We start from the raw sequence: 115,343 nt of genomic DNA on the forward strand, positions 1-115,343 counted from the left end.
ATGTCTTGCGGATGACCGCCTGCGAATCTCGGCGCACGAAGGGCGCCATCGAGCCATTCAGGCGCGCCAGCGCATGGATCTTCTGGTCCGGGTCGATGACGATCTTCAGGATCTTGCCGGACGGTGTGCCGAGCACCTCGATCTTGGCGCCTCCGGCGAGGCCGAAAAGACCCTCGTCGGGCAGCACCAGGCGTACCGTCTTGCCGGGATCGAACAGCTCGCGCAGGGCCTCGGCCTTGATCAGACTCAACAGGAAGAGCACCAGCACTGCCAGCACGGTCGCGCCGAGCAGGCTGCGGTAACGGCGGTTCTCGTTGGATTTGTTCACGCGCTAGCTTCCAGCTGGAGCAGCCGGCTGCCGGCGATCCGGTAGCGCCGGTCGGCAGAAATCCCGGGCTCCTCTAGCAGGCTGCGCTTGTGCGTGAACCAGATGATGGCGCCGCGGCGGCGGCGCACCTGCTGCACGGCATTGATCAGCGGCGCGAAGGTTCTGCTTTCGGTGGTTTCGATTGGCTGCTCGAGAACGACCAGCTTCGGGCGTCCCAGGAAGGCCCGAACGCACGCTGCGCGTTCGAGATCGGACTCCGAGCACTGATGCGGCAGCAGGGTCGGGATCCCCGGCAGGCCAAAGCTCAGGGCGAGCTCGCTGGCCCTCTGGCGGATGATTTCTTCGGCCAGGACGGTCTGATGGCGCAGCGGAAGAAGCAGGTTTTCCATCACCGATCGGTTCTCCAGCCAGTTTCCACCGCTCATGACCCTGCCGATACAGCTGCGTAAGCGGCAGGCTTCGGCTGCATCGAGGTCGGCCCAGGCGACGCCCAGGAAGCGCACCTGGCCGGCACCGGCCAAGCCGAGCAAGGCATCGGCCAGCGCCGCGCTCTGCCCCGTCGTCGGCGAATGCACCAGGTGCAGTTCGCCGGCTTGCAGGCGCAGGTCGTCGACAAGTATCGAACCACCCCGGGGCGACACGACGGACAGACCGGCGGTCTCCAGGATCGGGGGGCCTGCGGCCAGGTCGTCGGACTCGCGCATCTACAATACCGTCGACACGGCTATCCCGATCAGGAGCGTCGCCAGCAGCGAGTACATGAAGGCCGTCGGCAACGCCCGGCGCACGCCGAGGGCACTCGCTTCGACCCTCAGTCCATGCCAGATGGCCACGTAGCCGATCACGAAACCGGTGAGGGTCGGTTTGACGACCAGCAGCAGATGATCGCCCAGAGTCATCCTCGACAAGACCGCATCGGCAAACTCGACCAAGGATAGCGCGGTGAGACCGGCCAAGGAAGCGGCGAGATAGCCCGACCAAAGTGCGGTATGGAGGAAGATCGTGGTCAGCGCGAACAAGGCCAGTGCCGAGGCGAAGCATCGCGGAATGGCGAGAAAGTCGGTGGCGTCAATGCCGAAGGACTCGAGCATGCGGATTTGCCCGTTGACTGTGAGATGGCCCACCTCGTCGAGCATCACCGAACCACTGCGGCCGATCACGATCAACGCCGTGACGATGGGCGAGAGCTCGCGGATCAGCACCAGCACCAGAAAGTCGCCGATCGATCCCTGCTGTCCCGTCACCCGCAGCCAATAGATGATCTGCAATACCAGGCCCAGACCGACCAGCAGGGCGGTAAGCATGACTGCGGGAATGGCGCACACCCCCGTGAAGTAGAAGAAACGCTCGAACTCCGTCCACATCGTCCGGCGCCAGTTGCCCGGTGCCAGGCCGCGTGTGAGGGTCGCGGTCAGGTCCCCGGTGAACAGAAAGACGTCCGTCGTCATGTCGATGATTCGCTGCCCGAAGCGGCCGAGCAGATTTGGCCGCTCTGCCGTGGGCGCCTCGACCATGGGCAAGCCATTGGCCGGCGGCTTCACAGGCGACCTCCCAGGAGGTAGGTGGAGAATTCCCCGACGTCTTCGAGATAATGATGGCCGCGCAGTTGAAACAGATAGCGGTCGTGCAGCGCCTCGTAGACCGACTCCGTCGTATGAATCGTTCCCGGTGGGGCGGAATCGGCCATCGCGTAGGCCATGCGTGCGGCCTCACCCCAGAGGTTGAACGAGCTTTCCTCGCGGTCGATCAGGCTGCCGGTCGCCGGTCCCAGGTCCATGCCCAAATGAAAGGCCGAGGGGGCATGCTGTTCAGCGAACAGGCGCTCGCAGGCGGCCTGCGCGGCCAACGCAAATTCGGCCAGGCAGACGGTTGCGTGATCGACGTCCGCGGAAGGATCGGCGGCAGCGACCACCCGATCAGTGAGAAATTTGAGGTAGGCCACGCCGTGTTGCGAGGCTGCCGCGTCGATCTGTGCGAGGAGGCGGGCTATCGTCGATTCGCCGGAGCGGTCGTCGGCCGATCGGGCCAGGGCCAGCGCGTCGCTGAAGCGCAGCGATACGAAAGCCAGCTGATCAATGCGCTGCACATCGTCAGCTCGCACCGGGTGCGCACCGTCCGGGAGCGTCGCGGCAAAGGCGGCAGTACGGCGTGCGCCCAGCCTGGCGTCGATGTTCAATTCCTGAACGGGCGCTTCGGTGCGCGGCGCCACTTCGCTGTCATGTGCCTTCGCCTTGCCGGCCGGCGGCATGGCCACCACCGCGCCAGCCGTAGCGCTGGCTGCCTGGCGGATGGCCATCAGATTGGCGATCGCCCGGGCAAACCGCTGCACCTGGTTCGGCCACTCGCTGCGACGGCCGTCCTCGAGCCAAAGGACGCCGGTCACCCGGCCGTCTACCTTGAGGGGCACCGACAGCAGGGCCTGGCAGCCGAGCGGGGCGAGGTAGTTTCGGTACAGCGATACGAGGCGTGCGTCGTCGCTGCTGGCGACGTCGCCGACCGCGTTTTCGCTCTGCAGCCATTCCAAAAGACCGGGATGTTCCGATCGATCCAGCGTTGCGCCATCCGTATGGCCCTCCGTCTGCTGGTCAAAGCTGTCGAGACAGACCAGCGCATCGCCAGCCGGTGCGAGCTGCCACAGGCTGGCGCGGCGCACGCGAGACGAACGCGCGACAGCCTCGGTTACCAGTGCGAGGCCATTGGTTCCGCTGTCCTCGAACAGCGTCGACTGCGCCGCCAGCATGCCGAAGGCCTCACCCTGCGCGTCGAGCTGCGCCTGACGCTCGAGGATGGAAATTGCCTCCTGGTCGGCGCGCAGCCCCTGGCGGACCACGAGCCCGGCGAGCCCGCCTGCCAGGGCGATGACCGCCAGGCCCATGCCCAGCGTGTCGCGTACATTCTCTGCAACGAAGCCGACGAAATCGTCCTCGGGGACGATCATCAGGATCGACCAGTCGTGCGGCAGCAATTGGTTGAGCGACGACGTCGAGCTGATGTAGCGGCGGCCGGCCATCTCGAAATCGTGGCGGCCGTGCCCTTCGACGCGGTAGCGGTCAAAGGCGCGGCTCACCACCGGGTCGCCGATGTCATCGACCCGCAGCAGTCGCAATTCGCCACCGCCATCCTTGCTCACCAGCGGCTTGCGCGGGTGCGCCATCACCCGCCCCTGGTCGTCGACGATCAGCGCGAGGCCGCTCTTGCCGATGGCGAGTATGGCGAGAAAGCGACTGAGGCTTGCCAGTTCGACGTCGGTACCAACCACCGCAACCAGATCCCCGTCCGTATTCAGATAGGGCAGCGACGCCGTGATGCCCGCGGCGCTGGTGGTGAAGAAGAGGTAGACGTCGGTCCACAGAACAGGTCCTTGCTTTTCGCGGCACCGACGAACCAGGGTCGCGCGCGCGGATCGTAGCCATCCCAGGGGGCTTGCTCGTCGGACAACACCTCGCCCTTTGCGCCATGGCGCGTCAATTGCATCACGGGGGCGTCCTGCGCACCATGCGGGCGGCGGATGGTCTTGGTTTCCAGTCCGCGCTGTTCACCATCCTGATAGCGCCGCACCATGAAGAACTCGCCGGCCGGGCTACCGATGAACACGCTGGTGAACTGCGGCGTGTTGTCAAGGATTCCGCTCGCCACCTTCTCGGCGAGTTCGCGCCGCACGCTCAAGAGGTCCTCGTCGGCGAGCAGGTCGCGGGTAAAACGGACGACACCCGGGATGGGTCCCAGGTAGGCACCAACCTCTGTTTCGATGCGGCTTTGCAGGTTGCCGATGACGCCTTCGGACAGAGCCAGGGCATCGGCACGCATGAACCTGAACTCGTGAATCGCGTTGCCGATCAGTGCGGCCAGCAGAATGGCGACCACGGCGACGGGCAGCCAGATGCGAAGGCGCCGGCGTCGGGTGACCGCCTGGACCTCCTCGAAGGCAATCGCCTGGTTCGTTGTTGTCGTGCGCCAACCCGCCAAGAAACCCTCCACAGTGGAAATGCCCTGTCGTTTCCCGTGACTGATCCGCGGGAGCTGAAGCGATCAGTCACGCGGCAATTGCCGCGAAACGACCAGGCTCCCGTTCGACGCCAGGCTTACCCGCAAAATACCGCATTTCCGCCCCTTCGCGCTGGTCGGCGGCATGGTCTCGTCGACGGTGTTGACGCTGTGCGTCATCCCGGCGCTGTATGCGTTGGTGAAGCAGTGGCAGCTGCGCCGCGACCTGGCGAAAGCGCCAGTGCTGGCGTGGAGCGAAAGCTGATCTGTGCGGCCGCCTTCGCTCCGTGCCGCACCCGCCGGGCGGATGGCCTTATTGAATACCGGCCTTGCGCTGCTCGAGCCGCACATAGGCGGTGATCTGGGCGACGTCGTCGGGGCTCAGGCCGGGAACGGGTGCCATGTCGCCGAACTTCCAGTGATGCGCACGACTCCCGTTCTTCACCGCCAGCTGGAAAGCGGCGTCGCCGTGATGCGAGGGCTCGTAGATCTTGCTCAGCATCGGCGGCCCCTTGTCGCTGCCTTGCAGATTGGCGCCGTGGCAGGAAGCGCAGTTTTTCTCGAACAGGGTCTTGCCGGCTGCCGGGTTGGGCATCAGCCCGGGGCTCGGCTGTGGCACTGGCATGTCTTGCGCCGCGACCGGCAGGCTGATCGCCGCCGCGACGATCAGCAGCGCGAGCAGGCAAAGCTGCAGGCGGGTGTCGCGACGGGGCGCAGGAATTGCCAGCGATCGATTTGGTGTCTTGTTCACTTATGCGCTGCCTCGCGGGTCGTCATGGCTGCCGGCACCTGGCGGCGGGGCCGAACAGCACGAAGGGGGTTTCGCCCTGGCGTGCGCTTCGGCATTGGCTTGTCGCCAGGAGCGAAAGCTGGCCAGGAGTCGTTTCAGCCAGGGAATCATAAGCTTACTTCGCCTGGCTGCCGTGCATTCCCGGCGTCATCGGCATCCCTTGCTGACCCTGCATGCCCATTTTTCCTTGGCCACCGGCCATCGGGCAGCCAGCACCGAAGTCTTTCATCATCGCCTGCATGTCGTCCATTTGCGCCGCCATCATCGGCATGCGCGCTTCACCTTCAGTCTGCTGCAGGGCGTGCATACGAGCCTGCATGGCTTGCATGCGGGCCTGCATCTGAGCGGGTGGCGGCTGCGTTGGCGCAGCTTTTTCGGCAGCCAGCAAGGCGACCGGCGCGCTCAGCGCGGCGGACAAGGCGATCATCAGGATATTGCGGGACAGTGTTTTCATGGCCATTCCTTTGCTGGGTGAGTGCTTCGTCGTGGGAACTTCATCACGTTCGCCAGTATCGACGATCGATACCGACGAGAATCTGACGTGGGAATGACATTCTTGTCATGCTGTTTCCGCCAGCCCCGCCAATGCTTGCGCGGTCGCTTGTTTCGTCAGGACTGGCTGCCCGCCACCAAGCGCCGGTGGCGCCGGCCAGCGCAGGTGACTGAAGCGTAATCCTGCGGTCATCTCCTCGTCGGGGGGCGACCGGCACCATGGGCGACGTCGATGGCTGCCGCCAAGCGACAGAAGCCGTGCGTCAGCCAACAGGGGTACCCTGGAAAGGATTGCCATGGACACGAAACCACGGTCGGGCGGGCACGACCATCATCATCACCTGCCCGAGCGTTCGCATGCAGCACACAGCCAGCACGGCTCACACAGCTCACACAGCTCAAACGGCTCAAACGGCTCAAACGGCTCAAACGGCGATCACACGGTGGTGGAGTCCGCGACGGTGAAGGATCCGGTCTGCGGCATGTCCGTCACGCTTGGCGCGGGCAAGCCGAGCTTCGAGCACGACGGGAGGACCTGGCACTTCTGCTCGCAGAAATGCCACGACAGGTTTGCGGCGGACCCGGCGCACTACCTGAGCGGCACGCACAAGAAGCAAGCGCCCCGGGCACCCGCAGGCACGCAATACACCTGTCCGATGCACCCCGAAATCGTCCGCGATGCCCCGGGCGATTGCCCGAAATGCGGCATGGCGCTCGAACCGATGGGCGTCCCTAGCGGCGACGAAGGCCCCAACCCCGAGCTGGTCGACTTCCGGCACCGTTTCTGGATCGCTGCCGTGTTGACCGTTCCCCTGCTGGTGCTGACCATGGGGCCCTTTCTCGGTCTGGGCTTCGCACGCGATTTGCTCGGTGAGCGCACGGCGCAATGGGTTGAACTGGTCCTGAGCACGCCGGTGGTCCTTTGGGCCGGCTGGCCGTTCTTCGTTCGCGGCGTGAAATCGGTCGTCAATCGCAGCCTCAACATGTTCACGCTGATCGGCCTGGGTGTTGGCTCGGCGTATCTCTTCAGCATCGTCGCGGTCCTCTTCCCGGGCTTGTTCCCGGACGGCTTTCGCGACGCGCAGGGGCATGTGGGCGTCTATTTCGAAGCCGGTGCGGTGATCGTCGTCCTGGTCCTGCTCGGTCAGGTGATGGAGCTCGGTGCGCGCGAGCGCACCGGCTCGGCGATCCGCGCGCTGCTCGACCTCGCTGCGAAGACGGCGCGCGTGCTCCGTGCCGATGGACGCGAGGAGGAAATCCCGCTCGAGGAAGTCGTCGTCGGCGACCATGTGCGCGTGCGGCCGGGCGACAAGGTGCCGGTGGACGGCGTGGTGATCGATGGCCGATCTTCAATCGACGAGTCGATGCTCTCGGGCGAAGCGGTAGCGGTGGAAAAGGTCGCCGGTGACCCGGTCACCGGGGCGACGATCAACGGTACTGGTTCACTGATCGTCGAGGCCAAGCGGGTCGGCGGCGACACCGTGCTCAGCCAGATCGTCGACATGGTCGCCAACGCGCAACGCTCGCGCGCGCCGATCCAGAAGCTCGCCGATTCGGTCGCCGGCATGTTCGTTCCGGCGGTGATCGGCGTCGCCATCCTGGCATTCATCGCCTGGGCGGCCTGGGGACCGGCGCCGGCGCTTTCCTATGGACTGGTCGCGGCCGTGGCCGTGCTGATCATCGCCTGCCCCTGCGCGCTCGGCCTGGCGACGCCGATGTCGATCATGACCGCCACCGGACGCGGCGCACAGGCCGGCGTGCTGATCAAGAACGCCGAAGCGCTGGAGCGCTTTGCCAAGGTCGATACGCTGATCGTCGACAAGACCGGAACGCTGACCGTCGGCAAGCCAAAGCTGGTCGCAGTGCTGCCCGCTGCCGGACACGAGGAAGGCGAGGTATTGCGCCTGGCCGCTAGCCTCGAACGCGGTTCCGAACACCCGCTCGCCGAGGCCATCGTCAGCGCTGCCGAAGAGCGTGGCGTCGAACTGGCCAGCGCCGAAGAATTCGAGGCGCTCACCGGCAAGGGCGTCAAGGGCGTCGTCGACGGCCAGGCTGTCGCGCTCGGCAATGCCGCGCTGCTCACCGAACTGGGGCTGGATGGCGGTGCCTCCGGTGCGTTCGTCGAGGCAGCAAACGCTCGCCGCGACGAGGGCGAAACGGTGATGTTCGTCCTCATCGGCAGCGAAATCGCCGGCCTGGTGAGCGTCGCCGATCCGGTCAAGGAGACGACGCTCGAAGCGCTCAAGGCGCTGCACGCAGAAGGCCTGAAGATCATCATGGCCACCGGCGACAACGAACGTACGGCGCGTGCCGTTGCCGGGCGTCTGGGGATCGACGAAATCCGTGCCGACGTACTGCCCGCGGATAAGGCGCGGATCATCAAGGAATTGCAGGCCAAAGGCCACAAGGTGGCGATGGCCGGTGACGGCGTCAACGATGCGCCGGCACTGGCGCAGGCCGACGTCGGCATTGCCATGGGCACCGGCGCCGACGTGGCCATCGAGAGTGCCGGCTTCACGCTGGTCAAGGGTGACCTCAACGGTATCGTGCGCGCACGCCGGCTTGCCCGGGCGACCATGCGCAACATCAAACAGAACCTGTTCTTCGCCCTGGTCTACAACGCCGCTGGCGTGCCGGTGGCCGCGGGCATTCTGTATCCCTTCCTGGGCATCCTGGTGTCGCCAATGTTTGCCGCCGCGGCGATGAGTCTGTCGTCGATCTCGGTGATCAGCAACGCCCTGCGGCTGCGCAGCGTGCGCCTTGAGTAGTGGTCGCCTCGACAGGCTCTGAAACCACGGGCAATGGTGAGGTGCAGAGGTGGCACCCCATACGGACAACCCGAGTTCGACACTTTCCGCGTGCCAAGCGCATAAATGACGCCCCAAGGCTTGCAAAAACAATGCGTTAGTGTTTTGCCGGAAATGGCCATGTAGTGACACGTTATTTCCTTTAGGCTATTGCCTATAGGTTTTTTGGGCGCTACAGTAGCGACATGTTCGTAAAGATCACCACGTCGGGGCCGCGGCGCTACGTGAAGCTCGTCGAGGCCTACCGCGACGCGGGCGGCGTCTCTCGCCAACGAGTCATCGCTACCCTCGGGCGGATCGAAGCCGTGCGCGCCGGCGAAGCCGACTCGCTGGTCAATGGCCTGTTGCGCGCAGCAGGCAAGCCGTCCCTTGAAGAGGGCACCGGTGACGTGTCCTTCGCGCCGGCGCTGTCGGTCGGCGACACCTGGCTGCTTACCGCCCTGTGGCAGGAACTGGGCTTCGCCGATGCCTTCCGCCGGGTATTGCGCAACCGCCGCCAGTTCGACGCCGAGCGCTTGTTGCGGGTGATGGTCTTCAACCGCCTGTGCGATCCGGAATCGAAGCTGGGCATCCTGCGCTGGCTGGAAGGCACCCGCGTTCCCGAAGTCGCCACCGAGTCGGTCACCCATCAGCATCTGTTGCGCACCATGGATACGCTGGCAGACTGCGCAGAGACGATGAATAAGGTCCTGGCCGGTCTTTTGCGCCCCTTGATCGACCAGGAGTTGTCGATCGTCTTCTACGATCTGACGACGATGCGTACCGAAGGCGGCACCGAACTCTCTGGAGAGGTTCGACGCTTTGGCCTGTCGAAGGATGGCGGGATCGTGCGGCAGGTCATGCTGGGGGTGGTACAGACCGCCGAAGGCCTGCCGATTCATCACGAGGTCTTCGCCGGTAACAGCGGCGAGACGACGACACTGGTGCCGACGATCGAGAAGGTCCTGGCGCGCTATCCGATCAAGCGGGTGGTGCTGGTTGCCGATCGGGGCTTGCTCAGCCTGGACAATCTGGAAGCCATCCGCGCGATCCGGGTGGGCGGCCAGCCACTGGAATTCATTCTGGCCGTTCCGGCCCGCCGCTATGCGGACTTCGATACCGTGCTGGCCGAATTCCATGAGCAGCGCTGCCGATCAGCGACCGAAGAGGTCGTCGGTGAAATGGAATGGCAGGGCTTTCGTCTGATCGTCGCGCACCGCCCCGACGTCGCCAGCGAACAGGGTCAGGCGCGGGATGAACGCATCGCGGCGCTGGAGACCGACGCGGCAAGGTGGGCGGGCAAGCTCGACGGCCAGGATTCCGGCCAGACACACCGTGGCCGGAAGTTGTCGGATGCCGGCACGACGGCGCGGTTTTACCGCGCTGTCACAGAGGCACACCTGGCGAGCATCATCAAGGTCAATCTGTCGGCGGAGGTATTCACCTACGACATCGACCAGCGTGCTTTGAGCCGTGCGCGCATGATGGATGGCAAGCTGATCCTGGTCTCGAACATGCCGGATCACACGCCGGCCGAGATCGTGGCGCGCTACAAGGCGCTGGCAGACATTGAACGCGGCTTCCGTGTCCTGAAATCGGAGATCGAGATCGCGCCGGTCTTCCATCGCCTGCCGAACCGGATTCGCGCGCACGCCTTGATCTGTTTCCTGGCGCTGGTGTTGTATCGGGTGCTACGCATGCGCCTGAAAGCCAGGGATAGCCAGCTTTTGCCGGAACGTGCGCTGGAGATCGCGCGTCGCATCCAGTTTCACCAGATCACCTTGCATCAACGTCAGTCGGCGTCAGGCCTGTCGGCCATGACGCCACAACAGAAGGAGCTGTTCGAGACCGTCGCCCTGCCAGAACCGTCCGCCAAGCGTTTGTAGTGCCAATTTCACTTACGTGAATTGCGCATATTCAATGGCTTACGGGATTTAGTGTCGAACTCGGGGGACAAGGGATGAAGGATCAAGTCGTGACACGGTTGCTGCCGCCGGAGAGCCTGGCGATAGCGGCCTTGTCGCAAACGGTAGGGATCTCGGTAACGACGCTGGAACCTTGGCGGGGCGAGGCGCTGACCGAGCCCGCCCGCGAAGGCCAGCCGACTGCGGCAGCGCAGCAGCTGTCCCGGGTCTTCGCAGTCGGCCCGGCCCATTCGCGTGCTGGCGTGGGCCGATAAGCCGCCATCGCGCTTCTCCACCTCATCATCGCCTCGGAGCCTTCCGGCTCAAGGACACCTCGTCGGGGGACACGCGCAGCAGACGCCCGCTTCCCGTGGCAGCAGCGTCGCACGGTAATCGTTCACTCCCCTATGCCGCAGCCGGGATAGCAGGGAGCGCGGGAAGCTGTAAGCCTTTGCGAGCGGCAGCAATGACGGTGCCGAGGTACTGCCAGGCGGAGGTACCGCGGCGGCGACAGGTCTCGATGACACTGGCCAGGAGAGCGAAGGCGCGGGATCCCTCTTCGGAACGAGTGCCATGGCTGATGTAACGCGAAATGACCCAGTGTCGCAACGCCTGCTCGGCGGCGTTATTGGAGAGCGGCAGCAGAGGCTCCGCGAGCGGACGCAGGATGACTTTCCAATCGTAGAGGAATTCGCGCACGACACTGCGCAGCGCCGGATGCTCATCCATCTGATGCCCCTCGCACAGGTGCCTTAGCCGTTTGACCTCGGCGGCGTAGCGCTCGGGCAGCGCTTGCGGCGGCGGATCGAGCCGTGCCGCATAGATGGCCGCCATCAGCGCGGTCAGGAGACCTTCCATCTCCTGCCCAACCCGGGACACCCGGCCATCACTCGATTCGGCCAGCCCCCGCAGCTTGCGCATCAGGTGCGGCCAGCAGCGCAGGCGGTTTTCCCAGTTTCGGTAGACCCCGTAACGATCGCTGATGAGAATGCCGGTATAGCCGTCTTGCAGGGCGTTCTCAAGCATCTCCCGGGCGCGTGGGCCGATAAGGTACAGCACCGTAGAGGTGCTGACCAGCGCCCACAACCACAGCAGCACGCCGGATTCCGGCCACGACGTTTCATCGATGTGCAACTGCGCCACCTGCACGATCTCGGCCACCAGGGCGTCCTCCAGCGGGAAGCTGGCACGGCCGGCTTCCCGGATCGTCTCATCGATCACGCCGGTGCTCAGCGTCAGGTCGAAGACTTCCCGCAGGAGCTCGCGAATGCTCGCTCGCGACAGGCGCATTCGCAGCGCGAGCAGAACGATCACGCCGGCCAGGCGAGGACCCACCAAGCGCCATTCGCCCAGCTCAACCTTTTCCCACTGGGCGTCGGGCGGCGCCCGCCAGGGCATGGCCCGGCTGACGTGCCCGCAAGCGCAGCGCACTTCAAGCAGGCTGTGACGCGTGACGCTGAACATTAGCCCGATGTTGCCCTCGACTGGCGGCGCGATGTCGATCTCGTCCCAGGCGGTGTAAGCCTGCGACTCGGCATCCTCCGCCAGGACTTCACCACAAGCCGCGCAGTTCTCGGGTCGGTGCACGCAATGGTCAGTAACCGCCAGTTTCTGCGTGCGACCATGGCCCGGACTGCCACGTTGCTTGCCCGGCGGCTTTCCCGAACCCTTTCGGGGCGATGGGCGCTCGGTCACTGGCGGCGCAGTCTCTTGTGCCGGCGCCGGGCCCTCTGCCGTTTCGGCAGCACCGTCGGCAGCGCCAGCCTGGGCTGGCGCGCCTTTCGCCACGGCTGGGTCGCGCGCCGCCTTCTCCCACGGTGCCTTGGTGCTCGGCGGCCGCGAGATGTTGCCCGGGTTTTTATTCAGCTGATCCTGCAACTCCTTGACGTCTTGCAGCAGTCGCTTAGATACTTCCAGCAATAGCTCCGCCGGCAGCTTCTTCAGCCACTCGTCGTCCATCTGGAAAAGGTCATGCTTGCTCAGGCGCATCTCGTCGTGGCTGTCGTGTCGTCGTCATGGTCATGAATTATGCCGCAAAAGCATGGTGTTGGCGGCGTTTCTTAAGGGGGAGTGAACGGTTACTCCACATCGGTGATTCCGCTCGCCGTATCCTTCATTTCCTTGTCACGGAGCCCGACTGCTCACAGGCCAAGTTGGCTGTGCGAACCGAGGCGGACGAGCTGGAGTACGTTGTCGTCCGGTTTTCTGTAAATCAAGACCAAGTCGGGCTTGACGTGACAATCCCGGTGGTCCTTCCAATCCCCACTGAGCGAATGATCGTGGTGCTTGTCGGCCAGAACCTGATCATGGGCCAAGGCCGTGACGATGGCGACGAAGTCACTTTGCAGCGTTTGCCGGTGCGGTCCCTTGGTTTCGCGCTTGTAGTCACGCTTGAACTGGCCAGTGTGTTCAATCTTCCGCATTCAGGTCCGCCATCAGGTCCTCGACGGTGGCGAACGACTTCAGGCCACCATTGCGCGCCTCCTTCATCGCTTCGATAGTATCGATGTTCGGAACCAGTGGCTCGAACGGCAGTGCCTTCTCGCGTGCGACGCGGGTCAGCATGATGCGGAAGGCGTCTGACACGGTCAGCCCCATCGCTGCAAGCACGGCGGTCGCCTCTTCCTTAATGTGTTCGTCGATCCTGGCACGGACAACAGCATTCGCGGCCATGGTTTGATCCTCCAAGTATATGAGCCACATTGTAGCCCACGAGACGCCAGGACACATCCCTTGCGTGTTGGCCGGATGTCGGAAAACATCTGTTTCCCACACGAACGGCAAAGCGTCGCAAACAATGGTCTCGACAGGGCGAAGCGACGGCCGTGAGTCAGTCCGCGCTCAGCACTTGCGCCGCCGGCCGCGCCAGACTCCGCCGCAACTGCCACTGCTTGACCAGCGCATACAGCGCCGGAATCACGCACAGCGTCAGCACCGTCGACGACACCATGCCGCCGACCATCGGCGCGGCGATGCGGCTCATCACTTCCGAACCGGTGCCGCTCGACCACATGATCGGCAGCAGGCCGGCCATGATCGCGACGACGGTCATCATCTTCGGGCGCACGCGTTCGACGGCGCCTTCCATGATCGCGTGGTAGAGGTCGGCGGCGCTCGGATCGACGCCTTCGGCGCGGCGCCTGGCGGTGATCTCCTGCCACGACTGGTCGAGGTAGATCAGCATCACCACGCCGGTTTCGGCGGCGACGCCGGCCAGGGCGATGAAGCCAACGGCGACAGCGACGCTCATGTTGTAGCCCAGCCACCACATCAGCCAGATGCCGCCGACCAGCGCAAACGGCACCGACAGCATGACGATCAGCGTCTCGGTCAGGCGCCGGAAGTTGAGGTACAGGAGGACGAAGATGATCGCCAGCGTCAGCGGTACGACGAGGGCCAGCTTGGCCTTGGCGCGCTCCATGTACTCGAACTGGCCTGACCAGGTGGCGTAGTAGCCGGGCGGGAAAGTGACCTTGTCGGCGACGGCTTTCTGGGCATCCTTGACGTAGGAACCAACGTCACGATCGCGGATATCGACGAAGACGTAGGCGGCGAGCAGCGCGTTCTCGGTCTTGATTCCCGGCGGGCCATTGCGCAGCTCGATGCTCGCCAGTTGCCCGAGCGGGATCATCCCCGCCTGGCTCGGCACGAAGACCTCGTTGGCGATGCGCTGTGGATCGTCGCGCAGCGCGCGTGGGTAGCGCACGGTGACGTTGTAGCGCTCGAGACCCTCGACGGCGGTGGTCACCGTCGCGCCGCCGAGCGCGCTGGCGATCACCTGCTGGAAGTCGCCGACGGTGATCCCGTAGCGCGCCAGTTGCTCGCGCTTCGGCGTGATGTCCAGGTAATAACCGCCGGTGACCCGCTCGGCGTAGGCGCTCGACGTGCCGGGAACGTCCTTCACCGCCTGCTCGATCTCGCGGGCGACCTTCTCGATCACCGCCAGCTCCTTGCCGAAGACCTTGACGCCGACCGGCGTGCGGATGCCGGTAGACAGCATGTCGATGCGCGCCTTGATCGGCATCGTCCAGGAATTGGCCAGGCCGGGGAACTTGAGCGCGGCGTCCATCTCGGCGATCAGCTTGTCCACGTTCATGCCCGCGCGCCACTCCTTCTCCGGCTTGAGGTTGATCACCGTCTCGAACATCTCGATCGGCGCCGGGTCGGTGGCGCTGGCGGCACGACCCGCCTTGCCATAGACCGACTCGACCTCGGGGAAGGTCTTGATCACCCGGTTGGTGGTCTGCAGCAGGCGCGCCGCCTCGGTCACCGACATTCCCGGCAACGACGCCGGCATGTAGAACAGCGAGCCTTCGTTGAGCGTCGGCATGAACTCCGAACCGATGCGACTGGCCGGCACGACGGTGACCGCCATCACGACGCCCGCGAGCAGCAGGGTGACGATCTTGTTGCGCATCACGGCCAGGATGATCGGCCGGTAGACCCAGATCAGGAAGCGGTTCACCGGGTTCTTCTGCTCGGGCATGATCCGCCCGCGAATGAAGAACATCATCAGCACCGGCACCAGCGTCACCGACAGTACCGCTGCGCCGGCCATGGCGAAGGTCTTGGTGAAGGCCAGCGGGCTGAACAACCGCCCTTCCTGGCCCTCGAGGGTGAACACCGGCAGGAACGAGACGGTGATGATCAATAGCGAGTAGAAGAGTGCCGGCCCGACTTCCTTGCAGGCGCGGATCATCGTCGCCGCGCGGTCGTGTCTGGTCGCGTTCGGCGGCAGGTGTTCGAGTCGCTTGTGGGCGTTCTCGATCATCACGATCGCCGCATCGACCATCGCCCCGATGGCAATCGCGATACCCCCCAGGCTCATGATGTTCGAACCCATGCCCATCGTACGCATGGCGATGAAGGCAATCAGGATGCCGATCGGCAGCGTCAGGATGGCGACCAGTGCGCTGCGCACGTGCATCAGGAAGATCACGCAGACGGCGCCGACGATCAGGCTTTCTTCGAGCAAGGTCCATTTCAGGTTGTTGATGGCGCGCTCGATCAGCTTCGAACGGTCATAGACGGGAACGATTTCGGTCCCTTCGGGCAGGCCCGGCAGCAACTCCTCGATCTTGGCCTTGACGTTGGCGATCACGTCGAGCGCGTTCTGGCCGAAGCGCGCCATGACGATCCCCGAAACGACCTCGCCCTCGCCGTTGAGTTCGGTGATCCCGCGCCGCCCGGCGGGGACGATCTCGACGCGTGCGACGTCGCGCACCAGCACCGGCGTTCCGCCATCGCTCTTCAGTACCAGCGTCTCGATGTCGCCGACGCCCTTGAGGTAGCCGAGCCCGCGCACCATGTATTCCTTCTCGGCCAGTTCGACGACGCGCCCGCCGACGTCGCGGTTCGATTCGCGAATCACCTGCGCCAGACGCGCCAGCGAAACGCCATAGCTGGCCAGCCGGTGCGGGTCGACGATGACCTGGTACTCCTTGACGAAGCCGCCGACGCTGGCCACTTCGGCCACGCCGCCGGCCTTGGTCAGCTGGTAGCGAACGTACCAGTCCTGCACGCTGCGCAGGTCGGCCAGCGATTGATCCTTGCCGGTCAGCGCGTACTGGAAGACCCAGCCGACGCCGGTGGCGTCGGGCCCGATCTGCGGCGAAACGCCCTGTGGCAGGTTGCCCTGCACCGAGCTGAGGTATTCCAGGACCCGCGAACGCGCCCAGTAGATGTCGGTGCCATCCTCGAAGATCACATAGACGTAGGAGGCGCCGAACATCGAGAAGCCCCGCACCACCTTGGCTTTCGGCACCGCCAGCATGGCCGTGGTCAGCGGATAGGTGACCTGGTCTTCGACGACCTTCGGCGCCTGCCCGGCGTAAGGGGTGAACACGATCACCTGCACGTCGGAAAGATCCGGCAAGGCGTCGAGCGGCGTTTTCTTGACCGCGTAGATGCCGCCGGCGACGACCGCCAGGGTGGCCAGCAGGACCAGGAAGACGTTGCGCGCCGACCATTCAATCAGCCGATCGAGCATCTCAGTGGCCCTCGTGCCTGGCGGCGGCCTTCTCGATGCGGGTGATCACGAACTCACCATCGCCGCGGTCCTCGAACTCGAAACGGATCGCTGCGCCGGGCGGGACGCCCTTCGCCACCGCGGGACTCGCCAGCCCGAACTCCATGGTCATCGCCGGCCACTGCAGCGCCGGAATCGGCTCGTGCGTGACCGCCGCGGTGTTCGACGCGATATCCAGTGAGTCGATCGAACCCTGCGCCTGGTACCGCTTCGCCGCCGCTTTTTCCGTCGTTGCCGCCGCGGGCGCAGTGAAGGTCGACAACGCGGCCTTGAGGTTGCTTTCCGCGTCGATCAGGAAGTTGGCCGCGGTGACCACTTCGTCGCCGACCTGAATTCCTTCGAGAATTTCGACCGCGTCACGCCCGCGCAAACCGATCTTGACGGCTTGCGGTTTGTACCTGCCCTCGCCCAGCACGAGCAGGACCACCTGGCGGTCGCCGGTGTCGATCACTGCCGATGGGGGCACCGTCAGGCGCGCGGCCTTGCCCGCGGTGGCGATCTCGACGTGTGCGAACATGCCCGGACGCAGCATGCCGTCGTGGTTCTTCAGTTCGAGCCTGACCGGCGTCGTGCGTGTCGCGGTGTTGAGGGTCGGATAGAGGTAGGTGACCCTGGCGTCGAAGAGATGTCCCGGAAAGGCGTCGATGATCACCCGCGCGGCGTCTCCAGGCTTGACCTGGGCCAGATCACGTTCGTAGACGTCGGCGATCACCCAGACGGTGGACAGGTCGGCGATGCGGTAGATGACCGCTCCGGCCATGAAACGCATTCCCTCGACGGCCTTCTTCTCAAGCACCACGCCGGTGGCCGGCGACGAAAAGGTGACCAGCGCATTCTGCGAGCCGGCCGCGCCGGCAACCTTCCAGTTGCGCAACCGTTCGCGAGCGGCCTGCGCAAGACGGCGGGCGCCGTCGCGGGCCGCCGGATCGGCATTGCCGGCACTCTGCTCAAGTCTCTCGGCAATGCGCAACTCCTTCTGCGCGGAGACCAGCTCGGGGCTGTAGACGGAGAACAGCGGCTGTCCCTTGCTCACCGGGTCACCGGTGGCGCTCACCTGCAGCCGTTCGATCCAGCCTTCGAAACGCGGCGCGACATCGTGAATCCGGCGCTCGTCGACCTCCACCCGGCCAACCGTGCGCAACGCCGAGTCCAGCGTCCGTTCTTCGGCGCGCGCCGTCTTGACGCCGAGTGTCTGGACGCGCGCCGGGCTGACCTTGACGACGCCGCTGCCGTCGGGTTCGTCGTCCGCGTAAACGGCGATGTAATCCATGCCCATCGAATCCTTCTTCGGATCCGGCGAAGTATCGGGCAGGCCCATCGGGTTGCGGTAGTAGAGGACCTTGCGCTCGTTCTTGCCGGCGGACTCGCCGGGCGTGGCGCCTTGCGCACCGGCACTGGCGACGATTTCACCGCGGGTCACCGGCTGCCGACTGCCGGCCCAGTAGCCGGCAGCCAGCGCTGCGCCAATGGCGACCAGCGCCAGGATGAGCGTCAGAGTGCGGTTCACAGCGGTGCTCCCACGAGAAGTTCGAGTTCGGCCAGGCGAACGGCGGTTTCCACATCGGCGTCGAGCAAGGCCAGACGAGCGCGCAGAATCTGCCGCTCGGCGTCGATCAGGGTGTTGAAGTTGACCCGGCCGCTTTCGTAACCGGACTGGGCGGCTTCGAAAGTGGCGCTGGCCTGCGGCAACAAGGTGTGCTTCAGCAGGCGCGCCTTGTCGCGGCTGGCCTCGAAAGCGGCGAGCGTTTCGCCAAGCCGGCCGGCGAGACGGGTTTCAGCGGCCAGCACGCGCGTCTGTGCGGCATCCAGGCGGCGCTCGGCCTCTCGCTCCTGGGCGCGCCGGGATGATTGCTGCAGCGGAATGGTCACCCCGACCATCACTTCCCAGTTGTCGGGCGCGTTGTAGGGGCGGTTGTTGGTCAGGCCGACGGCGAAGTCCGGATAACGGTTCAGCCAAGTCAGTTCGCGACTCTTTTGCGCGGCAACAACGCCGAAACGTTCGCGTGAGACCTCTGGCGAGCGCGTGCGGATCTGTTCGAGCAAGCTCTGGTAGGAAATTCTGGCGGGGGCTGGCGGCAGTTGTGCGGGCTCGGCCAGCGGCGCATCGCCGTCACGCGCCAGCAGGGCGTTGAGCTTGGCAGCGTTGTCGCGCTTGCGACGTTCGGCTTCCACGAGATCGATCTTGACGCTGGTCAGTTCGCTCTGGGCCCGCAGGGCGTCCTGCTGCGGTACCAGACCGACGCCGTAGCGGGTCAGCACCAGCTGCTCGATGGCGTCGAGCAGCGACAGGGTCTCACGGAGGATGCGGATCTGGCCGGAGGCCTGGAACTGCCGGGCGTAGGCGGTCTTGATGCGGTTCTCGACCTCAAGCACGGTGCCATCCTGCAGGGTCTCGACCTGCTCGGCGAGCGCCTCGGCGACTTCACCGCGCAGCTCGCGCTTGCCCCAGAATGGCAGCGGCTGGACGACCCGGTAGCGGGTATTGCCGACCTGCCCGGGCAGCAGCGAAGGCGCGCGTCCGGAGTTCACGGTGTTGGTGAAGTCCATCAGTTCGAGTTCGAAGCGCGGATCGGGCAGTGCCGCAGCCGGCTCGACCCGTTCCCGTGCCGCTTGCGCCTCGAACTTGCGGACCCCCAGCTCGGGGTTGTGCTCGCGAGCGTAGCTCAGCAGGCCGCTGAGCGAAGCACCCAGCGGGGCAGCGGCCGGGCCTTGCGCGTAGGCCGGCACAGTGGGCAAGACAAGCGCCAGCAGCACAGTGCCGGCGACGGCAAGGCGTGAGGTCGCCGCGCGCGACGTGAAAAGCATCATCTGTCGGGAATCCGGTGAGCAGGACAAAGCGCGTCCGAAACGCACGGACGCGGCGTGATGGCCCGAAACGGCGCGGGAAGCTACTTCGCCGGTTCGAGTGCGGTGACCGTCAAGGCGTCGCCGACGTTCTCCGCGGTGAAGCTCACTTTCTCGCCCGCCTTGACCTGATCGAGCATCGCCGGGTCACTGACACGGAAGGCCATGGTCATCGGCGGCATCCCGAGATTGGCCAGCGGACCATGCTTGATGGTGATCTTGCCAGCGGCCTTGTCAACTTTCTTCACCGTGCCTTCGGAAGCTGCTGCCTTGACGCTAGCGGCGCTGCTGCCCGCCGGATGGTGGGAGTCGTGCTCGCTGGCGGCAAGCACCGGATTGGCAACGAGCAGGGCAAGCAGGGAAACGGCGGGGAACAAAGATTTCATGGCGGATCCTGTTGGTAGATGGGGAGGGCGATAGGCTCCGGGTTTGAGTCTCGCAACGAAGGCTTTTTCTTGCAACAACATGTCACAAGCGCTGCACCAACGGTGGCCAAGGCCGCAGATGATGCCTGCTCCACCCGGTCAGAAAGCTGACGTAAAGATTACATTCCCGTAATGCTGTTCGGCCATCGAGCGGCGGGCCGGCCGCGACACTCCATGAGCCACGGTCGGCGACCTTCGCCCGACACGCGAAGCTGCCCCGGACAGGCTCAGGATGCGGTAGCGAAAATCTAACGATGTACGTCCGGTTACAGTTCGTGCCTATCGGTCGCCCGACAAAGTCCCTAATATTGCGCGCACTCAACAGAGTGTTGTGGCTAGCCGGGAAGGTTCCGGAAAACGAGACAGAGATACCGATTTTGCACCGAGTCGCAGGGCTCGGCGGCTCGACGAGGCAGGACATCAATGAAAAAAATACTGTTGTGGATAGTGCTTCTGGCAGCCATTGGCGTGCAGGCCGCCTCGCCCGACCTGACGACGACGGTCGTCCCGCCCTTGAAGCCCCTCTCCGAACAACCGAAGGCGGCACGCCTGGCGGCAGAATTGCTCACCCGGCACCACTACAAGCCCGTCCCCCTGGATGACGCACTGTCGGCGAAGATCTTTGATCGTTACCTGGAATTGCTCGACGGGGAGAAGCGCTTCTTTGTGCAACACGACATCGATCGGCTCGAGGCTGCACGCACCGGTTTCGATGACGCCATCTACAGCGAGTACCTCGGCCTTCCCTTTGCCATTTTCAACCTCTACACGCAACGCGTCGTCGAGCGCTTCACCTACGCACGCAGCCTGCTCAAGGACGGTTTCGATTTTCGCCAGCAGGACCGTTATCAATACAATCGAGAAAAGGCAGCCTGGGCGAAATCCGAACCGGAAATTCGCGAGTTGTGGCGTACGCGGGTCAAGAACGACTGGTTGCGACTCAAGCTGGCCGGCAAAGACGACAAGACTATTGTCGAAACGCTCAACAACCGCTATGAAAATTCCCTGCAGCGAGTTGCCCGGACCAAGAGTGAGGACGCCTTCGAGCTGTTCATGAATGCCTACGCCACGGCCATCGAGCCGCATACCAACTACATGGGGTCAAGGGCGGCGGAGGAGTTCGAGATTTCAATGCGCCTCTCGCTCGTCGGGATCGGAGCCGTGCTGACCCAGAAAGACGATTACACGCTCATTCGCGAACTGGTGCCAGGCGGCCCCGCCCAACTCTCCGAGCAATTGAAGCCCGGCGATCGCATCATGGGCGTTGGTCAGGGCAAGAACGGAGCCATAGCCGATATCCTGGGCTGGCGCCTGGACGACACCGTGGCGAAAATTCGCGGTGAACCGGACACTATTGTGCTGCTCGACATACTGCCCGTCGATGCCGGCCCTGACGGCAAGCACAAGCGAGTCTCGCTGACGCGGAAGAAAATAACGCTGGACCGGCAAGCGGCGAAGAAGTCGCTCATCTCTGTGGCGGAGGGCAAGATGACACGCCGCATCGGGGTGATATCCCTCCCCGCGTTCTATGCCGATTTTGAGGCGCAAGGCAGAGGTGACCCCGCCTTCAAGAGCGCGAGCCGCGATGTCTCCCGGCTGCTGGATGAATTGAAGGCCGACAAGGTCGACGGCGTGGTGATGGATTTGCGCAATAACGGCGGCGGCTCCCTGTCCGAAGCGATCCAGCTCACCGGCCTGTTTATCGGCGCGGGGCCGGTGGTACAACAGCGCAACGCTCAGGGCAGCGTCACCGTGGCCAAGTCTGCCAATGCCACCGCTGCATGGGACGGGCCGTTGGCTGTCCTCATCAACCGGAGTTCGGCATCCGCTTCGGAGATCTTTGCCGCGGCGATTCAGGACTATGGCCGTGGCCTGGTGATTGGCGAGCGCAGTTTCGGAAAGGGTACCGTGCAGACGATGATCAATCTCGATCAACTCGTCAAAAACGAGACCCCGTCCCTTGGCGACTTGAAAATGACCATTGCCCAGTTCTTCCGTGTCAATGGAGGCACCACGCAACTCAGGGGCGTAGAGCCGGACATCAACTTCCCCTCGTTTGCCGACGAGGAGAACTCCGGGGAGTCGAGCTTTGACAACGCGCTCCCCTGGGCAGGCGTCCAGGCTGCGGACTATTCACCCCAGGGCAATACGAAAGCGCTCCTGCCCACCCTGCAAAAGCGTCACGAAACCCGGGTCAAGTCGGTTCAGGACTTCCAGTTCCTGAAGGAGGATGTGGCCGAAGTGAACCGCTTGCGCAAGAAAACTTCAATCTCCCTGAACGAAGTGGAAAGGCGCCGGGAACGTGCGGACCAGGAGGCCAAACTTGCCTTGCGGAAAAAATTGCGGGACGCCGGCGAGAAAGTCGATAGCAAGAACACGCCGCCAGCGCAGGACGATGGCCTGCAGGCGGACGAACGTGATCTCAGCAATGAACTGGCGGCAGAAACAGCGCGGAAAAACGCGAAAGATATCCTGCTCGAAGAGGCCGCCCATATTCTCAGCGATCAGGTCGGCTTGCTCAAGCGCGAAACCAGAGTGGCTGTGCGCAACAAGCCGGCTGCGTCGACGATTCCCGGCCAACCAGCGCCGGGCCGGTCTGAGCACGCACCCGCGAAGCAACCCGGTGCGTAAGCAAGCCTATTTCACCCCAAACTGCGCTCTATCGTCCAGCCAGGGCATTTCCGGTGCGCGCGAACCTCATGCGTAGTAACTCGCCACGTAGTCCTCAAACCGCCCCTGCGGCAGTGCTTCCAATCGCTGTTGCTCGGCCAGTGAGGCTTGCACGCTGTCCTCGAACCTTGCCAGAGTAGCCGCGTCGAGTGGCTGGGCGAGCAGGCTCTCGTGGTGCTTTTGGGACTGCTGCATGGCGTATTTGAAGTAGCCCTTGTGCTCCCTCGCGGCCGCCAGCACCTGGGCCGACGGCGTGCTCTCCGGGTGATCAATGCGCGTGCGCAGGCTGGCCAGCGTCGTGCTGTAGTGATTGCCCGCGTATGCCGCATCCAGCATCTGGGCAAAAGGCTGCATGTCGTCGAACAGGGCGTGGGCGATCGGTCGGAACGCTTGTTTGCGGTTGTGCACCAGCAGGTTCAGGTCGGGCTGGCGGCCCCGGTTGACGATACGCGCCAGGTTTTCATCGTTCTCGCCCTGCTCGCGAGCCGTAATCGGCGGACTCTGACGAAAGAGGCACATCAGCAACAGGATGTCGGCAAAGGTCGCTTGCTCGGGGGCAATACCGACGTCCACGAACGGGTTCAGGTCAAACAGGCGCACCTCCAGATATTCGACGCCGTACTTCTTCAGGGCCAGCGCCGGACGCTCGCCCGCCTTGCCGACACGCTTGGGCCGGATGCCGGCATAGAATTCGTTCTCGATTTGCAGCAGGTTCGCGTTGAGCTGCTTCCAGTGCTCGCCGTCGCGCACGCCCAGTTCCTCGTAGAACGGATCAGGGGTGCGAATCGCAACCTCCAGTGCCTGGATATACTCGGCGAGTGAATTGAAACTGACGTGCAGCTGATCCTGCGCCCGGTTCTGGTAGCCCAGGTCGCTCATGCGCAGGCTGGTCGCGTAGGGGCGGAACAGGGTCCCTGGAACGAGTTCCTGGAGGTCTGAACTGCGGCCTTGCAGGAATGACTGACAGATCGCTGGCGAGGCACCGAACAGGTAGGGAATCAACCAGCCAAAGCGCAGAAAATTGCGAATCAATCCGAAATAGCGCTCGCTGACAAAGTCCTGCCTGCTGCCGCTTACCGAGCAGCAGCCTTCCAGGATCGCCCAGAACTCGTCGGGCAGCGACCAGTTGTAGTGGGCCCCGGCAATCGCCTGCATGTGGCGCCCATAGCGAAGGCCCAGGCCTTCGCGGTAGGCAGCCTTCATCCTGGCGGAGTTGGACGTCCCGTAGTTGGCAATGGCAATGGTCCTGTCGTCACCGACGACGCAGGGCATCGAGCCGGCCCACATGGTTTCTTCCTGCAGTTGCCGGGCCGCGAAACGGTGGATATCGCGCAGGAAGTCCAACGGAAACGCCGGGTCCTGTGACGGAGGGGTGATGAACTCCAGCAGCGCCTCGGCGTAGTCGGTGGTAATCCACGGGTGGGTGAGTTTGGAGCCGAGCGTCAGGGGGTGAGGCGTCTGGGCCAGATGGCCGCTGGCGTCCACGCGCAAGCATTCGCGCTCGTAGCCGCGCGTGATACCGCGCAGGACCTGCGCGCAATCGGCAGAGAAAAAGTGCCGGATTTCATCGCAACATGTGAACTTCAGCATAAGGCAAGATAGAGCAGGACGGCGTGGCTGTCCAATGCACCGCTGCCGCCAGCGTCGGCCGCTTCGCTGAACGGGGCAAGCTGCATCAGGTTTGGGTTCGGGTGGTCGTGGAACCGCAGCATGGTTTCTTCCTTTTTTTGGACAAGCTGGACAAGCGTCTCACACGGCACTTTCACGCGCCAGTTTGCCATACCAGGGCCAGGCGCCGAAGGCAGCACGGGTCAGCCGACACCAGGCAGCGTCAGCAGCAGCTTCTTGATCGGCGCCGGCAAAGCCGCGGCGGCGACCGCATCGACGGGCAGCCATTCCAGCGAGGCTTGATTTGCCTGCTGGCCGAGAACCTCGACCTGGCACCGCAGCACCTGCATGGTCAAGCGGAAATGGGTGAAGCTGTGCTCGATTGGCGCCAGTGCGCGGGTGGTCAGCAGCCGACAGCCGTGACGCTCGGCAAAAACCTCGGCACCGTCGGCGCTGGCTTCAGGCAGGCTCAGCAACCCCCCCCATACTCCGACAGGCGGCCGCCGTTCTAGCAACACGCGCCGACCGTCGGTGAGCAGCAACATACTGCTCAACCGCTGCGCTGGCGCGCGTTTCGTACGCCGCCTCGGCAGCTCGGCCTGCCGGCCGTCGCGGCAAGCAAGACAGATCTCGTGCAGCGGACAGACATCGCAACGCGGCTGGTGGCGGGTGCACACGGTCGCCCCGAGGTCCATCATGCCCTGGCTGTAGCTCTCGATGCCGCTGCCCGGCAACAGCGCTTCGGCGAGCGCCCACATACGGCGTTCCTCCTGCGAGGCGGTGGCCGCCGCCTCGGCAGCAAAACAGCGCGCCAGCACGCGTTTGACATTGCCGTCGAGGATCGCCGCCCGGCTGCCAAAGGCGAAAACGCTGATCGCCGCGGCAGTCGAGCGGCCAACCCCCGGCAAGCGCGCGTTTTCGTCGGGATCTGCCGACAGCCTGCCTGCGCCAGCGGCGACGGCTTGTGCGCAACGATGGAGATGACGCGCGCGCGCATAGTAGCCGAGCCCCGACCACAGTTCGAGGACGCGCTCAAGCGGCGCACCGGCGAGGGCCTCCAGTGTCGGGAAACAGGCCAGGAAACGCGCGTAGTAGGGAAGCACCGTCTGCACCTGCGTTTGCTGCAGCATGGTTTCAGAGAGCCAGATCCGGTACGGGTCCCGCGTTTGCTGCCAGGGCAGATCGTGGCGGCCGCTCGCTGCCTGCCAGGCGATGACGCGGCTGGCGAAACCGCGCTGCGCGCAATTGCCAGCGTCAGCCATGTGCCACCTGTGGCAGAGCGCGCATGGATTCGCCCGCCGCACGCGTGGCTGGCAGCGCCAGGCTGCGTTCCCGGTTGACGCGAAGATGGGCGGCAGCGATCAACATGAAGCTCCTCACAGAAAGCAAGCAATTCTCCCCCCTTTTGCGGTTTCTTGCCGCGTGCAGGGACTCCGGCCTGTCGAACGCTGCCCCACAGTTACCAATGACAAGCTATTAAGTTCAGCACACACGATGCCGTAGAACTTTGTTATGCGCCAACGCCAGAATAATGTCGACACAGAAACGCCACACGAGGATAATCCCGCCTTTGGTATTATTGCCGGCGCCAGACAAGTGGGCGAGCGCAACAACCATAATCGCGAGAGTGTCAAATCTAGCGATGCCATTACCGCCAATGCCAAGTGTTTATTGGCCATAGAGGACCTCACGAATCTTCCTGCCGACTCCATATATCAGCATGCCTCGAGCACGCATCAGGAGCGCCTGATGTCCCGGCGCCTCCCCTCACAGGCATGTCCCACGTCCGCTGCAGCGCTTGCCGAGCCACCGTGCGAGACTTGTGACACGGGCCGCGCACTGGCTTCCCGAGATCTTGTCTACCGTGACTTCCGCGACGCACTGGGTAGCTTCGCGACCGGGGTTACCGTACTTACGGCCGTGGACCAGGAGGGACAGCCAATGGGCGTGACCATCAGCTCGTTCAACTCGGTTTCGCTCGACCCCCCACTGATTATCTGGAGCCTGTCGGCTCACTCGCCGCGGCTTGAGGCGTTCCGTCGCGCAAGCTTCTACGCGGTAAACGTGCTCACCGCCAGTCAGCAGGGTATCTCGGACTGCTTTGCCGCGACAGACAATAGCGATCGTTTCGAAGGGGTGGCGACCAGCCGCGGAATCGGCGGCATACCGCTCATCGAAGGCTGCTCGGCGTGGTTCGAATGCGCCAACGAAGTGCAATACCCGGGCGGTGACCATCTCGTCTTCCTTGGCCGCGTGCAACGATTTGCCCGCGGCGAGGCCAACGAGCCACTGATCTTTCATGGCGGCTGCTATCGCCAGCTGCGTGCAACTGCACAGGAATCACGGTGAACAACGGACTGCAATCCCCGGCCGCGGGGGTCGGCGCCCAACGCGGCTGCCGGTGCCGGCGTCCCTGGCAGGGCAACGCGACCGGCAGACTATTCGCCTGCGCGATTTCCTCTATTGCCGGTCCACCGACCGACAAGGAGAAACCACGGGTTCGTGAGATTCTCCCTTGACGGGTGGCTTACTGCCTGTTTCAATTGCTTTTTTTATTTTTCATAAGATATTTTACCCCAGGAGACCAGTATGGCGACTTACAGAGAATTATTGGAGCAACGCGATTCCTTGGAGCAGCAGATCGCCGAAGCGCGTCGCTCGGAAGTGGCAGCGGCTATCGCCCAGGCCAAGCAGCTGATTGCCGAATATGGTTTGACGGCGGCCGATTGCGGCTTCAGGGGTCTCGGCGCCCTGGCCGGCAAAACGCGGACAACCGTCGCCGTAAAGTATCGCGGTCCGAACGGTGAAGGCTGGTCCGGGCGCGGCAAGGCGCCGAACTGGCTGACCAGCCTTGAAGCCCACGGTCGGCACCGGGACGAGTTCCTCGTTTCCCGCTAGAGGGGCGTGCTCAGCGCAGCCTGGCTGCGGTACTCCACCCCCGTTAGGGGAAGGAGTTGCCAACCGGCAGGCTGCGCCGCCCCGCTCGCGAATTCCCGCGGCAAGCGAAAATCACCAGGGCCGGCAGATCGCGCAGGAAGAACGCCAATAGCGCTGCCGGAGAATCTTCGGCGATGGCGGCCCTGCGTGATTGGGAAAGCTCGCCGCAAGCGGCACGATTATCCTGGCACAGCGCGTTGCTGCTCGCTCGAAGCGCGCAGCAACGCGCATCCATGAGAGGACGAGAATGAATATCCTGGTAACGGGAGGTAGCGGCTATATCGGCTCGCACGCCTGCGTCGCACTGCTGGCCGCCGGCCACGCCGTGACCGTCGTCGACGACCTCTCGAACAGTCGACCCGAGGTCCTCGACCGCGTTGCCCGGATCGCTGGCCAGCGGCCGGTCTTTTTCGAAGGCGATGTCCGCGATCGTGCGCTCCTGCGAAGGGTCTTTGCCGCGTCGCCGATCGATGCGGTCATCCATTTCGCCGGCCTGAAAGCGGTCGGAGAATCGGTCGCGCAACCCTTGCGTTACTACGACTGCAACGTCGGCGGCGCGATTATTCTCTGCGAAGTGATGGCCGAAAGTGCCGTAAAGACATTGATCTTCAGTTCGTCGGCGACCGTCTATGGCGACCCGGCTTCGGTCCCCATCCGGGAAGATTTCCCGCGCTCGGCGACCAATCCCTACGGCGCCAGCAAGCTGATGATCGAAGACATCCTGGCCGACCTGGCGCAGGCCGACCCGGAATGGCGAATCGCCCGCCTGCGCTATTTCAATCCCGTCGGTGCGCACGCCAGCGGCCTGATCGGCGAGGAACCGAATGGCGTTCCGAACAACCTGTTACCTTACGTGGCGCAGGTGGCGGCAGGAAAACGCCAGCAACTGAGCGTTTTCGGCAACGACTATCCGACGCCCGACGGCACCGGCGTCCGTGACTATATCCACGTCATGGATCTCGTCGAAGGCCATCTCGCAGCGCTCGACTACCTGCTCGACAAGGGCGGCCTGCTGACGGTCAATCTGGGCACCGGTTGCGGCTATTCGGTTCTGGACATGGTGCGTGCCTTCGAAACCGCCAGTGGTTGCCCGGTACCCTACGCACTGGTGCCGCGGCGGCCTGGCGACATTGCCGCCTGCTACGCCGACCCGGCGCTCGCCGAAGCGCTGCTCGGATGGCAGGCACAGCGCGGCATCGAAGAGATGTGCAGCGATGCCTGGCGCTGGCAGCAGAACTGCGCAAGCACCTGAACGGCAATCATGGCGACTTACGCGATCGGCGACATTCAGGGCTGCTTCGACTCCTTGCAGCAGTTACTGGAAAAGTGCCGCTTCGACCCTGCCAGCGACCGAGTCTGGTTCGTCGGCGACCTGGTCAACCGTGGCCCGCGCTCGTTGGAAACCTTGCGCTTCGTGCGTGACCTTGGCGCGGCCGCGATCACCGTGCTCGGCAATCACGACCTCTACCTGTTGATGGCCGCGGCGGGCTTCGACCGGCGCAGCAAGGGCGATACGCTCGACGACATCCTCGACGCGCCCGACTGCGAGGAATTGATGGGCTGGCTGCGTCATCGCCCGCTGTGCCACCGCGAGCGCGAGTTTTGCCTCGTGCATGCCGGACTGCTTCCACAGTGGACGGTGGACCGCGCTCGCCAGCTGGCCGCCGAGGTCGAGGCGGTGCTGACCGGCCCCACCTATCTCGACTTCATGGCCAACATGTGGGGCAGCGAACCGGCGGCGTGGAGTGACGACCTTGAAGGCTGGCCACGCTTGCGGGTAATCGTCAATGCCATGACCCGCATGCGCTTTTGCTCGCCCGACGGCGCCATGGACTTCAAGACCAAGGGCGAGCTCAACAGCGCCCCGCCCGAGCTGGTGCCGTGGTTCGAACTTCCCAACCGACGCAGCGCCGCTGACGTGCTGGTCACCGGGCATTGGTCGGCGCTGGGGCTGAAAATCGAGCCCAATCTGCTGGCCCTCGATTCGGGTTGCCTCTGGGGCCGCCACCTGACCGCCGTTCGCCTCGAGGACCGCGAGATCTTCCAGATCAACTGCGCGCTTTGCGAGGCTCCCAGCTGAGCTGAGCCGATCCTCGCCGCGCCCGGGGAAAACGAGCCCGTGCTCTCACCGCTCTCACCGCTCTCCCGTGACCATCGCCGCCAGCCAGCGGCTGCCTGCTAGAATTCCGCGAGAACTTGCTTCGGGAGGGAGCCATGCAGAGCGCAGGACGAGCGGGAGACCCGCGCGGAGAAGGCTGGCAACAAGGCTGCAAACAAGGCGGACAAACGTCGCTGCTGGCCATTGTCGCAGCCGTGATCCTGGCCCTTGCCGGCCTGCTGGCCATCGGCCATTTACCCAGCAACGATCAGCATGAGGCGGCGACGGCGGGCGTCGCCTTCGAGGTGGTCGACGGCGCGCATCGGGAACTCGACGGCTCACCGGCGCTGGCGCTCTCGTTCAGCCTGCCCCTCGACAGCCGGAGCAACTACGACAAGTTCGTCCAGGTACTGGAAATGCCGGCCGTGGCCAAGGCCACCCGCGCGAGCAGCGACGGCAGCCCCGACGACAGTGCGGCCGACGCCGAGGACGACAAGCCGCCTGCACCTAGCCGCAGCAGCCGTTCGCCGCAGGACACCGTGCTCGAAGGCGGCAAGCCGGTTGCCGGCGCCTGGGTCGTCGGCGAGAATCCACACCTGCTGTTCTTCCCGCGCATCAAGCCCCAGGTGCGCTACGTGGTGCGCGTCCAGCCCGGCCTGACGGCCAGGAACGGCAGCAAGCTCGCGCAGGAATCCCGCTTCTCGATCACCAGCGCAGCCGTTCCGCCTGCTTTCTACTTCGCCAGCCGCGGCATGGTTTTGCCGGCGACGCAGAACGGCGGCCTGCCGGTGACGACAGTCAATGTGCCGGAGGTGGACATACAGTTCCTCAGGGTCAACCCCGATCAGCTGACCCGCTTTCTCGAAAAAGTCGTCGCCCGCGGCCCGACAACGAGCAAGCAACCGAATGGCGACGGCGACGATGGCGACGATGGCGGCGGCGACCCCTATTACAACCGCGGCACCCGCCTCAAGGGAGCGGTCAGCGACTGGGATCTCGATCAGCTGCACGAGCTGACGACCAGCGCCTTCATCGGCCGCTTTCTGACCGAACAGCAGCCCGATCGGCGCCGGGTAACCTTCATCCCGGTCGAGAGCATCCCGGCGTTACGCGAGCCCGGGGTCTACGTGGCGGTGATGTCGCAGCCGAATCGTTTCCGCGGCGACTACCAGACGACCTACTTCTACGTCAGCGATCTTGGCCTGCACCTGCGCCAGTACGCCGCTGGCAGCGCGGACGCCTACATCAGCTCGCTGACCGACGGCAAGGCGCGCTCGGGCGTCGAGGTCAGCTGGGTCGACAAGCACGGCAAGACCCTGGCACGCGGTGAGAGCAACGGCGACGGCCGCGTCAGCTTTGCCGAGAAACCGGCGGGCGCACGCGTGCTGATGGCCAGGAAAGGCGAGCAGATGTCGCTGATCACGCTGCGCGAAGCGGCGCTCGACCTCGCCGAGTTCGATATCGCCGGCATGCCCTACGTGCCGCTGCGCCTCTTTGCCTACAGCGGTCGCAACCTTTATCGGCCGGGCGAGCACTTTGCCGTCTCGGTGATGGCCCGCGATGCCGACGGCCACCCCGTACCGCCGCAGCCGATCCAGGCGACTCTTCGCCGTCCCGACGGCAGGGCGCAGTGGACGGCCAGCTGGCAACCCGATCCGGCGTTCGCTGGCTACTACCAGCGGGCCATCGAACTTCCGGTCGACGCCGCCACCGGCTCGTGGCAACTCGAACTGCGCGCCGACCCGGCGGCCAGAATGGCCAGCACGAGCATGGCTTTCGCCGTCGAGGAATTCCTGCCTGAACGGATGAAGCTCGAACTGAGCACCGCCAGCGAGCGCCTGAGCAGGACCTCGTCGACCTGGCCGGTCGACGTCAGCGGGCGTTACCTGTACGGCGCGGCGGCAGCCGGCAACAGCCTGATCGGGGTGGTGACCAGCGAGCGCAACCGCAACCCGCTGGCGCAAAAGCTTCCCGGCTTCGTCTTCGGTGACGCCGACGAGGAGAGCGTCAAGTCACGCAGCGAACTGCCGGCAACGACCCTCGACGACAAGGGCCAGGCAGCCATCGACGTCGCCCTGGAGGCGGTCGTCGAGCGGCGCTCGCCGTTCACCGTGCGCGCGACGCTGAGCCTGCTCGAAAGCGGCGGCCGGCCGGTGGTACGCAGCCTCGAACGCGTCTTCTGGCCGGCGCCGGTACTGGTCGGCCTACGCCCGATGTTCGTCGGCGACTACGCACGCGAAAATGCGCCGGCCGAATTCGAGGTCGTTCGCGCCACTGCCGACGCCGCCCTGCACCCCGGCACGGCACTGCCAGTACGGCTTTTCCGCGAGGATCGTCAATACTACTGGCGCTTCGACGACCAGCGTGGCTGGCATTCCGGATTCACCGAGGGCAACGAGCTGGTCGCCACGACACAGGTCTCGGTGCCTGCGGGCGGCCGCGGCAGGCTCAGCCTGCCGGTGAGCTACGGCCGCTACCGGGTCGAAGTCTTCGACCCGGAAACCGGCCAGACGACACGCTTCCGCTTCTACGCCGGCTGGTCGGCCAAGGACGACGAAACGCAGGGCGTACGCCCCGACCGGGTGGTGCTCAAGCTCGACAAGCCAGCCTACAAGGCCGGCGACACGGCGCGCCTGACGATCACCCCGCCGCACGCCGGCGAAGCGCTGGTCACGGTCGAGGGCGAACGCGGACTGTGGGCGCGTCGGCTGTCCATCGGCGCCGACGGAAGGAGCATCGACATCCCCATCGACAAGGCCTGGCAAAGGCACGACCTTTACCTCGCGGTGATGGTCCTGCGTCCCGGCGGCAAGGACGAAAAGGTGACCCCTGCGCGGGCGCTGGGCCTGGTCCACCTGCCCCTCGAACGGAGCAATCGCAAGCTGGCGGTGAGCCTGGAAGCGGCGCAGAAAATCGAACCCGAGCAGCCGCTGAAGGTGAAGGTCAGCGTTCCCGAGGCCAAGGGGCGGAAGACGCTGCTGACGCTTTCGGCAGTCGATACCGGCATCCTCAACATCACCCGTTTCGCGAGCCCCGACCCCTTCGCTTTCTTCTTTACCAAGCTGCGCTACGGCGCCGACGCCTACGACGTCTACGGCCGGGTGATCGAGAAGATGGCCGGCGACCAGGGCAAGCTCAAGTTCGGCGGCGACGCCGGGCCGCAGCCGACGCGCAGCATGCCGAAGAAAGTGCGCCTGGTCGACCTCTTCAGCGGACCGGTGATGCTCGACGAAAACGGCCAGGCCGAGGTCTCGCTGGCTGTCCCCGACTTCAACGGCAGCCTGCGGCTGATGGCCGTCGCCGCCAGCGGCGAGCGCTTCGGCTGGCAGGAAGCCGAGGTCACCGTCGCCGCACCCCTGATCGTCGAATTGGCGACGCCACGCTTTCTCGCGGCCGGCGACAGCGCCGTGCTGGCGCTCGATGTGCAGAATCTGGCCGGCAGCGCACAGCAGATCAGCGTCGCGGTCAGCAACGCCGACGGCCTGCAGATCAAGGATGGCGAACAACGGTTCCGGCTGCAGGATCAGCAAAAGCGTACCCTGCGCATCCCGATCGCGGCCGGCAGCGCGCTCGGCCTGACCGAGATACGGGTGCGCGTCGACAGCCCGCGCGTCAGGATCGATCGCCGCTTCGCGCTGCAGGTGCAGGCACCAAGCCCACGCCAGTCGGTACTCAGACGACTGAGCATCGCTCCCGGCGAAAGCGTCGAAGTCCGCGATGCCGAGTTGGGCGGCTTCCTGCGCGACAGCGTCGCGGCGACGCTGGTGGTCTCGAACCAGACACCGATCGATGTGCGCAGTGCCGTGCAGGGTTTGTTGCACTACCCCTACGGCTGCGCCGAGCAGACGACCAGCAGCGCCTATCCGCACGTCTTCATCGACCAGACGGCGGCACAGAAATTCGGGCTCAAGCCCTTCACACAGGCGCAGCGCGCCGAGATGCTCGACAAGGCGATCGCCCGCTTGGCCGGCATGCAGGCACCCAACGGCGCCTTCAGCCTGTGGGGAAATCTCTCCGAATACCAGTACTGGCTATCGGCCTACGTCAGCAACTTCCTGATCGATGCGCGCGAACAGGGCTTCAACGTCCCGCCCGCAGTCGAGAAGCGCGCCCTCGAATTTCTCCTCAAGGGGCTGCAGGAAGGCGTCGCCGGCTTGCCGACAGGCGCCGTCACGTACAACGAGAACTCGGTCTGGAACGACCACCGCTATGCCGGATCAGGTCGTTTCGCGGTGCTCGCCTACGGCGCCTACGTGCTCGCGCGCCAGGGCAAGGCACCGCTGTCGACGCTGCGCCAGCTGGCGGAGTCGCAGGCTGCCGCACCGTCCGGGCTGGCGCTGGTTCATCTTGGCCTGGCGCTCAAGTTGATGGGCGACGAAGCACGCGCCAACGAGGCCATCGCAGCCGGGCTGATCAAGCGACGAGCAGGCCCGCTGCACGCCTGGTGGGGTGACTATGGCAGCAACCTGCGCGACTGGGCGCTGATCGAGGTGCTGCTCGACAAGCACCAGCTGACGCCGGCCGGGCGTGCGAACCTGGTCAGTCAGGTGGCTGCGGAAATGGTCGGCAGACGCTACTACAGCACGCAGGAGAAACTGGCACTGTTCCTCCTCGGACGAAGTTTCGCCACCGACACCGCCAGGGAGTGGCGTGGCGAATGGCTGTCGGCAGGAAAAGCGCAGGCCATCGGCGGCCAGGGCACACAGTACCTGCCCCTGTCGCCCGAGCAGCTGGCGGCGGGAGTGACGGTCAGGAACGCCGGCAGCGAACGCCTGTTCGCCGAGCTCAACCTTGCCGGCAACCCGGCGGGCGTGCCTGCCGAGCGCCGCGATGACTTCGATCTTAAACGCGACTGGTTCACCGCTGAAGGCAAGCCGCTCGGCGATCGCCCGCTGCGCGTTGGTGAAACGGCGATCGTTCGCCTGCGGGTGAAAAGCGCCGGCCGCTACGCCAACGGTCTGGTCGTCGACTACATCCCGGCGGGCGTCGAAATCGAAAACGCCAACCTCGTTCAGGGCGAGCAGTCGGTGGTCACCATCGACGGCGTCGATCCACGGCAGGCGATGCAGAACAGCAACATCCAGCACGTCGAGTTCCGCGACGACCGTTTCGTCGTTGCCGCCAGGCTCGCCGGCGAGATGCAATTCTTCTACCGCGTGCGCGTGGTTACTCCGGGGCGCTTCGTCGTGCCGCCAAGCTACGCCGAAGACATGTACCAGCCGCAGGTCTACGGGCTGGCCGGTGGCCAGCAGACCATGCTGATCGGCGACGGCAGCGAAGAAGAAAAGGCTGCCCCCGGCAAATGACGCGCTCGCGCTGGGTGGAGCTGGCGCTTGCCGCGGCCCTGAGTCTCCTGCTGTTGGCCGACCAGCTCTGGCCGCCGCCCCTGCCAGTGCGGTCGGCGCCACAGGCGCAGCTGGTCGTCGCCCGTGACGGAACCCCCTTGCGCGCCTTTCCCGACGGCGCACACATCTGGCGCCACCCGATTGGCATCGAAGACGTCTCGCCGCGCTACATCGAAGCGCTGGTCGCCTACGAGGACCGCAGCTTCTGGTGGCATCCCGGCGTCAATCCCTGGGCGCTGCTGCGCGCTGGCTGGCAATGGGTGCGCCATGGCGAGGTCGTCTCGGGCGGTTCGACGCTGAGCATGCAGGTCGCGCGCCTGCTCGAACCGACGCCGCGTAGCGTGGGCGGAAAACTGCGTCAGATCGTGCGCGCGCTGCAGCTCGAACTACACCTGTCGAAGCGCGAGATTCTCGAAATCTACCTGACTTTTGCGCCGATGGGCGGCGTCGTCGAAGGCGTCGAGGCAGCCAGCCGCGCGTACCTCGGCAAACCCGCGCAACGGCTGACCGCCTCCGAAGCGGCATTGCTGACCGTGCTGCCGCAAGCGCCTTCGCGGCTGCGGCCAGACCGCTACCCCGAACGCGCCCGACAGGCACGCGACAAGATCCTCGATCGCCTGCAATCCCGCTGGGGCGCGGCGGCCATTGCCGACGCCCGCCAGGAAGCGGTGATTGCCCAGACGATCCGCGAACCGCTGCTGGCGCCGCTGCTCGCCGAGCGCCTGCGGCGGCTGCGGCCGCACGCCGCGCGCATCGACAGCACCATCGACGCCAGCATGCAGCAGTCGCTCGAATACCTGCTGGCGGCGAGGCTGCCGCGGCTGCCGCCACGCGTCTCGATGGCGGCGCTGGTGGTCGACAACCAGATGCTCGAAGTGCTCGCCTACGCCGGATCGGCCGATTTCACCGACAACGCGCGCTTTGCGCACGTGGACATGGTGCAGGCGGCACGCTCGCCGGGTTCGACCCTGAAGCCCTTCCTCTACGGCCTGGCACTCGACGAAGGCCTGATCCATTCCGAGTCGCTGCTCGCCGACGTGCCGCAGTCTTTTTCCGGTTACCAGCCGGGCAACTTCCAGGCCAATTTCAGCGGCGCGGTCAGCGTCTCAGAAGCCTTGCAGAAGTCGCTCAACGTGCCTGCAGTAGAAGTGCTCGAGCGGCTTGGTCCGCAGCGCTTTGTCTCGCTGCTGCGCCGCGGCGGCCTGAAACTCGAGCTGCCGCGTGGCGCCGAGGCCAATCTCAGCGTCATCCTGGGCGGCACGGCGGTGAACCTGGAAGGCCTGGTCGGCGCCTATACGGCGCTGGCGCGCGCCGGCGTCGGCGGCCGGCCGCGCTATTTCCCCGATGCGCCGATCGAGGAAGCACGCATGCTCAGCGAAGGTGCCGCCTTCATCATCCGCGACGTCCTCGAATCCGGCGGCCCGGTCGCACGGCAGGTCAACGACGGCGTCGGCATACGCCGCGGCATCGCCTGGAAAACCGGCACCAGCTTCGGTTTCCGTGACGCCTGGGCAGTCGGCGTCAGCGACCGCTTCACCGTCGGCGTCTGGATCGGCCGGCCGGACGGTACGCCGAACCCCGGCTTCTTCGGTGCCAACATCGCCGCGCCACTGCTGGTCGACGTCTTTGCAGTCATCGACGACTCGCCGCCGGCAACACGGACACCGCCGGCAAGCGTCTCCGCCACCCGCATCTGCTGGCCGCTCGGCACGCGCAGCGCGACGACGCCGGCCGAGCTCTGCCAACAGGAACGAACGGCCTGGATTCTCAACGACGCCGCGCCGCCGACCTTCGCCGACCGACTGCGCGCTGGCGGCGCACGCTATACCGACTACCGCGACAGCGTCAGCGGACTGCGCGTCCGTGCCGCCTGTGCCGCTGGCGAGATGACCGCAGTGGACATGGCGCGCTGGCCAGCCGCCCTCGAACCCTGGCTCGACGTGGCGACGCGGGAACGCGCGCTGCCGCCCGACTGGGCGCCGGCCTGCGTCGGCGCGCGTTCGCCGGAAGGTGGCCTGCACATCGTCGGCGTCAGCGACGGTGCGACGATCCGCCGCGCCGGCAACGGCCCGGCTCCCGAGCTGCGTCTTGAAGCACGCGGCGGCCAGGACGAGCTGATCTGGCTATTGAACGGGCGCCAGATCGGCCGCGTGGCGGCAGGTCGTGCCCTGCAGCAGCGCTTCAGCGATGCCGGACGCTACCAGATCACGGTCATGGACGACGCCGGTCGCTACGACCGGGTCGAGATCAGCGTGCGCTGAAAACAAGCAAGCCATCTGCTCAGCGCGTAGCAATCTGGACGAAGCCGGCGCGCGTGCCGAGTTCGCCGGCGTTGCCTTCGTTGCAAAAAACCGCGTCGACACGGGCCATCGATGGCCCGCGGTGGGCCCAGACAAGCAGCGCATCGACCGCCTCGAGGGGGCCGCTGACCAGCGCTTCGACGCTGCCATCGCGGCGGTTGCGTACCCAGCCGGTCAGCCCGAGTTTCGCGGCTTCGGCGGCTAGCGACCAGCGGTAGCCAACCCCCTGGACGCGGCCATGGATACGCAGGTTTCGGCAAACTGCTTCACCCATCAGGCTAGGAGCTTCCGTCGGACGATGGCCGTCCCTGCAGCCACTCGGGAAGTTCCCGATCGCCGGCATTTTCAATGATGTATTGACGGATCAGTTTCCTGACCACCTGGGACGGCGTCAGATCGTGAGCCGTGCAGATTTCTTCGAAGATTCGCTTCTTGACAGGGTCGACGAGAATGGTCAGGCGTGCGGTTCGGTTTTCCATATCGGCACATTTCATGTGATTTGAATTGTCGTTCAAATGGTAATAGAAGCGCATATAATTGGTGCTTGATGCACACGATAACAGAAAATCTTGTTGATGCGGTTTGCTCCGGCCAAGGCTGCAACAACCGTATTCGCGCACCCCGCTTTTCGCCCCTTCCGAACGCGTTTTCTGGAACTCCGGACGCTATGTTGTTCCCTATCCGTGGTGGTCGAGACGCGCTGACTTCCCACGCATGCGAAACCATTTCCCGCGAACCAGGCGACGCAAGCGCGGCCAGCGAAAATCTGCGGTGCGCCAGTTGCCACTGATCACCACGGGCGTTTTCCTTGATCCGACCAGCTGGGTGCATCTGGACTGGGTCCTGCTGGTTGTTGCTGCGTGGCTGCTGATTGGCGTCGCCGGGGTATTCGCCTTGCACCGCCTGGCCCTGGTGGCCAGAGTGCTGTTTCCTGCCGGCGGGGCCTTCGGCCTGCTCTTGTTCGGCGTCGCTCTGAGCGCGATCGTCAGCTCGCCGGAGGTAGCGGTGTTGCCCTTCGGGCTGCCAGGTCTGCCCTTCCATTTTCGCCTCGACAGCCTGTCTGCGTTCTTCCTGATGATCATCGGAGGCGTTGCGGCCGGTGTGTCCGCATTTGCGGCCGGCTACTTCCGCAAGGGCGAAGGCACGCCGCCAGGCTTGTTGGCGCTCGAATACCACATCTTTCTGGCCAGCATGGTCCTTGTCGTTCTCGCTGACGACGCCTACGCCTTCATGGTGATGTGGGAAACGATGGCCCTGTCGTCATTCTTCCTGGTCACCGCCAACCACCGCATCGCCGAGATCCAGCGAGCAGGCTACCTCTACCTGCTGATCGCGCATGTCGGCGCTCTCGGCATCCTGTTGTGCTTCGGCATCCTGCAGGCGGATACCGGCGACTACACTTTTGCCAACATGCGCTCGCAGGAGATTTTGCCCAACCGGGCGTCGATCGCTTTCCTCCTGGCACTGTTCGGTTTCGGCGCCAAGGCGGGCATCGTACCGCTGCACGTCTGGCTTCCCGAGGCCCATCCGGCTGCGCCGTCGCCCGTCTCCGCGCTGATGAGCGGGGTCATGTTGAAGACGGCCATCTACGGTTTGCTGCGGATCATTTTCGATCTGCTCGGCACGCCCGTGTGGTGGTGGAGCCTGGTGCTGCTGGCGTTCGGCCTGGCGACCGCGCTGTTCGGTGTCGTCTTCGCGGCAGTGCAGGTCGATATGAAACGCCTGCTGGCCTATTCATCGATCGAGAACATTGGTTTGCTGTTCACCGGCATCGGCCTGGCGGTGTTGTTCTCGACCCAGGGCATGCCTGTGATGGCGGCATTGGCGTTGACCGCCGTGCTCTACCATGTGGCCAGCCATGCCTTCTTCAAAGCGCTGCTCTTTATCGGCACCGGCGCGGTCCTGCACGCCACCCTCGAACGCAATCTCGGCAAGCTCGGTGGTTTGATCCGCAGCATGCCCTGGGTGGCCTGGGCCATGCTGATTGGTGTTCTGGCCAGCGCCGGCTTGCCGCCCTTTGGCGGCTTTGTCTCCGAGTGGCTGCTGCTGCAGAGCTTCCTGTTCTCGCCGGATTTGCCGAGTTCATTCCTCAACATGCTGATTCCCGTGGTCGCCGCCCTGATCGCACTGGTCGCCGCGCTCGCCGGCTATACGATGGTCAAGTTCTTCGGCGTCATTTTCCTCGGCCAGCCACGCGAGGAGAAGCTGGCGCAGGCGCATGATGCCGGCCGCTGGGAGCGTGCCGGCATGGCCTGGCTGGTCGCCGGATGCATTGCGCTCGGACTGTTTCCGGTGCAGTTCATAGCCCTCATCGATCCGGTGACGCAGTTGCTGGTCGGCTCTGGCCTTGCCAAGACGGTCGGCAGCAGCGGCTGGCTGCTGGCGCCGGTGGCGATCGAGCGCGCGAGCTACGGGCCGGCGATCTTCCTGCTCGGCGTCGCTGCAAGCTTCGCGCTCGCCTTCCTGCTGGTACGCCTCTTCTATCACGGCCGCGTGCGGCGCGCGGCGCCCTGGGACTGCGGCTTCCCCTGGCAGAACGCGCGCATGCAGGATACCGCCGAAGGTTTCGGACAACCGATTCGGCAAATCTTCGAACCCTTCTTCCGCTGGGAGCGCGAGCTGCCGACGGCTTTCGATGCCGAGCCGCGCTATCGCGTCAGTGTCACCGACCCCTTCTGGCATTGGCTTTACCTGCCGCTGGCTGCCGCCGTCGAGCGTCTGGCACGGCTCATCGGTCTCTTGCAGCAGGGACGGATTGCGGTCTACCTGCTGTACAGCTTCGTAACCCTGATCACCGTGCTGCTGGTGGTCGAGCTATGACCTGGCTCGGCGCCTTCTCGCAACTGCTGGAGATCGTCCTGGCGCTGCTTCTGGCGCCCTTGCTCAGCGGCTGGATCAATCAATGGCGCGCCTGGCTGCAGAACCGCTCGGCACCCGGCTTGCTGCAGCCGTACCGCACGCTGCACAAACTGTTCAACAAGGAGTCGGTGCTTGCCGAGCACGCTTCGCCCCTGTTTCGCGGCGCTCCGTACATCGTTTTCGGCTGCATGGCACTGGCCTGCGCAATCGTCCCAACGCTATCGACCGACCTGCCTCTTTCGCCGGCAGCAGACGCGATTGCCCTGGTCGGCCTGCTCGGAGTGGCGCGGGTATTCATTTCGCTGGCGGCCATGGATGTCGGCACTTCTTTCGGCACGCTGGGGGCGCGGCGTGAAATGCTGATCGGCTTTCTCGCCGAACCGGCGCTGCTGATGGTCCTGTTCTCGGCATCGCTGATCTCGAACTCGACCTCGCTGACGACCATCGTCGAGACGCTGGCGCATCGCGAGCTGGCCATCTATCCGAGTCTCGCTTTCGCCGGCGTCGCCTTCACCATGGTGTCGCTGGCCGAAAACGCCCGCGTGCCGGTGGACAACCCGGCGACGCACCTCGAACTGACGATGATTCACGAAGCGTTGATCCTCGAGTATTCGGGCCGTCATCTGGCGCTGCTCGAATGGGCCGCGAGCCTGAAGCTCTTTGCCTATTCGTGCATCGGGCTGGCGCTGTTCTTCCCCTGGGGCGTCGCCGAGGCGCAGGCACCGCTGGCGCTGCTGCTGGCGATGCCGGCGCTGCTCCTGAAACTGGCGATCGGCGGCGCCCTGCTGGCGTTACTCGAGACGCTCAGCGCCAAGATGCGCATCTTCCGCGCTCCGGAATTCCTCGCCACCGCGTTCCTGCTGGCCGTGATCGGCATGTTGGTCCACATCCTGGTACGACCGTGAGATGAGTGAATTCGTCGCCCAACTGATCAATCTGCTGGCGTCAACGCTGCTGATCCTCGCCTTTGCGATGATCTCGCAGCGGCGAATTCTGTCGCTGATTCACCTGTTCACCGCGCAGGGTGCGACGCTGGTCGCGGCGACGCTGGTGGTCGGCTACGCGACCGATCAGCCGCACCTCTACCTGTCGGCCGGCATCACCCTGGTGGTCAAGGTCATCCTGATTCCCTTGTTGCTGCATCGGGTGATCAATCGCCTCAACGTACGCTGGGATATCGAAACGCTGATCAACATCCCGACGACGATGATCATTGGCATCGTGCTCGTCATTTTCGCCTTCGACCTGGCGCTGCCAATCTCCAAGCTGTCGACCAGTATCGCCCGCGGCACGCTCGGAATTGCGCTCGCCTGCGTCTTGCTCTCGTTCCTGATGATGATTACCCGTGCCAAGGCCGTGCCACAGGTGATCGGCTTCCTGTCGATGGAAAACGGGCTGTTCTTCGCCGCCACGTCGGCCACCTACGGCATGCCGATGGTCGTTGAACTTGGCATCGCTCTCGACGTGCTGGTCGGCATTCTGATTCTCGGCGTCTTCATGTTCCAGATTCGCGAGCAGTTCGACAGCCTCGACATCAGCCACCTCGAAAAGCTCAAGGAGGACTGACGTGGCAACGCTGTTCTACGTCCTCGGCATTCCCCTGCTTGGCAGCCTGGTTCTGGCGTTTACCGGGCAGCGCGGCAGCGCGCGCGAAATCAATGTCGCTTTCAGCCTCGCAACCTTCATCGCCACCTGCGTACTGACCGCTGAGATTGTCTCGGGTGGGCCGCAGCTGGTCTGGAAGCACGAGTTCTTCATTGACCCGCTGAACGTCTTTCTGGTCACCCTGACCAGCTTTGTCGGTCTGACCACGGCCATCTTCTCGCGGCCTTACATGCGCATCGAGCAGGACCACGGCAAAATGACGCCGCAGCGGCAGCGCCTCTACCACAGCATGTATCAATTGTTCACTTTCACCATGTTGCTGGCGCTGACCACCAACAACATGGGCATCCTGTGGGTGGCCATGGAGGCGGCGACGCTGACCACCGTGCTGCTGGTCAGCGTGTACCGGACAGCGGCCAGTCTCGAAGCCGCGTGGAAATACTTCATTCTCTGCGGCGTCGGCATCGCCCAGGCCCTGTTCGGTACGGTATTGCTGTACATGGCGGCGGAAAAGGTGATCGGCACCGAGACTGGTGCATTGTTGTGGACCAATCTCGACGCGGTCAAGACACAGCTCGATCCGACCATCATCACCCTGGCTTTCGCTTTCCTCTTCATCGGCTACGGTACCAAGGTTGGCCTGGTGCCGATGCACAATTGGCTACCGGATGCACACGCGGAGGGGCCGACGCCGGTTTCTGCGGTGCTGTCGGGCCTGCTGTTGAATGTCGCGGTGTATGCCCTTTTGCGCTGCAAGGTGCTTACCGACGGGGCCCTGGGCAACCAGCTCGCCGGCGAGCTGATGATGGGCTTCGGTCTGCTGTCGGTGGTCGTGGCGGCGTTCTTCCTGTCTCGGCAGAAGGACGTCAAGCGCATGTTTGCCTACTCGTCGATCGAGCACATGGGGCTGATCACCTTCGCTTTCGGCATGGGCGGCGCGATCGCCAACTATGCCGGCTTGCTGCACATGACGGTGCATTCGCTGATCAAGTCGGCAATTTTCTTTGCCGTCGGGCATGCCACGCAGAAGGCCGGAACGCAGAACATGGCCGACATCCGCGGCCTGATCAAGGTCAGTCCTCGGCTCGCCTGGGGGATGATGCTCGGCTCGCTGGCGATTCTCGGCATGCCACCATTCGGGGTCTTCGCCAGCGAATTCCTGATTCTCACCACGGCCATGCGCGACCACTCCTGGGCTACGCCATTCCTGCTGCTGGCCCTCGGCGTCGCTTTCGCCGCCGTCTTCAGCCGGGTCCAGCCGATGGTCTTCGGCGAAACCTCGCTCAAGAAGACGCTAGGCCACACGCCAGCACTGTTCCCAGTGTTCGCGCATCTTGGTCTGGGCTTGATGCTCGGCCTGTATATCCCGCCATACCTGCACGACTGGTATCGTCAGGCGGCGGCGATGATTGGGGGTTGAGGCGATGAAGATTTCCGGGTTCGGCCTCGATTGCGAACGCCTGCCGGCCCCGCTACCGATCTGGCGCGCTACGGTGCGCAGCGAAACCTGGCAGGTGGTCGCCCGGGCGGTGTCCGGGAGCGGCGGACGGCTACTCACTCTCTGGGCGTCCGATCGCACGCACGGCGCGTCGGGCGGTCTGGTGATCTCGGCGGCCTATGCCGTTCCTGAAGGTCTGCTATGGCTCGATTTGCCACTTGCCGAGCGGGCTGCGACCTATCCTGACCTGGTGCCTTTTTTTCCTTGTGCGGGCCGCATGCAGCGGGCGACCGCCGATCTGGTCGGCGCCACTGCTGAAGGCGCAACCGATCGACGGCCATGGTTGAACCACGGCGCCTGGCCTGAGGATCATTTGCCGCTGCGTCGGGAAGGGACGCAGAAAGCTGCTGCCGCGCCGAGAGCAGTGACCGACTATGCCTTCGTTCGCGTCGGAGGAGACGGCGTGCATGAGATCCCGGTCGGACCGGTACATGCGGGAATCATCGAACCGGGGCACTTCCGTTTTTCGGTCGTCGGCGAGAAGGTGCAGCGCCTGGAGCAACGGCTGGGCTACACCCACAAGGGAATCGAAAAGCGTTTCACCGAGCTGCCCCCACTCCAGGCGCATCGGCTGGCAGGACGCGTTTCCGGGGATTCGACGGTGGCCTACGCGTGGGCCTACTGCATGGCGCTGGAATCGCTGGCGGGCTGCCAGATTGGCGAGCGCGCCAGCTGGCTACGAGCACTGCTGCTCGAACGCGAACGGGTGGCCAACCACCTCGGCGACCTCGGGGCGCTCGGCAACGATGCGGCATTCGCCTTCGGGCTGGCCCAGTTCTCGAGGCTCAGGGAAGACTGGCTTCGCCTCTCCAAGGACGCTTTTGGTCACCGCCTGATGATGGATGTTGTCGTTCCAGGTGGCGTGGCAGCGGATGTCGATCAAGCGACTGCCGCCAGCTTGGCCGACCAGTGCGACCGAATAGAGCGTGAAATGCAGGAACTGCGCCAGATTTACGACGAGCACGCCGGCCTGCAAGACCGCTTCCTGACCACCGGCCGGGTGTCGCCGGAACTGGCCGCGCGACTGGGCCTCACCGGCCTGGCGGGGCGCGCCAGCGGCCAGGCCGCCGACCTGCGCTGCGACCGACCCTGGATTCCCTACGACCAGCTCGAAGTAAAGATCGCGACGCAGCGCGGCGGCGACGTCGCCGCCCGCGTCAGCGTGCGTTTCGACGAACTGCTTGAATCGCTGCGGCTGATTCGCCTGCTGCTTTCGCGGCTTCCCGACGGTCGGACGCGCAGCGAACTGCGGCTGCCAAGCAAGCTTGCGTTCGGCGCCGGCTGGGTCGAAGGCTGGCGCGGCGAGGTCTTCGTCGCCCTCGAATACGACGGAGAGCAAGGCGCCAACCGTATCCGCCGCTGTCACTGCCACGATCCCTCGTGGCAGAACTGGCCGGTACTCGAACACGCAGTCATGGGGGACATCGTTCCCGACTTTCCGCTGATCAACAAATCCTTCAACCTCAGCTACTCGGGACACGACCTCTGATGTGGCGCATTCTCAAACAGATCGCAAGAACCGGCATCCGCAGCGAAGCGCCGCCCGAGCCCAGTGATTCCCTGCGCGTCGGCGCCGAGCGCATTCAGCGCGAACTCCTCGACATTCTCGGCCAGGCGCTGAGCATTCGCCAGGTTGATGCCGGTTCTTGCAACGGCTGCGAGCTGGAAATCAACGCCCTCAACAACCCCTACTACAACATCGAAGGACTCGGCATCAGGTTCGTCGCCAGCCCGCGCCATGCCGACATGCTGCTGGTGACCGGACCCGTTTCACGACATATGGAGCTGGCCCTGCGCCGCACCTACGACGCCGCTCCGGACCCCAAGCTGGTCGTTGCCGTCGGCGATTGCGGTTGTGACGGCGGCATTTTTGGCGAAAGCTACGCCAGCTGCGGGCGCGTGGCCAATGTCATTCCGGTCGATGTCGCGGTGCCCGGTTGCCCGCCGCCGCCACTCGAAATCCTGCGCGGGATCCTGACCGCGGTGCGATCTCGAATCTCGCCAGAATAGAGGCTCCGCCGCCGTCTGTCGGCGATTCCCGAACCCCAGCTATGCGCTGCCAACGCCGCCGGGCAAGCTCGTACGGCGCTTCACGGCGTGGCAGGGAGCGCTGACCGGACGGTAATTCACGTCGATGATGGCATAATCGTGCCCCATGGGGAGAACGATTCCGGGGGGAGCGGCCGCGTCACACGGCGCCGCTGCGTGTCGATGCTGAAAGCGCTGTTGCTGCTGCCACTCCTTGGGGCCGGTCTGCTACTGCTGCTGCCGCGTCGCAAGGTCGACCTGCTGCGCCACGTAGCGAGCATCGTCGCCGCAGCGACGATGCTCTGCGCCGGCGTCCTGCTGCTCAATTTCGACCCGGCCAGCGGTGATATTCAGTTTTTCGAGACGCGCCCGTGGAACCCCCGCGTCGGGTCGAGCCTGGCGCTCGGCGTCGACGGGATTTCGCTGCCGATGCTGCTGCTGGCGACGGTCTTGTGCTTCGTCGCGATTGTCACATCCACCGCCGTGCGCAACGGCGCAAAACTCTATTTCTCGCTGATCCTGGGCCTCGAGACGTCGATGCTGGTCGTTTTTGCCGCGCGCGACTGGTCGCTGTTCTACGTCTTCTGGGAACTGACGCTTATCCCCTTGTTCTTCCTCATCGACCGCCTGGGCGGGGCCAATCGTCACCGGGCGGCGCTCAACTTCGTCCTGTATACCCTCGGCGGCTCGGTGTTCATGCTCATCGCGCTGCTGCTGCTCTACGACGTCGCCCCTGGGCACAGTTTCGCCATGGACGATATGGCCGCAGGCAGTGCGCAATTGCCGCAGAAGACGCAGATTCTGGTCTTCCTCGGGCTATTGCTCGGTTTTGGCGTCAAGATGCCGATCGTTCCGCTGCACGGCTGGCTACCGCTGGCGCACGTCGAGGCACCGAGCCCGATCTCGGTCCTGCTCTCCGGAATCCTGCTCAAGATGGGCGCCTACGGCCTGATCCGCGCCGCCTGGACGCTACCGGGAGCGGTGCTCGCGCTGCAGGACTGGCTGGCGCTGCTGGCGCTCGTCAGCCTGATCTACGGCGCGGTCCTCGCCTGGCGGCAGACCGATCTCAAGGCAATGATCGCCTACTCGTCGATCTCGCACATGGGCGTCGTGCTGCTCGGCATCGCCGCGCTCAACGAGGCCGGGCTGAACGGCGCGATGACGCAGATGGTTGCGCACGGACTGGCGGCGGGGCTGCTGTTCATGCTCATCGGCCTGCTCTACGAGCGCACGCACCAGCGCGACCTCGCCGCCTACGGTTCGCTCAACCGGACGGCGCCGCGCTTTGCGGTGTTCATCACTCTGACCCTGCTGGCGTCGGTCGGCCTGCCGGGAAGCGCTGGTTTCATCGCCGAGCTGCAGGTGCTGATCGGTGCCTACGGCCGCTGGGGCGGCTGGCTGGCAATTCTGTCGATTGGCGTGCTGATCTCGGCCGCCTACGCCCTGCGCGCCATTCGCCGGCTATCGACCGGTCCGGAACGGCCTTTCGCCGGGGCTGCGCCGGGCGTCGCGACCTTTGCCGACCTCAACCGCAGCGAAACGGCAACCGCCGGCGTACTGAGCGCAGCCATCGTCAGCATCGGCTTCTACCCGGCACCGCTGCTCGGCCTGATGTCCTCGTCGGTCGCCCGACTGGCGCAGCAGTTCGCCGGCTGAACGCGTGATGACTACGACTACGCCTGCCGATCCCCAGGCGACGACGATTGACCCGCTGACGCGCATCAGGACCTGCCTGGCACATCTCGAACACCTGTTGCCGGCGCAGGCCCCGCTGCGCGACTTTGTCCATCACAACACCCTGCACGCCTTTCAGCATCTGCCCTTTGCCGAAGCATTCAGCGAAGCTTCACGCCTGACCGGCGCCAACACCTGGCTCGACGAGGAGCGCTGCCGCCAGCTCTACCGACAGGGACGGGTGACCGCGAGCGACCTCGACGCCGCCCTGCGCCAACTGCCGGCAGCGCGCGCCGATGAACTGCTTCTCGCCACAGGCGCACGCGAGCTGCGCCGCGGCGAGGTCCTGCAGGCGGCGCTACGCCGTGCGCCGGGCAAGCTTTCGGCGGCGCAGATACGCTGGCAAGCGGAGGAAAGGGACGCGTTCGCGCGCTGGCAGATCGATCTCGACCCGGCTGCGCGGCAGGCCCTGCGCGCCGCCGCCAGCGTTGAAGCCTTCGACGAGCCGGCGGCGGTGGCCGATCTGTGGGCCGCGGCACGTGCCCTGCAGGCATCGTCGGAGATGGCGCCGACGGCCGCCAGCGAGGCCGCTGGCGAGTGGCCGAACTGGCCCGGGGCGAAGAACGAGATGCCCTCATCGGAAGCCGCCAGGAGACTTTGGCAGGAGCTGATTGCAGGCCTCGGCGAGCGCTGGACGCTGCTCGCCCTGCTCGCCCACCTGAGCGGCGAAGATGCACGCGAAACACTGCAGGCCAATCTGATTCGCCATCTCGGTGCGCACCTCGACCTGGGCCTTGCCGGCTGGCGGAACGCCGCGCTCGCGCAGGGCTTCCTTGCCGCGTGGCGGCTGAGCGCCGCCAGCGACTGGACCTGGGAGCTCGACGAGTTCGTCGGCGCACGGCAGGACATCGCGCAGCTGCCCGACGACCCGCTGTCGGTCATCATTGGCGAACTCGTGCGCCTCGGTGTCGATGCAGCCAACTGGGCCGCCTACCTGCGGCGCCTGGTGCTCGAACTGCCGGGCTGGGCCGGCATGTGCTGCTGGCGCGAAGCGCACCCGCGCGCCGGCGAAGCGCCGGTCTCGCTGGCTGATTTCGTCGCCGTTCGCCTGGTTCTTGAACGGCTGTACGCCGAGCAGTTGATGGGCAGGATCTGGAGTCTGCCGCTCAGCGTCGCCGAACTGGGCCGCTACTTCGTCGCCCATCCCGACGAGCTGTCGGTGCGCCATGCTTTCGGCCGGCAGGAACTGAGCGAAGACCTGCTCGAAGCGGTGGCCCCCTGTCTGGCGTCGCCGTCGGCCAGCACGCTCGGCGACTGGCAGGAATTTTCCACCCGCCTTGCCAGGCCTGGCCGGTCCGCCGCGGCTGAAGCGCACGACCCAGCGCCGTCAGACGACGAGCGGACGGCACTGGCCGCCTGGCCGCTTTTCGTTCTCGCCCAGGGCCTCGGCCTGGGCGGGCGACAACTGCGCGACATCGCTGCGCCAGGCGCGCAGGCCTTGCTCGACTGCGCCGCTTCCCTGAGCCGCGACCAGCGCGGCGAGGTCTGGCTGCTGGCCTACGAACGCCACTATCGGCAGCAGGTTCTCGCCGCGCTGGCCGCCAATCACGGCCGCGCAGCGGCGCTCGCCGGCAGGGCGGAAGCGCAGTTCGTCTTTTGCATGGACGACCGCGAGGAAGGTTCGCGTCGCCACCTGGAAGAAGTCAATCCGGCTTTCGAAACCTTCGGCGCCGCCGGTTTCTTTGGTGTGCCGATGCTCTGGCAGGGCCTCGACGACGAGGCGCCGACGGCCTTGTGCCCGATCGTCGTGCGGCCGACGAACGCCATCCGCGAAGAAGTACCGAGCGGCAGCGAAGGCGCTCTGGAAAAGCACCAGCGGCGTCGTCGCCTGCGCCTCGCCTGGCGTGAGCGCCTGCATCAGGGCAGCCGGCGTGGCTGGCTGCAAGCAGCGCTGCTGACCGCCGCCGCCGGCCCTGTGGCCTTGCTCGCCCTGCTCGCCAGAACACTCGCCCCGGGGCGCTTCGGCGCGTTGCTCGCCCGCCGCCGCGACGCCTTCGACCAGCCCCTGGCGGGTACGCTGCACCTGACTGCCGAAGCCAGTGAGGCCACTCGCGCCGCCAACGCCGAGGAACCTCGTCTCGGCTTCAGCGAGGAAGAACAGGTCGCGCGCGTCGGCGGCTTCCTGCGCAGCATCGGTCTGACCCAGCATTTTGCGCCACTGGTGCTGATCGTCGGCCACGGCTCCGACAGCCGCAACAACTCGCATCTGGCCGCCTACGACTGCGGCGCGTGCTCCGGCCGACACGGCGGGCCGAATGCGCGCGTCTTTGCCGCGCTGGCCAACCGCCCGGCAATTCGCACCTGCCTCGCCGAACAGGGCCTGCACATCCCGGAGACAACCTACTTCGTCGGTGCCGAGCACAATACCTGCGACGAGAGCTACGTCTGGTACGACCTCGAACGTCTGCCGGCCAGCCACCAGGACGCTTTCGCGGCCATGCGCCGCGATTGTGCGCGGGCGACCAGCCTGCACGCCGTCGAACGCTGCCGCCGCTTTGCGTCGGCGCCGCGCGCTCCGTCGCCAGTCCAGGCGCGGCGACATCTCGCCGACCGCTGCCAGGATATCGCGCAGGCACGACCGGAACTCGGGCATGCGACCGTCGCCACGGCGTTCATCGGGCGCCGGACGATGAGCCGCCGCGCCTTCTTCGATCGCCGCGTCTTCCTCATCTCCTACGATCCGCTGCCCGACGTCGAGGGCCGAATCCTCGAAGCGACGCTGCTCGCCGCCGGCCCGGTCGGTGCCGGCATCAATCTCGAGTACTACTTCTCGACGGTGGATAACGAAGGCTTCGGCTGCGGCAGCAAGGTGATGCACAACCTGGCCGGCCTGTTTGCCGTCATGCAGGGCACCGGTTCGGACCTGCGCACCGGCCTGCCGTTGCAGATGATCGAAATCCACGAACCGATGCGGCTGCTGGTCGTCGTCGAGCAAACCACCGAACTGCTCACCGCGATCTACCAGCGGCAGGCGCCGCTGCAGGAGCTGATCGGCAACGGCTGGGTCGTTCTGGCCGCCAAGCACCCGCAGACCGGAGCGATTCACCTCTTCGATCCGGCCAGCGGTTGGTTGGCATGGCACGCGGACCCGGCCGATGAAGCGACACCGCGCATCGCCGAAGTCGAGCGCTCGCTCGACTGCTTCGCCGGCCGCCGTGAAGCACTGCCGCCCGCCCTGCTGCGGCAGCCACTGGAGGCGGCATGAACGCGCTCGCAACCCTGCTCGCGGAAGCGACACCTCTGGTCTGGCTGGTGCCGCTGTTGCCGCTACTGGCTGCGGCGGTGATCGCCATGCGCATGCTCTTCTGCCGAGAGCACGGCGACCGGCAAGAACCGTTCACCGCCGGTCTGGCCAGCGCAGCCGCGCTCGGCGCGCTGATTCTGCTCCTGCTCTTCGACCTGGCGGCACTGCTCAACGGCGTGCCGGACACGCTGCGCGCCGGCGAATGGCTGGCGATCGGCCTGACGCCGGTCGGACTGTCGTTCGCGCTCGACGCTTACGGTCTGCCGGCGGCGACGCTGGTGACGCTGATCGCCTGCATCGCGCTGCGTTTTTCGGCGACCTATCTGCACCGCGAGAAGGGCTTCCAGCGCTTCTTCCTCGGCATGTGCCTGTTCCTCGCCGGCATGCTGCTGATCGTCCTTTCCGGCAACGCGGTGCTCGCCTTCGTCGGCTGGGAGCTGGCGGGAATCAGCTCTTGGCTGCTCATCGCCTACGCCTGGGAGCGGCCGGTGGCGACCGGCAACGCGCTCTTCGTCTTCGTCGCCAACCGCGTCGGCGATGCCGGTTTCCTGCTCGGCATCGGCCTCGCCGTGTGGTCGGTGGATAGCGTCGAGTGGGCCGGGCTGGCCGGCGACGGCACCATGAGCGCGCTCAGCGCACGCCTGCTGGCGTCCGGTTTCGTGCTCGCGGCGCTGGTCAAGTCGGCGCAACTGCCGTTCACACCGTGGATCGCGCGCGCCCTCGAAGGGCCCACGCCGTCGTCGGCGGTGTTCTATGGCTCGCTGATGGTGCACGCCGGCGTCTTCCTGCTCTGTCGCCTGCAGGAATTGCTGCTGCAGGTACCCGACATGATGGCGCTGCTGGTCGTCGTCGGGTTGGCCACGGCCTTGTACGGTGGCCTCTGTGCGCTGGTGCAGAGCGACGTCAAGTCGGCGTTGATCTTCTCGACGGTGACCCAGGTCGGTCTGATGTTCATGCTCTGCGGCCTCGGCCTGTTCGGGCTGGCCGCTGGCTACTCGGGTCTGCACGCCGCCTGGCGGGCCTACCAGTTTCTGCTCGCGCCGACCTACATGCAGCTGGTCCGGCGCCCGGCGCACCCGGTGCCGCGCTGGCTGGCCCGGCAGCGCTGGCTGTACACCGCTGCCCTGCAGCGTTTCTGGATAGAGCCACTGGCGAGCACTCTGCTGACCCGCCCGACGCTGGCGCTGGGCCGTGACGTGCGCGCGCTTGACGAGCAGGTCATCGACCCGCTGCTGGGCACGCCGCGCGGCGACCAGGACGTCGCCGCAGGCGTCGCGGCCACGGACGCGCTGGTTCGCGGCCACGGTTTCGCCGGTCGCGCCCTGTTCGCCTTTGCCGAATGGCTGCAGCGTATCGAGAACCGACTGCTGCTCAGCGGCGACGATGCGATGATGAAACCGCTGCGCCGTATCGGCCGCTACGCCGACGCCATCGAGTTGCTGCTCGAACAACCACGCTACCTGATGCTGATGGTGATGGCGACACTGGTGGTGATTCTATGAACGAAGTGCACTGGGCGACACTGGCCGGCTACCCTCTGCTGGCGACGCTGCAACTGCTGCCGCTGCTCGGCACGCTGTTGCTGCTGATCCTGCGCAAGGCTCGTCTGGCGGTCGCCATCGGCCGCCTGTTTGCGGTCGCCGAACTGATCGTTGCGCTCGATCTCTACGCGCGCATCGAGGTCTCGGACAGCGTCATGCAGTTTGCCGAAAGGCTCGACCTGCTCGCCTACCATGCCGCCGCCGACGGCATCAGCGTGCTCTTCATCCTGCTCACGGCGCTGCTCGGCGTCCTGCTCGCCTTCTACGGCATGGCGCGCCAGCAGGTCACGCCGGTGCACCTGCTCGCTGTGCTGCTGCTCATCGAGGCGGCCCTGATGAGCATGCTGACGACGATGAACCTGCTCTGGTTTGCTGCCGCCTCGGCGCTGCAGCTGGCGCTGATCGGCTACCTGCTCTGGCGCTGGGCGTCGGCAAGCGAGGAGAAGCTGGCGCTGTCGCGCTTCCTGCAGTATCAGTTCTTCGGCTGGTGCCTGTTCGTCGCAGGCGCCGTGGTCCTTGTCTGGAGCCATGCCGATGCCAACGCTCTGGTCAGCGGACGCTGGAGCTTCGATCTCTTCGACCTGCTGGCGACACCCCAGATCGGCAAGTACCAGTCGGCGGCTTTCTATCTGCTCTTCTACGGCCTGGCCATCCGCACGCCGCTCTTTCCTCTGCACGGCTGGTTGCCCAATTCGGCCGGCTACGGACTGATCGCCGTCGGCCCGGTGCTCCTGCTCGGCGTCAAAGTCGGCATCTACGGCATGGCCCGCTTTCTGCTGCCCCTGACCGCCGAGGCGGTAGTCCTCTGGCAACCGTATGTCGTCGCCTTCGCCATGGTCGGCGTCTTCTACGCCGCGGTGCTCGCTTTCCGGCAAGCGAACCTGCGCCGGCTGATGGCCTTCGCCGTCGTCAGCCACACCAGCCTGATCGTCATCGGCCTATTCACCCTGCACCCGGCCGGTGTGCAGGGCGCGCTGCTGCTGGCGGTCAACTTCGGGCTGGCGATCACCGTCATGCTGTTGATGATCGGCTACGTCTACCGCCGTGCCGGGACCACCCGGCTCGATAGTCTCGGGGGCCTCTTCGACCGCGTTCCCTTCATCGCCATTGCCTTCCTGATCGGCGGTCTGGCGCTGCTCGGCATGCCGGGGACGCCGGGCTTCGACGCCGTGCACCTGGTCCTGGAAGCGTCGATCGAGACCTTCGGCGCATTGCCGACGATCGCCACGGCACTGGGCAACGTCGCCGCCGCCGGCTTCCTGCTCTGGGCATTTCAGCGCGCGTTTCTGGCAGCGCGGCCGAAGGATCTGCCGGCGAGCAGAATCGCACGCACCCGCTTCATGGAGTACGCGGTCGGCGGCACCGCGCTGCTCGTGCTGCTGGTCGCCGGCTTTTATCCCGAGCCCTGGCTGCAACTGACCGATTCCGCGACGCAGGCGCTCGCCGCCCATTTCCCCCATGACTGAACTGGCCTCCTTCCCCCTCCTGAGCGTGCTGCTGGCGCTGCCGCTTGGCGGCGCGCTGGCGACGGCGCTGCTCCGGCGTGCGCCGTGGGCACAGTGGATCGCGCTGTCTGCTGCACTGCTGACGCTGCTCGCATCGCTGCTCGTCGTCGCCGCTTTCGATGGCCAAAAGAGCGACTTCCAGCTGATCGACTCGGCGAACTGGATCGTCGGGCTGAACGTCGGCTACCTGGTCGGCGTCGATGGAATTTCGCTGCTTTTCCTGCCGGCGACGGCCTTGCTGTTCGGCGGCGCGGTGCTCGCCGGCTGGCGGATTCGCGCCGCGGATGCACCGCTTTCCCCCGGCCTGTACTTCGCCTTGCTGCTCTTGCTGGAGGCGGCGACGCTCGGCGTCTTCTGCGCGCTGGACACGATCCTGTTCTTCTTCTGCTGGGAGTTCACGCTCTTGCCGCTGTACTTCCTGACCAGCCTGTGGGGCGGTGGCGCCGGCCGGCAGGCCGCCGCCGTGCGCTATTTCCTGGTCATGCTGGCCAGCGGCGTGCCGCTGCTCTTCGGCCTGCTGGCGCTGAGCTTCGGCCATGCCGCGATCGCCGGCGCCCTGGTGTTCGATCTGCCGACGCTGCTGGCAACGCCTCTGCCGGTTGCCGCGCAGTACGCAGTCTTCCTGCTCCTGTTCATCGGCTTTGCCGCCAAGGTGCCGCTGGTGCCGCTGCACGCCTGGCTGCCCGCGCTGGCCATGGGCGCGCCGGCAGCGGTGACGGCGCTGATCGTCGGCCTGAAGCTCGGCGCCTACGGCCTGATCCGCCTGGCCATTCCATTGGCGCCGATCGCCGCGCGCGATCTGCACTGGCTGCTTGCCGGTTGCGGAACGCTGGCCATCCTCTACGGCGGCGTGGCGGCCATGGCGCACAGCAATCTGCGTGGCGTACTGGCCTATGCGAGCCTGTCGCACGTCGGACTGGTGGTCCTTGCGCTGGCGACTTTTTCGGCGTCGGCGCTGCAGGGCGCGCTCCTGCAACTGCTCAATTTCAGCGTCGCCGCCGGCGGCGGCTTTCTGGTCCTCGCCTTCCTGCAACGCCGCAGCGGCTCGACCGACATCGCGCAGCTGGGCGGCGTGATGCGCAGCATGCCGCTGCTCTCCGGCTTCTTCCTGCTCTTCGGCCTGGCCGGAATCGGTCTGCCGGGAACCAGCGGCTTCCCCGGCGAACTGCTGATCATCGTCGCCGCCTTGCACAGCCATACCGGCGCCGGCCTGGCGGCGCTGTTCGGAACGGTGCTCGCAGCCGCAGCTTTCCTGGCGCCGTTCCGGCGCGCCTTCCTCGGGCCGCTGCGCAACGCGGATATTGCAGCCGGGGAAGACCTGCTGGCGCGGGAGAAAGCCGTTCTGCTGATACCCGCGCTGCTGATTCTGGCCGTCGGCGTCTATCCGATGCCGATTCTGGAACTGCTGCGGCCGACGGCCGAAGCCTGGGTAGCAGCGCTCGCCGGTTTGTAGCGGCGAGCCCTTAGCTCAGTGAACGCCGGGCGCGGACATCAAGCGCCGCCGCCATCGCCAGCATCAGCAGCAAGAGCGTCGACGGCTCGGGAATCGGTTCGCCGTAGATGAAGTCGTCCATCACCACCAGATCGGTTAGCGTGTTGCCCGGTGCGAGCACCTGGTTGCCACTGGTGATGCGCGCTCGCGAAATGACGCTGCCCTCGCTGAAGCGAACGCCGAGGAAAGAGAATGTCTCGTTGCCCAGCGCCTGGGGAACGAAGAAATTCCCGAGCGACTGGTCGGTGGCATCGAAGAACTCGATGGCCGTGGTACTGGCCAGATCGACATCCGAGAAGACCACGCCGAAGCCGTTGGTCAGAGAGGCGTTCGCCGAGCCGGGGGTGAAGAAACGGACGTCGGTGATGTTGCTGCCGAGCGCGGTGAATAGCCTTTGTGCGCTGAAGGGTGCAAAGAGATCCGGGTAGGTCGCGTCGATGTTGCCAAACTCGACCGGCGCCACGCCGGCGTTGGCGCTGACCTGCAAGCCGGTGCCCGGCGTCGACAGTTCGACCCCGCGCGGGCTGTTGGCGTTGAAGAAGTTGCCCGGCAGGTTGTTCGGCGCGGAAAAGGCGTTGGGCACGCCATCCCAGTTGATTTCGCGCCGCCCGCTACCGAAGGAGCCGACGACATTGGGATTCAGTGCGCCGAGCGAGGCACGAAAAGCGTCCACCGTGGCCTGGATCGCTGCCGCGTTGGGTCCTGCCGCCGACAAAACGATTGGTACGGCGTGCACGCCCGCTGCGGCGCACGCCAGCGCCGCGCCAAACACTATTCTTGATATTCTCATGGCTTCTCTCCTGCTGATAGGGGTCATTGAACCAACGGGACTTCGCGCACCGATTACGGCTCGTAGGGGGAAGCAATATTCGTGCTAATGCGTCCCGTTCTCAACAAATCAATGCCTTGGCAAAAACGAAGAGCCGCGCCCATCGGCAAGTGTAAAGTGCGTCGACAGTCAGGCGGCGAATTGGCACTGCTGACCACCCGCCAAAGCTGAAGGCGCTGCGCGTCTGAGCGCACGGTGGTATGGTGAATCCCCTTTGTTGAGCAAACCGTACGCAGCATGACGAGACACCAAGCTTTCCTGTTCTCCGACGACTTCCATCGCGCGCACGCCGACCTTCTTCTGGGCAGCTACGAGCGTCTCACCGGCAAGCGGATTCCCGGACTGGCGCCGACGGCGTCGCCGGCAAGGGCTCTTTTCGGCGCGTCGTTTGCGCTGGTTTCCCACGGCGTCGAGGAGGATCCGGTTTTCAACTTTGCGAATCAGACCGCTCTTGACCTCTTCGAAATGACCTGGGAGCAGTTCACCGCCCTGCCGTCGCGCCTGTCCGCCGAGCCGGCGAAGCGCGACGAGCGTGCGCGGCTGCTGGCGCGAGTGAGCAGTCACGGTTACATCGACGATTACGCCGGGGTACGCATTTCGTCATCGGGAAGGAGGTTCCTGATCGAGAACGCGGTCGTCTGGAACCTCATCGATGGGCGTGGTGGCTACCATGGGCAGGCCGCGCTTTTCGACAAATGGTCGTATCTGTAGCCGCTCCTTGAGGCGGCCGTTCGAGGCAACTTTCAGACCGGGAAGACCCATGTACATACCAAGGCACTTCGCAGTCAGCGACCGGGACGAGATGTTCGCATTCATCGAAGCGAACGCTTTTGGGCAGCTGATTTCCTCTGTCGCGGGGCGACCGTTTTCCACGCACATGCCCTTTCTCCTCAGCGCGGACGGGACAAGCTGCATCGGGCACCTGGCAAAACAGAACCCGCAGCACGCGGAGATAGGCGGTCAGCAGGTGCTGATCAGCCTGCAGGGGCCGCACGACTATGTCTCGCCGTCGTGGTATCGGTCGCCGGGCGTTCCGACCTGGAACTACCAGGCGGTGCACATCTACGGTCGATGCCGCGTGTTCACCGACCGCGAAAAACTCAAATCGCTCGTCGATGCGCTGACCGCGCGATACGAGTCAGCCTTCGCCAAACCGTGGCGGCCCGAGTACAAGGCATCGATGCTTGAAGCCATCGTCGGCGTCGAAGTGACGGTGAGCGAGATACAGGGCAAGTACAAGCTGAGCCAGAACCGCTCCGAAGAGGACCGGTTGCAGGTGATCGACGCGCTCGAGAACCTTGGCTCGACCGATCTGGCGGCGGCAATGCGGCGCAACGAAGCGTAAGCGCAGACGACCGGCGGGCGATCAGAAAAGCGCTCGGAGCGCGACCACGGCGGCGACACCGATGGCCACGACCGCAATCATCGGCAGGCGGAGAAAGGCAGCGCCGACGGTAATCAGCGCGGCAACGGTTTCGGCCGGACCGGTGGCGAGCACGGTCGGCGCGATGACGGCCATCAGGACTGCCGGCGGCAGCGCGTCGAGAGCCGCCTTGAGCCGGCCTTTGACACTCACGCCGCGCATCAGGTAGAGGCCGCCGATGCGGGTGAGGTAGGTGGCAGCGGCCATGGCGACGATGGTCGCGACGGTGAGCAGATCGTCGCTCATGCCGCGTCCGCGTATGCGGCGGGTTTTTCGCCCGGATCCTGCCCATCGTCCTCGCCGTGCAGCAGCGCGGCGACCAGGACGCCTGCGCTGCCACCGATGACGATGTACCAGGCGCCCGGAATGACGAGCTTGGCAAGGGCTGCGGCAAGCGCGCTCATCGCCAGGACGGCGCCGGTGCGCGGGCCTCTCCAGAAGCCGGCGAGAATGGCGATGAACATCGCCGAGAAGGCAAAATCGAATCCATAGACCGCCGGGTCACCGAGCGAACGCCCGGCGATGGCGCCGGCCAGCGAGGCGGAGCTCCACACCAGCCACATCGGCAGCGCAACGCCGAAGTAGTAGGCCGGCCGCAGGGGCTCGGCGAGCACCTTGCGCTCGGCGAATGCCCAGCTTTCGTCGGTCATCAGGAACATCGCCAGCAGTCCGCCGGGGCCGGAAAAAGCGCCGAGGTGCCGCTGCAGCGAGGCGCCCATCAGCAAATGGCGAACATTGACGATGAAAGTGGTGACCACGATCAGCAGGAGCGGCACCGGATCGCGCCACATATCGACGGCGACGAACTGTGCGGCACCGGCAAAAACCGTGGCACTGGTCAGCCAGGCCTCGAAGGGCGTGAAGCCTTTTCCGGCGGCCAGCGTTCCCCACAACAGGCCGATCGGCACTGCCGCGGCGAGCACCGGAAGGATGTCGAAGACGCCGCGACGAAAATCGGCGCTGCGCGAAGGCGAACTCATTTGCTGCTCCGTAAAGTCAAGACCGCGCGTGCAGGCGGGTGGCGGTGCCGCCGCGTCGTGCCACTGCCTCGTGCCACTTGGGCGCCCGGCAGGCGCTCGCCAGAAGCGTCGCCTCAGGGCTTGCCTTCGCTGCCGGCCGCGGCACGCGCGAACTCGTTGAGCATCTGACCCGTCGCCCAGAGCATCAGCGCGACGCCGGCGACGACGGTGATCAGCGCCGCCGGGGTGCTGGTCGGGAAGTTGGGGATGAACAGCGTCTGGCCTCTGGCCAGCCACATCGCGCCGCTCGAGAAGACGACGATGCCGGCGGCGTCGAGCAGCGCAAAAAGGACGACGCGCAGCGTGACGGGGGGGCGTTTGCGGCTGAACATCGCCGCCTACTTGACGCGCATGCCGGCTTGCGCACCCGCATCGGGCGAAAGCAGGAAGATGCCGGGGGTCTGGCCATCGGCGTCGGACGCGGCAAGGACCATGCCTTCGGAGAGGCCGAACTTCATCTTGCGTGGCGCCAGGTTGGCAACCATCACCGTCATTCGGCCGACCAGCTCCGCCGGCTGGTAAGCGGCCTTGATGCCGGCGAAGACCTGCCGCGTACCGAGCGGGCCGATGTCGAGAACGAGGCGAACGAGTTTGTCGGCGCCTTCCACCTGCGTCGCCTCGACGATGCGCGCAATACGCAGGTCGACGTTGAGAAACTGGTCGATACTGAGGTGCGCTCCTGCGTCGGGAGCGACGGCGGCTTGCGCGACGGCCACGGCAGCCGCCTTCTCCTGCTGCTCGGCGTGGCGTTGCGGCGCCGGCGGCGGCGCGGCGACGAGCGAGTCGCGGTTGGCTTCGACCAGCGCATCGACCTGTTTCTTCTCGACCCGGGTCAGCAGGTGCCGGTAGGCGTTGATCGCGTGTCCGGCGGCGAGCACGCTGTCGCCGTCGTCCCAGACCAGGGGGGCGACGTTGAGAAAGGCCTCGACCTTGACAGCGAGCGCCGGCAGCACCGGCTTGAGCAGAATGGCGAGCAGACGGAAGAGGTTCAGGGCGTTGGTGCATGCGGCCTGCAGCTCGTTTTCACGGCCTTCCTGGCGCCCCAGTTCCCACGGCTTGACGCTGTCGACGTACTGGTTGGCGACGTCGGTGAGGGCCATGATTTCACGAATCGCCTTGCTGAACTCGCGCGCCTCGTAGTGATCGGCGATCACGCCGCGGCGGGCGCGGATGGCCTGGATCGCCGGCAGCGATTCGTCGCAGGGGCAGAGCTGACCGGCGAAGCGCTTGACGATGAAGCCCGCGGCACGGCTGGCGATGTTGACGAACTTGCCGACCAGGTCGGCATTGACGCGGGCGATGAAGTCGTCGAGGTTGAGGTCGATATCCTCCATCGAACTCGACAGCTTGGCGGCGTAGTAGTAACGCAGCCACTCGGGGTCGAGACCCTGACCCAGGTAGCTTTCGGCGGTGATGAAGGTGCCGCGCGACTTCGACATCTTGGCCCCATCGACGGTCAGGAAACCGTGCGCGAAGACCTTGGTCGGCGTCCGGTAACCGGCGTGCTGCAGCTCGGCCGGCCAGAACAGCGCATGGAAGTAAAGGATGTCCTTGCCGATGAAGTGATAGAGCTCGGCGGTCGATTCCGGCCCCCAGTAGGCGTCGAAGTCGAGACCCCGGCGAGCGCAGAGATTCTTGAACGCACCCATGTAGCCAATCGGCGCGTCGAGCCAGACGTAGAAATACTTGCCTGGCGCGTCGGGGATCTCGAAACCGAAGTACGGCGCTTCGCGCGATATGTCCCAGTCGGTGAGCTTGTTCTCGCCGACGTCGCCCAGCCACTCCTGCAGCTTGTTGGCCGCCTCGTTCTGCAGCCGCCCCTCGCCCTGCGTCCAGCGGCGCAGGAAGCCCTGGCAGCGGCGATCGGAGAGCTTGAAGAAATAGTGCTCCGACTGTCTCAGTTCGGGCTTGGCGCCGGAAACCGCCGAATAGGGGTTCTTCAGCTCGTTCGCCGTGTACGCGGCGCCGCAGTTCTCGCAGTTGTCGCCGTACTGGTCAGGCGTGCCGCACTTCGGGCATTCGCCCTTGATGTAGCGGTCGGGCAGGAACATCTGCTTGAGCGGGTCGTAATACTGCTCGATGACCCGCGTTTCGATCAGATCGGCGGCGCGCAGCCGTGCATAAAGCTCGTTGGCGCAGGATCTGGTCTCTTCGGAATGCGTCGTGTAGTAGTTGTCGAAACCGACGTGAAAGCCCGCGAAGTCGCGTGTGTGTTCGCCATGCACGCGTTCGATCAGCGCCTCCGGCGTGATCCCCTCGGCCTCGGCGCGCAACATGATCGGCGTGCCATGCGTGTCGTCGGCACAGACGTACCAGCACTCATGGCCACGGATCTTCTGAAAGCGCACCCAGATGTCGGTCTGAATGTACTCGACCAGATGACCGAGGTGAATGGCGCCGTTGGCATACGGCAGGGCGGAGGTAACGAGGATCTGGCGGGTCATTGGGCGGGGGCGCAAGCGGGGCAAAGCGGCATTCTATCAAAGGGGGCCCCGGCCAGGCGGGAAAGGGCTGGAAAGGAGATTTGCCACGACGCTTGGGCAGCGCAGGCATCGGCCAGGTGCGTGTGCCTGGCCGGCGTTCAGGTCACCGCCACTGGCTCGCTGTGCTTGCTGCAGCCCTGGTCAGCGGCGAGCGTCATCAGCAGTTGGCGCACGGTCGGTTCGTCGCAATCAACAAGCGCCTTGCGCAACTCTTGAAGCTGCTCGCTCAGGGAGTCCGCATCCAGAGACGGTTCATTGGCTTTCATGATCTTGGGATGGGCGGTGTTGACCGCGTTAGTGCTGGAAATCAGCAGCTCTTCGTAGAGCTTCTCACCGGGGCGCAGACCGACGATCGCGATTTCGATGTCGCCTTGGGGGTTAGCCTCGTCGCAAACGGTATAACCCGCGAGGCGGATCATGTTGCGCGCCAGGTCGAGGATTCGCACCGGATCACCCATGTCGAGCAGGAAAATTTCGCCGCCGCTGGCGAGACTCCCGGTCTGGATCACCAGTTGCACCGCTTCATGGATGGACATGAAATAGCGGGTGACCTCGGGATGGGTAACCGTTACCGGGCCGCTCAACGCAATCTGCTCCTTGAACAGCGGAATGACCGATCCCGACGAACCCAGGACGTTGCCGAAGCGTACGGCACAGAATCGCTGGCCGCTTTTCCGCGCGCAGGCCTGTTGCGCAAACCCCTGCACAACGAGCTCAGCCCAGCGCTTGCTGGCGCCCATGATGTTCGTCGGGCGCACGGCCTTGTCGGTGGAGATCAGCACGAAAGTCTCGACGCCGGCGTCAAACGCGGCACTGGCCAGCGTCAGCGTACCGAGCACGTTGTTGCGCGTGCCTTGCAGGACATTCGCCTCGACCATCGGCACGTGCTTGTGCGCGGCAGCGTGGTAAACGGTTTCGATCCGGTGCTTGGCCAAAAGACGCGTTACCAGGCCGGCGTCACTGACCGAGCCGAGACAGGGCACCAGTTCGCAGCCGAGAACCGATTGCAGCAAGCGGTGGATCTGGTACAGCGCGTGCTCGCTCGCCTCCAGCAGGACCAGGCTGCCTGGCTGCAACGCGGCGATCTGCCGACACAGTTCCGAGCCAATCGACCCCCCTGCGCCAGTGACCAGCACTGCCTTGCCGGTGATGCAGCGTCCGAGCAGAGCCGGGTCGGCGGCGACAGGATCGCGACCCAGGAGGTCACCGATATCGACCTCGCGAACCATGTTGACCAGATGCCGGCCGTTGGCAATGTCCGCCAGCGCGGGCAGAATGCGGACCCGTACCCGGTGCTGCTCCAGCAGAGCGACCACTTCACGCCGCCGGGCGCTTGAGGCCGAGGGCAGGGTAACGATCACATCGTGAATGTCGAAACGTTCAAGCAGCATCGGCAGTTGCGAGGGCGGATAGACCCGCAATCCGCCCACATCCTTGCCTTGCAGGGTCTCGTCGTCGTCGAGAAAACCTGCCGGGAAAAGATCGCGCCCGCTGCGCAGCGATTCCGCGAGTTGTCGCCCTGCTTCGCCGGCGCCGTAGATCAGCGCCTGACGGCCTGCAAAACGCTTGCGCATTGGCAGCCACAGCAGCCAGCGCGCGGCGAATCGGGCACTGCCCACCAGCACTGTACCCAAAAGCCAGTACAGCAGTGGAACTGCCCGGGGGACGCCTTCGATCCCGGTCATCTGGGTCATGAAGGCCAGAACGGCCCACGAAAGTGCCGCCAACGACATGCCCTTGACCACCGACCACATCGCCTGCTCGCCCATGTAGCGAATTACCGAGCGGTAAAGCCCCATGGCCAGGAAAAAAGGTATCGCCAGCAGGGGAGCGGTCATCATCAGCAAGATCTGCCAGGGATTCGGTACGAACCACTCGCCAAGCCGCAAGGAGTAGGCCGCCCAGACGGCAATGATCAGCAGGACGCTGTCGACCGCCAGCATCAGTGTCTGCTTGACACGGCGCGTCATCAAGACCAGATGGTTGGGAAGGCGCTCCCGGAGCAATCTGAGGATCATGCTGTCTCCGGGCTCCCAGCCGGCCAGCGACACCGCAACCTGGCTGCGGCCACTACGCGCAAACTCGATGCCTGGAAGGGCGTCGGGCGCGCTGGTGACTGCAAGCCGCGACAATAGGCGATGATACCGTACACCTCACCCGCCAACGGCGCTCCGGTACCATCGCGCCGTTGCCAGCAACCCCGCCGCCACGGTGTACGGTGGCGACCAGCCCAGGGTTCGGCGAATCAGGGAATCGTCGACGCGTAGCGAGCCGAGCAGGCGTTCAACGGCCTGCCGCTTGCCGCTCAGGGCGCCCGCCGCACGCAGGCAGGCGGCCGGTACCGGCAGCAGTCGCGCCGGGCGATCCAGAGCGCCGGCAATCCGCCGCACCAGTTCGGGGGTAGCGACACCATCACCGTCAGTGACGAGGAAAACCTTGTCGGCGGCTGCCGGATGAGTGAGGCAGCAGGCGACTGCATCCACCAGATTGCCGACAAAGATCAAGTCCCGGTCATTGCGCACCCGACCGAGCGGAAGGGGCCAGCCGCGATCCACCGCGCGCATCAATCGCAGGAAGTTGGCGCCGACCCCCGGTCCGTAGATCAGCGGTGGGCGGAGAATCACGACCTCCAGGCCCATGCCTTTCGCGCTGGCCCGCAGACCCTCTTCGGCCTCCCATTTGGACGTGGCATAGGCGTCCGACGGATGGGCTGGCTGCCCTTCGGTGTAGGGCTCGTCACCCTCCTGCGCCTGGCCTTCGCCACAGACTTTGATGGTACTCACGAACACCAGACGTTTGACCCCCGCCAGGGCCGCCTGACGAGCCAGGTTGATCGTGCCTTCGGTATTGACCGATCGGTACGCAGCCAGAGGGTCACGGGCGGCGTCCCGCATGACATGCACCCGGCCCGCCAGATGGACAACGACATCGACCTTCGCGAGCGCCTGCTGCCAGCCCGTATGGGGCCCGATATCGCCAACCAGGCAGCGAATGGGACCGCTGACCGTCCTTCGTGACGCATTTCGCACCGCAGCGACCACCTCGTGCCCGCCTTCACGAAGCAGCTGCTCGCATAGCGCATTCCCGACGAATCCGTTGGCGCCCGTCACCAATACCCTCACGGCCAACCCCCTTTGATCAGGCCTGGCCGACCCGTCCGGCCGGCTGGTGCCTGGTCAAATCGCGGTATAGCTCGACGTACGACCGGGCCATCTGTTCGGCCGTGAAGTGCGTCCGATACCGTTTCTCGGCGCGGACGCCCATCTCGGCCGCCTCGTCCGGATGCTCCCAAAGGTGGCTCATCGCTCGGTGCAGTGCCCCGGGGTCGTTGGGCGGTATCACCAGCCCGGTTTCGTTGGCCAGATTGATGAAGGTCGTGCCCGTCCCGATCTCACAGGAGATCATGGGCTTTCCATACATGGCGCCCTCGAGCAGGGAAACCCCGAACGCCTCCGAGCGCAGATGCGAGGGAAACACAAGCCCGTAGCACTGCGTAAGTAGCGCGACCTTGTCCTCTTCCGGCAAGTGCCCGAGAAAATGAACGTTGCGAAGATTCAACTGCATAGCCTGCTTTTTCAGCTCTTGTTCACTCGGACCCGCACCAACGATCGCGATCGGACAATCAAGACCTTGCGCCGCCTCGAGCAGGAGGTGAAGACCCTTGTAGTAGCGAAGGACACCGACAAACAGAAAGAATCGTGGCCCGAGTCTTTGCCGCCAATACTCAAGGCGCTGCGGGGCGGGCTGACAATAGGTCGACTTGTCGAGACCGATCGGAATGACGCGGACCTTGTGCGAAAACTTCTGAAGTACGTCGCTGCTGGCGAGATAGTTCGGTGACGTCGCCACGATGGAAGTCACGCTGCGCATGAACTTCCACATCAGCGGGCGATAGAGCCGCAGCAGGAATTTCTGGCGAATGATGTCCGATTGATAGGTCACCACCGTCGGCTTTCGTACGCGCGTCACGAAGTGCGCGACATCCATAAACGGCCAGGGAAAATGGTAGTGAATGACGTCCGCCTTTTTCGCCAGTTGCGCAAAACGCACGAAGGCCGAAGCGGAAACGCTCATCGAGGCGATTTCCAGATCGAGTCTGGCACGGTGCGCCAGGTAGCCATCGATCTCCATGGTCTTTGCTGAACGGTCGGGGGTCAGTGACAGGACATCGTTGTTGACACCCAGCTTGCTGGTACCTCTGGCGATCTGATTAATCACCTGCTCCACCCCACCCATCGTGTCCGGGAAGGAGGTTCTGTAAAACTGCAAGACTCTCATCGACAAGCAACCCTATCCAAATACGAACGAGCCAAGGTCGTCCAGGAACCGCTTTGCGGTAAAGTTCGTGGCGCGCTGTTCGCACGGGAGGCGCATCGACAATGCAAAACTTGCGGTCATTTCGCGTACGGCGACCGCAATTCGTTCAACGTCTGGATCGGGCGGCAGAAGGATGCCGGTCTGGCGGTCCAGCACCGTCTCGATCATGCCCCCCTCGGCAACGCCGATCACCGGTTTTCCGGCAGCCATCGCCTCGACGGCAGACATGCCGAAGTCTTCGTCCAGAGGGATGTAGATACACGCCAGCGCATTGGCAATCAGGTCGATCAGATCCTCGTCACGAGACCAGCCAACGAACACGATGTTCGCGGCGCCACCAGCCAGCCGCTTGAGGCTTTCGAGCTGCGACCCTCCCGAGGCAACGACCAGCTTCTTCTCCGGCATCCGTGTGAACGCCTGAACCACTCGGTCGATCCGTTTGTTGGGTTCGAGCCGTCCCAGCGACAGGTAATAGTCACCCTGGGATTTCCACTTGAAGGCATCTATATCGACGGCCGGATAAACGACACGCGCCTCGACCTGCAACTGCTCTGCGATACGCTTGCGGACATGCTCGGAATTCGCCACGACGACATCCATTTGCCCGACGGCGCGGATGTACCCCTGGCGATAGGCAGCAATTGCTGAGCGCAGTACCGCGCGCGCCGGGACCGGCACCTGCCCGACGTACTGCTCGAGTCTGTCAAACGCAAAGCGAGGGGGCGTGTTGCAGTAGTAGATTCGGCGCCCCCGCTGCTGGCTGCTGACGGCCAGTGGCGTATAGATCCCGCTGTAGACGACGGCATCCGCATGCTCGATACAGGGAACGCGCTGGCCAAAGGTGAGCAATGCTTGAGGTATGCGAGGGAACCAGGCGGGAAAGCGTCCGAGCAGGCGCAGGTCCACCCCGGACAGGTCGCCGGTACCCGAAAAACCAGGGTACACCCCGGCCAGGCCCAGCGCCATGCCCGGGTACCCTCTGGCGATCGTCGCGACGAGCCGCTCCGCGCCGCCATTGACCTGCATGTAATCATGCAGGACCCAGTTCCGGGGCGTCGCTTGCGCGGGCCGACCTTTCATGACTCGAACACGAACGGGGAACCCGAAAGAATTCCGTCGCAAATGACGTCCAGGCCGGGATCGGCACCCGGGGCCAGGGCGGCAAGCGAGCTGACTTCGTAGGCAAAAGGTACAAGATAACGGTGTTTGCGGGCGAATTTGACCGGAATCATGCGGCGAAAGAACAAGTGATAGGCATAGACTCGGGCCCGTTCGACGATCTCGTCCGCCAGGCGACGCCCGCTTGGCAGGCGAGACAGGATCGCCTCGTATTCGGCCGCGGACGAGACATCGGTGGTAAAACCTTTGCCGCGTGCCCACGCCTCGCCGGCGATCACCACCGGGATCCCCCAGCACGGCAACTCGATCGCCATCTTGGTTCCGTACACCAGGACGGTGTCGCACGCACCCATCAACGTATAGGTGTTCTTCGGATCATCAGGCCCTACAACATGAATGTTCGCGGGTAGTTCCCGCCACCGGCTCCGGATTTCGTCTTCGACACGTTGGCGTGATTTCACCGTTCCCAGCACTTCGGCCGGATGGACGCGAATGATTAATTCGACATCCGGGCGGCGGGCAAAATGGTCGATGGTGAACAGCAGCCAATCGAGCATCGATGCGAAAGCGTTTGCTCTGAAATGCAATTGCGCATCCCACATGACGTTGGTGAGCAAACCGACAACGGGTCGGGTCGGCGCAATCTGAAGCTCCTTCAACAGCTTCGCCGCCTCGCCTTCGCCCTGACGCTGAAAGCTGATCCAGTCGTTCCCGCCACTGCGCCTCGATTCGAGATAGGCCAGCAATTTGGCAGCCTTTTCCTTGCTCCACTCGAATCCGGACCACTGCTCCGTCGGTTCGTCAATCATCGTCTTGTGGTAACTGTCGCCATGGCTGAACAGGTATGAGCGATCGCGATAAGCGGGGCTCCAGTTGACCACTCGCACGCCGCGCTGGCGACAGACGTCCCCAACCGCGCCCTGGGGGACGTAGATGCCGTGGTGAAAGACAGCGACGTCGTAGCGGTGTTCGCTCAGCAGACGGGCGATCACCGCGGCGGTATACATCGCCGCCCGCAGGTACTGTCGTGCGACATCGTTGCCGAATGGCTCTCCGTCAAGGCTGCCGCGACCATAGAAGCGCAATGCCCCGGCGACGGCGTGTTCCCCGACCGGAACTCCCTTCCAGGACACCCGGGGAATGTCCGCATCAAGGGTAGCTTCGACCAGGGCGCCAATCTCCTGGCGATCGGCTGACGACAGATACTCGCCATAGGTCCTGACCGGCACATCCAGTTCCCCGAACATTCTCGACGCTGGCGCGAAACACGTACCGCAGAGGGGCACGGCACCCTCGGCAAGCAGGCGCCTGCCGGGGAAAAGACCCAGATCACATTCCTGACACGCGGGCAGAACGCCGTCGCAGAGCAGCACTTCGACGTGATGGCCACGCAGCCTGAGCGCCGCCGCCAAGACGCTTTCGAAGCCGCTCATCGACCAGTGCGAGCCGGTTCCTGTGGCCACCAGAACGCGTGCGCCCACTTCGCCGACGCCAGGAAAGGCGTCTCCGGATGCCTCTCGTATGCGGGCCCAATCAGGACGTGCGGGAAGAAAAGGCCTGATCCTGCGGAGCAACCTCCTGAATCTGAACTTGGCAATCGACCCGAGTTCGCTGCCTGCAAGGCATTGAGCGACTCGCCTCATGAATGATAGAGCGACTCGACGAGATACGGGTTGCTTTGTCGGTACTCCAGTTCAAGGCTGCGCGGCAGGGAACCCAACTCTTTCTTCATGACATCGACTCCGTCGATGTACACCAACAAGCAGGTCGAACGAATTCTGAAAAGAGGCGTGTTCTGGGTAAACTCCTTGAAAAAGCGTACCAGACCATCCGACTTGGGTGCGTAATCGTGCCACATGATGACTCCACCCGGCTTGAGCAACTCGAACGCCTTGCGCGTGTCATTCTTGACCAGGTCATAGCTGTGGTCGCCATCGACGAACACGAAATCAAACTGCTGACGATAGGGTGTCGTATCGAATTCGCGCGAATCGCTGTGGATTTGCGTAATGCGCTCTTCCTCCTCCCGTCCCTTGAACAGGACACCCAGATAGGGAGCGTAGCGTGGATCGTGTTCGGGTGGAAGGTTCAGCGTAAACACCTGTCCAACGGGATTGTTGTGCGCCAGATGAAAGGTAGTGCGTCCCATGTACGTGCCGAACTCGAACATCTTGGCAGCACCCACATGTTTGGCGACGGCAGTGACATAGAGCATGTCCGTCTTGTTGGCGTGACCGGTCACTTCATTAATCGCCCCAATCGGCACTGACTGTTTTTCAATGCCCGGAAAGAGTTCCTGCAGGTAGACCTCGCGAATCTGGCTTTCTTCAAGATAGCGGGCAAATGCGACGACCTTGCAATGCTTTTCGACGCGTTCAACGGCATGGTTCGACAAAAGGTTGCCCTTTTCCCTAGCAATTGCCAGCTCCGGATGCAATAGCGTATCGGTGAGATAGCGCGTCTCCTTCATCTGCCGGGTCTCGCGCTCGCGCTGATCCGCAAGCTGCCTTTCGATACGCTCCAGCTCCTCCGTACGCCGCGAAATTTCCCCCCGAACGGCTTTCTCCGAGCGAACGATCCAGCGCCTCAACAGCAGGACTGCGGCGAGCAGCAACACTGGAAACAAAAGCAAGCTCAGTGAGAATTCGGTTGAAACCATCTCCGTGACAGCCAGTCGCCAGCTGACCAGTCCGGCGATGCCAAAACCCGCGATCAAGGCCAATAATAACTTTGGCGAAAGATAGAGCCGTCTTGCAAGATTCTTGATCATGTTCAAACTCACTGAGTGTTTTTGCCGAATTCCGAACGCGAGATATTGCAGCAATGCCGCCGGCAAGCACAACTTCCGCCACCACGGAATAACGCTGGAACGCAAGACCATGGTTAAAAGCGATAGTAGTTGCTGGCGCAGAATCCCTTTCCGCGCCATCTCCTCCAGATAGGCCCCCGCATTCTTCGTCTGGTGGGTACGCGTGAGGAGGATTTCGTCCACATAAGCGAATCGACAGGCGAGAGCCATCTGGCAAATGAACTGCCGATCGCCACCGAGAACCTCCGGGAAGTAGCGCATCGCGCGCTGCAGCAGAGTGGTGCGGAACAGGCCATAAATGAACAGATTGTACTTGGCCCCGGACAGGATCTTGCTGAGTAACCACAGGTGTCCCTTGCCGTTCGGATCCTTGTCACCGCTGAAACGAATGCTATCGAACACCGATCCATCGGGAAGCCTCCTATCGACGGCACACATGGCTACTCCTGCCGCTGGATCATTTTCGAGTGCCGGCAACAGGCGACTTATGAACTGGGGGTACCAGTAATCGTCGGCAGCCGCCCACATGAAGTACGGGCTGTCAGCGGCATCGAGCACCGTTCGGAAATTGGCCACGGCACCTTCGTTCACCGGTTTGCGGATGAGGTGAATACGCGCATCCCGTTGTGCGAATCTCTCGCAGATCGCCAGGGTTCCATCGGTCGATGCATTGTCCGAAACAATGATCTGCAGGTTGGGATAATCCTGCTGCACCAGCGTCTCGAGGGCGGCGCCGAGGGTCGCAGCGCCATTGAAAACGGGCAGGCCTATCGTGACCAGAGGACAGCCTGCAAGGTCCGATCTGCTGCTGGTCGGTTTGACGCAAGCGCCTTGTGTGCCGGGGTCGCCGGCGCTCGCCGGCGTCGATCGGTCTAATTCCGCTTTGACGAGTTCAACCATGGATAAGTGAATTCCTGCTCTTTTTGTGAGTTATCGTATCGAGACACTGTCGGCGATGCTTTTGCCATGACCACGGCCGTCACTTCGCCGCCACTGCTTTGGCAAGCATGGAAATGTTCTCTGCCAGATTCTTTCTCGCTGCGGCGCGCAAGTGCTCGGTCGGGTTGTGGGGGGTAAAGAAATCGGACTCATCGCACTGAAAGGCCAGATCCAGGAATGCCGGGCCCTTGGGGTTACGGGCGCGCTTCGTCAGCTCTGCTGTAGAGATCGCCTCAACACCGAAACTCCTGAGGTAGGTCTTGATGATCGTCAAGTTTGAGGAGACACACTTCTCGAAAGGCCCCCCGACGTACTTCACGCCAGCACGGCAGTTGATCGGTGTGGCATACAGCCCGACGCCGATACCGCTGCGCAGCAAGGTCTTCAGTGCTGAACCGAAGTATCGAAGCTTGCGATGCGCCGGGTAAAGATTGTAGAAGTAATGGAAAATAAAGATGTCACGCATCCGGTGATTCCACGCCACACCCGAACTCTCGTCGATTCGGGAAGCGATCACCTCGAGAAAGTCGCCAATCGGCCGTATGTTACCGGACGGCAAGTGCAACGGCACCGCCTGAAAAACAGCTTTGGCGATCGGCGTCGATTCGATTGGCTCGCGCAGCTCCTTGCTTCCGCGTGCAAAATCATCGAGTGTGGCGGTCTCCCACAGGAACTGATAATCGGGATGAAGATCCCATGACGGCGAAAAGGAACGCAGGTTGATCGGCAGAACGACGCTCAGCGGCCGATGGCGAAGCCCAGCGAGGGCGTTGCAGAACAAACAGAATACTTGCGAGTGATACGCGGAATGCGACAAACATAATGCGGCGTCGCGCCCCAACTCTGCCAACACCAAGTCCTCGAGTGTCTCCTTGCAGGTCTCGTCGTCCGCGACCCTGAGTGCTACCGAATCACCGAAAATCAGGTGCAGTGGCGGATTGTCGCTATCGAAGGCATCGACGAATTTCTTCAGCAGGGGAAACCTGAGCTCAAACACAAGGGCTCTCCCCGGAAATTCGGCGCTCAGCGAGGTTCATCGAGGCGCTCGGACACGGGGTGCGCTGATCGTGCGCAGAACAGTGCGACGTCAACTGAGGAGTCCGGACTTCATTCATCTTCACTGACACAATCCCATGAAAAATCGACAAGCAGATCACCAAAATTACCCTGCTGCAAACGCCCCGTGCCAAAGTAGTCACTGTCCGAGACGGTGATGTGGCAGGTATTGGAAATCTTGTCGGTCAGTTCCCGGTTCACAATACAGCTGGCCACGATGTCGTAGTTCCCGGGGAGCAGCGGCAACTTCGGGAGCGTGCATACGAAGCGGCCCTTTCTTGTCGTCAGCATCAACTCCGAACGGATGATGTCGCTCGGCAGGCCGAACAGCCGGGTGCCCTTGCTGCCGACGACGACGATGGTGACGATCACGTCCGTCGACGGTTCCTGCAGAGTGCTCTCATAACCAAAAACGATGCGCACGCCCTGGCCGGCCGGGATGCTGCTCATGGGTTTCCCATTCAGATCCTCGAGTTGCATACTCGTGAATCGAACCAGGCCAGAACCCGGACGACCCATGGCGACGCTCAGGTCGGCTCCCCCCTGTGGCCCGAGTAATAAGGTGCTGTATGCCTGGACCACGGTTTCGGTAGAGCCTGCGGTGTGCACATGGCTGTTTTCGATCAGGATTGCGCGGTTGCACAGGGACTGGATCGCGCCCATGCTGTGACTGACGAAGAGAATCGTGCGCTCCTGATGCTGGGTCAACTGGTCCATCTTGTTCAGGCACTTTTCCTGAAACGCGATATCACCCACCGCCAGGACTTCGTCGACCATCAGAATTTCCGTATCGAGATGCGCCGCGACAGCGAAGGTCAGGCGCGAGCGCATCCCGGAGGAATAAGTGCGCACGCGTGCGTTGATGAACTTTCCGATGCCGGCGAAATCGACGATTTCCTCGAAACGCGCAGTGATCTCTTTGGGCCGCATGCCCAGGATGACGCCATTCAGATAAACGTTTTCCCGTCCGGTCAGATCAGGGTGGAATCCCGTCCCGGTCTCCAGCAGCGTACCGATGCGCCCCTTGATGCGGGCCTCACCCTCGGTCGGATCGGTGATACGCGACAGGACGCGCAGCAGCGTTGTCTTGCCGGCACCATTGCGCCCGACAATCCCCAATACGTCGCCACGCTGCACATCGAAGCTGATGTCACGGAATGCCCAATGCGGCTTGCCGCCAACCATGTAGCTCTTGCCAAGACCCCTGACGCTGAGAACCGTGTCATTCATGAAATCGTATCCCACCCATCTCTAAAGGGAATCGACCATGGTGCGCTCCGCGCGCGTGAAGGCAACCAGGCCGTAATAAAGACCAACTACGATCAGAGCGACCGCCCAGGCGACTGACCATAGCGGTGGTGCCACCTCATCCCACAGTGACCAGCGAATGCCCTGGATGAGAGAGGCCATCGGATTCGCGTAGTAGAAGGTCAGCAGCTTCTCGGGAACCGCCGAGATCGGGTACACGCAGGGCATCGCGTAGACCATCACGCGCATGATCACGGGTAGCGCCATCATTATGTCGCGCCGTTCGATGGAATGGGCGGCCAGAACCAGTCCGAGAGTAAACGAGGCCAGCGTCAGTCCAATGAGAAACAAGGGAAAATAGACGATGTTCCAGCTGGGATAGACCCCGTAAACGCCCATCAGGGCGACGATCACCACGAAGGAGGCGAGCAGGTCCATCACGTTGACGAACAAGGCTGTCAGAGGCACGATCAGGCGTGGATAGTAGACCTTGCTCATTACGCCGGCATTGTTTGCCAGCGATGATGCCGTGTCCGACACCGTTCCCGAAAAAAACAGGTAGAGACTGATCCCGAGGAAGACGAACAGGGGGAAGGGAATAGGATCCGTTTTGATCCCGAGCATGTGACCGAACACGCCAACATAGACCAGGCACAACAACAACGGGCGGAAGATGATCCAGCCGTATCCCATGGCCGTAGGTCGATAGCGACCACGTATGGAGCGCAGCACGAAGTACTTCAGCAGGTGCTTGTTTTCCCATACCTGGGGCACGCCAAGGCGACCGATCCGGTTGCTCGGCTTGATGATGATGACGCCGTCGTCGTTGTCATCGATGGGAGCGGTTTGGCCGACATTGGTGAAACGTTTGGCACCAAGTTCGGGGTGCAACTTCGAGTTCATGGCAGAGATTCCTTAGCGCTGGCTCGGGGACCTAACTCAGCATTTCCTCGAGCAACTGTTGTTGCTCAAGGTCCAGAGACGCCTTCGCAGCGTGCCGGTAGACGGTGTAGAACATCCTGGCGATCTTGTCCGGACTGGGAAAGCCCTGTTCGATACGTTGCGTCCCCTTGATGCGCAGGTCGCCGAGCATTGCGGGGTCTTGAACGGCCTGCAGCAAGGCGCGCGTGATGTCTTCCTCACTAAACGGATCGAACAACAGAGCCGCGTCACCAACGACTTCGGGGATACAGGCTGCGGTGGATGCCAGCACCGGCAACCCATTGTGGAAGGCCTCCAGCAAGGGCAAACCCAGACCTTCGAAGGTCGACGGGTGCACCAGGAACTTGGCACTCTTGTACAGGGTGTTCAGACGTTCGACCGGGACCACACCCAGGAAGCGCACCTGGTTTTCAAGCTTGTGCAGCGCGATCTCCTTTTCGATGTGCTCGGCCTCGGGCGTATTGGTACGGCCTGTGCAGACCAGATTCAGCGAGACACCGTGCTGGTCACGCAGTCTCGCAATGGCACGAATGAGCCGCAGATGGTTCTTGGTCACCCAGGTGGCAGAGGGAAACAAGGCGAAGGACTCTGGAAGCCCTTCCATCGCCGTCGCCTTGTCCATGAAGCGCTCGGCGTGATCGAATCGGGGCATGCGCGGAATGACCGCGATCCGGTCGGGGGCAATTCCGTATTTTTCGACAATATCGCGCTTCACCCAGCGGGTCGCGGTAACCACCATGGCCGCGCTACAACACCCGCGGCGAAACAACTCGTCCATCCACCCCACCTCGCCCGGCCGAAAGCACTCTGGCTGATGATGGTGCGGCAAGCCCCACGGCTCATAGACGTAAGGCAGGGAGGTTTCGAAATGCAAGGGGTACGGAAAATGGACGACCTTGACTCCTCGCGAGCGGAGAATACGATCGGCGCGAGCCGCGACCATCGGTCGTGCGGCGTCATCACGGATGCCTCGATAGAGGCGGTAAGCGGGTGCAACCATGAAGCGCAGAGGGCCCACACGGCGTGCAATACGCTGAACCCTGGGGGTCAGCGGCGTCTCGTGGGCGTAATAGCGGTAGACCTTCGGGACGATGCCACCCAACGGCCCCAACGCTGACTGCAATTTCCGCCATCGCGGGTTCATGCCTCTGGTCCGTTCTGCTATCGGGTCGTACCAGGAATAGCGCGCAGGCCAGACGAACTTTTCCATGTTCGCCGCCATGAAAGGTACCAGTTCCTGGTCGTACCCCTTCAAACCGAGGAGAACGAAACGATCACGTAGGGTCGACGCGCCCAACGCCAGCAAAAGCGAAAGCAGGGCGGTCTCGGTTCCGCCCGAAGCCTTCGCCGAGACTTGCGAGTCGATGGCTACGGTGAGCGGCTCCTGGCACACGGATGTCATGCCTTCCGAACCAGTTCCAGGCATGCGACAGCGCGTGCCGCCGCAGCAAAATCAGGCCCGAATTCCGGCGTACGGACGATGTTGAAATACTCGAGGAGGGCGCACTCCTCAGACCTGGCCGTCTGCCAGCCGTCAGCAGTGTGGCGATAATAGGTTTCAGAAGCGCATTCACCTCCGAAGGACTGTTTGACGCCCTCGATCTGCTCGGCGCCAAAGACCTGCAGCCAGTCCTGGTCTTCGGCCTTGCCAAATGGAACCGTCAACAACAAACGACCACCCGGCTTGAGCAGGTCGTGGAACGTCTTCATGACGCCGCGGTAGGCCAGGAGATCCTTTTCCGGCTGTGGTTGCTTGAGCGTAACGTCGTACGGCGGCTTCGGGATCGGCCACATGCCGATGTGTTCCACGGTGCTGATGCACACGATGTTGTCGAAGATGCCGTCCCGCAGCACGGGATCACGGAAGTCGCCATGCAGGTAGGACAAGCGCGGATCGAGGCGGACAGAATCCATCTCCAGCGAGTAGATGATGATTCTTTGCTGGCTGAGTTCTGGAGCACCGAGGAACATCGGTGCATTCAGCACCGAGCCCGCATCGAGCAGCAGACCGGGGCCGGACTGGACCTTGGAAATCGCCCAGGGACACTCGACCACCCGCTCGTCGAGACGCCTGCCGTAACCAGCCGGCAGCGGCTGACCGCGACGGAACAGTTCCATCAGCTTCTGATCAGCGAGCGTCTCGATCATCAGCAGGTTCTTGAACTTCGCGTACCCGGGCGTCCACGGAACGCAGCCGTTTTTCTTGTACTGCTCGATCAGGTTGAGCGAACTGGAGATGTTCTTTGCGTTGGTCACGGGATTGCCGCCACCAAAAACCTTCTTCAGGCCCCGAGTGACGCGCGACAGCGCCCTATTTTTGCTTGTCATGAAGTCCTAATTCCTCTGCTGGATAGATGAATGGCGAACCATGGAGAATGCCATCACAGATGACATCCAAGCCCTTATAGACGTCTGGAAGCAACTCCTCCAGATTCTCTATTCCCACTTCGAAGGGCGGCCATGCCTGCGGTGCCGGTTGGAGGAACGGCAACGGCAACATGCGCCGGAAGAAGAAATGGTAGGCGTACCTGCGCGCCCGATCGATCGACGCTGGCGGCATGCGCTTGCCCAAGGGTAGCGTATCGAGGTGATGGAAATAGTCGTCGGCTGTCGATGCATCCAGGGTCATCCCCTTGTTGCGGATCCATGCCTCGCCGCCGACGATTACCGGGATGCCGACGCTGCTGAGTTCGACGCCCGTCTTGGTGCCATAGATAATGACGCTGTCACACCTGTCCATTGCCGCATAGGTACTGACCGTGCTTTCTGGTCCAATGATGAAAACGTTCTTGGGCATGTCCGGGAAGGTCGTCCGTATCTCCTCGACGATCGGTTGGCGCGAGACGGTCGAACCGCCGGGAGGCGCCAGTTCACCTGGATGAACACGAATCAACAGCTGCAAATCCGGCCGCCCCTTGAAATACGCGATGGTCCGCATCACCCAATCAACCATCCCGGGGAACGCGTTGGCCGGGTAGTGCAGCTGTGCATCCCACACCACGTTGGTGAGCATGCCGATCACCGGCCGGCTCCAGTCCAAGCCCACCCTTGCGGCGAAACGATCCATGTCGTCATCCGCGTCGCGATTGAACCAGATCCAGTCGCGACTTCCTTGCCGGCGGCTGTTCAGATAGTTCATGATCTCCGCTTCGCGCTCCGCGGACCACGCCATGTTCTCCCAATCGCTGGTGGGTTCATCCATCAAGGTGTGGTGATAGGTATCGGAGTGACTGAATATCGCGCACTGCTTGCGGTAGGCGAGGTTCCACGATGCTGTGCGCACCTGTCGATTTCGGCAGGCCGCGCTGACAATCCCGTGCGGCACGTAGATCCCGTGGTTATTGACCACCACATCATACCGCCCGTCGAGCAACAAGCGGTTGATGCAGAACGCCGTCAGCAGGGACGACTCGAGGTAGCGCCGCAGAACCGCCTCTCCTTCCGGTTCGAGCGACAGATCGCCGACGCCGTAGTAGCGCAAAGCACCCGCCAGGGCATGCTCCCCGATAGGCAGGCCATCGAGCGTAAACCCGGGGATGTCCTCCACGGCGATCGAGTTGGAAATCTCCACTGCTCGCGCACGTTCGCCGTCTTGGATATGCTGGCTCATCCGCAGGATCTCGAGCCCGGGAATGGAGAATACCGTGTCGCCGGTCGCCATGCACCCCGCGCAGAACACGTCCTTCAGTTTTCCATCGGCCAGTGCCGGCGGACTGACGCCAGCGATCTTGGCCCGTTGGCAGCCCGGCATCGCTGCGTCGCAAAGCAAGGTGTCGACCTTGGCCCCACGCAAAGTCAGGGCGACGTTGAGCGAACTCTCCAGGACGGTGAACTGGGGGTGACCGCCGATCGCGGTAGCCATCAGTACGCGCGGTCCATCTTTGGCCTTCGCCAAGCAGTCGACCCACAGCGTCTCGTTGCGGGAAACGATCGCAGACCAATCGGGGAGAGCGGCCTTGCTTTTCTGCTTGCCGGCCGCCACCAGCTGCTTTTCGCGGAGCGGACGCAGGAATTGTTTCAGGCGCTGGTAAACACTAGACATTGGCGGCTCGCATTTGCGACTGGGGTAAAGTGATTATCGGCCGGGAGCCCATTCTCTCGGTCAATCTTTCAAGCATTTCAGGAAACCGTCCGGTGCCACGGTCAGAAGGAGCTTGTCCTGAATTTCGCGGTCGATCTCGAAGCGGTCGTTCGCCCTGAGAAACTCCCAAACAGCGGTCTTCGGGTTGTCACCCTTGCCCCATGGGCGATCAGGGAAGGCATCTTCCGGCATGTCTTCGATCACCGTATCGAAGACGATCAGATAGCTGCCGGCCTTCACCAGCGACGAATAGAGTTCCAACTCCCTCATCACGTGCGCATGCGTATGGTTGGAGTCCAGGATGACCAATACCCGCTTCATGTTGCCGGCGAATTCGTGGACTCTGGCGGCCACCCGGTCGTCGATGGATGACCCCTCGATCATCGTGATGCGCTTGAACATCGGGTGCTTCTCGATTTCCTCGCGATTGTGCGCGCGGATATCAATGTCGAGCCCCAGGACTTCGGCGTTTGGCGGCCCCCCGCACGCCGCATTCAGCTCCAGCATCGACGCGGAGAATATCAGCGAGCCGCCATGCGCGATCCCGGTCTCGAAAATCAGGTCAGGCTGCACGGCCCAGATGATCTCCTGCAGGGCAATCATGTCCTGGGGATACTGGATGACCGGACGGCCAAGCCATTCGAAATGGTACGAATACTTTCGCGCATTGGCCCGGTCCATCCATTCGCGCGACGCGTCACGGAGCAGGGTATCCGCGCCCTGAATGGCAACTTCTGAAGTGCATTCCTGTTTGAACTTGTCGTACATGGTCATCTGTTTCTCCTTCGAACCTTCAAATACAGTTACCCGCTGTCGCACGCATCAGACGTGGCCCGGTTGCATGCTGCGGATGATCCTTGCGGGATTCCCTGCGACGACCACCCCCGCTGGGAGATCGCGGATGACCACTGCACCGGCGCCAACAACGGTGCCAGCGCCGATAGTCACGCGTGGCGACACCACCGCGCCCGCCCCGATCATCACGTTGTTGCCCAAGCTGACGCAGCCGCAAAGCGTGGCGCCAGGCGCCAGATGCACGCCGTCGCCCAACACGCACTCGTGATCTGCCAGCGCCTGGTGATTGACGATGCAGGCCTCCCCTAGACGCACGTCCGCAGCCACCACGGCGCCAGCGAGCACCTGGGTGCCAGGGCCCAGCACAGCCGTCGAACACACCGAAGCATGCGGGTGTACGAGCGGCTCGACGCGAACCTTGAGGCTGCGAAAACAGGCCTGCACAGCCAGGCGGTCTGCCCCGCGCGCACCACCGATCGCGGCGAGTCCATAGAGCGGGCCTCCTTTCGCCTCGGCCTCGCACCAACGCAGAAGCTCCTCTTTGCCGATGTGCAAGGGCACGCCTGGCAAGACAGCAACGGCTTCGCGGTCGTTGTCCACAAGCGCCGCAACGGTTCCGCCACGCAGCGAGATCAGACTGGCCAGCACTTTGGCATGGCCGCCGCTACCCCACAGAACGTAGCGCGCGCCGTCATCCATTGCGGCAACCGGGCAGGACACTCGCAATCACATCCACCACCCGCCCCTGTTCGGTCGTCGTGACATCGTGAAAGCTCGGCAGGTTGATCGCCCGCCCGGGAATATCCGCTGCGAGCGTGTTTTCCGGTTGCGATTCGAACATCGGCAGACCCGACAAGGGATGGAAAAAAACGCGTGCATCGATATGCTCGGCGGCAAAGGCCGCCTGCAGTTTCTCGCGCTTGACGCCTGTCGGCGGCGCAAAGACAACGGTCGGCATCCAGGCCCCATTGACGACGCCGGCGGGCTCAGGGTTCATCGACAGTCCCGGAAACTCCGCCAGGCGTTCGCGGTAGTACGACAGAATCTCGCGCTTGCGGCACGTCAGCTCATCGATACGTTCAAGCTGCGCACAGCCAATCGCGGCCTGGATATTTGACATCTTGTACTTGAAGCCGACGATATCAGGCCAGAACTGCCGCGTCTGGCCACGGGCTCGCCCATGATTACTGAGCGTCAGAACATGCTCGTAGAGGTCCGGATCATTGGTCACGAACATCCCGCCTTCGCCGGTGGTAAGCGTCTTCGTGCCGTGGAACGAAAAGGTGCCGAACCTGCCTATCGAGCCCGCACGCCTGCCGTGATAGAGCGAGCCGATGGCCTCGGCCGCATCCTCGATGACGGGGATGCCGTGCTTTTCGCCGATCGCGAGAAGTTTGTTCATCTCGCACAGGTTGCCGTATAGATGAACAGCGACAATGGCCTTGGTTCGGGGGCTGATCGCCCTTTCGACGAGCGCCGGATCGAGGCACCACGAGTCGGCAAGAATGTCGACGAATACGGGTCGCGCTCCGAGCTTCACGATCGGCGAAGCGGTTGCAATCCAGTTGGTATCGGCCATGATGACTTCGTCGCCCGGACCGATGCCCAAGGCAGCCATCCCCATGTGGAGCGCGCCGGTACAACTGGAAGTCGCGATCGCATACTCGCTCCCCAGGTGCGCCTTGAAGGCCGCCTCGAAGCGATAAAGATAGTCATAGCACTGCTCACCCCAGCCGTTGGCAGCCGCGTCGGTTGCGTAGCGGACCTCCAGTTCGGTAATGGAGGGCTTGGTGTAGGGGATGCGGAGAGTCATTTGATGTCCAGCCACGGTACCGCGGTGACGAACCTGGTACCGAGATCCGCCAGTCGCGCGTTCTGCTGCCTGATCTCGCCGGCAATGTTCCAGGGAAGGATGAGCAGGTAGTCGATGCGCTGTTGGTATAACGCGGCCGGAGGCAGGATCGGTATATGACTGCCGGGCATGAATTTGCCTTGTTTGGACGCCGCCGCGTCGCACACAAACGGCAGCAAGTCGGCGGTGACACCAGCGTAATTGAGCAGAGTGTTTCCCTTGGCAGCTGCGCCGTAGGCGACAACGGTCTTTCCTTCCGCTTTCTGCGCCACCAGGAAATCCAACAGGTCATTCTTGACCCGCTCGGCGCGTTCATGGAAGTGCTGGTAGGTCGCGAGCACCTGCAGGCCGGCACGCGCCTCTTCTGCCAGCAAAGCGGCGACCGCCGGCGAGGCAGCTCGTTTGTCTTCCCGGTGGCCGCCATAGACCCGCAAGCTTCCGCCGTGTGTCGACAACTCCTCGACATCCAAGATGCGCAAGCCGGCAGCCGCGAAAATGCGGTCCACCGTGTACAAGGACAGGTAGGAAAAGTGCTCGTGATAGATGGTGTCGAATTGGGTATGTTCGATCAGACGCATCAGATGCGGGAATTCGAGGGTGATCGTACCGCCGGGTTTGAGTGCCGCTTTCAAGCCGCGGGTAAAGTCGTTGATGTCGGGCACATGGGCGTAGACGTTGTTGCCGGCAATCAGATCCGCTGACTTGCCTGCAACAGCGAGCTCTCGCCCGAGTTGTTCCCCGAAAAACTCGCGCATGACGGGAATGCCAAGCAACTCAGCCGCGGCCGCAGTACTGGCCGTCGGCTCTATACCCAGGCAGGGAATTCCTGCGGCGACAAAGTTCTTGAGCAGGTAACCGTCGTTCGAAGCAAGCTCGATGACCAGGCTCTCGGAACCAAGCTGCAAGCGTCGGGAAATGGTTGCGGCGTAGCGTTCGGCATGGGCCAGCCAACTCGTGGAAGTGCTGGAAAAATACGCGTAGTCGGGGCTGAACAGCTCGTCAGCCTGGGCGTAATCCTCGGTCTGAACCAGCCAGCATCGATCGCACACGCTGATCACCAGAGGATAGGATCTTTCCGGTCTTGCGAGATCCTCCCGGCTCAGATAGGCATTCGATGGGGGCATTGACCCCAGATCAAGGAAGAGGTGCTCCAGCGGTGCGGAGCAATGCCGGCATTTCACGATGACACTCCGTTGAATTGATCGTCCAGCAGCGGATGTTTGGCGTCTCTGGCCGACAGCTCTGCGATAGGCCGTGGCCAGGCAATCGACAGCAGCGGGTCGCGCGGGTGCAGACCCGCTTCGCAAGCGGGCGAATAGGCCGCAGTGTGCAAGTAGATCAGCCCGCACTCGTCGGTGAGAGTCTGGAAACCATGCGCCAAACCCTCGGGTATCAGCATCGCCCGTCGATTGGACGCGGAGAGTTCTTCAGCGTGCCACTGCAGGAACGTCGGCGAACCTGCACGAATATCGACGGCCACGTCCCATATCGCACCCTGTAGGCAAGTCACCAGTTTCATCTCAGCCTGCGGCGGATGCTGGAAGTGCAGGCCACGAACGGTCCCCGCCATTTTCGTAAACGTCTGGTTTACCTGCGCCACTGGCTTGCACCACCCCGCATCCGCAAGCTCGTCGGCACAGAAGAGGCGCGCCAGAAAACCGCGACGGTCGCCGCGTGAGGATCGCTCGACGACCTTGAGCCCAGCAATCGGCGTAGCGAAGATGAGCAGGCTGCTCACGGCCTCGGCTCCACCCCAGCGGGCTCCCGATCAAGCTCGCCATAGGCGGAAAGGTCTGCTTCGCACAAGACGCGTGCATCGACTCCGGCGTCCTGCCGGCGGTACCAACGCACAGTCCGCTGAACCGCTTCGGTCAGCGACCAGCGCGGATGAACGCCTAGGAGCGCACGCGCCTTGGCGATTTCGAGGGCAAGCCAGCCGGCCTCGTGCGGTCCCTCTGTGCCGTCGCCCCAGGCAACTTGCGCCTCGCCATAGGCGCTTTTCGCCAGGGTGACGACGTCACGCACCGTAGCGGCTGCGTGCGTTTCCGGGCCGAAATTATAGGCACCCGCCAAGGATGGTTTCTGCCAGAGCGATTCAGCAAGCCTGACGTAGCCGGCGAGCGGCTCGAGGACATGTTGCCACGGCCGGATGGCCTGGGGACGACGGATGTGAAGGCGCTGATTCGCGTCCCAGGCGCGAATGGCATCTGGAATCAGGCGGTCTTCGGCCCAGTCACCCCCGCCGATAACGTTTCCAGCCCGGGCCGCAGCAACGGCGACACCGTTCTCGGCGAGATACGCGTCGCGGTACGCCCCGATTACGACTTCCGCGGCCGCCTTGCTCGCACTGTACGGATCGTGTCCGCCGAGGACATCTGTCTCCCGGTAGGGATAGGAGTGCTCAAGGTTCTGGTAGACCTTGTCGGTGGTGATGGCAACCACAACGCGAAGCGTATGCAGCGGCCGCAAGGCATCCAGGACATTTGCGGTGCCCTGCACATTGGTCGCGAAGGTCGCCAGCGGGTCGCGGTAGCTGGCTCGCACAAGGGCTTGCGCTGCCAGGTGAAATACGACTTCTGGATTCGCCCTGCCGATCAGTTCGGAAAGCGCCTCCGCGGCACGGATGTCGCAAAAATGGCTGTCGGCAAGTTGCTCGATACCGGCCAGCGAAAAGAGATTCGGCTGCGTCGTCGGCGGCAGGCTGATTCCCGTGACGCGCGCACCGAGACGGTGCAGCCAAAGAGTCAGCCAGGCCCCCTTGAAGCCGGTATGGCCGGTCACCAGGACACGTTTACCGCGCCAGAAGTCGCGCGTCGGAATCGCGAAACTGCTCATCACCAGATTTTCCACGGCGCCTCGCCGGAAGCCCAAAGCTTTTCGAGGTAATTCTTCTCGCGCAACGTGTCCATCGGTTGCCAGAAACCATTGTGCTCGAAGGCCATCAGTTCGCCAATTCCGGCAAGGGTGGCCAGTGGAAGACCCTCCCAACTACTCTGGTCATCCTCGACGAATTCCGTGCACTTCGGGGAAAGCACAAAGAATCCGCCATTAATCACGCCGCCATCGCCGCGCGGTTTTTCCGAGAAACCCGTCACCTGATTGCCTGCCCGTTCGAGCGCTCCGTATCGACCTGGAGGCTGCACGGCAGTGACCGTAGCCAGCTTGCCGTGCTCTCTGTGAAAGGCAATCAATGCTCCAATGTCCACGTCACTAACGCCATCACCGTAAGTGAAACAGAAGGCTTCTTCATCCTTGATGTAGTCGGCCACACGCTTGAGGCGCCCTCCCGTCATGGTCTCTTCCCCGGTGTCGACAAGGGTTACGTTCCACGGCTCGACCTTGTTCTGGTGCACCTTCATCCGGTTGTTGGCCATGTCGAAAGTGACGTCGGACATATGCAGGAAATAGTTGGCAAAGTATTCCTTGATGAGGTAGCCCTTGTAACCGCAACAGATCAGGAAGTCATTCACACCGTGCGCCGAGTACGTCTTCATGATGTGCCAAAGAATGGGCTTGCCGCCGATCTCCACCAGAGGCTTGGGTCTGAGGTAGGTCTCTTCGCTGATCCGCGTTCCCAGGCCACCGGCAAGAATGACCGCCTTCACCGTGCACCTCCAAGCGCATTTGCCTGCAGGCACTGCATGCAATCGGCAGCCATCATGCGCACGACGTCACACATTCTCGACTTGGCACTCCAACCCAGGTTCTTCATGGCTTTTGCTGGATTTGCACGGCTCATCTGAATGTCAGAAGGCCGCCTCAAGGCGGCCGCCGTCCGGACATGCTCCTTCCAGTCGAGGCCGAGGCAGGCGAACGAGCTGTCGACGAATTCGGTCAGCGATCGTGTTTCTCCCGTGGCAATCACGTAGTCGTCAAGCCTGTCTTGCTGCAGCATCAACCACATGGCCTCGACATACTCGGGTGCCCAACCCCAGTCGCGAGAGATCGACATGTCGCCAAGATGAAGTTTTTCCTCGCTCCCGTTGGCGATACGGCACGCCGCCGCGATGATCTTCTGGGTAACGAAACGCTCCGGACGAATCGGTGATTCGTGATTGAACAGGATACCGGAACAGGCGTCGATCCCGTATGCCTCGCGATAATTCGCGACCAGCCAGAAAGCCGTCGCCTTAGCGACGGCATAAGGGCTGCGCGGGCAAAACAGCGTGCTTTCATCGGCAAGACTTCCTGTATCCCCATAGCACTCGCTCGACCCGGCGCTGAAGAGGCGGGTGGGATGTTCCAGAAAACGAATGGCCTCCAGGAGATTCAGAACGCCAGTACTGATGCTCGCCAGGGTTTCTACGGGCTGTTCAAAGGAAAGATTCACCGAACTCTGCCCAGCCAAGTTGTAAACTTCGTCTGGCCGAACCCTGCGCAAGACCTTGACGACGCTCTGGAAGTCGTTCTGCGCCATGGACTCCATGGTCACCTGGTCGCGGATGCCGAGACGTTCGAGGTTCTGCAGGCGAGCAGCCGAAGGGTCTCGGGAGGTGCCCGTTACCACATAGCCTTGGCCGAGAAGAAACCGCGCGAGATATGCCCCATCCTGTCCGGACACTCCCGTGATCAGTGCCTTCCTAGCCATTTGCAACTCGCATCTCACTCATGGTAGTCATAGCTCGAAAAGCCGTGCCTACGGATGAGTTCGTCGCGTTCAGCGCTCCTCAGATCCTCGCAAACCATCTCCGACACCAATTGCTGAAAGGTGGTCTTCGGCACCCAGCCCAACTTTTCCCTGGCCTTGGTCGGGTCACCCAGAAGACTCTCGACTTCCGTCGGTCGGAAGTAGCGTGGGTCCACCCTGACGACGACCCTGCCGTTCTGGTCGGTACCGATTTCGCGGTCACCCTCGCCCTGCCAGGCGATCCGAATTCCCAGTTCGGCTGCAGCGGCGTCGACGAAATCACGAACGCTGTATTGCACGCCGGTGGCGATGACAAAGTCTTCAGGCTGCTCCTGCTGGAGCATCAGCCACTGCATTTCGACGTAGTCTCGGGCGTGCCCCCAGTCGCGCAACGAGTCCATATTGCCGAGATAGAGGCAGTCCTGCAGGCGCAGCTTGATGCGAGCCAGCGCACGCGTGATCTTTCGAGTCACGAATGTTTCGCCGCGTAATGGCGACTCGTGATTGAAAAGAATGCCGTTGCAGGCGTAGAGGCCATAGGCTTCGCGATAGTTGACCGTCATCCAATAGGCGTAGAGCTTGGCAACGGCATAGGGGCTACGCGGATAGAAGGGGGTCTTCTCCGTCTGCGGGATTTCCTGCACCATGCCGTAGAGTTCGGAAGAACTGGCCTGGTAGAAACGGGTTGTTTTCTCAAGCCCGATGATGCGGATCGCTTCGAGAATACGCAGGGTTCCGATGCCGTCGACATTGGCAGTGTACTCTGGCGTCTCAAAACTGACGCCGACGTGACTCATCGCGCCCAGGTTGTAGATCTCGTCCGGCTGAACCTGCTGAATGATCCGTATCAGATTCGAGGAGTCAGTAAGATCCCCGTAATGCAGTGTGAGTCGCCCGTCGGCGACGTGCGGGTCCTGGTATAGATGATCAATCCGATCGGTATTGAAAAGCGAAGCGCGGCGTTTGATGCCGTGCACCTGATAGCCCTTGTCGAGCAGGAATTCCGCAAGATAAGAACCGTCCTGGCCGGTTATGCCGCTGATCAGAGCCTTTTTCATGGAGCCATCTCACCTTTGCTGTGTTTTCTTATACCCACCGCCGTTCTGATCGAACGAACAAGTGCCCGCACGTCCAGACCAACATGGTTGAGAACCTCGGGATTGGTGCCACTGGGCGGGACGCCTGCGACGCCAAGGCTGAAAAGGCGCGAGCCCGGCCCCTCGAACCCAGCCATAACCCGTGCAATCGCGTCGCCCTGTCCGCCTTTCAGATAATGGTTATCCACGCTCAATACCCATTTATAGCCCAGAGTCTCGCTCCTTAACCAGCCGGCATCAACCTCATTCAACCATGGCAGGTTGATGACCTTCACGCTGAGCCCGTCTTCTTCAGCAAGCTTCCGGACAGCCTCGACGGCTGCGCTCAACAGCACCGGGCCGTAGGTGATGACGACCGCGTCACTCCCGGCGACCAGCGTCACACCCTGGCCCGCGACCAACCGCCCGCCTGGCGGCAGGCGATAAGGAACATCCCAGGGCAGCGAAACCAGCCTCAAATAGCAGCTGCCTGGCGCCTCGTTGATACACCAGTCGAGGAGCGGTCCGACTTCGGCTTCACAGGAAGGCTCAACCAGGGTCATTCCCGGTATCGCCGCCAAGACGGAAATATCCCGTACTGCCTGATGAGAATGCCCAGGCCCACCCGGGACGACGCCGGCCAGTGAGCCGACGTAGATGATTTTCGTCAGTTCGGTCGCGTTGTTGTATATCTGCTCGTTCGGCCGGGCAGACAAGAAGCAGGCGAAGGAGTGCACAACAGGCAACAGACCCTTCAGGGCCATGCCGCCGGCGACGGAAACCATGTCCTGCTCCGCAATTCCGCACTCGAAGAAACGCTGTGGAAAACGCTCGCGAAAAGGAATCAGCCCGGTATCCAAGATCAGGTCGGCATCAAGTGCGACCAGATGCGGGTGCTTCTCGGCCTGTTCCAGAAGAGCCGCCGTATAGGCGGTAATCAGGCGTTGCGCCGATGCGGGTGGCGGCGACGTACCCTCGCGCTCGATGGTCTCGAAGCTGAGGCCTTCCTGACCGGCATCTTTCACCCGCTGTTGTAGCCGGCTAATGATCTCCTGTGTCGCCAGACGGTAGGAATCGGCGTCGGGCGCTCCACTGTGAAAGCGATACATGGCGACGTCCGAATCCAGCGATGTATGCTCCATGAACGACACGCCCTTGCCCTTGACCGTATCGGCGACGATGACTTTGGGTCGTAGCTCGCCTTTCAGCGAGGCCAAGGTCACGGCCAGCGCACCGACGTCGTTGCCATCACAACGCTCAACACGCCAGCCAAAAGCCCGGAATTTCGCTTCCAGGTCGCCAAGGTCCGAGACGTTCCTGACAAAGGTGTCTGACTGCAACTTGTTGTGGTCAACGATGACCGTGATTTCGTTCATCCCAAAATTGACCGACGAGACGAGTGACTCCCAGAATTGGCCCTCCTGAAGCTCGCCGTCGCCGGTCATGACCCATGCCCGCCCCGGTCGCTTGGCAAGCCGATTCGCGAAAATCATGCCTTTTGCCTTGGAGACACCCATGCCGAGTGACCCGGTATTGGTTACGACCCCGGGCGTACCGATGTCCGGGTGGCCCGGCAAGCCATCGATTCTGCGCAACTTGTGGATCAGATCAAAATCGATCCTGCCCATGCCGATAAGGGCAGCGTAATAGCCCGGTGCATCGTGCCCCTTGGAACTGAAGAAGATATCGTCTTCATCGAGTTCTTCCAGCAGCAGCCAGCTGATGATGTCCAGGCTGCTAAAGCTACTGCCGATATGGCCGGACCCGGCCCGTGCAATCATGTACAGCGCGTTGAGTCGACACATGTCGGCGAAGATCGCGGCACGCTTCTCGGGCGGCAGCGTCGACGCGCGAACACGCTGGAATTCGGCGTAAGGAAGATAGTAAAGGGTGCCTTCTACGGCTTGTCCAACTTGATCGCCCACTTTAGCGCTCCAGGTTCAATCGACCGTGTTAAATGGAGAAACCGAGATAGCGGGCAGGATCGCCGCCTGTGTGGCCAACAGCCTCTCGGCTATCCACCAGTCTTCCGGCTCATTGATGTCAAAGCCTTCCAGCCCTTCACTGACGAAAGGAATGATGGCTTCACCCGCAATGCTGTTCTGCTCCAGCGCGACCCGGGACCAGGCGATTTCGAGACTGGCATCCTGGGCGTAAATCTCGGGCAGGGCAGCATACTGACTGCTGTGCCACGGCGTGGCGCCATTGCTATAGGGCAGGAGAGGCAACATGCGCTTGCCCCGGATGACCCACATCTTCCCGGGGTGCTGTTTGCATCGCTCAATTGCGCGCAGCGAGTCGGCTCGCGGATCTTCAAGAAAGAGGCTCCACGCACGGCGAATGGTCTCGGGCAGGCGAAACGGACTGGTCGGGCGCAGGATGCTGAAAGCGTCGAACTCCCGGTGTGACTCCTTGAGCTTCTGCAACATCCAGACGACCCATTCGATGTCAGGCGACTTGTCTCCCGAGATTTCCGTCGACCGCAGAAACGGCACTTCCGCCCCGTAGTGGCGGGCGACTTCGGCGTAGGCCTCGCTGTCGGTGGCACAGATAACGGCATCGAACACGCCACTGCTGAGGGCCGCTTGAATCGTATAGGCCAACAGGGGGTGGCCGCCGAGACTGCGGATGTTCTTGTCCGGCACCCGTTTGGAGCCGGAACGGGCAGGAACAAGAGCGACGGATTTGAGTTTCATTGGAGTCAGATTTCGCCCTGGCGCACCAGAAAGGAAATGTTCTTCAGTTCCGAGTACACGTCCAGCGCCTCGATGCCCGGCTCACGTGTCCCATTGCCCGAAGCGCCAAAGCCACCAAAGGGCATGTGCGGCTCACTGCCGAAGGTACCGGCATTCACGTTCGCCACGCCCGCCCTGACGCGCTGCGCAAACCACATCGCGCGATCGACACTGCGCGTATGGATAGCCGCCGTGAGACCGTATTCGCTTGCATTGGCCAGGTCCAGCGCCTCGCTCATGCTCTCGACAGAGTACAGCGTGGCCACGGGACCAAACACTTCCTGGCAGCTCAGTTGCGCACGCACATCCAGCCCCTCGACCACGGTTGGCTGGACGTAATAGCCGCTGGCCAGTTCGGCTTCGCAAGGAACGCCGCCACCGCAGAGGACGCGCCCGCCCTCGGCCCTGGCCATGGCGATAGCGGCAAGAATAGACTGCTGCTGGCCTTGATTCATGACCGGACCAAGATCGCAGCCGGCAGTCACGCCTAGGCGGAGACTTCCTGCCTTGGCAACCAGGCGCTCGCGAAACGCGTCGTAGACCGAGCTGAAGACGATCAAGCGGCTGCCCGCTGCACAACGCTGCCCAGCGTTGCTGAATGCCGAAAGTGCCGCCCAATGCACCGCTTGTTCGAGGTCGGCGTCGTCACAGACCACCAGGGGATTCTTGCCACCCAACTCGAGGGAGACGCGGGCAAGCCGCTTTCCTGCCACTTCTGCAATCCAGCGACCGACGCCGGTAGACCCGGTAAAACTGATAACGGCTACCCGTGGGTTCGTAACCAGTTCCGCTCCCGCCGGCTGACCGCAGCCCTGGATGACATTCAACACGCCGTCCGGCAGGCCAGCCTCCTTGCCCAGCTGAGCGAAGAGCAAGGCAATGCGCGGCGCGTCTTCCGCCGCCTTGAGGACGACCGTGTTGCCACAGACCAGCGCCGGAAAGGTCTTCCAGGCAATGTTGGCGATCGGCGTGTTGGCGGGAACAATCAAGCCAGCAATGCCGCGTGGCTGACGTACCGTATGGCTGTACTTGCCAGGCGTTCCAGAGGTCAGCGAGCGCCCATGCAGGCGCATGCCCTCCCCCGCAAAATATTCGCCCTGGAGAATGGCGCCCGCGACCTCCCCTTTGGCGTCCTGCGGTGGCTTGCCCGTTTCGACAGCGATACACTCGGCGAGCTCGTCTGCCCGACGCCTCATACCGGCGACGATCTCGAACAGAACCTGGCCCCGTTTGACCGGCGTCAGCTCAGCCCAGCCAGGAAAGGCTGCCCCTGCCGCAGCGATGGCATCTTGCGCGTCCCGAGCCGATGAATCTGCCACCCGGTAAAGCAGCTCGCCACTATGCGGGTTGCACCTGTCCAACCAGCGATTGCCTTCGGGACGCGTCTCAAGCCCGTCAACCCAGTTACCAATTTCAGGAATATGGTTCGTCATGATCGATCAGATAGCCGTCCAGCCACCGTCGACAACCAGATTAGATCCGGTCATGTAGCGCGAGGCACTGCTTGCCAGGAAAACCACGGCGCCGTTGTACTCATCGGCATTCGCCATCCGGCCAACGGGAATGCGCCCACAATATGCATCAAGGAAGGCGTCTTCCTGATTATTGAAAACACCCGCGATCGTCAATGAATTCACCCGCACGCCAACTCGTCCCCAATACGCTGCCAGATAACGCGTCAGGTTGAGAATGCCGGACTTTGACGCCGAATAAGCGACGGGCTTGTAGAAAACCTCGCCGCGCAGCCGACGGTAGTCGTAAAGCTTCTGGTCGGGAGCGACCACGCCATAAATGGAAGCCACATTAATGATCGAGCCCCTTTCCTCCTTCGCCATCGCCGCGCCGAAAACCTGGCAACAGAGATAGACACCCTTCAGGTTGACATCGATCACCCTGTCCCAGGACGCCTCTGGATAGCTTTCGAAGGGACCATTCTCTTCCGGGGGAGAAGAGGGTGGCGAATCAATGGCTGCGTTATTGACCAGCACGGTCGGCGATCCGTATGCCCCGACGATGATCGCCAGTGCCTTTTGCAGCAGGGCCTTGTCGGTGACGCTGGATGGCACGAACAAGTAACGATCAGGATACTGCGCACTCAAGGAATCGCTTCCCGCTGAGGCTCGTATATCCAGGCCTGCGACGCGCGCGCCCCGCTGTAGGAATGCCTTGGCATATTCGTTGCCCAGCTGGCCAGACACCCCGGTGATGAGCACAACCTCGCGGCTGACGTCAAAAAGGGAATCAGCTGACATTGTTTGACGGTCCATGGCAATTGGCTTGTTTGACGTCGAAGATCAGATCGCAGACCTCGCGGACGGCGCCAAACCCTCCCGCCCGGGAGGTCCGGTACAGCACGTGAGGAAACACCTCCGGATAGGCATCGGCCACGGCGACGGGCATGCCGACCACGCTCAGGGCAGGAATGTCATTGATATCGTTACCGACAAACATTGCATCAGCCGCCTCAACGCCCCGCTCTCGGCACGCCTCGGCAACGGCCACCGCCTTGTCGACGACGCCTTGTCTGCACGCCAACCCCAGCTTCTTCGCTCGCGCCGTGACGACCGGGTTGGTCTCGGTCGAGATGATCAGCGTCTGTACCCCGACATCTCGCAAGCGCGCCAAGCCCAGCCCGTCACTTCGCCAACAGCGCACGGACTCGACACCCTCCTGACTGACGTAGACCGTGTTGTCGGTAAAAACACCGTCAAAATCGAAGACGACCAACTTGACGGTGGCCAGCTGTTCGTGGCTGAGCATGGTCATAGAGCGCGCCAGAATCCGGCCTAGGCCTGAGCCAGATCGGCATACTCGATCGGCTCGCCTTTTGCGATATCGCGCTTCGCCACGCGGCCAATCACCTGGTTGGACTCGCGAACCGGTATGTGTCGCGTATTGAAGATTCGCCCGGACAGCGAATCAAGCGTAATGGCTTGGCCGGCCTTGATATCCGTGTAGGCGATCAAGAACTTCCCCAATTTCCTGAAGACGCGCTCCGTTCCGAGTTCCTCGGTCGACTTCGGCGGCATCATATGCCGCACGCGCCCGATGTCTCTAACGAACTTCCTGAAACCTTCCGGCTCGAGGGCAAAGCTGTGATCGGTGCCTTTCCACGCTCGGTTGAGGGTGACGTGCTTCTCGAAAACACGCGCGCCCTTCAGATAGGCAACCGGTCCGGATAGAGTGCCGTTGAAATGATCCGAGGAGCCGATCGTACACTCCGGAAATTCGTTTATCAGCACGGCAATGTTGTCCAGACCAAGGCGGTTGTACTCGCAGGGATATTCCGAGACGCAGTGCAGAACCGCGACCTCATCGTGATGATCGAGCAAAACTCCTACGCTTGACCGAATCTGGTCGATCTTGCCACCGCCCACACTCATAACCACTGGCTTGCCCATTCTCGCGATCCGGTGAATGAGCGGAAGATTACCCAAGTCAAACGACGCGACTTTCAGGATATCGATATCGATTTTTTCAAGTAGCTCAAGGCTGGGCTCATCGAAGGGAGTCGACATGAACTTGACGCCGTACTTGACACAGTCTTCCTTCAGCTGCGGCAACCATTCCGGATTTAGCTCCAGACTTTCCCGATGGAGGCCATAGGTATCGGCGAAGGCGTTTTCGCTCTGATATGGAGCATCGTAGGCCTCGCTGGAAAACAAGTACTTGTTATTTCTGGTCTGGAACTTGACCGCATCAGCTCCTGCCATCGCAAAAATTCGGATGTAGTCCCTCGCCACACCCAGGTCACCTTGGTGGTTCTGCCCGACCTCCGCAATTACAAACGCATCGTTGCTTTCCAAGTGCTCTTTGAACATCGATAGACTCCAAATTGAATCGGCGGGCAGCAGCCTGACCACGATCAAGCCGCACCAATCCTAGACGAACGGCGTTTTCAGCAGAGCTTGCAAGTTTACCCTCTTTGGGGGTTCCGGGCGAACACTTCGTCAATCGCAAGCCGGGTATGAGCCCACCATCCGGCGACCGTTTCAGCGCCGATGCCCCCTGCGCCGCAACCAGAGTTCGGCCTCACGGCGAACGGTTACGGCCGCCGTCGGTGATCCGCACTGCTGCGCTTGGCTGGCTAGACGGGCAATTCGCCAATCCACAGCCCATCAACGCGCAGGGAAATCGTAGGATGCTCGGCCCTTTCTGAAATGCTGAAACCCACTGAAAACAATCGGTTTTAGCAACTGGTGCTGTAAAAGGCTAGCAGTTTCAAACAGTTCGTCAAATCGCGGTGCCAATTTTCGCGAGGCGCTGGATTCTAATTGGAAGGCGTTTCGATTGCAAGAGCGTGTTAACCGAGGCTGCCAGGTTGACGACGTCTGTATTGACGAGCCCGATCGACTTGCTAGTGGCGTAGAATATTCGGTCAGCCACCCATCAGTGCGCCACCCCATCACGCCGCACAACCTTCACCGCGGTCAGCCACAAGATATACAGATCAAACACTAGCGACTGGCGACGAAGATATTCGGCATCGAGCCTCACCTTTTCCGGAATCGGCAGTTCATCCCGCCCATTGACCTGCGCCCAGCCGGTCAAGCCGGGCAGTAGTTCGTGAACGCAGCACTTCGTGCGCAAGGCAATCAGGTCGTCCTGATTGAACAACGCCGGACGCGGACCGACGAAGCTCATCTCGCCTTTCAGGATGTTCCAGAGCTGAGGCAGCTCATCGAGACTGCTCCGGCGCAGGAACGAACCGATCGGGGTCAGGTAGGCGCCGGGATTTTGCAGCAGGTGCGTCGCCACTGCGGGCGTTCCCAGCCGCATGCTGCGGAACTTGGGCATCCGGAATACGCGGTTTCCCTTGCCCACCCGGTCAGACCAATACAGCGCAGGGCCAGGCGAAGTCAGGCGAACGAGCAGGGCGATGACGACGACCGGAAGCGCCAGGACCAGCGCAGCAAGGATACTCAGCAACACGTCGAAGGAGCGCTTGGCCATCCGTCAGTTGATCCGCTTTCGTGAACATTTGTCTGGCCGGCAGCGGCCATGACCGACGCCGTTGCCGGGCCGATCCCGGTCGCTCGGCGCGCCGTCAATCAACGTCCGACATCCCCACGCGGCCCACCCCGGGCAGCTTGATTGCCGGCGGCGAGAGGTCGATACCCAGCGACAGGCCAAGCAGATTCAGCTCAATCCCCTCTTCGGCGGCGATCGTCGCGCCGAGCAGACCGGCCAGGGAAAACTGCACGCCGCCGCCGCTCGGTGCGCTGGCAAAGACACCGCCCTGCGGCAGATAATCCTTGCCGATGGCGGTCGGCGGCAGGTCAAGGTGGAGCTCGGGCACCGCCCGCCCCAGGTAAGCGGTAAAGGTATTGCTGTTCGGACCCGGCCACAGCCGGTATTCGTGACTGTGCGGATAAGCCCGTGCCGCTTCGTGCAGGCGCCTGATCAGCGCGTCGACCTCGGCGCCGCCACGAAGCTGGCGAATCAGTGTCGGCTCGCTGCCGTACCAGTAGCCGTCCGCTTCTCCGTAATGTATGCGCACTGCATCGATTCCGCGGCTTACGCCCCAGCCGACCACTTCCAGCCGCGTGTAACGATCGGCGTCGCTGTCCTTGGTGGCGATCCAGGTGTGCACCCCGAAGATGCCGCGCCAGCCGAAGGCGCGCGCGGCATAGACCTGGATCAGCGCTTCCGGAGTGTGCCGCGGATCGGGCGCCTGTCCGCTGCTGTCGTGGCGCGCGTTGCGCCAGTCGCCCGGTCGGCTGTCGTCGCTCAAATGCCGGCTGAGAGCCACGCCCACCGGGACGACGAACAGCAAGAGCACAGCCAGCAGCACGCGCAATGGCCAAGACCTGGAAACTTTCATGTGCACACACCTCCTTGCGATCAGCGCAAAGTTCATTGGTACCTGTCGGGCGACTTTCGTTCTGGCGGCCCACCGACGCGAACAATGCACCCCACACCCTTGTGGTCGGTCAGAACCCCGGCTCCTGGTTCGGGTTTCGAGAACGGCGCAGCTTGCGCGCCTCGTCGGCGACTCGCTCACAGGCGCCTGAAGAGCCGATCCAGCGATCCCAGAGACTGCCCGCGAGAATCGACACGCCCAGCGTGGCGACGGCGACGCCTCCTTCTATCGCGGCGTTTTCAACGTCCAGGTTCAGTGCCGGATCGTGCAAGGTGCCGCCCAGCTTGATGAAGGGGTTGATCAGGTGCCCGGCGCTCAGGCCGACTCCTTGCAGCGGGACGACCTTGAAGAAGAAGGCTATTTTCTCCGAGCGCAGGTCGATAGTCCCTTTTGAGATCACTGAAAGCTCGCCGGTCTGGAGAACCACTGCCGGCGCGGTCTCGACGCGTCCCTTGCTGGCCTGGAGGTAAACCCCGCCGCATTTCAGGGTCGAGTACGGCTTCTTCCTGGCAAAGGGATTGAGCGCACTGAACAACTGGAAGGCAAAATCGCCGAACAGCACGTCCAGATCCAGCGAGCGAAACTGACCCGGCGAACTGCGCAGCCAGAAATAGCCGTCGAGCCCGGCTGCCAGGGTGCTGAAGCTGTTTCCGCTGGCAGAAAAATGACTCTCGAGGGTGTGATGCGGAAGCTTGGCTTCGTCGTCCCTGGCCATCCCGCGGACAAAAAAGATCACGTCGGTCGCCTTGAGCTGTCCCTTGACGGCTGGCTGCTTGCCGCGGACATCGAGCGTAAAGTTTGCCGCCACCTTGCCCTGTCGCCCCTGGCCCTGCAGTTGTTTCACCACCAGCACGCCGTCTTGCAGACGGGCGTCGGCCTTGACGTCGCTCAGCTGCTGGTGCCTGCCTTCCACCCTGGCCAGCGACGCCAGCAGCTTTCCGTCAAAGGTACGCAGCACGTCCAGAGGCAGCGCTTTGTCCGAGAACAGCTTGCCGCTCCTGTCGTCCTGCTCCGCCAGTTCTTTGGCCGCACTCGCCGCATCGACCTCGCTGGCCGCCTTCGTCGACGCATCCGAAGGATCCAGCAGGAGCTGCAGGTCGAGATAGTCCGAGCGCACGTCGACGTCGACGCGTGACCGGCCCGTCGTACTGATGCGCATGCTTCCCTTGAGGTCACTATCGCCGAGCGTGGCCTGAAAATCGTCCATGCGCACGCCGTCCTTGCTGCCGGTCAGGGTGCCGCTGACCGCGAACGGCAGATCGACCAGCGGCCACGCCGTCAGGCTGCCCAGTTGCGACAACTTCGGGCCCTTTACCGACAAGCGGACGGCATCGGCCGAGAAGGCCGGCTTGAAGACCAGCTTGCCGGCGAGGGCGATGCGACTGTCCGCAAATTGGCCGTCGAGTCGTTCAATATCGACGTTCGCCGGGTCGGCCGTGCCCTTGGCTTCGACGCGAAACGCGACCGGCGGCGCACGGTAGCCAGGGATTTCCGGCAGGGAGGCGCGCAGATTGCTGCCCGCGGCGGTCACATCGAAGCCGATCCGTTCGGGCGCGCCAGGCCAGCCCGTCGACAGCCGCCCGCTCAAGCGGCTGTCGGCCAGCGAAAACTGCAGCTCATTCAGCGCCATTCCCTGATCGGACATGCGCAAGCGGGTGCTCAGCGAAAAAGCCGCCGCCGGGACGCCCGCGAGAAGCGGCGGCTTGAGCAACTCGGCAAGATTCGTTCCCCTGGCCGTGATCCTGGCGTCCACGGTGGGCACCTTGCCGGAAAACCCGAGCGCACCGTCGAAGTCGAAAACGCTGCTCCCCGCTCGCGCATCCTTGCTGGTGAACTGCAGCCGGGAGCCTTGCAGCTTGAGCTTGCCTCCCAGCGCATACGCTTGCGCAGGGAAATTGGCAGCCTGCTCCTGGACCAGGAACAGGCGCGCCAGGCCACGGAGGTCTGCGCCGCGTAGTTGTGGCTCGAATTCGAAGAGCGTGTCGGCGGCCCTGAAATCGATATCCCCGCTCGCGGACAACTGATTGTCGGCGACCTCGACCGCCAGGCGGGTCACCCGCAGCCGTTCGGATAGCAGCGCGAACTCCCCGTCCATACGCGCTGAAACCGGGCCTTCCGCCGCCAGGCCAAACCCGTGCGCGCGCGCCAGTTCGCGCAGGTCCGCGGTGCTGGCACGATAGCTGAACGTGGAACCCGCCAGGTCCTTCTTCTCGCTCAGCTTGCCGGATACCTCGCCGGCAATATTGCCGAGAGCGAAGTCTCCGTGCAATTCATCGCCGCGGCCAGTATTCCTGCCCTTGACGCTGCCCTTGATGCTCAGCGGCAGGGCCGGCAGCGACGGCAACGATAGGAGCCTGGCGAAGCGATGCAGGTCGGCCACCCTGGCGTCAATGTCGAAGTCGAGCCCGCCGAGTTCCGGCCAGCGGGGCGCCACGCCTGATCCCTTGAGGCGCAGAGCGTCGCTGGCGTACGACAGCTGCCTGACTTGCAGCTCTCGCCCGCTGCGGCCGGCATCGACCTGCACGGAGAACGGTTCGTCGGGCAGATGGTCAACCCCCAGCAGCCTGCCGATCGCGGCCACACCAGGGCCTTCGGCGTGCAACAGCAGGGAGAGCTCGTCAAGCGAAGAGAGATTCTTCGTCGTCAGCTTGCCGTCCACCTTGAAGTCGCCGAAGTTGCCCTGCAGCGTGCCCGCGAGACGATCGTCGCTGGGCGCGATGCGGGCCTGCAGCTGGACCTTGCCGGCGGTCAGTTCGGGAAGCTTCAGGGTGTCCAGGATATCTGCAGCGTCGGCGGCGAGCAGTTCGACATCCAGACGCGGCGCTCGCGCATCCGACAGGCGGTCGAAGTGGCCACCACTTGCCTTGAGGTTGGCATTGGGCGCGTGCAAGTCGAAGTTGTAATCGATGGCGCCGCCGGCGATCAGCTCATGGAAAGGACCGACGCGCCCCTGTGCCTTGATCGGGCGCTCGCCGATCATCCCGTCAGTGCTGATCAGCAGCATGTTTTCCGCGTCCTGTTGCTGACTCGCGCGCACCAGGTCGATGACCAGCTCGTCAGTCAGGCCGGGGTGGCTGACACGAATCTGGACATTGCGCAGCTCGCTTTGACCGAGAACCAGGCGCAGCGGACCTGATCGCTCGCCGGGCTTCTTTTCGGCCTCGTTTCCCATCGTCCAGTTGAACTGCCCTTCCTTGCTCCACTCGAAGAACAGTGTGGCGTCGTCCGCCTGGGCATCGCTGATGACGATCGGGCCACGAACCAGGCTCCAGAGGTCGATGGAAAGCGACAGACTCTTGGCCGACAGCATGTTTGCTTGCGTGCTCCAAGCCGGATTCAGCCAGCGAATGCCAGAGCCACGGACGGTGGTGATGCGGCCGAGACTGATCGCGAAATCGCCGTCGATGTGGAAGGGGCGATCACTCAGGGCGCTGACGCCGTCTTCGAGCGCCACACGCAGGCGCTTATCGTCGAGCAGTAGCCAGGTCGCGACGCTTACCCCGGCGACGATCAGCAACGCAAATGCCAGCGCGACATAGGCTGCCCAGCGGCGCCTGCTGTGTGGCTTGGCTATTGTGTCCATTGTCGGCAATCCTGCAGACCTCATCGATTGTTGGGCGCAGCCGCTGCTGAGTGATGCGGCGCTCGCCGCTTCGATGGCGACGTTGACGCCACCGGACGCGATCTCGATTGTACGAGAGATCCGCCGCAAGGCTGGCAGCCTCGCCGCGCAGCGAGGCGTTCGCGAAGCCCGCAAACACCGATAATGTCGCTGTCGAACAGCGGATCGTAATCGCCAGACACTGCAAAACAGGCCGCCCGGCAAGCAGCGACCGTTGGCACGGAGCGAGCACGAGTGCCGCTGGCGGCCAAACACTCACCCGCTTCGGGAGGCACATCGGTATTGAATACGCTCACTTACTGGGTAGGAATGGCAGGCACGGCCGCCTTTGCGGTCACTGCGGTGCTTGCCGTCGCCCCGCGTGGCGTCGATTTCTTCGGCGCGACCGTCCTGGGAATCATCACCGCCATCGGCGGTGGAACGATCCGGGACATCATCCTCGACGTGCCGGTTTTCTGGGCCGCCGACCTGGCCTACCTCTGGGTCGCGCTCGCCGCAAGTCTCGCCGCCTTCGCTGCCAACTCTCTCTTCACGCGCAAGGAGATCTATAGCCTGATGCTCTACATCGATGGCCTGGGCGCCTCCCTGTTTGCCATCGCGGCGACCGACAAGGTCTGGGCGCTGGACTTCGGCCGACCGCTGGCCCCGGTCATCCTGGGAATCATTACGGCGATCGGTGGCGGCCTGATTCGCGACGTACTGGCCGGGCGACAAACGCTCCTCATGCGCCGCGAGATCTACGCCATACCGATCAGCTTCGGCTGCGCCCTCTACGTGGCGCTACTGGAGTTCGCCCCCGCGTATCGATCGCTCGGCGCCGCGGCGGCCATCGTGCTCATCTTCGTGCTGCGCGCAGCGGCCATCCACTGGAACCTGACCGTACCCGATCGCCTGGCCAGCAAGCCGAAAGAGGGCTGATCCGCGATCCGGCAAGGCGTCGCCACTGCCAGGTCGCCACGCTCGTCGCCGTGATGACGGGCGAGCGCGGCGAGCAAGCTACTTCTTCACCCAGCCGCCGGCCGGGTTCTGGATGTAGTTGCCCGGCACCGTCCGCGTCTCGGCCTCGCGCGCAAAGATGCGCGCCGCTTCTGCCTCGGCGATGCCGTTCTTTCTGGCAATCTGCGTGAACTCGGCTTTTCGCTGCGCATTCACGTCGGCCAGCAGCGCCTTGACGTCGGCCGGGGCGTCACTGCGGACCAGGCCGAGATAACCGTTGTTCTGCTCGCCGACCCAGCCCTGCTGCTTTGCCGTCGAGAGATCGGCGGCGAAGGCAGCGTGCGTCATCAGCAACAGGCTGAGCAAACATGCTTTGATCAATGTCTTCATGGCGTTTCCTTGGTCAACTTGGGCGTCGTTCAAAACAGGCCTTTGTTCTGGTCAAACAATTGCTGAACATCCTTCTCGACCTTGACCAGAATCTCGTGCTTGATATTCACGGTCATGTTGATTTCTATGGGCTTCTCCGGTGCCTCGACGCGAACGGTCGGTGAACACGCGGCGAGCAGAAAGGCCAGAGCGGCAATGGCAAGCAAGCGAGGGGGCCTGAACATGGGAGAGCTCCGCAACAATGAATGCGGCAAGCTTAACAAAACTATTCCAGTTTTCCCGATTGCAACTGTTCCAGAATGTGACGACTGAAGTCCCCGGAAAAGACCGCCGAACGGAACAGCCCCGGCAGCTTTCCGTTGATGTTGAGCCCCAGACGTACGGGATAGCCGTCGTAGAAATCGGGGTTGCTGCCGTTGAGTGTTGCCTGCGTGCGGTAGGCGCCATCGGAGGCATACCACAGGCGCAGGGCAAATTTCTCGAAATGGAAGTTGCGCAAGGCGAGCAGGCCGGGGTTTCCGGGAAGCTCCAGCGTTGGCGCGTACTGGACGGTGCCGACGCCAGGGCTGCTCAGCTGGCCATCGTCGATTTCGACGCCGCCGTCGCCATAGCCGAGAGGCAGCAGGCCATCGAGCTGGCCGCTTCCCGACAGACCGTGAACCTTGAACAGGGCGAGCAACTGGCCCAGATCGACGTGGCGAATCTGCAGCGGCAGGGTTTCTCCCGCTGGCGGCCAGGGCAGCTTGAGCGGCTCGCTGTGCACGCTGCCGCCGAGCAGTCCGACGCGCAGGGCGTGCACGCTCAGCGCCTTTTCTGCCAGCGCCAGATCGACGTTCAGATCGGTCACTGGCGTTCCGCTCGCCAACTCGCCGTCCCGCGCAGAAAACTGGAGGCGGCCGCGCAAGGGATGCACGCCGTCGAGCTGCAGCCTGGCCTGCACGGCGTGCGCGCGCGCCTGGTCCCAGCCCAGATCGGCGGCACGAACCACCAGCACTCCCCTGGCGTCGAGGCGCGGCGGCGAGCGCGACGGCGTGCACCAGCTCAGGGTGAGCCTGGCATCGACTTCGCCGGCCTGAAGGTCCAGGGCCTGCAACGCGGCGGGACGCGGCTGCAGCAGCTTTCCCAGCGCCGGCAGGCTTTGTGCCGCGTTCAGCGTCGCCTCGCCACAGCCCCGCGCGAGCCGGTGCGACCCGGCAAAGGCGAGGACGTCCTTTCCCTGCAGGAGCAGGGAGCCATCACCGCGCAAAGTGCCGCCGCTGAGCCTCAGACGAGCGCGCAGGTCGGGCGCCGGGCCGCCACCGAAACGGACGCCGTCGGCGGCGATGCGCAGTTCGCCCTCGGCGGCGGCAAGCCCCCGCGCCTGCTCGGTGCCTGCCCCACCACCTCTACCGGCGCCATTTTCTTGCCCCGCGAAGCGCAGGCGCAGCAGCTGCAGGTGGCTGCTGGCGAGTGTCAGCGCCTGTCCCGAGTCAGGCTTGACTTTCATTTGCGCGCTGCTGGCTTCACCACTGATCACCAGGCTGTTCCAGAAATCGCCGCCCGCCTTTGCCGCAGCCGTGGCGCTCACTTGCCACCTGGCAGGCTGAACGCTCAGCGGCGCATCGCCCGACCATGACAAACGCCCAAGATCAAGCTGCAAGGCGAGCTCGCCGCTGACTTCGGCGGAGCGCGCCCAGTGCAGCGCGACGTCGCCCGCCACCCGCATGTCGCGCGCCCGGACGGCTTCCCCGCGCCAGTCTTTCATCCGCCCCGTGATACGCAGTTGCCCGTCGGCGACACGCCAGTCGCCCAAGCCATCGCCTCCGCCCAGGCTGAGCCGGTGCAGCGTGCCTTGCCATCGTCCCCATTGCGGCGAATCCAGCGCGAACGGAAACTCGCCGGCGTTGACCGCCAGGCCATCGCCCCAGCGCAGCGCAAACGACTTCTCGAGCCGACTGCTCGCCTGCAGCGGCTGTTCGCCAGCGAGCGTCGCCTGCCAGCGCAAACCCGGCTGCAAGACGAGCTCTGCCGCCGACGCTTGCCAGGCGAAGCGCGCCTTGCCGGCCAGGGCAAGCGCGAGCGGGGCAGCCGCGTCGGCAAGCTCGATTCCGCCAGCGCTGACTTCCGCTTCACCACTGAGCACACGGACGCTTCCCGACGCCGCGCCGAATTGCACTTCGGCCTGCAGGCTCAGCGTGCCGCTCGCGGTAGCCGCCGGCAGCGCTACGCCCAGGCTGCGCGCCAGCTCGACGAGCAATGGCAGCGGCACCTGGGCGACGAGCCTTGCCGGCTGCTCTTCGGGTTGGCGACCGACGCGCAGCCGCGCGTCCGCCCCCGGCCCGACGGCAGGCAACCACTGCACATGAAATTCAGGCGCATCGCCCGCAGTTTGCGGCGCGGGGGAACGCGCCGTCAGCCGCAACAGGTCGCCGTCGGGACGGAATTCCGCCTGCAGCTGGCTCTCGCTTTGGCGCAAGTGGAAGCTGCCATGGACGTCGAGTTGCGAACGCGGTGAGCGGACCACGACAAGCCGCAGGTCGCCAACCCGAACCTCGTTCCATGGCAGGACCGGCCACTCGATTCGTGGCCAGGGGGACGGCGGCAGCGTCACTTCCCCGGGCAAAATCTCCAGCTCGGCGCTGCCGATGTCCAGGCGCTCGACCTGCGCACGCGGCAGCGAATAGCCGACCGCGATGTCGCGCAAGACGATCCGCAAACGGTCGCCGCCGGGACTTTGATAAACGGCGCGCACTTCGCGCAGGCGCGCGTCTTCGGCGCCCACCTGATCGACGTCGACGTGCAGCGCCTGCAGCCCCGGAATGGTCAGCCAGCGCTCCGCCGCCATGCCCAGCAGCCGCGGCAGCGCCAGCCAGAGCACGAACAGCGCCAACAGCGCTGCCAGCAACCAGGGCGCAGCACGGCGGTACGCCGGTGTCGGTTCTAGCATTCCAACACCCATCCAGGCGACGAGCAGAAAGCGGTCAAGGCCAAGCGCAAGCGGCCGGCAGACGCCGCGGGTCGCTCGCTACGCGAAACGCTCGCGCAACGACAACGCGTAGGCAGCGGCTTGCGGCGCCCCCTCGGCCGGCGCCCATGGCGCACGCTCGGCCTCGTCCAGCGGCAGGTAGGGACCGCCCTTGGCTTCGAGCATCACCGTGCCGGGGTCGAGCGCCAGAACGGTGTGATAAACGCCGTGCGGGATGTCGACGCCGCAGATCGGGCCCATTGGCGCCAGGACTGCGGTCTGCTGCACCTGGCCAAGCTCGTCGAAGAAAACGACGCCCAGCCGCCCACGCAGGACGATCATCGTTTCGTCCTTGTTGGCGTCGAGATGACGGTGCGGCATCAGGTAGGAGCCGGGCTCGATGGCGTTGAGCAGGCGATGCGCGGGCGCCGCATCGTCGGCGTGAAAGTTGCGGTTCTTGCGCTGGCGCGGACTGCGGCTGGCTTCGCCACTGACGCTGTCGAGCAGCGCCTGGTCGATCAGCAGGGGGGATTTCATGGCCGTACTCACTTCAGGTTGTGGGCTGAAAGAAGGGCGACCTGGCCGCCCATGAAGGCGACCTTGATACCGCGCTCATCGCCTCCCCAGACACAGCTGCGCACGCCGATCATTTCATCGCAGCGTGCCGGATCGCCGAGGATCAGCTTGACCTCGTCGTACGACTGACCAACCTTGAGCTGGTTGTAGTTGTCGAGGCTGAGTTTGTCGGTACAGCCAAGCAAAAGCACAGCAAGGACTAGCGGCCCGAAGGGTGATCCAAGGGCGCGCAGCAGCCTGTTTCTGATCATCGACAGCTCCTGTTGAAAAGATGACTCATGACGTCGATCAGGGGTAGTCGACACTGACGTTTTCGCTGCTCAGCCACTCGCGCAACGCGGCCAGCAGATCGTCCTCGAGACGCACCCGATTGGCGTCACCAAACGCCAGTTCGCAAGTCGCCTCGCCGTTGTGGTAGGCCAGCCGCACCGGGCAGTTGCCCGGCGTATACGGCGCCAGCAGGCTGCGCAGGCGTTGCGCCGCGGCGCTGGCGTTGGCGCCACTGGCGTGGCCGTTGAGCGACAGGCGAAGATGGCGGGCAAAACGGCCGCGCGCCTCGGCAAGCGTCAACAGGCGCTCGGCGACGACCTTCAAGCGGCCTTCGCCGGCAAAATCGTCACGCTGCACCTTGCCTTCGACGATCAGTACCTCGTCCTCCCTGATCTTGGCGCGTTCGGCGTCGAGCAGCTCGCTGAACACCGACACTTCGAGCGAACTGGTGCCGTCGTCGAGCTGGATGAAGACCATCTTGCCGCGCGCAGTGAACTTGCTGCGCACGCCGACCACCAGCCCGGCGAGGAACTGCGGCTCCTTGCGCGCCTCCAGCGCGGCCAGCGGCTTGCGCGCAAAGCGCGACACCTCGGCCTGCAGCTCGTGAAAAGGGTGACCGGAAAAATAGAAGCCGAGCGCGATCTTTTCCTCGTTGAGTCGCTGCCTTTCGCTCCACCGCGGCACTTCGACGTAACGCGCGCCATGCGCTCCACCGTGCGCGTCGTCACCGCCGTCGAGGACGTCGAACAGGCTCACCTGCATGGCGTTGCGCTCGGCCTGCTCGGCGGCTTCGATGGCGATGCCGACCGACGCCAACAGGCGCGCACGATGGTCGTCGAGTGCGTCGAAGGCACCGGCACGAATCAGCGCCTCGATGGTGCGCCGGTTGACCATGCGCTTGTCCGAGCGGCGACAGAAATCGAAGAGATCCTTGAACGCCCCCCCTGCTGCGCGGGCGTCGAGAATCGTATTCACCGCCTGCTCGCCAGTCCCCTTGACCGCGCCCAGTCCGTAGCGAACACGGCTGCGATCGACTGGCGTGAAGCGGTACTGAGAGGCATTGATGTCCGGGCCAAGAATCTGCAGGCCGTTACTGAGCGCGTCGTCGTGGACGATCTTCACCGAGTCGGTGTTGTCCATGTCCGACGACAGGGTCGCCGCCATGAAGGCCGCGCAATGGTGCGCCTTTAGCCAGGCCGTATGGTAGGTGATCACCGCGTAGGCGGCGGTGTGCGACTTGTTGAAGCCGTACTCGGCGAATTTCTCCATCAGGTCGAAAAGCTGCATGACCAGCTTTTCGTCATAGCCCTTGAGCTTCGCGCCATCGCGCATCATGCCGCGATGCTTGGCCATCTCCTCGGCCTTCTTCTTGCCCATCGCACGGCGCAAGAGATCAGCGGAACCGAGCGTATAGCCGCCGATGATCTGCGCGATCTGCATCACCTGTTCCTGATAGACGATGACGCCGTAAGTCGGTTCGAGGCAGGCCTTCAGGTCGTCGATGAAGTAGTCGATCTTCTGCTGGCCCTTCTTGCGCAGGATGAAGTCGTCGACCATTCCCGAGCCCAGCGGACCCGGCCGGTACAGCGCGAGGACGGCGATGATGTCCTCGAAACGGTCGGGCGCCAGCTTGCGCACCAGCTTCTTCATGCCCTCCGATTCCACCTGGAAGATGGCGGTGGTATTGCCGTCCTTGAGAATCTGGTAGGTACCGGGATCGTCGAAGGCCAGCGTCGCCAGATCGGGGCGCTCGCCGCTCAGCTGCTCGACGTACTTGAGCGCCAGTTCGATGATCGTCAGGTTGCGCAGGCCGAGGAAGTCGAACTTCACCAGGCCGATTTTCTCGACGTCGTCCTTGTCGTACTGCGAAACCACCGAGCCGCCACCGTCGGCCGAATAGATCGGGCAGAAGTCGGTCAGCTTGCCGGGGGCGATGAGCACGCCGCCGGCGTGCATGCCGACGTTGCGCGTCAGGTCTTCGAGACGGGCGGCGAGGTCGAAGAGTTCCTTGACCTCCTCTTCCTCTTCGATGCGCGCCTGCAGTTGCGGTTCGGCGAGCAGCGACTTGGCCAGCGACAGCGGCTTGTTGGTCTCCACCGGGATCAGCTTGGAAAGCTGGTCGCAAAAGGTGTACGGCAAATCGAGCACGCGCCCGACGTCGCGGATGACCGCCTTCGAAGACATGGTTCCGAAAGTGACGATCTGCGAAACCGCCGCCGCGCCGTACTTCTCGCGCACGTATTCGATCACCCGCCAGCGATTGTCCTGGCAGAAGTCGATGTCGAAGTCGGGCATCGACACCCGCTCGGGGTTGAGGAAGCGCTCGAAGAGCAAGGCGTAGCGCAGCGGGTCGAGGTCGGTGATTGCCAGTGCGTAGGCGACGACCGAACCGGCGCCCGAACCCCGCCCGGGTCCCACCGGGCAACCGTTGTGCCGCGCCCAGTTGATGAAATCGGCAACGATCAGGAAGTAGCCGGGGAATCCCATCGCGACGATGGTGTCGGTCTCCAGCTGCAGGCGCGCGTCGTAGGCCGGCCGCTGCGCGGCGCGCTCGGCGGCGTCGGGGAAGAGCTGCTGCAAGCGGACCTCAAGGCCGGCGACGGCTTCCTGGCGCAGGAAATCAGCCAGCGTCACGCCCTCCGGAGTCGGAAAGTCCGGCAGGTAGCTCTTGCCGAGCGTGATCTGCAGATTGCAGCGCTTGGCGATCTCCACCGCGTTCTCGAGCGCTTCGGGAAGGTCGGCGAAGAGCGCGACCATCTCGGCGGTGGACTTGAAATACTGCTCTTCGGTGTACAGCTTCGGGCGGCGCACGTCGCCGAGCATGTAGCCCTCGGCAATGCAGACGCGCGCCTCGTGCGCCTTGAAGTCGTCGCGTTCGAGAAACTGGATCGGATGCGTGGCGACCAGCGGCAACTCGAGTTCGGCCGCGAGATCGGCGGTTGCGGTGAGCAGAAACTCCTGTTGCGGCTGGCCGTAGCGCTGCACTTCGAGATAGAAAGCACCCGGGAAAAGCTGCTCCCAGCGGCGTGCGCAAAGCGTCGCCTGATCGACCTTTCCCTGCAGCAGCGCTTCGCCAATATCGCCGGCAGCGGCGCCCGAGAGCGCGATCAGACCATCGACGCCCACCTCGTGCAGCATGCGGCGGCTGACCTCGGCGCGTCCGCGCACGCGCGGCGCCAGGTAGGCGCGCGACAGCAACTCGCACAGTTGCCGGTAGCCCTGCCCCGAGCGAACCAGCAACAGCAGTCGATACGGACGGTCGGGATCGGCGTCGTTGGCGATGAAGATATCGCTGCCGAGCAGCGGCTTGATCCCCTTGCCACGCGCCGAAGAGTAGAACTTGACCAGACCGAAGACGTTCGCCAGGTCGGTGAGCGCCAGGGCCGGCATGCCGTCACTGGCCGCACGAGCCAGCGCATCACCGAGACGGACGATGCCGTCGGTAACCGAATACTCGCTGTGCAGACGAAGATGGACAAACGGGGTTTCAGGCATCGCGCCATTTTACGCCGACGTGGCACGCTGAACGCGACCAAGCTGACGATCGTGTCGATCACCACGCGAAGGCGGCCGCCCGGGAAGGCGGCAACACGCCAGCCCGCTCGTCATTGCGAGGAGGCGCCAGGAGTGGCGACGAGGACCGCCCCGGCATGGACCCTGCGAATTTCAGCCACCACAGGGGTTGTAGCGCTGCTTTCAGCAGTCGCCAGGAGTCGTATCAGGAATGCAGCGCCGCGCTAGTCCTGGTTGACCCAGTCGATGATCGGCTGCCACTGCTCGATGTCCTTCGTCGTACGCGACGCGGCAAGGTCGAACATCGTCATCCCGTGCAGCGCCGTCTGCACGTAGAGCTGCGTATTGCGCAGGTGGGTCAGCACCGGCAGCTCGAACTTCTCCAGGAAGCGCTCGAGCTCGGCGGCCGCTCGCGTGCGCGGGTCGACCCGCATGCCGACCACGGCGACGAAGGTCTGCTCCTTGCGAACCACCTTCTCGGCCAGCAGCGCCTCGAGAAAGTGACGTGTGGCGAGCATGTCGAAGAGCGACGGCTGCACCGGAACGAGCACCCGATTGACGTGCTTGATGACGTTCTCGAGCGCTTTTCCGTGCAAGGCCGCCGGGGTATCGAGGACGACGTGCGTCGTGCCCTTCGGCGGCCGGGCGGTCTTCCCCGGCTCGATGTCCCAACTGCGAATTTCGGGCAGCGCGCGCGGGCGCATGCGCAGCCATTCCCTCGACGACTGCTGACGATCGACGTCACCGAGCATCACCTGATGTCCGCTGCGCGCGAGGTGGCCGGCCAGATTGATGGCCAGCGTCGATTTCCCGGAACCACCCTTTGGATTGGCTATCAGGAACGATTTCATTCTTCTTTTTCCTTGTCATCGGTCGTTTCGAGTCGGTGAAGCTTCTCACGAACCAGGTTGATGTGCTCGCGCAAAGTGTAAAGCAGGTCGGTAAAAGCCAGCGGGATGCTGCGCGTACTGGCGTCGTCCTCGATGCGGTCGAGGCGAGCCACGTAGTCCTGGTGGCGAAGCGGGTCGTAGTGGTGACGCAGGTCGTTTTCCAGGAATTTCAGGTCGCCGTAGCAACGAAAGACCTTCGAGCGCACGCGCCAATTGTAGATCGCCGGCGCCAGCTTCAGCAGCGGCAAGGACAGCATGATCAGCGGCAGGGCCATCACGAACAGGCGCTCGACGAGTACCGCCAGCCAGAACGGCAGGTAGCGCTGCAGAAACGGCGGCCCGGACTCGTAATAGCGGCGGGCGTCGTCGGAGAGCACCAGACTGTGGTCCTTGTAGGCCGGAAACTCGCCGGCGTGCTGGAAGAAGCCGCCCTTGCCATTGACTTCGGTCATCGCCTGCAACAGCAGGTTGGCCAGCGCCGGATGCAGATCGTCGCGAACGACGACGTTGGCCGTCGTCGCCAGCAGCACCGTATCCTGCGGCGGCACGTCCCGCACCAGATCGACGACCCCCTGCGGCAGGACGATTTTCGACAGGAAGGGGAAAAGGCGCAGATAGGCGTCGGCCTGGCTGAAGCTGACGACGCTCAGCCCCGGCGAACGCAGGAGCACCTGCACCACCGGCGCCTCCTGTGCAGCAACGACAAAGGTAGCGTCGATCTCGCCCTGCTGCAGCGCTTCGGCGGCAGCCAGGCTGGCCATCGGCAGCAGATTCCGGCTCTGCGCAGGAATGTCGTTGGCAGCAAGCAACTGCAGGGCCAGGCCACGGATACCGCTGCCCTCCTCGCCGACGGCAACGCGCTGCCCGGCGAGCTGGTAGAGCTTGTCGATCGGTTCGGCGCCGCCGTAGAAGACCCACACCGGTTCGTAGGAAACACTGCCCAGGGAACGCAGGCGCGTCGATTCGGGGTCGTCGGCCGGTGGCACGATGCCGCCCTGGACGAAGGCGATGTCGGCTTCGCCGCTCTCCAGTCGCTGCAGGTTCTCGAGCGAACCCGCCGAGGTCATGACCTCGAGGGTGATCCCCTTTTCGGCCAGCAGCGGCGCGTAGCGCTGCGCGTAGGCATAGTAGGCGCCTGCTTCGCTGCCGGTGCTGATGGTCATCTGGCGCGGCGGCTCGGGCTCGACGAACTGATAGGCCACGATCAGGCCGATCGCCGTGATCAGGACGATCGGCCACGCCGTGGCAAGGAGATAACGAACCGCAACCAGCCTGGCGCGCAAGCGCTCCATCACGGCAGGAGAATGGTCGACCCGGTATGCTTGCGCGCCGCCAGATCACGATGAGCCTGGGCCACTTCGGCGAGCGGATAGCTCTGGTTGACCTCGATCTTGATCTTGCCCGAAGCGACCAGGTCGAACAACTCGGCGCCCAGCTCGGCCAACTCGGCGCGCCTGGCGATGTAGTGCATCAGCGTCGGCCGGGTCAGGAACAGCGATCCCTTCTGCGACAGCAGCAACGGGTCCAGGGGCGGCACCGGTCCAGACGCGTTGCCCAGACAAACCATCATTCCGCGCGTTTTCAGGCTGTCCAGCGAACCGGCGAAAGTATCCTTGCCGACGCCGTCATAGACCACCGCCACGCCTTCGCCACCGGTGATCTCGCGCACCCGGGGTGCAAACTCCTCGCGCGTGTAGTCGATCACGTGGTCGCAGCCGTGGGCCGTCGCCAGCGCCGCCTTGGCCTGGTTGGAAACGGTGCCGATGACCGTCGCGCCGAGCGCCTTGGCCCACTGGCAGGCGATCAGTCCGACGCCGCCGGCAGCGGCGTGGATCAGGACGCTGTCTCCGGCCTGCACGCGATAGGTGCGGCGCAGCAGGTAGGCGCTGGTCAGGCCTTGCAGCATCATTGCCGCGGCGGTGCGAAAACCGATCGCCTCGGGCAATTTCAGCAAGCGGTCGGCGGGCAGGCAACGCACCTGGCTGTAGGCGCCGACCGGACCACCGGCGTAGGCGACGCGATCGCCGGCGCGCAATTCAGTGACGCCATCGCCGACCGCTTCGACGACTCCCGCCCCTTCCAGACCGAGTCCGCTGGGCAGCGGCAGCGGATAGAGTCCGCTGCGATGGTAGGTGTCGATGAAGTTGAGTCCGACTGCTTCGTGCCGTACGCGCGCCTCGCCGGCAGCCGGTTCGCCAAGCGGCACTTCTTCCCAGCACATCTCTTCCGGCCCACCGGTCTGACGAATGCGAATGGCAAAAGGCATGGCGAAATCCCTCCGTGGTTAGGTCTGACAGTCTAGTGCTGCGCCCACTTTTTGAGCAAGCGCAAAAAAACGCCGTCCAGGCTGCCACTTGCCCGGTGCGGCAACAGGCAGTCCACAGGCTTGTCCACACAATCGGTGCGCAACTACGAAACGAACGCCGAAGCGCGCAGCGCCAACGCGCAAACTGTGGACAACCGGCTGCAGCTCAGGCAGGCGTCAGTTTGGCGTACTCCAGTGCCAGCCACTTCATGCCGCCGGAGCCGAAATTGACCTGTACGCGGGCCTCCGGCCCGGCCCCTTCGGTAGACACGATGACCCCCAGGCCAAAGCGCGTATGGCGGACGTTCTGGCCGATGCGCAGACCGTTGGCCGCAGCCGGCTTCGGCCAGCCGGCGCCAGCGGCAGGGCGTGGCGCCGCGGCCGGCGCGCTGGCGACAGCACGGTTGATTCTGCGCAGCAATTCCACCGGCAGCTCTTCAAGGAAGCTCGAGGGCAGGCAGTAGCGGGTCTGCCCGTGCAGCATGCGCGTCTGCGCATGGGTCAGGTAGAGGCGCTTGCGTGCGCGCGTCACGGCCACGTACATCAGCCGGCGCTCCTCTTCGAGGCCTTCGCGCTCCTGCGCCGCGTTCTCGTGTGGAAAGAGGCCCTGCTCGAGGCCGGTAATGAAGACGATGTCGAATTCAAGGCCCTTGGCCGCGTGCACGGTCATCAACTGGATGGCGTCCTGCCCCTCGCCGGCCTGGTGCTCGCCCGCCTCGAGCGAGGCGTGCGCCAGAAACGATGCCAGCGGACCGCCATCCGGAACGGCTTCCTCACCGTCGAGAGCAGGCGGGCCATCGTCGTGCACGAAATTGGCCGCCGCGTTGATCAGTTCGTCGAGGTTCTCGAGCCGATCCTGGCCTTCCTTCTCGGCCAGATAGTGCTGGCGCAGGCCGCTGCGCTCGATGAGCCGGTCGATCACTTCCGGCAGCTGCAGATCCTTCGTCTCGGCGCGCAGGCTCTCGATCAGGGCGATGAACCGGGCCACCGCGCTGCCCGGCTTGCCGGCGAGACTGGCGGCGCCGTTGTACAGGCTGGAGTTGGTCTGTCGGGCGGCTTCCTGCAGCGCCTCGATACTGCGACCGCCGATCCCGCGCGTCGGGAAATTGACCACCCGCGCGAAAGCCGTATCGTCGTCGGGGTTGGCCAGCAGGCGAAGATAGGCGAGTGCGTGCTTGATCTCCTGGCGATCGAAGAAGCGCAGGCCGCCATGAACGCGGTACGGCAGACCCTCGGTGAACAGCTGGTGCTCGAGCACCCGCGACTGCGCATTCGAACGATAGAGAAGCGCGATCTGCTGGCGCGAAACACCGTCGCGGACGAGCTCGCCAATCTCCTCGACGATGAAACGTGCTTCGGCGATATCCGAATAGCCCTCGAAAACGCGAATCGGCTCGCCGGCGCCGGCTTCGGTCCACAGGTTCTTGCCGAGGCGACCGCGGTTCTGCTTGATCAGCGCGTTGGCGGCATCGAGGATATTGCCGTGCGAACGGTAGTTCTGCTCGAGGCGGATCACCTCCGGCAGCTCGAACTCACGCTGCAGGTCGTGCATGTTGCCGATCTCGGCCCCGCGGAAAGCGTAGATCGACTGGTCGTCGTCGCCGACCGCGAACAGGCAGGCGCCGCCGCCGGGAGTGTCCGGCGTGCCGCTGCCGCGACCGGCGAGCAGCTTCAGCCAGGCGTATTGCAGGCGGTTGGTGTCCTGGAATTCATCGACCAGAATGTGCCGGAAGCGTGCCTGGTAATGTTGGCGGAGGGGTTCGTTGCGCTGCAGAAGCTCGTACGAACGCAGCAGCAGCTCGGCGAAATCGACTACACCTTCGCGCTGGCACTGCCCTTCGTACTCGGCATACAGTTCGACGCGGCGGCTGGTATAGGCGTCGTAGGCTTCGGCCTGTGCGGCGCGAATCCCCTGCTCCTTGTGCGCGTTGATGAAGTGCATCAGCTCGCGCGGCGGATACTTCTCGTCGTCGATGTTGAGGTTCTTGAGCAGGCGCTTGATCGCCGCCAGCTGGTCTGCGGAATCGAGAATCTGGAACTGCGCCGACAAGCCGGCCTCGCGGTGGTGGGCACGCAGGAAACGGTTGCACAGGCCGTGAAAGGTGCCGATCCACATACCACGGGTGTTGATCGGCAGCAACGCCGCCAGACGCGCCTGCATTTCCTTCGCCGCCTTGTTGGTGAAGGTCACCGCCAGAACCCCCTGCGCACCCACCTGTCCGGTCGAGATCAGCCAGGCGATGCGCGTGGTCAACACCCGCGTCTTGCCGCTGCCCGCACCGGCGAGGATCAGCGCGTGCTGCGGCGGCAGGGTGACCGCGGCGAGCTGCGGCGGATTGAGATGGGCGAGCAGATCGGACATGAATCGGGATTCCCTGGCAAGTAAGCCGCGATTATAGCCGGCAGCTACGACCGTCACCGGGAGCGCCTGGCGCGCGAGCAGCGTTTCGCGACGGATCTTTCGCGACTCGGTTTCGACCCCCTCTCCCCGGCCTTCCGACATTTGCCGGCGTTTGTGATTACCGTCCGCGGTGAATATACTCGGGCTGTCGTTCCCCGACCCCCTGCCGCCGGTCGCACTTTGTGGCAGGCAGGGAGGTCGAACCCACTCAACCCGGCCTGGATTGGTGCGAGCTACGCGAGACCCCTCGTGCAGCCCGAGGGCTGAACCGCGGAATGGAGGGCGTTCTCATGGCGTCAAGCACACAGAGAAACACGACATCCGGCTGGCAGGCATTGCGGCAGCCGCTCGCCAATGGCGGCGCATTCATCGTATTCCTCCTCTTTCTCTGCTTCGCCGTCAGCGGCTGTGCGTCGATCACGCTCGGCGTCGTGCAGGGCGGGCAACTGGTCGACGGCGGGACGATTGCCGGCGTTGACATCGTTCGCAAGGGCGCCCGCGCGCAGCCAAAACATAATATGGCGCTGGAGACAGGTGACGAGATCCGGACCGACGCGCTGTCGACCGTCGTGCTCACCTTTGCCGAGGGCGCCAGGGTTTACGTGCAGCCGAACACGCACGTCCGCCTGGGTTCGATCTTCGTTTTCATCGGCGAGGTTCTGGTCAAGGCCCGGGGCCTGTTCAAGGTCAAGACCGAGTACGCGACGGCCGCCTCGGAAGGCACCGAGTACCTGGTACGGGTGGACCCCGAGGCGCGCGTCAGGGTCGTCGTCGCCGAAGACCGCGTCGCGCTGACTTCGAACGCCGGCCAATGGCCCAGAGCTTCGCTGGGGGTCGGGCAGGCGGCGGCCATCGTCGGCCCGAACCTGCTCGAAGTCGGGCGGGCGGGTATTGGCGAAGTCGAACAGATTCGCAGCCGCATCAGCGACCTCGACAAGCTGGTGCCCAACACCGCCAACCTCGGCACAGCGGCGCTGGCGGCGGGAATATTTGCCATCGGCGTCGGCGTCATGAGCGGCCGCTCGGGCGATGATCACGACAGCGATCGGCCGCCGACCCATGGCGACCGCGTGCAGTGATGCGCCGGCACCCTGAGCGACCGCAGCTGGTGCCGGGAAGGTCTTGCCGTCGTCCACCGGCGAACGACTGAAAGCGGGCGCAGCGTCAGTGGCCGAGAACGTGTCGCGGATTTTCATCAGCTATCGCCGCGAAGACAGCATCGCCTACGCCGGACGGCTCTACGATCACTTGAGCGCGCACTTCGGCGCCGAACAGGTGTTCATGGACATCGGCCAGATCGACGCCGGCGACGATTTCATCACCGTGCTCGACCGCGAGATCGACGCCTGCGACGTGGTCATCGCACTGATCGGCCCCGGCTGGCTGAAGGCGAGCAACGCCAGTGGCCGGCGCCTCGACCAACCCGACGATTTCGTCTGTCACGAACTCGCGGCGGCGCTCAAACAGGGCAAACGCCTGATCCCGGTGCTCGTCGGCGGCGCGACCATGCCCGACGCCAGGGAGCTGCCGGCGGCGATCGGGCCGCTGGCGCGTCGCCAGGCGCACGCGCTCGACGACAAGCGCTTTCAGTTCGACCTCGACGCGCTGATCCGCAGCATCGAGCGCCGGCCGTCCTTGCTCAATCAGTTCGTGCAACTGATGAATGCCGAACGCCTGCGCAGATGGCGACACTACAGCGCCGCCGGCATCGCCGTGTCGATGCTGTGCTTTGCCTGGGTACAGCTGTTCGACGTGCTGGGAATCGATACGCGCATTGAAAGCTACACCATGGCCCTCGGCGACATGGTCGCCAGCGTGCCGGTCAGCGAACGCATCGTGATCGTCAGTTTTGACGAGAAGTCCGAAGCGCGTCTCGGCAAGTTCGGACCCGACTGGCGCCGTGAGCACGCGCGCGTGATCGACCGGCTGGTCGACGCGGGCGCGCAGGTGATCGTCTTCGACGTCTATTTCGAGAAAGCGAATCCGGCCGACGGCGAGCTGCTCGCGGCCATCGAACGCGCCCGACAGCGGGGCAGCCAGGTGATCGTCGGCGTCAATCAGCTGCTCGACCAGGAGCCGGCGGCGATTCCCGGGCTGGCCAGGGCGGTCAGCGCCTGGGGCCTGCTGTGCGTCGGCGGCCGACTCGGCTACGCGTCGATCGCGCCGCTCGCCGTGGTCAAGTTCGCCGCTGCGGCGAATTCCGGGCCAACACCGGTCGAACGCATCAGCGCCAGGATCGGAGCCCTGGGCGCGCTGGCGGTCGGCGGCACGACGCTGGCCGTAGACGAGCAGCTGCGCGAACTGACGTTGGTCAGCGACGCCGGCAGGACGATCTGGCGCGGGCCACTGAAGCCGGTCCGGACGAGCGTCGAAGGCTCGGGACAGGCGCGCAACGAGTGCCCGCTGCTGGCCAGCGGCGACCGGGTCGCGGAGGCGCTGATCCGCCTGGCGCCGATCGACACCTGGCGTCAGCCGCCGCGTCGTTACGACTACGAGCAGATCAGTGCGCCAGCGGCGACGATCGCTGACGGCGATCTGGCCGGGAAAATAGTCCTGATTGGCGACGGCCGTGCCGGCAGGGACCGCTTCCAGGTTCGCCGCGGCGCTGGCGGGGAGTTTCGCCACGGCGTCGAATTGCACGCCGACATCGTCAACAATCTTCTCCAGGGGGTCCATGTGCGCGGCCTGGATCCCTTGCTGCAAGTCCTCGCCATGGCTGCGCTGGCGGTTGCCGGCGGCTGGCTGCGCCTGTTCAGGCCGGCCATGCGCGCGCTCTGGCGGCGCTTGCTGCTGGTCGGCTGCCTGCTCGCCTACCTGGCGCTGACGGTGCTGATCTACGTCCAGTTCGGGGTGCTGTTCAACACCGCCTACCATATCGGCGCCTTCCTGCTCAGCTACTGGCTGCTCGGCAGGCTCAGCACGACAGCGGCCTCCGCCCGCCCGGCCTAGGGCGCTGCCGCGGCTTGTGCGCGCAGCATTCTGTGGCAAGATGACCCGATGCGCGCACTTGAGAGCTTATCGACGGTCGACTGGCTGGCCCTGTCAGCCTTCCTCGCTTGCTGGGGCGGCTATACCTGGTTTTCCGAGCATAGTCGCTGGTGCTGCAAGGGCCTGATCGGACACCTGCACAGCTACCGGCAGGAGTGGGCGTACTGCATGCTCGAACGCGAATTGCGCATGAGCGACGCAGCGCTGATCGGCAACCTGATGGGCAGCGTCTCCTTCTACGCCAACACCACCATCTACATCATCGCCGGCCTGGTCGCCGCGATGGGCGCAGCCGACCAATTGCTGAAGTTCTCCGCCGACCTGACGCTTGGCGGAGCGGGCAGCCGCGAACTGCTCGAAATCAAGCTGATGCTGGTGCTGGCCAGTTTCGTCTACGGCTATTTCAAGTTCACCTGGGCGCTGCGCCAGTTCAACCTGCTGTCGATCCTGATCGGCGCGGCGCCATTGGGTCGCCGCGACGACGCGCAGGTCGAACGCTACGCGCGGCGCGTGGCCGGCGCCCACAACCTGGCCGGCGACGACTTCAATCGCGGCATCCGTGCCTACTACTTCGGACTGGCGGCATCCGGCTGGCTGCTCAGCCCGGTGGTCCTCGGCGTCCTTTCGCTGAGCATCCTGATCGTCCTCTATCGACGCGACTACCGCTCGGCGACGCTCGACATCCTGCGCCAGGAACCTTGAAGCAGTGAGCGCTGACCGCCAGGTGGCCGGCATCGGCTTCGGCCTGCTGGCCTACGGCATGTGGGGCTTCTTTCCGCTCTTCTTCCGCCAGCTGTCGCACGTCTCGCCAATGGACGTGCTCAGCAACCGCGCCGCCTGGGCCTTTCTCTTCGTCGGCGCGCTGCTGACGCTGCGCGGACAGTGGGGCAAGGTGGCGACGGTTTTCAGAACTTGGCGCCACCTGGCGATGCTGGCCATTGCCGCGCTGCTCATCGGCACCAACTGGCTGGTCTTCCTGTGGGCCGTCGCCAACCAGCAGGTCGTCGCCTCGAGCCTGGGCTATTTCCTGACCCCGCTGGTGAGCGTCCTCCTCGCGCTGCTGGTACTCAAGGAACGACTGAACCGGCTGGAGTGGATTTCGGTGGCCCTGGCGCTGATCGCCATGGCCAACGAGATCGTCGCTCTTGGCAGCCTGCCCTGGGTGTCGCTGGTTCTCGCCGGCACTTTCGGCACCTACGGCCTGGTGCGCAAGAAACTGCCGGTAGACTCGATCTCCGGGCTGTGGCTGG

90 protein-coding genes and 1 pseudogene (1 of these 91 running past the window's edge) are annotated in these 115,343 nt (G+C 63.8%); 27 read left to right on the forward strand and 64 right to left on the reverse strand.

The features are described 5' to 3' along the window. The 7 genes and pseudogenes from QZ634_RS10740 to QZ634_RS10770 form a co-directional block, all read right to left on the reverse strand. A pseudogene (locus QZ634_RS10740) lies at window positions 1-328 on the reverse strand (hypothetical protein); the annotation flags it as partial. Then, on the reverse strand, window positions 325-1,032 hold the full coding sequence (locus QZ634_RS10745; protein ID WP_291988217.1) for a hypothetical protein: 708 nt from the start codon (window positions 1,030-1,032) through the stop codon (window positions 325-327). The gene QZ634_RS10745 and the pseudogene QZ634_RS10740, both read right to left, overlap by 4 nt. Beyond that, on the reverse strand, window positions 1,033-1,869 hold the full coding sequence (locus QZ634_RS10750; protein ID WP_291988219.1) for an ABC transporter permease: 837 nt from the start codon (window positions 1,867-1,869) through the stop codon (window positions 1,033-1,035). Then, complete coding sequence (locus tag QZ634_RS10755; RefSeq protein WP_291988222.1) at window positions 1,866-3,587, reverse strand: adenylate/guanylate cyclase domain-containing protein; 1,722 nt, start codon at window positions 3,585-3,587, stop codon at window positions 1,866-1,868. The genes QZ634_RS10750 and QZ634_RS10755 overlap by 4 nt, the downstream gene beginning before the upstream one ends. Window positions 3,588-3,610: 23 nt before the next feature. Further along, window positions 3,611-4,294 carry a hypothetical protein gene (locus QZ634_RS10760; protein ID WP_291988224.1) on the reverse strand — a complete coding sequence of 228 codons (684 nt, stop codon included), beginning with the start codon at window positions 4,292-4,294 and terminating at the stop codon, window positions 3,611-3,613. 331 nt (window positions 4,295-4,625) lie between these two features. Continuing rightward, on the reverse strand, window positions 4,626-5,063 hold the full coding sequence (locus QZ634_RS10765) for a cytochrome c (protein ID WP_291988226.1): 438 nt from the start codon (window positions 5,061-5,063) through the stop codon (window positions 4,626-4,628). Between the two features lie 154 nt (window positions 5,064-5,217). Then, on the reverse strand, window positions 5,218-5,556 hold the full coding sequence (locus tag QZ634_RS10770) for a hypothetical protein (RefSeq protein WP_291988228.1): 339 nt from the start codon (window positions 5,554-5,556) through the stop codon (window positions 5,218-5,220). A 334-nt stretch (window positions 5,557-5,890) separates the two neighbouring features. Between QZ634_RS10770 and QZ634_RS10775 the strand changes: the two genes are divergently transcribed. Next, window positions 5,891-8,362, forward strand: a complete 2,472-nt coding sequence (locus tag QZ634_RS10775; protein ID WP_291988230.1) for a heavy metal translocating P-type ATPase — start codon at window positions 5,891-5,893, stop codon at window positions 8,360-8,362. 224 nt (window positions 8,363-8,586) lie between these two features. Beyond that, a complete protein-coding gene (locus QZ634_RS10780) occupies window positions 8,587-10,266 on the forward strand; it encodes an IS1634 family transposase (protein ID WP_291988232.1) in 1,680 nt (559 codons plus the stop codon). A 423-nt stretch (window positions 10,267-10,689) separates the two neighbouring features. Here QZ634_RS10780 and QZ634_RS10785 read toward each other — a convergent pair whose 3' ends face one another. The 7 genes from QZ634_RS10785 to QZ634_RS10815 all read right to left on the reverse strand — a co-directional run bounded on the left by QZ634_RS10785 (window position 10,690) and on the right by QZ634_RS10815 (window position 19,542). Continuing rightward, on the reverse strand, window positions 10,690-12,273 hold the full coding sequence (locus tag QZ634_RS10785) for an IS66 family transposase (protein WP_291988234.1): 1,584 nt from the start codon (window positions 12,271-12,273) through the stop codon (window positions 10,690-10,692). Between the two features lie 152 nt (window positions 12,274-12,425). Next, the gene (locus QZ634_RS10790) at window positions 12,426-12,707 is read right to left on the reverse strand and encodes a type II toxin-antitoxin system YafQ family toxin (protein ID WP_291988237.1); all 282 of its coding nucleotides are present in this window, start codon (window positions 12,705-12,707) and stop codon (window positions 12,426-12,428) included. Further along, window positions 12,694-12,957: a type II toxin-antitoxin system RelB/DinJ family antitoxin gene (locus tag QZ634_RS10795; protein WP_291988239.1), complete on the reverse strand. Its 264-nt coding sequence runs from the start codon at window positions 12,955-12,957 to the stop codon at window positions 12,694-12,696. Before QZ634_RS10795 ends, QZ634_RS10790 begins: the two co-directional genes overlap by 14 nt. A 157-nt stretch (window positions 12,958-13,114) precedes the next feature. Then, window positions 13,115-16,273, reverse strand: coding sequence for an efflux RND transporter permease subunit (locus QZ634_RS10800; RefSeq protein WP_291988241.1), 3,159 nt, complete (start codon window positions 16,271-16,273; stop codon window positions 13,115-13,117). A gap of 1 nt (window position 16,274) precedes the next feature. Continuing rightward, window positions 16,275-17,819: an efflux RND transporter periplasmic adaptor subunit gene (locus QZ634_RS10805; RefSeq protein ID WP_291988243.1), complete on the reverse strand. Its 1,545-nt coding sequence runs from the start codon at window positions 17,817-17,819 to the stop codon at window positions 16,275-16,277. After that, window positions 17,816-19,120, reverse strand: a complete 1,305-nt coding sequence (locus QZ634_RS10810) for a TolC family protein (RefSeq protein WP_291988245.1) — start codon at window positions 19,118-19,120, stop codon at window positions 17,816-17,818. The genes QZ634_RS10805 and QZ634_RS10810 overlap by 4 nt, the downstream gene beginning before the upstream one ends. A gap of 80 nt (window positions 19,121-19,200) precedes the next feature. Then, window positions 19,201-19,542 (reverse strand): copper-binding protein, encoded by a 342-nt coding sequence (locus tag QZ634_RS10815; protein WP_291988247.1) that lies wholly within the window; start codon window positions 19,540-19,542, stop codon window positions 19,201-19,203. Between the two features lie 462 nt (window positions 19,543-20,004). Between QZ634_RS10815 and QZ634_RS10820 the strand changes: the two genes are divergently transcribed. Further along, window positions 20,005-22,212, forward strand: coding sequence for a carboxy terminal-processing peptidase (locus QZ634_RS10820; protein ID WP_291988249.1), 2,208 nt, complete (start codon window positions 20,005-20,007; stop codon window positions 22,210-22,212). 66 nt (window positions 22,213-22,278) lie between these two features. Here QZ634_RS10820 and gshA read toward each other — a convergent pair whose 3' ends face one another. From gshA to mutY, 3 genes are read right to left on the reverse strand one after another with little or no spacing between them, the layout of a single operon-like run. Further along, on the reverse strand, window positions 22,279-23,841 hold the full coding sequence (gshA, locus tag QZ634_RS10825) for a glutamate--cysteine ligase (protein WP_291988251.1): 1,563 nt from the start codon (window positions 23,839-23,841) through the stop codon (window positions 22,279-22,281). After that, the gene (locus tag QZ634_RS10830) at window positions 23,835-24,032 is read right to left on the reverse strand and encodes a hypothetical protein (protein WP_291988252.1); all 198 of its coding nucleotides are present in this window, start codon (window positions 24,030-24,032) and stop codon (window positions 23,835-23,837) included. Before QZ634_RS10830 ends, gshA begins: the two co-directional genes overlap by 7 nt. Window positions 24,033-24,062: 30 nt before the next feature. Next, window positions 24,063-25,121, reverse strand: coding sequence for an A/G-specific adenine glycosylase (gene mutY / locus QZ634_RS10835; RefSeq protein WP_291988254.1), 1,059 nt, complete (start codon window positions 25,119-25,121; stop codon window positions 24,063-24,065). 250 nt (window positions 25,122-25,371) lie between these two features. Here mutY and QZ634_RS10840 point away from each other — a divergent pair, with 250 nt between their 5' ends. The 6 genes from QZ634_RS10840 to pbpC all read left to right on the forward strand — a co-directional run bounded on the left by QZ634_RS10840 (window position 25,372) and on the right by pbpC (window position 36,500). Next, the gene (locus QZ634_RS10840; protein ID WP_291988256.1) at window positions 25,372-26,208 is read left to right on the forward strand and encodes a flavin reductase family protein; all 837 of its coding nucleotides are present in this window, start codon (window positions 25,372-25,374) and stop codon (window positions 26,206-26,208) included. A gap of 240 nt (window positions 26,209-26,448) precedes the next feature. Next, a complete protein-coding gene (locus QZ634_RS10845; RefSeq protein WP_291988259.1) occupies window positions 26,449-26,757 on the forward strand; it encodes an H-NS histone family protein in 309 nt (102 codons plus the stop codon). 286 nt (window positions 26,758-27,043) lie between these two features. After that, window positions 27,044-28,048 (forward strand): UDP-glucose 4-epimerase GalE, encoded by a 1,005-nt coding sequence (gene galE, locus QZ634_RS10850; RefSeq protein WP_291988261.1) that lies wholly within the window; start codon window positions 27,044-27,046, stop codon window positions 28,046-28,048. Between the two features lie 9 nt (window positions 28,049-28,057). After that, the gene (locus tag QZ634_RS10855; RefSeq protein WP_291988264.1) at window positions 28,058-28,876 is read left to right on the forward strand and encodes a symmetrical bis(5'-nucleosyl)-tetraphosphatase; all 819 of its coding nucleotides are present in this window, start codon (window positions 28,058-28,060) and stop codon (window positions 28,874-28,876) included. A 134-nt stretch (window positions 28,877-29,010) separates the two neighbouring features. After that, on the forward strand, window positions 29,011-34,200 hold the full coding sequence (locus tag QZ634_RS10860) for an alpha-2-macroglobulin (RefSeq protein ID WP_291988266.1): 5,190 nt from the start codon (window positions 29,011-29,013) through the stop codon (window positions 34,198-34,200). Further along, window positions 34,197-36,500: a penicillin-binding protein 1C gene (gene pbpC, locus QZ634_RS10865; RefSeq protein ID WP_291988268.1), complete on the forward strand. Its 2,304-nt coding sequence runs from the start codon at window positions 34,197-34,199 to the stop codon at window positions 36,498-36,500. The genes QZ634_RS10860 and pbpC overlap by 4 nt, the downstream gene beginning before the upstream one ends. 19 nt (window positions 36,501-36,519) lie before the next feature. Here the strand turns inward: pbpC and QZ634_RS10870 are convergent, their stop codons facing one another. Together QZ634_RS10870 and QZ634_RS10875 are read right to left on the reverse strand one after the other, a co-directional pair. Then, complete coding sequence (locus tag QZ634_RS10870) at window positions 36,520-36,813, reverse strand: acylphosphatase (protein ID WP_291988270.1); 294 nt, start codon at window positions 36,811-36,813, stop codon at window positions 36,520-36,522. 4 nt (window positions 36,814-36,817) lie between these two features. Beyond that, window positions 36,818-37,018 carry a CopG family transcriptional regulator gene (locus tag QZ634_RS10875; protein ID WP_291988272.1) on the reverse strand — a complete coding sequence of 67 codons (201 nt, stop codon included), beginning with the start codon at window positions 37,016-37,018 and terminating at the stop codon, window positions 36,818-36,820. 301 nt (window positions 37,019-37,319) lie between these two features. Between QZ634_RS10875 and hyfB the strand changes: the two genes are divergently transcribed. The 11 genes from hyfB (at window position 37,320) to QZ634_RS10930 (ending at window position 54,006) form a co-directional block, all read left to right on the forward strand. Beyond that, window positions 37,320-39,359, forward strand: coding sequence for a hydrogenase 4 subunit B (hyfB, locus tag QZ634_RS10880; protein WP_291988274.1), 2,040 nt, complete (start codon window positions 37,320-37,322; stop codon window positions 39,357-39,359). Next, the gene (locus QZ634_RS10885) at window positions 39,356-40,303 is read left to right on the forward strand and encodes an NADH-quinone oxidoreductase subunit H (protein WP_291988276.1); all 948 of its coding nucleotides are present in this window, start codon (window positions 39,356-39,358) and stop codon (window positions 40,301-40,303) included. Before hyfB ends, QZ634_RS10885 begins: the two co-directional genes overlap by 4 nt. Before the next feature lies 1 nt (window position 40,304). Continuing rightward, complete coding sequence (locus QZ634_RS10890) at window positions 40,305-40,964, forward strand: formate hydrogenlyase (RefSeq protein WP_291988279.1); 660 nt, start codon at window positions 40,305-40,307, stop codon at window positions 40,962-40,964. Between the two features lies 1 nt (window position 40,965). Next, window positions 40,966-42,423, forward strand: coding sequence for a hydrogenase 4 subunit F (locus QZ634_RS10895; protein ID WP_291988281.1), 1,458 nt, complete (start codon window positions 40,966-40,968; stop codon window positions 42,421-42,423). A 4-nt stretch (window positions 42,424-42,427) separates the two neighbouring features. After that, the gene (locus QZ634_RS10900) at window positions 42,428-43,990 is read left to right on the forward strand and encodes an NADH-quinone oxidoreductase subunit C (protein ID WP_291988283.1); all 1,563 of its coding nucleotides are present in this window, start codon (window positions 42,428-42,430) and stop codon (window positions 43,988-43,990) included. Next, on the forward strand, window positions 43,990-44,511 hold the full coding sequence (locus tag QZ634_RS10905; RefSeq protein WP_291988285.1) for a formate hydrogenlyase: 522 nt from the start codon (window positions 43,990-43,992) through the stop codon (window positions 44,509-44,511). Before QZ634_RS10900 ends, QZ634_RS10905 begins: the two co-directional genes overlap by 1 nt. Before the next feature lie 201 nt (window positions 44,512-44,712). After that, on the forward strand, window positions 44,713-46,185 hold the full coding sequence (locus tag QZ634_RS10910; protein WP_291988717.1) for an NADH-quinone oxidoreductase subunit M: 1,473 nt from the start codon (window positions 44,713-44,715) through the stop codon (window positions 46,183-46,185). Between the two features lie 7 nt (window positions 46,186-46,192). Continuing rightward, window positions 46,193-49,468, forward strand: coding sequence for a DUF2309 domain-containing protein (locus tag QZ634_RS10915; protein WP_291988287.1), 3,276 nt, complete (start codon window positions 46,193-46,195; stop codon window positions 49,466-49,468). After that, the gene (locus QZ634_RS10920; RefSeq protein ID WP_291988290.1) at window positions 49,465-51,009 is read left to right on the forward strand and encodes a proton-conducting transporter membrane subunit; all 1,545 of its coding nucleotides are present in this window, start codon (window positions 49,465-49,467) and stop codon (window positions 51,007-51,009) included. Before QZ634_RS10915 ends, QZ634_RS10920 begins: the two co-directional genes overlap by 4 nt. Continuing rightward, window positions 51,006-52,514, forward strand: coding sequence for an NADH-quinone oxidoreductase subunit M (locus tag QZ634_RS10925; protein ID WP_291988292.1), 1,509 nt, complete (start codon window positions 51,006-51,008; stop codon window positions 52,512-52,514). The genes QZ634_RS10920 and QZ634_RS10925 overlap by 4 nt, the downstream gene beginning before the upstream one ends. After that, entirely contained in the window at window positions 52,507-54,006 is a 1,500-nt protein-coding gene (locus QZ634_RS10930) for an NADH-quinone oxidoreductase subunit M (protein WP_291988294.1), read from the forward strand. Before QZ634_RS10925 ends, QZ634_RS10930 begins: the two co-directional genes overlap by 8 nt. Window positions 54,007-54,016: 10 nt before the next feature. Here QZ634_RS10930 and QZ634_RS10935 read toward each other — a convergent pair whose 3' ends face one another. Further along, a complete protein-coding gene (locus tag QZ634_RS10935) occupies window positions 54,017-54,835 on the reverse strand; it encodes a PEP-CTERM sorting domain-containing protein (protein ID WP_291988296.1) in 819 nt (272 codons plus the stop codon). Between the two features lie 276 nt (window positions 54,836-55,111). On the opposite strand from QZ634_RS10935, the gene QZ634_RS10940 reads away from it, so the two are divergent. Together QZ634_RS10940 and QZ634_RS10945 are read left to right on the forward strand one after the other, a co-directional pair. Next, the gene (locus QZ634_RS10940) at window positions 55,112-55,585 is read left to right on the forward strand and encodes an MEKHLA domain-containing protein (RefSeq protein WP_291988298.1); all 474 of its coding nucleotides are present in this window, start codon (window positions 55,112-55,114) and stop codon (window positions 55,583-55,585) included. A gap of 49 nt (window positions 55,586-55,634) precedes the next feature. Beyond that, entirely contained in the window at window positions 55,635-56,219 is a 585-nt protein-coding gene (locus tag QZ634_RS10945; protein WP_291988300.1) for an FMN-binding negative transcriptional regulator, read from the forward strand. A 21-nt stretch (window positions 56,220-56,240) separates the two neighbouring features. On the opposite strand, the gene QZ634_RS10950 is transcribed toward QZ634_RS10945, so the two are convergent. The 34 genes from QZ634_RS10950 to QZ634_RS11115 all read right to left on the reverse strand — a co-directional run bounded on the left by QZ634_RS10950 (window position 56,241) and on the right by QZ634_RS11115 (window position 96,841). Beyond that, complete coding sequence (locus QZ634_RS10950; RefSeq protein WP_291988302.1) at window positions 56,241-56,543, reverse strand: AzlD domain-containing protein; 303 nt, start codon at window positions 56,541-56,543, stop codon at window positions 56,241-56,243. Further along, window positions 56,540-57,277: an AzlC family ABC transporter permease gene (locus QZ634_RS10955; RefSeq protein WP_043565309.1), complete on the reverse strand. Its 738-nt coding sequence runs from the start codon at window positions 57,275-57,277 to the stop codon at window positions 56,540-56,542. Before QZ634_RS10955 ends, QZ634_RS10950 begins: the two co-directional genes overlap by 4 nt. Before the next feature lie 113 nt (window positions 57,278-57,390). After that, complete coding sequence (locus QZ634_RS10960) at window positions 57,391-57,648, reverse strand: hypothetical protein (protein WP_291988304.1); 258 nt, start codon at window positions 57,646-57,648, stop codon at window positions 57,391-57,393. A 6-nt stretch (window positions 57,649-57,654) separates the two neighbouring features. Beyond that, complete coding sequence (gene metG, locus QZ634_RS10965) at window positions 57,655-59,760, reverse strand: methionine--tRNA ligase (protein ID WP_291988307.1); 2,106 nt, start codon at window positions 59,758-59,760, stop codon at window positions 57,655-57,657. Between the two features lie 137 nt (window positions 59,761-59,897). Continuing rightward, entirely contained in the window at window positions 59,898-61,817 is a 1,920-nt protein-coding gene (locus QZ634_RS10970; protein ID WP_291988308.1) for a nucleoside-diphosphate sugar epimerase/dehydratase, read from the reverse strand. Between the two features lie 135 nt (window positions 61,818-61,952). Continuing rightward, window positions 61,953-62,921: an SDR family oxidoreductase gene (locus tag QZ634_RS10975; RefSeq protein WP_291988310.1), complete on the reverse strand. Its 969-nt coding sequence runs from the start codon at window positions 62,919-62,921 to the stop codon at window positions 61,953-61,955. Window positions 62,922-62,937: 16 nt separating this feature from the next. After that, a complete protein-coding gene (locus QZ634_RS10980; protein ID WP_291902173.1) occupies window positions 62,938-64,077 on the reverse strand; it encodes a glycosyltransferase family 4 protein in 1,140 nt (379 codons plus the stop codon). Window positions 64,078-64,089: 12 nt separating this feature from the next. Continuing rightward, entirely contained in the window at window positions 64,090-65,142 is a 1,053-nt protein-coding gene (locus QZ634_RS10985; RefSeq protein WP_291988312.1) for a glycosyltransferase, read from the reverse strand. 50 nt (window positions 65,143-65,192) lie between these two features. After that, window positions 65,193-66,716, reverse strand: coding sequence for a capsule biosynthesis protein (locus QZ634_RS10990; protein ID WP_291988314.1), 1,524 nt, complete (start codon window positions 66,714-66,716; stop codon window positions 65,193-65,195). Between the two features lie 158 nt (window positions 66,717-66,874). After that, on the reverse strand, window positions 66,875-68,944 hold the full coding sequence (locus QZ634_RS10995; protein ID WP_291988316.1) for a glycosyltransferase: 2,070 nt from the start codon (window positions 68,942-68,944) through the stop codon (window positions 66,875-66,877). 79 nt (window positions 68,945-69,023) lie between these two features. After that, complete coding sequence (locus QZ634_RS11000; protein WP_291988318.1) at window positions 69,024-69,980, reverse strand: hypothetical protein; 957 nt, start codon at window positions 69,978-69,980, stop codon at window positions 69,024-69,026. 110 nt (window positions 69,981-70,090) lie between these two features. Next, on the reverse strand, window positions 70,091-71,284 hold the full coding sequence (locus QZ634_RS11005) for an ABC transporter ATP-binding protein (RefSeq protein ID WP_291988320.1): 1,194 nt from the start codon (window positions 71,282-71,284) through the stop codon (window positions 70,091-70,093). Between the two features lie 6 nt (window positions 71,285-71,290). Continuing rightward, window positions 71,291-72,190 (reverse strand): ABC transporter permease, encoded by a 900-nt coding sequence (locus QZ634_RS11010; protein WP_291988322.1) that lies wholly within the window; start codon window positions 72,188-72,190, stop codon window positions 71,291-71,293. Between the two features lie 31 nt (window positions 72,191-72,221). Continuing rightward, the gene (locus tag QZ634_RS11015; protein ID WP_291988324.1) at window positions 72,222-73,631 is read right to left on the reverse strand and encodes a glycosyltransferase family 1 protein; all 1,410 of its coding nucleotides are present in this window, start codon (window positions 73,629-73,631) and stop codon (window positions 72,222-72,224) included. Beyond that, window positions 73,628-74,377 (reverse strand): class I SAM-dependent methyltransferase, encoded by a 750-nt coding sequence (locus tag QZ634_RS11020; protein ID WP_291988325.1) that lies wholly within the window; start codon window positions 74,375-74,377, stop codon window positions 73,628-73,630. Before QZ634_RS11020 ends, QZ634_RS11015 begins: the two co-directional genes overlap by 4 nt. A gap of 163 nt (window positions 74,378-74,540) precedes the next feature. Further along, window positions 74,541-76,211 (reverse strand): capsular biosynthesis protein, encoded by a 1,671-nt coding sequence (locus QZ634_RS11025; protein ID WP_291988327.1) that lies wholly within the window; start codon window positions 76,209-76,211, stop codon window positions 74,541-74,543. Window positions 76,212-76,331: 120 nt separating this feature from the next. Then, window positions 76,332-76,991 (reverse strand): cephalosporin hydroxylase family protein, encoded by a 660-nt coding sequence (locus tag QZ634_RS11030; protein ID WP_291988720.1) that lies wholly within the window; start codon window positions 76,989-76,991, stop codon window positions 76,332-76,334. Between the two features lie 141 nt (window positions 76,992-77,132). Continuing rightward, window positions 77,133-77,804: a NeuD/PglB/VioB family sugar acetyltransferase gene (locus tag QZ634_RS11035; RefSeq protein WP_291902145.1), complete on the reverse strand. Its 672-nt coding sequence runs from the start codon at window positions 77,802-77,804 to the stop codon at window positions 77,133-77,135. After that, window positions 77,797-78,918, reverse strand: a complete 1,122-nt coding sequence (locus QZ634_RS11040; RefSeq protein WP_291988329.1) for a DegT/DnrJ/EryC1/StrS family aminotransferase — start codon at window positions 78,916-78,918, stop codon at window positions 77,797-77,799. The genes QZ634_RS11035 and QZ634_RS11040 overlap by 8 nt, the downstream gene beginning before the upstream one ends. After that, window positions 78,915-80,138: a class I SAM-dependent methyltransferase gene (locus QZ634_RS11045; RefSeq protein ID WP_291988331.1), complete on the reverse strand. Its 1,224-nt coding sequence runs from the start codon at window positions 80,136-80,138 to the stop codon at window positions 78,915-78,917. Before QZ634_RS11045 ends, QZ634_RS11040 begins: the two co-directional genes overlap by 4 nt. Next, window positions 80,135-80,695: a dTDP-4-dehydrorhamnose 3,5-epimerase gene (rfbC, locus tag QZ634_RS11050; protein WP_291902139.1), complete on the reverse strand. Its 561-nt coding sequence runs from the start codon at window positions 80,693-80,695 to the stop codon at window positions 80,135-80,137. The genes QZ634_RS11045 and rfbC overlap by 4 nt, the downstream gene beginning before the upstream one ends. Beyond that, complete coding sequence (gene rfbG, locus QZ634_RS11055; protein ID WP_291988334.1) at window positions 80,692-81,792, reverse strand: CDP-glucose 4,6-dehydratase; 1,101 nt, start codon at window positions 81,790-81,792, stop codon at window positions 80,692-80,694. Before rfbG ends, rfbC begins: the two co-directional genes overlap by 4 nt. Beyond that, window positions 81,792-82,562, reverse strand: coding sequence for a glucose-1-phosphate cytidylyltransferase (rfbF, locus tag QZ634_RS11060; RefSeq protein ID WP_291902137.1), 771 nt, complete (start codon window positions 82,560-82,562; stop codon window positions 81,792-81,794). Before rfbF ends, rfbG begins: the two co-directional genes overlap by 1 nt. Then, on the reverse strand, window positions 82,559-83,545 hold the full coding sequence (locus QZ634_RS11065) for a GDP-mannose 4,6-dehydratase (protein ID WP_291902135.1): 987 nt from the start codon (window positions 83,543-83,545) through the stop codon (window positions 82,559-82,561). Before QZ634_RS11065 ends, rfbF begins: the two co-directional genes overlap by 4 nt. Before the next feature lie 14 nt (window positions 83,546-83,559). Further along, the gene (gene gmd / locus QZ634_RS11070) at window positions 83,560-84,642 is read right to left on the reverse strand and encodes a GDP-mannose 4,6-dehydratase (protein ID WP_291988336.1); all 1,083 of its coding nucleotides are present in this window, start codon (window positions 84,640-84,642) and stop codon (window positions 83,560-83,562) included. Next, window positions 84,639-86,585 (reverse strand): transketolase C-terminal domain-containing protein, encoded by a 1,947-nt coding sequence (locus QZ634_RS11075; RefSeq protein WP_291988338.1) that lies wholly within the window; start codon window positions 86,583-86,585, stop codon window positions 84,639-84,641. The genes gmd and QZ634_RS11075 overlap by 4 nt, the downstream gene beginning before the upstream one ends. A gap of 15 nt (window positions 86,586-86,600) precedes the next feature. After that, on the reverse strand, window positions 86,601-87,356 hold the full coding sequence (locus QZ634_RS11080; protein WP_291988340.1) for an acylneuraminate cytidylyltransferase family protein: 756 nt from the start codon (window positions 87,354-87,356) through the stop codon (window positions 86,601-86,603). Window positions 87,357-87,361: 5 nt separating this feature from the next. Further along, entirely contained in the window at window positions 87,362-88,828 is a 1,467-nt protein-coding gene (locus tag QZ634_RS11085) for an aldehyde dehydrogenase family protein (protein ID WP_291988341.1), read from the reverse strand. 6 nt (window positions 88,829-88,834) lie between these two features. Then, complete coding sequence (locus tag QZ634_RS11090; RefSeq protein WP_291902126.1) at window positions 88,835-89,647, reverse strand: SDR family oxidoreductase; 813 nt, start codon at window positions 89,645-89,647, stop codon at window positions 88,835-88,837. Continuing rightward, window positions 89,637-90,161 carry an HAD hydrolase family protein gene (locus QZ634_RS11095; RefSeq protein ID WP_291988343.1) on the reverse strand — a complete coding sequence of 175 codons (525 nt, stop codon included), beginning with the start codon at window positions 90,159-90,161 and terminating at the stop codon, window positions 89,637-89,639. The genes QZ634_RS11090 and QZ634_RS11095 overlap by 11 nt, the downstream gene beginning before the upstream one ends. 20 nt (window positions 90,162-90,181) lie before the next feature. Continuing rightward, on the reverse strand, window positions 90,182-91,216 hold the full coding sequence (locus QZ634_RS11100) for an N-acetylneuraminate synthase family protein (RefSeq protein WP_291988345.1): 1,035 nt from the start codon (window positions 91,214-91,216) through the stop codon (window positions 90,182-90,184). A gap of 568 nt (window positions 91,217-91,784) precedes the next feature. After that, window positions 91,785-92,348: a sugar transferase gene (locus QZ634_RS11105; protein ID WP_291988346.1), complete on the reverse strand. Its 564-nt coding sequence runs from the start codon at window positions 92,346-92,348 to the stop codon at window positions 91,785-91,787. A 94-nt stretch (window positions 92,349-92,442) separates the two neighbouring features. Continuing rightward, entirely contained in the window at window positions 92,443-93,219 is a 777-nt protein-coding gene (locus tag QZ634_RS11110; protein ID WP_291988349.1) for a DUF3750 domain-containing protein, read from the reverse strand. Between the two features lie 109 nt (window positions 93,220-93,328). Continuing rightward, a complete protein-coding gene (locus QZ634_RS11115; protein ID WP_291988350.1) occupies window positions 93,329-96,841 on the reverse strand; it encodes an AsmA family protein in 3,513 nt (1,170 codons plus the stop codon). Between the two features lie 321 nt (window positions 96,842-97,162). Between QZ634_RS11115 and QZ634_RS11120 the strand changes: the two genes are divergently transcribed. Beyond that, window positions 97,163-97,798, forward strand: a complete 636-nt coding sequence (locus QZ634_RS11120; RefSeq protein WP_291863015.1) for a TRIC cation channel family protein — start codon at window positions 97,163-97,165, stop codon at window positions 97,796-97,798. Window positions 97,799-97,876: 78 nt separating this feature from the next. Here the strand turns inward: QZ634_RS11120 and QZ634_RS11125 are convergent, their stop codons facing one another. From QZ634_RS11125 to QZ634_RS11170, 10 genes are all read right to left on the reverse strand, one after another. Further along, window positions 97,877-98,206, reverse strand: coding sequence for a YdbL family protein (locus QZ634_RS11125; RefSeq protein WP_291988351.1), 330 nt, complete (start codon window positions 98,204-98,206; stop codon window positions 97,877-97,879). A 29-nt stretch (window positions 98,207-98,235) separates the two neighbouring features. Beyond that, window positions 98,236-98,430: a YnbE family lipoprotein gene (locus QZ634_RS11130; RefSeq protein WP_291988353.1), complete on the reverse strand. Its 195-nt coding sequence runs from the start codon at window positions 98,428-98,430 to the stop codon at window positions 98,236-98,238. A gap of 41 nt (window positions 98,431-98,471) precedes the next feature. Next, entirely contained in the window at window positions 98,472-101,132 is a 2,661-nt protein-coding gene (locus QZ634_RS11135) for a YdbH domain-containing protein (protein WP_291988355.1), read from the reverse strand. A gap of 78 nt (window positions 101,133-101,210) precedes the next feature. After that, complete coding sequence (locus QZ634_RS11140) at window positions 101,211-101,687, reverse strand: WbuC family cupin fold metalloprotein (RefSeq protein ID WP_291988357.1); 477 nt, start codon at window positions 101,685-101,687, stop codon at window positions 101,211-101,213. 8 nt (window positions 101,688-101,695) lie between these two features. Further along, window positions 101,696-101,977 (reverse strand): hypothetical protein, encoded by a 282-nt coding sequence (locus QZ634_RS11145; RefSeq protein WP_291988359.1) that lies wholly within the window; start codon window positions 101,975-101,977, stop codon window positions 101,696-101,698. A gap of 37 nt (window positions 101,978-102,014) precedes the next feature. Then, complete coding sequence (gene dnaE / locus QZ634_RS11150) at window positions 102,015-105,491, reverse strand: DNA polymerase III subunit alpha (RefSeq protein WP_291988361.1); 3,477 nt, start codon at window positions 105,489-105,491, stop codon at window positions 102,015-102,017. A gap of 242 nt (window positions 105,492-105,733) precedes the next feature. Then, on the reverse strand, window positions 105,734-106,360 hold the full coding sequence (locus QZ634_RS11155; RefSeq protein ID WP_291988363.1) for a ParA family protein: 627 nt from the start codon (window positions 106,358-106,360) through the stop codon (window positions 105,734-105,736). Beyond that, window positions 106,357-107,691 carry a TAXI family TRAP transporter solute-binding subunit gene (locus QZ634_RS11160; protein ID WP_291988722.1) on the reverse strand — a complete coding sequence of 445 codons (1,335 nt, stop codon included), beginning with the start codon at window positions 107,689-107,691 and terminating at the stop codon, window positions 106,357-106,359. The genes QZ634_RS11155 and QZ634_RS11160 overlap by 4 nt, the downstream gene beginning before the upstream one ends. After that, window positions 107,691-108,665 carry a quinone oxidoreductase gene (locus QZ634_RS11165; RefSeq protein WP_291988365.1) on the reverse strand — a complete coding sequence of 325 codons (975 nt, stop codon included), beginning with the start codon at window positions 108,663-108,665 and terminating at the stop codon, window positions 107,691-107,693. The genes QZ634_RS11160 and QZ634_RS11165 overlap by 1 nt, the downstream gene beginning before the upstream one ends. 205 nt (window positions 108,666-108,870) lie before the next feature. Further along, window positions 108,871-111,066 (reverse strand): UvrD-helicase domain-containing protein, encoded by a 2,196-nt coding sequence (locus QZ634_RS11170; RefSeq protein ID WP_291988367.1) that lies wholly within the window; start codon window positions 111,064-111,066, stop codon window positions 108,871-108,873. 329 nt (window positions 111,067-111,395) lie between these two features. Between QZ634_RS11170 and QZ634_RS11175 the strand changes: the two genes are divergently transcribed. The 4 genes in view from QZ634_RS11175 to rarD are tightly spaced (at most 48 nt apart) and all read left to right on the forward strand, a layout consistent with a single transcriptional unit that may run on beyond the window. Continuing rightward, on the forward strand, window positions 111,396-112,184 hold the full coding sequence (locus tag QZ634_RS11175; protein WP_291988369.1) for a FecR domain-containing protein: 789 nt from the start codon (window positions 111,396-111,398) through the stop codon (window positions 112,182-112,184). Between the two features lie 43 nt (window positions 112,185-112,227). Beyond that, window positions 112,228-114,054 carry a CHASE2 domain-containing protein gene (locus QZ634_RS11180; RefSeq protein WP_291988371.1) on the forward strand — a complete coding sequence of 609 codons (1,827 nt, stop codon included), beginning with the start codon at window positions 112,228-112,230 and terminating at the stop codon, window positions 114,052-114,054. Between the two features lie 48 nt (window positions 114,055-114,102). Next, entirely contained in the window at window positions 114,103-114,795 is a 693-nt protein-coding gene (locus QZ634_RS11185) for a DUF599 domain-containing protein (protein ID WP_291988373.1), read from the forward strand. Between the two features lie 4 nt (window positions 114,796-114,799). Continuing rightward, on the forward strand, window positions 114,800-115,343 hold the 5' portion of the coding sequence (gene rarD / locus QZ634_RS11190) for an EamA family transporter RarD (protein WP_291922515.1). It continues 344 nt past the right edge of the window; only the first 544 of its 888 coding nucleotides appear in the window; it begins with the start codon at window positions 114,800-114,802; its stop codon lies beyond the right edge, outside the window.

Origin of the sequence: Candidatus Accumulibacter sp. ACC007 (genome assembly GCF_907163205.1) — a bacterium.
GTDB classification, from domain to species: Bacteria; Pseudomonadota; Gammaproteobacteria; order Burkholderiales; family Rhodocyclaceae; genus Accumulibacter; species Accumulibacter regalis.

Bases quoted from the DNA above. Each gene is read 5' to 3' on its own strand.
- QZ634_RS10745 (WP_291988217.1), bottom strand. From the start codon at position 1,032: ATGCGCGAGTCCGACGACCTGGCCGCAGGCCCCCCGATCCTGGAGACC.
- QZ634_RS10770 (WP_291988228.1), bottom strand. From the start codon at position 5,556: ATGAAAACACTGTCCCGCAATATCCTGATGATCGCCTTGTCCGCCGCG.
- QZ634_RS10775 (WP_291988230.1), top strand. From the start codon at position 5,891: ATGGACACGAAACCACGGTCGGGCGGGCACGACCATCATCATCACCTG.
- QZ634_RS10780 (WP_291988232.1), top strand. From the start codon at position 8,587: ATGTTCGTAAAGATCACCACGTCGGGGCCGCGGCGCTACGTGAAGCTC.
- QZ634_RS10785 (WP_291988234.1), bottom strand. From the start codon at position 12,273: ATGCGCCTGAGCAAGCATGACCTTTTCCAGATGGACGACGAGTGGCTG.
- QZ634_RS10790 (WP_291988237.1), bottom strand. From the start codon at position 12,707: ATGCGGAAGATTGAACACACTGGCCAGTTCAAGCGTGACTACAAGCGC.
- QZ634_RS10795 (WP_291988239.1), bottom strand. From the start codon at position 12,957: ATGGCCGCGAATGCTGTTGTCCGTGCCAGGATCGACGAACACATTAAG.
- QZ634_RS10800 (WP_291988241.1), bottom strand. From the start codon at position 16,273: ATGCTCGATCGGCTGATTGAATGGTCGGCGCGCAACGTCTTCCTGGTC.
- QZ634_RS10810 (WP_291988245.1), bottom strand. From the start codon at position 19,120: ATGATGCTTTTCACGTCGCGCGCGGCGACCTCACGCCTTGCCGTCGCC.
- QZ634_RS10815 (WP_291988247.1), bottom strand. From the start codon at position 19,542: ATGAAATCTTTGTTCCCCGCCGTTTCCCTGCTTGCCCTGCTCGTTGCC.
- QZ634_RS10820 (WP_291988249.1), top strand. From the start codon at position 20,005: ATGAAAAAAATACTGTTGTGGATAGTGCTTCTGGCAGCCATTGGCGTG.
- gshA (WP_291988251.1), bottom strand. From the start codon at position 23,841: ATGCTGAAGTTCACATGTTGCGATGAAATCCGGCACTTTTTCTCTGCC.
- QZ634_RS10830 (WP_291988252.1), bottom strand. From the start codon at position 24,032: ATGGCAAACTGGCGCGTGAAAGTGCCGTGTGAGACGCTTGTCCAGCTT.
- mutY (WP_291988254.1), bottom strand. From the start codon at position 25,121: ATGGCTGACGCTGGCAATTGCGCGCAGCGCGGTTTCGCCAGCCGCGTC.
- QZ634_RS10840 (WP_291988256.1), top strand. From the start codon at position 25,372: ATGCGCCAACGCCAGAATAATGTCGACACAGAAACGCCACACGAGGAT.
- QZ634_RS10845 (WP_291988259.1), top strand. From the start codon at position 26,449: ATGGCGACTTACAGAGAATTATTGGAGCAACGCGATTCCTTGGAGCAG.
- galE (WP_291988261.1), top strand. From the start codon at position 27,044: ATGAATATCCTGGTAACGGGAGGTAGCGGCTATATCGGCTCGCACGCC.
- QZ634_RS10855 (WP_291988264.1), top strand. From the start codon at position 28,058: ATGGCGACTTACGCGATCGGCGACATTCAGGGCTGCTTCGACTCCTTG.
- QZ634_RS10860 (WP_291988266.1), top strand. From the start codon at position 29,011: ATGCAGAGCGCAGGACGAGCGGGAGACCCGCGCGGAGAAGGCTGGCAA.
- pbpC (WP_291988268.1), top strand. From the start codon at position 34,197: ATGACGCGCTCGCGCTGGGTGGAGCTGGCGCTTGCCGCGGCCCTGAGT.
- QZ634_RS10870 (WP_291988270.1), bottom strand. From the start codon at position 36,813: ATGGGTGAAGCAGTTTGCCGAAACCTGCGTATCCATGGCCGCGTCCAG.
- QZ634_RS10875 (WP_291988272.1), bottom strand. From the start codon at position 37,018: ATGGAAAACCGAACCGCACGCCTGACCATTCTCGTCGACCCTGTCAAG.
- QZ634_RS10885 (WP_291988276.1), top strand. From the start codon at position 39,356: ATGACCTGGCTCGGCGCCTTCTCGCAACTGCTGGAGATCGTCCTGGCG.
- QZ634_RS10890 (WP_291988279.1), top strand. From the start codon at position 40,305: ATGAGTGAATTCGTCGCCCAACTGATCAATCTGCTGGCGTCAACGCTG.
- QZ634_RS10900 (WP_291988283.1), top strand. From the start codon at position 42,428: ATGAAGATTTCCGGGTTCGGCCTCGATTGCGAACGCCTGCCGGCCCCG.
- QZ634_RS10905 (WP_291988285.1), top strand. From the start codon at position 43,990: ATGTGGCGCATTCTCAAACAGATCGCAAGAACCGGCATCCGCAGCGAA.
- QZ634_RS10910 (WP_291988717.1), top strand. From the start codon at position 44,713: ATGCTGAAAGCGCTGTTGCTGCTGCCACTCCTTGGGGCCGGTCTGCTA.
- QZ634_RS10915 (WP_291988287.1), top strand. From the start codon at position 46,193: ATGACTACGACTACGCCTGCCGATCCCCAGGCGACGACGATTGACCCG.
- QZ634_RS10920 (WP_291988290.1), top strand. From the start codon at position 49,465: ATGAACGCGCTCGCAACCCTGCTCGCGGAAGCGACACCTCTGGTCTGG.
- QZ634_RS10925 (WP_291988292.1), top strand. From the start codon at position 51,006: ATGAACGAAGTGCACTGGGCGACACTGGCCGGCTACCCTCTGCTGGCG.
- QZ634_RS10930 (WP_291988294.1), top strand. From the start codon at position 52,507: ATGACTGAACTGGCCTCCTTCCCCCTCCTGAGCGTGCTGCTGGCGCTG.
- QZ634_RS10935 (WP_291988296.1), bottom strand. From the start codon at position 54,835: ATGAGAATATCAAGAATAGTGTTTGGCGCGGCGCTGGCGTGCGCCGCA.
- QZ634_RS10940 (WP_291988298.1), top strand. From the start codon at position 55,112: ATGACGAGACACCAAGCTTTCCTGTTCTCCGACGACTTCCATCGCGCG.
- QZ634_RS10945 (WP_291988300.1), top strand. From the start codon at position 55,635: ATGTACATACCAAGGCACTTCGCAGTCAGCGACCGGGACGAGATGTTC.
- QZ634_RS10950 (WP_291988302.1), bottom strand. From the start codon at position 56,543: ATGAGCGACGATCTGCTCACCGTCGCGACCATCGTCGCCATGGCCGCT.
- QZ634_RS10955 (WP_043565309.1), bottom strand. From the start codon at position 57,277: ATGAGTTCGCCTTCGCGCAGCGCCGATTTTCGTCGCGGCGTCTTCGAC.
- QZ634_RS10960 (WP_291988304.1), bottom strand. From the start codon at position 57,648: ATGTTCAGCCGCAAACGCCCCCCCGTCACGCTGCGCGTCGTCCTTTTT.
- metG (WP_291988307.1), bottom strand. From the start codon at position 59,760: ATGACCCGCCAGATCCTCGTTACCTCCGCCCTGCCGTATGCCAACGGC.
- QZ634_RS10970 (WP_291988308.1), bottom strand. From the start codon at position 61,817: ATGATCCTCAGATTGCTCCGGGAGCGCCTTCCCAACCATCTGGTCTTG.
- QZ634_RS10980 (WP_291902173.1), bottom strand. From the start codon at position 64,077: ATGAGAGTCTTGCAGTTTTACAGAACCTCCTTCCCGGACACGATGGGT.
- QZ634_RS10985 (WP_291988312.1), bottom strand. From the start codon at position 65,142: ATGCAGGTCAATGGCGGCGCGGAGCGGCTCGTCGCGACGATCGCCAGA.
- QZ634_RS10995 (WP_291988316.1), bottom strand. From the start codon at position 68,944: ATGGTTGAACTCGTCAAAGCGGAATTAGACCGATCGACGCCGGCGAGC.
- QZ634_RS11010 (WP_291988322.1), bottom strand. From the start codon at position 72,190: ATGAACTCGAAGTTGCACCCCGAACTTGGTGCCAAACGTTTCACCAAT.
- QZ634_RS11015 (WP_291988324.1), bottom strand. From the start codon at position 73,631: ATGACATCCGTGTGCCAGGAGCCGCTCACCGTAGCCATCGACTCGCAA.
- QZ634_RS11020 (WP_291988325.1), bottom strand. From the start codon at position 74,377: ATGATCGAGACGCTCGCTGATCAGAAGCTGATGGAACTGTTCCGTCGC.
- QZ634_RS11030 (WP_291988720.1), bottom strand. From the start codon at position 76,991: ATGGACCGGGCCAATGCGCGAAAGTATTCGTACCATTTCGAATGGCTT.
- QZ634_RS11035 (WP_291902145.1), bottom strand. From the start codon at position 77,804: ATGGATGACGGCGCGCGCTACGTTCTGTGGGGTAGCGGCGGCCATGCC.
- QZ634_RS11040 (WP_291988329.1), bottom strand. From the start codon at position 78,918: ATGACTCTCCGCATCCCCTACACCAAGCCCTCCATTACCGAACTGGAG.
- rfbG (WP_291988334.1), bottom strand. From the start codon at position 81,792: ATGAGCAGTTTCGCGATTCCGACGCGCGACTTCTGGCGCGGTAAACGT.
- QZ634_RS11065 (WP_291902135.1), bottom strand. From the start codon at position 83,545: ATGGCTAGGAAGGCACTGATCACGGGAGTGTCCGGACAGGATGGGGCA.
- gmd (WP_291988336.1), bottom strand. From the start codon at position 84,642: ATGAAAAAGGCTCTGATCAGCGGCATAACCGGCCAGGACGGTTCTTAT.
- QZ634_RS11080 (WP_291988340.1), bottom strand. From the start codon at position 87,356: ATGAAACTCAAATCCGTCGCTCTTGTTCCTGCCCGTTCCGGCTCCAAA.
- QZ634_RS11085 (WP_291988341.1), bottom strand. From the start codon at position 88,828: ATGACGAACCATATTCCTGAAATTGGTAACTGGGTTGACGGGCTTGAG.
- QZ634_RS11090 (WP_291902126.1), bottom strand. From the start codon at position 89,647: ATGTCAGCTGATTCCCTTTTTGACGTCAGCCGCGAGGTTGTGCTCATC.
- QZ634_RS11095 (WP_291988343.1), bottom strand. From the start codon at position 90,161: ATGACCATGCTCAGCCACGAACAGCTGGCCACCGTCAAGTTGGTCGTC.
- QZ634_RS11100 (WP_291988345.1), bottom strand. From the start codon at position 91,216: ATGTTCAAAGAGCACTTGGAAAGCAACGATGCGTTTGTAATTGCGGAG.
- QZ634_RS11105 (WP_291988346.1), bottom strand. From the start codon at position 92,348: ATGGCCAAGCGCTCCTTCGACGTGTTGCTGAGTATCCTTGCTGCGCTG.
- QZ634_RS11110 (WP_291988349.1), bottom strand. From the start codon at position 93,219: ATGAAAGTTTCCAGGTCTTGGCCATTGCGCGTGCTGCTGGCTGTGCTC.
- QZ634_RS11115 (WP_291988350.1), bottom strand. From the start codon at position 96,841: ATGGACACAATAGCCAAGCCACACAGCAGGCGCCGCTGGGCAGCCTAT.
- QZ634_RS11125 (WP_291988351.1), bottom strand. From the start codon at position 98,206: ATGAAGACATTGATCAAAGCATGTTTGCTCAGCCTGTTGCTGATGACG.
- QZ634_RS11130 (WP_291988353.1), bottom strand. From the start codon at position 98,430: ATGTTCAGGCCCCCTCGCTTGCTTGCCATTGCCGCTCTGGCCTTTCTG.
- QZ634_RS11135 (WP_291988355.1), bottom strand. From the start codon at position 101,132: ATGCTAGAACCGACACCGGCGTACCGCCGTGCTGCGCCCTGGTTGCTG.
- QZ634_RS11140 (WP_291988357.1), bottom strand. From the start codon at position 101,687: ATGAAATCCCCCCTGCTGATCGACCAGGCGCTGCTCGACAGCGTCAGT.
- QZ634_RS11145 (WP_291988359.1), bottom strand. From the start codon at position 101,977: ATGATCAGAAACAGGCTGCTGCGCGCCCTTGGATCACCCTTCGGGCCG.
- dnaE (WP_291988361.1), bottom strand. From the start codon at position 105,491: ATGCCTGAAACCCCGTTTGTCCATCTTCGTCTGCACAGCGAGTATTCG.
- QZ634_RS11155 (WP_291988363.1), bottom strand. From the start codon at position 106,360: ATGAAATCGTTCCTGATAGCCAATCCAAAGGGTGGTTCCGGGAAATCG.
- QZ634_RS11160 (WP_291988722.1), bottom strand. From the start codon at position 107,691: ATGGAGCGCTTGCGCGCCAGGCTGGTTGCGGTTCGTTATCTCCTTGCC.
- QZ634_RS11165 (WP_291988365.1), bottom strand. From the start codon at position 108,665: ATGCCTTTTGCCATTCGCATTCGTCAGACCGGTGGGCCGGAAGAGATG.
- QZ634_RS11170 (WP_291988367.1), bottom strand. From the start codon at position 111,066: ATGTCCGATCTGCTCGCCCATCTCAATCCGCCGCAGCTCGCCGCGGTC.
- QZ634_RS11175 (WP_291988369.1), top strand. From the start codon at position 111,396: ATGGCGTCAAGCACACAGAGAAACACGACATCCGGCTGGCAGGCATTG.
- QZ634_RS11185 (WP_291988373.1), top strand. From the start codon at position 114,103: ATGCGCGCACTTGAGAGCTTATCGACGGTCGACTGGCTGGCCCTGTCA.